Origin of the sequence: Wolbachia endosymbiont (group B) of Protocalliphora azurea (genome assembly GCF_947251865.1) — a bacterium.
Lineage (GTDB): Bacteria > Pseudomonadota > Alphaproteobacteria > Rickettsiales > Anaplasmataceae > Wolbachia.
Map to the genome: position 1 here is coordinate 230,685 of NZ_OX366394.1, position 115,343 is coordinate 346,027.

Annotated in this window: 89 protein-coding genes, 1 other RNA gene and 15 pseudogenes; 77 read left to right on the plus strand and 28 right to left on the minus strand. The window is 34.6% G+C overall.

Annotated features, from left to right (window positions below):
• The first annotated feature begins 150 nt into the window (after positions 1 to 150).
• Entirely contained in the window at positions 151 to 870 is a 720-nt protein-coding gene (locus OPR35_RS01060) for an ankyrin repeat domain-containing protein (RefSeq protein ID WP_264684944.1), read from the plus strand.
• A gap of 557 nt (positions 871 to 1,427) precedes the next feature.
• Here OPR35_RS01060 and OPR35_RS01065 read toward each other — a convergent pair.
• Complete coding sequence (locus OPR35_RS01065) at positions 1,428 to 3,005, minus strand: lysine--tRNA ligase (protein ID WP_264684945.1); 1,578 nt, start codon at positions 3,003 to 3,005, stop codon at positions 1,428 to 1,430.
• Positions 3,006 to 3,069: 64 nt separating this feature from the next.
• On the opposite strand from OPR35_RS01065, the gene OPR35_RS01070 reads away from it, so the two are divergent.
• The 9 genes from OPR35_RS01070 to OPR35_RS01110 all read left to right on the plus strand — a co-directional run bounded on the left by OPR35_RS01070 (position 3,070) and on the right by OPR35_RS01110 (position 18,473).
• Entirely contained in the window at positions 3,070 to 3,366 is a 297-nt protein-coding gene (locus OPR35_RS01070) for a type IV secretion system protein VirB3 (RefSeq protein ID WP_006015054.1), read from the plus strand.
• Between the two features lie 9 nt (positions 3,367 to 3,375).
• Positions 3,376 to 5,781, plus strand: a complete 2,406-nt coding sequence (locus tag OPR35_RS01075) for a VirB4 family type IV secretion/conjugal transfer ATPase (protein ID WP_007302030.1) — start codon at positions 3,376 to 3,378, stop codon at positions 5,779 to 5,781.
• Entirely contained in the window at positions 5,774 to 8,350 is a 2,577-nt protein-coding gene (locus OPR35_RS01080; RefSeq protein WP_264684946.1) for a TrbL/VirB6 family protein, read from the plus strand. The genes OPR35_RS01075 and OPR35_RS01080 overlap by 8 nt, the downstream gene beginning before the upstream one ends.
• A gap of 17 nt (positions 8,351 to 8,367) precedes the next feature.
• Positions 8,368 to 10,740, plus strand: coding sequence for a TrbL/VirB6 family protein (locus OPR35_RS01085; protein ID WP_265024894.1), 2,373 nt, complete (start codon positions 8,368 to 8,370; stop codon positions 10,738 to 10,740).
• Complete coding sequence (locus OPR35_RS01090; RefSeq protein ID WP_265024895.1) at positions 10,737 to 13,637, plus strand: TrbL/VirB6 family protein; 2,901 nt, start codon at positions 10,737 to 10,739, stop codon at positions 13,635 to 13,637. The genes OPR35_RS01085 and OPR35_RS01090 overlap by 4 nt, the downstream gene beginning before the upstream one ends.
• A gap of 81 nt (positions 13,638 to 13,718) precedes the next feature.
• Complete coding sequence (locus OPR35_RS01095) at positions 13,719 to 16,973, plus strand: TrbL/VirB6 family protein (protein WP_214303239.1); 3,255 nt, start codon at positions 13,719 to 13,721, stop codon at positions 16,971 to 16,973.
• Entirely contained in the window at positions 16,957 to 17,586 is a 630-nt protein-coding gene (locus OPR35_RS01100; RefSeq protein ID WP_012481862.1) for a WD_0853 family protein, read from the plus strand. The genes OPR35_RS01095 and OPR35_RS01100 overlap by 17 nt, the downstream gene beginning before the upstream one ends.
• Before the next feature lie 104 nt (positions 17,587 to 17,690).
• Entirely contained in the window at positions 17,691 to 18,239 is a 549-nt protein-coding gene (rsmD, locus tag OPR35_RS01105; protein ID WP_019236665.1) for a 16S rRNA (guanine(966)-N(2))-methyltransferase RsmD, read from the plus strand.
• 87 nt (positions 18,240 to 18,326) lie between these two features.
• Positions 18,327 to 18,473 (plus strand): hypothetical protein, encoded by a 147-nt coding sequence (locus tag OPR35_RS01110; protein WP_164819305.1) that lies wholly within the window; start codon positions 18,327 to 18,329, stop codon positions 18,471 to 18,473.
• A 484-nt stretch (positions 18,474 to 18,957) separates the two neighbouring features.
• Here OPR35_RS01110 and OPR35_RS01115 read toward each other — a convergent pair whose 3' ends face one another.
• The gene (locus OPR35_RS01115) at positions 18,958 to 19,488 is read right to left on the minus strand and encodes a hypothetical protein (protein ID WP_052264790.1); all 531 of its coding nucleotides are present in this window, start codon (positions 19,486 to 19,488) and stop codon (positions 18,958 to 18,960) included.
• Positions 19,489 to 19,622: 134 nt separating this feature from the next.
• On the opposite strand from OPR35_RS01115, the gene OPR35_RS01120 reads away from it, so the two are divergent.
• Together OPR35_RS01120 and OPR35_RS01125 are read left to right on the plus strand one after the other, a co-directional pair.
• On the plus strand, positions 19,623 to 20,231 hold the full coding sequence (locus OPR35_RS01120) for a superoxide dismutase (protein ID WP_010402419.1): 609 nt from the start codon (positions 19,623 to 19,625) through the stop codon (positions 20,229 to 20,231).
• Position 20,232: 1 nt separating this feature from the next.
• The gene (locus tag OPR35_RS01125; protein ID WP_264684948.1) at positions 20,233 to 21,507 is read left to right on the plus strand and encodes a M16 family metallopeptidase; all 1,275 of its coding nucleotides are present in this window, start codon (positions 20,233 to 20,235) and stop codon (positions 21,505 to 21,507) included.
• On the opposite strand, the gene OPR35_RS01130 is transcribed toward OPR35_RS01125, so the two are convergent.
• The 3 genes from OPR35_RS01130 to nuoE form a co-directional block, all read right to left on the minus strand.
• Positions 21,504 to 21,821: a WD_0736 family protein gene (locus OPR35_RS01130; protein ID WP_052264788.1), complete on the minus strand. Its 318-nt coding sequence runs from the start codon at positions 21,819 to 21,821 to the stop codon at positions 21,504 to 21,506. The genes OPR35_RS01125 and OPR35_RS01130 overlap by 4 nt on opposite strands.
• A 103-nt stretch (positions 21,822 to 21,924) precedes the next feature.
• Positions 21,925 to 23,136 (minus strand): tRNA guanosine(34) transglycosylase Tgt, encoded by a 1,212-nt coding sequence (gene tgt, locus OPR35_RS01135; protein WP_007302018.1) that lies wholly within the window; start codon positions 23,134 to 23,136, stop codon positions 21,925 to 21,927.
• On the minus strand, positions 23,137 to 23,637 hold the full coding sequence (gene nuoE / locus OPR35_RS01140) for an NADH-quinone oxidoreductase subunit NuoE (protein WP_265024896.1): 501 nt from the start codon (positions 23,635 to 23,637) through the stop codon (positions 23,137 to 23,139).
• Between the two features lie 255 nt (positions 23,638 to 23,892).
• Here nuoE and OPR35_RS01145 point away from each other — a divergent pair, with 255 nt between their 5' ends.
• The 3 genes and pseudogenes from OPR35_RS01145 (at position 23,893) to tnpA (ending at position 27,243) form a co-directional block, all read left to right on the plus strand.
• Positions 23,893 to 26,124, plus strand: coding sequence for a hypothetical protein (locus OPR35_RS01145; RefSeq protein WP_265024897.1), 2,232 nt, complete (start codon positions 23,893 to 23,895; stop codon positions 26,122 to 26,124).
• A 157-nt stretch (positions 26,125 to 26,281) separates the two neighbouring features.
• Positions 26,282 to 26,630: RNase P RNA component class A (rnpB, locus tag OPR35_RS01150), an RNA gene on the plus strand.
• Between the two features lie 194 nt (positions 26,631 to 26,824).
• Positions 26,825 to 27,243 (plus strand): annotated as a pseudogene (gene tnpA, locus OPR35_RS01155) (IS200/IS605 family transposase).
• 293 nt (positions 27,244 to 27,536) lie between these two features.
• Here the strand turns inward: tnpA and OPR35_RS01160 are convergent.
• Positions 27,537 to 28,307: a response regulator transcription factor gene (locus tag OPR35_RS01160; protein WP_007302014.1), complete on the minus strand. Its 771-nt coding sequence runs from the start codon at positions 28,305 to 28,307 to the stop codon at positions 27,537 to 27,539.
• Between the two features lie 323 nt (positions 28,308 to 28,630).
• Here OPR35_RS01160 and OPR35_RS01165 point away from each other — a divergent pair, with 323 nt between their 5' ends.
• The 4 genes from OPR35_RS01165 (at position 28,631) to OPR35_RS01180 (ending at position 32,063) form a co-directional block, all read left to right on the plus strand.
• On the plus strand, positions 28,631 to 29,608 hold the full coding sequence (locus OPR35_RS01165; RefSeq protein ID WP_007302013.1) for an NAD(P)H-dependent glycerol-3-phosphate dehydrogenase: 978 nt from the start codon (positions 28,631 to 28,633) through the stop codon (positions 29,606 to 29,608).
• A gap of 76 nt (positions 29,609 to 29,684) precedes the next feature.
• Positions 29,685 to 30,110: a phosphatidylglycerophosphatase A family protein gene (locus OPR35_RS01170; RefSeq protein ID WP_007302012.1), complete on the plus strand. Its 426-nt coding sequence runs from the start codon at positions 29,685 to 29,687 to the stop codon at positions 30,108 to 30,110.
• The gene (locus OPR35_RS01175; RefSeq protein WP_007302011.1) at positions 30,100 to 30,891 is read left to right on the plus strand and encodes a GNAT family N-acetyltransferase; all 792 of its coding nucleotides are present in this window, start codon (positions 30,100 to 30,102) and stop codon (positions 30,889 to 30,891) included. The genes OPR35_RS01170 and OPR35_RS01175 overlap by 11 nt, the downstream gene beginning before the upstream one ends.
• A gap of 35 nt (positions 30,892 to 30,926) precedes the next feature.
• Positions 30,927 to 32,063 (plus strand): hypothetical protein, encoded by a 1,137-nt coding sequence (locus OPR35_RS01180; RefSeq protein WP_265024898.1) that lies wholly within the window; start codon positions 30,927 to 30,929, stop codon positions 32,061 to 32,063.
• A 3-nt stretch (positions 32,064 to 32,066) separates the two neighbouring features.
• Here the strand turns inward: OPR35_RS01180 and OPR35_RS01185 are convergent, their stop codons facing one another.
• The 7 genes from OPR35_RS01185 to OPR35_RS01215 form a co-directional block, all read right to left on the minus strand.
• Positions 32,067 to 32,855, minus strand: coding sequence for a succinate dehydrogenase iron-sulfur subunit (locus tag OPR35_RS01185; protein WP_019236657.1), 789 nt, complete (start codon positions 32,853 to 32,855; stop codon positions 32,067 to 32,069).
• Positions 32,856 to 32,909: 54 nt separating this feature from the next.
• Complete coding sequence (gene ybeY, locus OPR35_RS01190) at positions 32,910 to 33,368, minus strand: rRNA maturation RNase YbeY (protein ID WP_015587883.1); 459 nt, start codon at positions 33,366 to 33,368, stop codon at positions 32,910 to 32,912.
• 330 nt (positions 33,369 to 33,698) lie between these two features.
• Positions 33,699 to 34,097, minus strand: a complete 399-nt coding sequence (locus OPR35_RS01195) for an EVE domain-containing protein (protein WP_252153914.1) — start codon at positions 34,095 to 34,097, stop codon at positions 33,699 to 33,701.
• Positions 34,097 to 35,281, minus strand: coding sequence for a cell division protein FtsZ (gene ftsZ, locus OPR35_RS01200; RefSeq protein WP_012481860.1), 1,185 nt, complete (start codon positions 35,279 to 35,281; stop codon positions 34,097 to 34,099). The genes OPR35_RS01195 and ftsZ overlap by 1 nt, the downstream gene beginning before the upstream one ends.
• Positions 35,282 to 35,525: 244 nt before the next feature.
• Positions 35,526 to 36,014, minus strand: a complete 489-nt coding sequence (locus OPR35_RS01205) for a hypothetical protein (RefSeq protein ID WP_264684950.1) — start codon at positions 36,012 to 36,014, stop codon at positions 35,526 to 35,528.
• 76 nt (positions 36,015 to 36,090) lie between these two features.
• The gene (locus OPR35_RS01210; protein WP_265024900.1) at positions 36,091 to 37,548 is read right to left on the minus strand and encodes a YifB family Mg chelatase-like AAA ATPase; all 1,458 of its coding nucleotides are present in this window, start codon (positions 37,546 to 37,548) and stop codon (positions 36,091 to 36,093) included.
• A complete protein-coding gene (locus tag OPR35_RS01215) occupies positions 37,478 to 39,109 on the minus strand; it encodes a recombinase family protein (protein ID WP_265024901.1) in 1,632 nt (543 codons plus the stop codon). The genes OPR35_RS01210 and OPR35_RS01215 overlap by 71 nt, the downstream gene beginning before the upstream one ends.
• A 341-nt stretch (positions 39,110 to 39,450) precedes the next feature.
• Between OPR35_RS01215 and OPR35_RS01220 the strand changes: the two genes are divergently transcribed.
• Together OPR35_RS01220 and OPR35_RS01225 are read left to right on the plus strand one after the other, a co-directional pair.
• On the plus strand, positions 39,451 to 40,647 hold the full coding sequence (locus OPR35_RS01220) for a hypothetical protein (protein ID WP_262986660.1): 1,197 nt from the start codon (positions 39,451 to 39,453) through the stop codon (positions 40,645 to 40,647).
• Positions 40,613 to 41,722 carry a hypothetical protein gene (locus OPR35_RS01225; RefSeq protein WP_262986661.1) on the plus strand — a complete coding sequence of 370 codons (1,110 nt, stop codon included), beginning with the start codon at positions 40,613 to 40,615 and terminating at the stop codon, positions 41,720 to 41,722. Before OPR35_RS01220 ends, OPR35_RS01225 begins: the two co-directional genes overlap by 35 nt.
• Before the next feature lie 12 nt (positions 41,723 to 41,734).
• Here the strand turns inward: OPR35_RS01225 and OPR35_RS01230 are convergent, their stop codons facing one another.
• Genes OPR35_RS01230 through OPR35_RS01250 form a run of 5 tightly spaced genes read right to left on the minus strand, consistent with a single transcriptional unit; the run spans position 41,735 to position 46,838 of the window.
• Complete coding sequence (locus OPR35_RS01230) at positions 41,735 to 43,747, minus strand: AAA family ATPase (RefSeq protein ID WP_265024902.1); 2,013 nt, start codon at positions 43,745 to 43,747, stop codon at positions 41,735 to 41,737.
• A 15-nt stretch (positions 43,748 to 43,762) separates the two neighbouring features.
• Entirely contained in the window at positions 43,763 to 44,989 is a 1,227-nt protein-coding gene (locus OPR35_RS01235; protein WP_262986663.1) for an AAA family ATPase, read from the minus strand.
• Positions 44,986 to 45,474, minus strand: a complete 489-nt coding sequence (locus OPR35_RS01240) for a hypothetical protein (protein WP_015587751.1) — start codon at positions 45,472 to 45,474, stop codon at positions 44,986 to 44,988. Before OPR35_RS01240 ends, OPR35_RS01235 begins: the two co-directional genes overlap by 4 nt.
• A 23-nt stretch (positions 45,475 to 45,497) precedes the next feature.
• On the minus strand, positions 45,498 to 46,295 hold the full coding sequence (locus OPR35_RS01245; protein WP_077188248.1) for an ATP-binding protein: 798 nt from the start codon (positions 46,293 to 46,295) through the stop codon (positions 45,498 to 45,500).
• A 51-nt stretch (positions 46,296 to 46,346) separates the two neighbouring features.
• On the minus strand, positions 46,347 to 46,838 hold the full coding sequence (locus tag OPR35_RS01250; protein WP_264378043.1) for a sigma-70 family RNA polymerase sigma factor: 492 nt from the start codon (positions 46,836 to 46,838) through the stop codon (positions 46,347 to 46,349).
• 858 nt (positions 46,839 to 47,696) lie between these two features.
• On the opposite strand from OPR35_RS01250, the gene OPR35_RS01255 reads away from it, so the two are divergent.
• The 27 genes and pseudogenes from OPR35_RS01255 (at position 47,697) to OPR35_RS01385 (ending at position 70,783) form a co-directional block, all read left to right on the plus strand.
• Entirely contained in the window at positions 47,697 to 48,167 is a 471-nt protein-coding gene (locus OPR35_RS01255) for a RuvC family protein (protein WP_265024903.1), read from the plus strand.
• A 133-nt stretch (positions 48,168 to 48,300) separates the two neighbouring features.
• Positions 48,301 to 48,771 (plus strand): hypothetical protein, encoded by a 471-nt coding sequence (locus OPR35_RS01260; protein ID WP_265024904.1) that lies wholly within the window; start codon positions 48,301 to 48,303, stop codon positions 48,769 to 48,771.
• A 19-nt stretch (positions 48,772 to 48,790) separates the two neighbouring features.
• Positions 48,791 to 50,275 (plus strand): ankyrin repeat domain-containing protein, encoded by a 1,485-nt coding sequence (locus tag OPR35_RS01265; RefSeq protein ID WP_265024905.1) that lies wholly within the window; start codon positions 48,791 to 48,793, stop codon positions 50,273 to 50,275.
• The gene (locus tag OPR35_RS01270) at positions 50,272 to 52,113 is read left to right on the plus strand and encodes a phage terminase large subunit family protein (RefSeq protein WP_265025022.1); all 1,842 of its coding nucleotides are present in this window, start codon (positions 50,272 to 50,274) and stop codon (positions 52,111 to 52,113) included. The genes OPR35_RS01265 and OPR35_RS01270 overlap by 4 nt, the downstream gene beginning before the upstream one ends.
• Before the next feature lie 441 nt (positions 52,114 to 52,554).
• Positions 52,555 to 52,860: pseudogene (locus tag OPR35_RS01275) on the plus strand (IS110 family transposase); the annotation flags it as partial.
• Positions 52,861 to 52,942: 82 nt separating this feature from the next.
• A protein-coding gene (locus OPR35_RS01280) for an IS630 family transposase (RefSeq protein WP_265024814.1) occupies positions 52,943 to 53,945 on the plus strand; the annotation gives its coding sequence in 2 pieces (ribosomal slippage) (positions 52,943 to 53,452 and positions 53,454 to 53,945; 1,002 coding nt in all).
• 15 nt (positions 53,946 to 53,960) lie between these two features.
• Positions 53,961 to 55,004 (plus strand): annotated as a pseudogene (locus tag OPR35_RS01285) (IS110 family RNA-guided transposase); the annotation flags it as partial.
• Between the two features lie 73 nt (positions 55,005 to 55,077).
• A complete protein-coding gene (locus OPR35_RS01290) occupies positions 55,078 to 56,421 on the plus strand; it encodes an IS110 family RNA-guided transposase (protein ID WP_265024906.1) in 1,344 nt (447 codons plus the stop codon).
• Between the two features lie 13 nt (positions 56,422 to 56,434).
• Positions 56,435 to 56,659: a gpW family head-tail joining protein gene (locus tag OPR35_RS01295; protein ID WP_265024907.1), complete on the plus strand. Its 225-nt coding sequence runs from the start codon at positions 56,435 to 56,437 to the stop codon at positions 56,657 to 56,659.
• 25 nt (positions 56,660 to 56,684) lie between these two features.
• The gene (locus OPR35_RS01300) at positions 56,685 to 57,149 is read left to right on the plus strand and encodes a glycoside hydrolase family 25 protein (protein WP_265024908.1); all 465 of its coding nucleotides are present in this window, start codon (positions 56,685 to 56,687) and stop codon (positions 57,147 to 57,149) included.
• Between the two features lie 16 nt (positions 57,150 to 57,165).
• Positions 57,166 to 58,398: an IS256 family transposase gene (locus tag OPR35_RS01305; protein ID WP_265024688.1), complete on the plus strand. Its 1,233-nt coding sequence runs from the start codon at positions 57,166 to 57,168 to the stop codon at positions 58,396 to 58,398.
• A gap of 33 nt (positions 58,399 to 58,431) precedes the next feature.
• Positions 58,432 to 58,650, plus strand: a pseudogene (locus tag OPR35_RS01310) (GH25 family lysozyme); the annotation flags it as partial.
• Positions 58,647 to 60,050, plus strand: a complete 1,404-nt coding sequence (locus OPR35_RS01315; RefSeq protein WP_265024910.1) for a phage portal protein — start codon at positions 58,647 to 58,649, stop codon at positions 60,048 to 60,050. The pseudogene OPR35_RS01310 and the gene OPR35_RS01315, both read left to right, overlap by 4 nt.
• A 14-nt stretch (positions 60,051 to 60,064) precedes the next feature.
• On the plus strand, positions 60,065 to 61,153 hold the full coding sequence (locus OPR35_RS01320) for a S49 family peptidase (RefSeq protein ID WP_265024911.1): 1,089 nt from the start codon (positions 60,065 to 60,067) through the stop codon (positions 61,151 to 61,153).
• Entirely contained in the window at positions 61,146 to 61,517 is a 372-nt protein-coding gene (locus OPR35_RS01325) for a head decoration protein (protein WP_164224825.1), read from the plus strand. Before OPR35_RS01320 ends, OPR35_RS01325 begins: the two co-directional genes overlap by 8 nt.
• Before the next feature lie 43 nt (positions 61,518 to 61,560).
• Entirely contained in the window at positions 61,561 to 62,565 is a 1,005-nt protein-coding gene (locus OPR35_RS01330) for a major capsid protein (protein WP_265024912.1), read from the plus strand.
• An 83-nt stretch (positions 62,566 to 62,648) separates the two neighbouring features.
• A complete protein-coding gene (locus OPR35_RS01335) occupies positions 62,649 to 62,969 on the plus strand; it encodes a head-tail joining protein (RefSeq protein WP_174516711.1) in 321 nt (106 codons plus the stop codon).
• Positions 62,962 to 63,450: a phage tail protein gene (locus OPR35_RS01340; RefSeq protein WP_164224822.1), complete on the plus strand. Its 489-nt coding sequence runs from the start codon at positions 62,962 to 62,964 to the stop codon at positions 63,448 to 63,450. Before OPR35_RS01335 ends, OPR35_RS01340 begins: the two co-directional genes overlap by 8 nt.
• Positions 63,431 to 63,904: a hypothetical protein gene (locus OPR35_RS01345; protein WP_265024913.1), complete on the plus strand. Its 474-nt coding sequence runs from the start codon at positions 63,431 to 63,433 to the stop codon at positions 63,902 to 63,904. Before OPR35_RS01340 ends, OPR35_RS01345 begins: the two co-directional genes overlap by 20 nt.
• Positions 63,891 to 64,346 (plus strand): phage baseplate assembly protein V, encoded by a 456-nt coding sequence (locus OPR35_RS01350; protein WP_265024914.1) that lies wholly within the window; start codon positions 63,891 to 63,893, stop codon positions 64,344 to 64,346. Before OPR35_RS01345 ends, OPR35_RS01350 begins: the two co-directional genes overlap by 14 nt.
• A gap of 8 nt (positions 64,347 to 64,354) precedes the next feature.
• Positions 64,355 to 64,609, plus strand: coding sequence for a PAAR domain-containing protein (locus tag OPR35_RS01355; RefSeq protein ID WP_265024915.1), 255 nt, complete (start codon positions 64,355 to 64,357; stop codon positions 64,607 to 64,609).
• Positions 64,610 to 64,614: 5 nt separating this feature from the next.
• Complete coding sequence (locus OPR35_RS01360) at positions 64,615 to 64,950, plus strand: GPW/gp25 family protein (protein WP_265024916.1); 336 nt, start codon at positions 64,615 to 64,617, stop codon at positions 64,948 to 64,950.
• 9 nt (positions 64,951 to 64,959) lie between these two features.
• Complete coding sequence (locus tag OPR35_RS01365; RefSeq protein WP_265024917.1) at positions 64,960 to 65,757, plus strand: baseplate assembly protein; 798 nt, start codon at positions 64,960 to 64,962, stop codon at positions 65,755 to 65,757.
• Positions 65,758 to 65,763: 6 nt separating this feature from the next.
• Positions 65,764 to 66,981 carry a phage tail protein gene (locus OPR35_RS01370; RefSeq protein WP_265025023.1) on the plus strand — a complete coding sequence of 406 codons (1,218 nt, stop codon included), beginning with the start codon at positions 65,764 to 65,766 and terminating at the stop codon, positions 66,979 to 66,981.
• Between the two features lie 20 nt (positions 66,982 to 67,001).
• A complete protein-coding gene (locus tag OPR35_RS01375) occupies positions 67,002 to 67,688 on the plus strand; it encodes a hypothetical protein (RefSeq protein ID WP_265024918.1) in 687 nt (228 codons plus the stop codon).
• A 6-nt stretch (positions 67,689 to 67,694) separates the two neighbouring features.
• Positions 67,695 to 69,626, plus strand: coding sequence for a DUF4815 domain-containing protein (locus OPR35_RS01380; RefSeq protein WP_265024919.1), 1,932 nt, complete (start codon positions 67,695 to 67,697; stop codon positions 69,624 to 69,626).
• Positions 69,627 to 69,640: 14 nt separating this feature from the next.
• On the plus strand, positions 69,641 to 70,783 hold the full coding sequence (locus OPR35_RS01385; RefSeq protein ID WP_265024920.1) for a hypothetical protein: 1,143 nt from the start codon (positions 69,641 to 69,643) through the stop codon (positions 70,781 to 70,783).
• On the opposite strand, the gene OPR35_RS01390 is transcribed toward OPR35_RS01385, so the two are convergent.
• A protein-coding gene (locus tag OPR35_RS01390) for an IS630 family transposase (protein ID WP_230608967.1) occupies positions 70,746 to 71,748 on the minus strand; the annotation gives its coding sequence in 2 pieces (ribosomal slippage) (positions 70,746 to 71,237 and positions 71,239 to 71,748; 1,002 coding nt in all). The genes OPR35_RS01385 and OPR35_RS01390 overlap by 38 nt on opposite strands.
• Before the next feature lie 187 nt (positions 71,749 to 71,935).
• Between OPR35_RS01390 and OPR35_RS01395 the strand changes: the two genes are divergently transcribed.
• Genes OPR35_RS01395 through OPR35_RS01405 form a run of 3 tightly spaced genes read left to right on the plus strand, consistent with a single transcriptional unit; the run spans position 71,936 to position 74,115 of the window.
• The gene (locus OPR35_RS01395; protein WP_265024921.1) at positions 71,936 to 72,121 is read left to right on the plus strand and encodes a hypothetical protein; all 186 of its coding nucleotides are present in this window, start codon (positions 71,936 to 71,938) and stop codon (positions 72,119 to 72,121) included.
• Positions 72,118 to 73,548 carry a V-type ATP synthase subunit I domain-containing protein gene (locus tag OPR35_RS01400; protein ID WP_265024922.1) on the plus strand — a complete coding sequence of 477 codons (1,431 nt, stop codon included), beginning with the start codon at positions 72,118 to 72,120 and terminating at the stop codon, positions 73,546 to 73,548. The genes OPR35_RS01395 and OPR35_RS01400 overlap by 4 nt, the downstream gene beginning before the upstream one ends.
• Positions 73,549 to 73,554: 6 nt before the next feature.
• Positions 73,555 to 74,115 (plus strand): hypothetical protein, encoded by a 561-nt coding sequence (locus OPR35_RS01405; RefSeq protein ID WP_265024923.1) that lies wholly within the window; start codon positions 73,555 to 73,557, stop codon positions 74,113 to 74,115.
• A gap of 226 nt (positions 74,116 to 74,341) precedes the next feature.
• On the opposite strand, the pseudogene OPR35_RS01410 reads toward OPR35_RS01405, so the two are convergent.
• A pseudogene (locus tag OPR35_RS01410) lies at positions 74,342 to 74,452 on the minus strand (IS110 family transposase); the annotation flags it as partial.
• Positions 74,453 to 74,535: 83 nt separating this feature from the next.
• Between OPR35_RS01410 and OPR35_RS01415 the strand changes: the two are divergent.
• A protein-coding gene (locus OPR35_RS01415) for an IS630 family transposase (RefSeq protein ID WP_230608967.1) occupies positions 74,536 to 75,538 on the plus strand; the annotation gives its coding sequence in 2 pieces (ribosomal slippage) (positions 74,536 to 75,045 and positions 75,047 to 75,538; 1,002 coding nt in all).
• A 17-nt stretch (positions 75,539 to 75,555) separates the two neighbouring features.
• Here OPR35_RS01415 and OPR35_RS01420 read toward each other — a convergent pair.
• Positions 75,556 to 76,392: pseudogene (locus OPR35_RS01420) on the minus strand (IS110 family RNA-guided transposase); the annotation flags it as partial.
• A gap of 210 nt (positions 76,393 to 76,602) precedes the next feature.
• Here OPR35_RS01420 and OPR35_RS01425 point away from each other — a divergent pair.
• From OPR35_RS01425 to OPR35_RS01435, 3 genes and pseudogenes are all read left to right on the plus strand, one after another.
• Positions 76,603 to 77,787 (plus strand): phage tail sheath subtilisin-like domain-containing protein, encoded by a 1,185-nt coding sequence (locus OPR35_RS01425; RefSeq protein ID WP_265024924.1) that lies wholly within the window; start codon positions 76,603 to 76,605, stop codon positions 77,785 to 77,787.
• A gap of 20 nt (positions 77,788 to 77,807) precedes the next feature.
• A pseudogene (locus tag OPR35_RS01430) lies at positions 77,808 to 77,957 on the plus strand (phage major tail tube protein); the annotation flags it as partial.
• 79 nt (positions 77,958 to 78,036) lie between these two features.
• Positions 78,037 to 78,669: pseudogene (locus tag OPR35_RS01435) on the plus strand (IS4-like element ISWosp2 family transposase); the annotation flags it as partial.
• 15 nt (positions 78,670 to 78,684) lie between these two features.
• On the opposite strand, the gene OPR35_RS01440 reads toward OPR35_RS01435, so the two are convergent.
• A protein-coding gene (locus OPR35_RS01440; protein ID WP_230608967.1) for an IS630 family transposase occupies positions 78,685 to 79,687 on the minus strand; the annotation gives its coding sequence in 2 pieces (ribosomal slippage) (positions 78,685 to 79,176 and positions 79,178 to 79,687; 1,002 coding nt in all).
• A gap of 79 nt (positions 79,688 to 79,766) precedes the next feature.
• Here OPR35_RS01440 and OPR35_RS01445 point away from each other — a divergent pair.
• The 10 genes and pseudogenes from OPR35_RS01445 to OPR35_RS01490 all read left to right on the plus strand — a co-directional run.
• Positions 79,767 to 80,552: pseudogene (locus OPR35_RS01445) on the plus strand (IS4-like element ISWosp2 family transposase); the annotation flags it as partial.
• A 2-nt stretch (positions 80,553 to 80,554) separates the two neighbouring features.
• Positions 80,555 to 80,926: pseudogene (locus OPR35_RS01450) on the plus strand (phage major tail tube protein); the annotation flags it as partial.
• Positions 80,927 to 81,013: 87 nt separating this feature from the next.
• A complete protein-coding gene (locus tag OPR35_RS01455; protein WP_265024926.1) occupies positions 81,014 to 81,949 on the plus strand; it encodes an Rpn family recombination-promoting nuclease/putative transposase in 936 nt (311 codons plus the stop codon).
• Positions 81,950 to 82,067: 118 nt separating this feature from the next.
• Positions 82,068 to 82,319 carry a phage tail assembly protein gene (locus OPR35_RS01460; protein WP_262986631.1) on the plus strand — a complete coding sequence of 84 codons (252 nt, stop codon included), beginning with the start codon at positions 82,068 to 82,070 and terminating at the stop codon, positions 82,317 to 82,319.
• A 169-nt stretch (positions 82,320 to 82,488) separates the two neighbouring features.
• Positions 82,489 to 84,000, plus strand: a complete 1,512-nt coding sequence (locus tag OPR35_RS01465; protein ID WP_265024927.1) for a phage tail tape measure protein — start codon at positions 82,489 to 82,491, stop codon at positions 83,998 to 84,000.
• Positions 84,001 to 84,044: 44 nt separating this feature from the next.
• Positions 84,045 to 85,047, plus strand: a protein-coding gene (locus OPR35_RS01470) for an IS630 family transposase (RefSeq protein ID WP_230608967.1) whose coding sequence is annotated in 2 segments (ribosomal slippage) — positions 84,045 to 84,554 and positions 84,556 to 85,047 — 1,002 coding nt in all. Because the reading frame shifts where the segments join, the coding sequence is not laid out codon by codon here.
• A 2-nt stretch (positions 85,048 to 85,049) separates the two neighbouring features.
• A complete protein-coding gene (locus OPR35_RS01475; RefSeq protein WP_265024928.1) occupies positions 85,050 to 85,697 on the plus strand; it encodes a hypothetical protein in 648 nt (215 codons plus the stop codon).
• 3 nt (positions 85,698 to 85,700) lie between these two features.
• Positions 85,701 to 86,108, plus strand: coding sequence for a phage tail protein (locus OPR35_RS01480; protein ID WP_262986629.1), 408 nt, complete (start codon positions 85,701 to 85,703; stop codon positions 86,106 to 86,108).
• Between the two features lie 10 nt (positions 86,109 to 86,118).
• A complete protein-coding gene (locus tag OPR35_RS01485) occupies positions 86,119 to 86,292 on the plus strand; it encodes a tail protein X (RefSeq protein ID WP_244226844.1) in 174 nt (57 codons plus the stop codon).
• 1 nt (position 86,293) lies between these two features.
• Complete coding sequence (locus OPR35_RS01490; RefSeq protein ID WP_262986628.1) at positions 86,294 to 87,289, plus strand: phage late control D family protein; 996 nt, start codon at positions 86,294 to 86,296, stop codon at positions 87,287 to 87,289.
• On the opposite strand, the gene OPR35_RS01495 is transcribed toward OPR35_RS01490, so the two are convergent.
• Positions 87,226 to 87,774 carry an ankyrin repeat domain-containing protein gene (locus OPR35_RS01495; RefSeq protein WP_262986627.1) on the minus strand — a complete coding sequence of 183 codons (549 nt, stop codon included), beginning with the start codon at positions 87,772 to 87,774 and terminating at the stop codon, positions 87,226 to 87,228. The two genes, OPR35_RS01490 and OPR35_RS01495, sit on opposite strands and share 64 nt — an antisense overlap.
• A gap of 128 nt (positions 87,775 to 87,902) precedes the next feature.
• Between OPR35_RS01495 and OPR35_RS01500 the strand changes: the two genes are divergently transcribed.
• Positions 87,903 to 88,127 carry a hypothetical protein gene (locus tag OPR35_RS01500; protein ID WP_262986626.1) on the plus strand — a complete coding sequence of 75 codons (225 nt, stop codon included), beginning with the start codon at positions 87,903 to 87,905 and terminating at the stop codon, positions 88,125 to 88,127.
• A pseudogene (locus OPR35_RS01505) lies at positions 88,124 to 88,483 on the plus strand (patatin-like phospholipase family protein); the annotation flags it as partial. The gene OPR35_RS01500 and the pseudogene OPR35_RS01505, both read left to right, overlap by 4 nt.
• Before the next feature lie 14 nt (positions 88,484 to 88,497).
• Here OPR35_RS01505 and OPR35_RS01510 read toward each other — a convergent pair.
• A protein-coding gene (locus tag OPR35_RS01510) for an IS630 family transposase (RefSeq protein WP_230608967.1) occupies positions 88,498 to 89,500 on the minus strand; the annotation gives its coding sequence in 2 pieces (ribosomal slippage) (positions 88,498 to 88,989 and positions 88,991 to 89,500; 1,002 coding nt in all).
• Between the two features lie 83 nt (positions 89,501 to 89,583).
• Here OPR35_RS01510 and OPR35_RS01515 point away from each other — a divergent pair.
• The 7 genes and pseudogenes from OPR35_RS01515 to OPR35_RS01545 form a co-directional block, all read left to right on the plus strand.
• Positions 89,584 to 90,132, plus strand: a pseudogene (locus OPR35_RS01515) (patatin-like phospholipase family protein); the annotation flags it as partial.
• A 217-nt stretch (positions 90,133 to 90,349) separates the two neighbouring features.
• A complete protein-coding gene (locus tag OPR35_RS01520) occupies positions 90,350 to 91,288 on the plus strand; it encodes an endonuclease/exonuclease/phosphatase family protein (protein WP_265024929.1) in 939 nt (312 codons plus the stop codon).
• Between the two features lie 89 nt (positions 91,289 to 91,377).
• The gene (locus OPR35_RS01525; RefSeq protein ID WP_265024930.1) at positions 91,378 to 92,016 is read left to right on the plus strand and encodes a hypothetical protein; all 639 of its coding nucleotides are present in this window, start codon (positions 91,378 to 91,380) and stop codon (positions 92,014 to 92,016) included.
• Positions 92,017 to 92,255: 239 nt separating this feature from the next.
• Positions 92,256 to 92,475 (plus strand): annotated as a pseudogene (locus OPR35_RS01530) (patatin-like phospholipase family protein); the annotation flags it as partial.
• A 154-nt stretch (positions 92,476 to 92,629) separates the two neighbouring features.
• Positions 92,630 to 99,877, plus strand: a complete 7,248-nt coding sequence (locus OPR35_RS01535; protein WP_265024931.1) for a SpvB/TcaC N-terminal domain-containing protein — start codon at positions 92,630 to 92,632, stop codon at positions 99,875 to 99,877.
• 332 nt (positions 99,878 to 100,209) lie between these two features.
• On the plus strand, positions 100,210 to 100,566 hold the full coding sequence (locus OPR35_RS01540; RefSeq protein ID WP_265024932.1) for a hypothetical protein: 357 nt from the start codon (positions 100,210 to 100,212) through the stop codon (positions 100,564 to 100,566).
• A gap of 10 nt (positions 100,567 to 100,576) precedes the next feature.
• The gene (locus tag OPR35_RS01545) at positions 100,577 to 106,765 is read left to right on the plus strand and encodes a Tc toxin subunit A-related protein (RefSeq protein ID WP_265024933.1); all 6,189 of its coding nucleotides are present in this window, start codon (positions 100,577 to 100,579) and stop codon (positions 106,763 to 106,765) included.
• A gap of 85 nt (positions 106,766 to 106,850) precedes the next feature.
• Here OPR35_RS01545 and OPR35_RS01550 read toward each other — a convergent pair whose 3' ends face one another.
• Entirely contained in the window at positions 106,851 to 108,707 is a 1,857-nt protein-coding gene (locus tag OPR35_RS01550; RefSeq protein ID WP_265024934.1) for an ankyrin repeat domain-containing protein, read from the minus strand.
• 192 nt (positions 108,708 to 108,899) lie between these two features.
• Between OPR35_RS01550 and OPR35_RS01555 the strand changes: the two are divergent.
• From OPR35_RS01555 to OPR35_RS01565, 3 genes and pseudogenes are all read left to right on the plus strand, one after another.
• A pseudogene (locus tag OPR35_RS01555) lies at positions 108,900 to 109,016 on the plus strand (IS5/IS1182 family transposase); the annotation flags it as partial.
• A 447-nt stretch (positions 109,017 to 109,463) separates the two neighbouring features.
• A complete protein-coding gene (locus OPR35_RS01560; RefSeq protein ID WP_265024935.1) occupies positions 109,464 to 111,686 on the plus strand; it encodes an ankyrin repeat domain-containing protein in 2,223 nt (740 codons plus the stop codon).
• 223 nt (positions 111,687 to 111,909) lie between these two features.
• Positions 111,910 to 113,141: pseudogene (locus tag OPR35_RS01565) on the plus strand (IS256 family transposase).
• Positions 113,142 to 113,460: 319 nt separating this feature from the next.
• Here OPR35_RS01565 and OPR35_RS01570 read toward each other — a convergent pair.
• Genes OPR35_RS01570 through OPR35_RS01580 form a run of 3 tightly spaced genes read right to left on the minus strand, consistent with a single transcriptional unit; the run spans position 113,461 to position 115,151 of the window.
• Positions 113,461 to 113,823: a helix-turn-helix domain-containing protein gene (locus tag OPR35_RS01570; RefSeq protein ID WP_262986609.1), complete on the minus strand. Its 363-nt coding sequence runs from the start codon at positions 113,821 to 113,823 to the stop codon at positions 113,461 to 113,463.
• A gap of 22 nt (positions 113,824 to 113,845) precedes the next feature.
• Positions 113,846 to 114,175, minus strand: a complete 330-nt coding sequence (locus tag OPR35_RS01575; RefSeq protein WP_262986608.1) for a helix-turn-helix domain-containing protein — start codon at positions 114,173 to 114,175, stop codon at positions 113,846 to 113,848.
• Positions 114,176 to 114,218: 43 nt separating this feature from the next.
• A complete protein-coding gene (locus OPR35_RS01580) occupies positions 114,219 to 115,151 on the minus strand; it encodes a hypothetical protein (RefSeq protein WP_265024936.1) in 933 nt (310 codons plus the stop codon).
• Positions 115,152 to 115,343 lie beyond the last annotated feature (192 nt).

A 115,343-nucleotide genomic window follows, 5' to 3' on the forward strand; every position in this document is an offset into this window, starting at 1 on the left:
GACGAATCTTATCCTATTAAACTGAAGATTAATAACGCTCGCACAAAAGCCCCTTTTTCTTGTTTAAATATTTATGATAATTAATTAAACTCTTGACTTTATTGCTTAAGTATATGATAATTAAAGTATATTATTATAGGAGAATTTTATATGTGTTTAGCATTGTTGAAAAAGATATTAAGTACAGTAAATCGTGAAAATGATTTGAATGGTAATAACATAGTTGAAAAAATAAAAGAGCGAATAGAAAAAAGAGACTCATCTACTTATGAAGAATGGAGGAAAGAAAGTTTTGATATAAATTATAAATTTAGTGTTTATGATTATTATGACAAAAAAGGATTAACATTATTAAATGTAGCATGTCTATATAATCAAAAAAATGTAGTAAAAGCTCTATTAGAAGTAAAAGGTATAAATGTTGATTTTCAAGATGGATCTGGAAAAACTCCTTTGTATATAGCTGTTGATAAAGGTCATCACAAGATAGTAAGAGCTCTATTAGAAGCCGGTGCTAATCCTTTAGTAAAAAGTCGTTGTAACAAAAATTTGGCAGAAATATTTACTAAAAAAGCAATTGGGAAAGCAGTAGACTTGGGTGCTCATATATTTATTATTGCATCTTGTATAGCTGCTATAGTAGTTACTTATGCATATTTTTTTGGTGTGTCATTATCAGTAGGTGCTATGGCTGGGATAGCTGTGGCTGCTGCTGTACTCACAGGACTTGTTGCTGGTGGTATTACGTATGAAGTGTATAAGCCTTGTGATGAGTTAAAGGACGCTATTGCAAAAGAAATATCAAAGCTTAGTCAGAATAGTGCAGTGGACGATAGTAAGCCTGATTGTAATCCTGGACACGCTTACTGACACCAATAAAAGGTGTTATAAATAATGTAAAAAGTTTTTGCGCTATTTAAGGAAGAAGTCTCTTCTTCCTTTTTTTCCAATTTTTTATTTAGCAAGGTATCTAGATACCTTGCTTAACACCAAAACAGAATTAAGGTTTAAACATCCTAGGTGTATTAACATTCATTTTGAAGACAGCAAATGGTGTCATCCCAGCGCCCTCTTTCTTGTTATTCCAGTACTGGGATTCAGAAAACTGACCAGGTTGGTCACGCGCTGGCTCTCTAAAATTACTTTAGCTACAAATATTAAGAAATTTACTAAATAAAAAAAGACAAAAGAATCCCCGTATAGCGAGTTTTAATAATGTAAATTGATAATGTGCTAACAAGCGCGATTTGGCTGAATGTAGAAAAAATAAAAAAAGCTGCTATAATTTTATGTAATTTGCCAATAAACACCTGAATTTTGTCGTTGAGCCCAAAAACAAGGATAAATACCTTTATTAGTATAATAAGGAAAGTGGGAAGGTTTGTCAAGTAATAAAACTAGAGGGCTCAAATGAAAGAAGGTAAACTCTAAAGTGTACGTTCAGTAGCACTTTCTATAAGAGAGATTGTATTATCTATCCCATAAAGCTTTATAAAAGATCCCATTCTTGGACCAGTTTTTTGGCCAAGCAGCGTTTCATACAGCAACTGAAACCAATCACGTAAGTTGCTGTAATTGTGCTTTTTTCCAATGGAAAAGACCTGAGATTGAATCTCTTCAGCAGTGGCGGTAATAGGCAAGGAATGTAGGTTATTCTTTAAATCTAGCAACGCTTCTTTCTCTTTTTCGTTTGAGGTTTTATATGCTTTTATTGGCTTGATAAAGTCATAATAATACCTAACTGCAAAATCTGAAAGCCTATCTAGCATTTTGTTGCTTTCTGGTGTAACGTTTGGTGCATAAGTTGATATAAAACCCCAAAGAATCTCTTTATTTTCAGCATTACAAGCTGCTGCCAGGTTTAAAAGTAAAGAAAAATTTATGCCTGAAGTTTCTACGTTTGGAACTTTACCCTGGTGGATGTGCCATACAGGGCTATTTACATCCTTTTCTTTACTTTCATTATAACGTTTAGCAAACTCTAAATATTCATCAGTTGATTTTGGTATCACATCAAAATATAAACGTTTAGCTTTTTTAGGACTCTGAAAGATGTATAGCGCTAAACTCTCTGTTGGCGCGTAAGTTAGCCACTCCTCAATTGAAATACCATTTCCTTTTGATTTTGATATCTTCTTTCCTTCTTTATCAAGAAAGAACTCATAGCAAAACAGAAGCGGTGGCTTTTCTCCAAGTATTTTACATATTTGACTTGAAAGCACAGCAGATGGTGTTAAATCTTTTCCATGAGCTTCATAATTGACTCCAAATGCAGCCCACCTCATCCCCCAATCAGGTTTCCATTGCAGTTTACATTTTCCTTTTGTCACTGGAACTTCTATTTTTCCCCCGTTTCGGTCTTCATACGTGATTGTTCCTTTATCTGTATTTGTTTCAATTACTGGAACTTGTAAAACTTGGGAAGTTTTTGGGCATATCGGCAAGAATGGACTGTAAGTCTGCTGCCTTTCTTCCCGAAATGATGGAAGCATTACGTCCATCACTTTATCATAATTTTTCAGCAGGAGTAAAAGTTTTTCATCGTAAACGCCAGATTTATAACACTCTGTTGCACTCCTAAATTCGTATTCAAATCCAAACAAATCAAGAAATTTACACAACAACGAATTCATGTGATGACCATAACTCTCATGAGTGCCAAATGGGTCAGGTATCATGGTTAATGGCTTGTTCAGATTCTCTCTTAGCATTTCCTGATTTGGTACATTATCTGGTATTTTTCGCAAACCATCCATATCGTCGGAAACTGCAATGATTTTGGTTTTTATACTAGGAGCTATTTTTTTTAGAGCGTTTGCAATAACTGTGGTACGAAAAACTTCCCCAAAAGTACCAATATGTGGTAAACCCGAGGGACCATAACCAGTCTCAAATATTATCTCTTTTTTATTAGGGAACTCTTGTAGTATTTTTTCTGCTTCTTGAAATGGCCAGCTTATAATCATTGAATTTAAATTAATTATCTTACCTAAAGTGCTATTCATTTCAATAGATTTTTAATTAATGATGTAGTATTAGTGTTAGAGCTCTTATTAGAAGGTTAAAGATATGTCTACTGGCAGCATACAAACGAATCAATTATTTAAAGGTCTTACAAGACCTGCAATGCTCTTTGGTGTGAGTTATATGTTTGCAATATTAAACGTTCTAATTTGCATGCTAATTTTCATTAATACAAATGATCTTAGAGTAATTCTCCTGATGTTACCAGGTATACATGGACTTGGCTATATAGCTTCTGCAAAGGAACCGTTGTTTATTGAGTTATTTATGGTAAAGTTGGGAAAATGTTCCAAATGTTTAAATCGGTTTTATCATGGAGCCAATTCTTATGACATTACTTGATGTTATGCAATGTTGAGATTTAGAGCTATTCAATCAAAGAATAAATCTATTCTAAGTAGAGAGGTTCACGCTGCCGAATTTATACCTTATTCTTGCTATTGGAATAGTACAACCTTGATAACAAAGCAGAATTGGTTAGTTAAATTTATAAAATTAAATGGCTTTGCGTTTGAAACGGCCGATGATGAAGACTTGGTGATACAAAATAATATCAGAAATCAGATGCTAAGAAGCATTTCATCTCCAGCATTTAGTTTGTACTTTCATACCATCAGACGTAAGAAAAATATTTTTTCTGATGAATTTGCAAATCAGAGTTTACCAAATTTTTTTGCTAACCATGTAAATCTAAAATGGAGAGAAAAACACGCAACTAGGCAATCTTTTATTAATGATTTATACATTACGATTATTCGTAGGGCAGATACAAAGGGAGTAGAATTTTTATCACATCTACTGAAAAAATTTGGGCATGTAACTTCAAAACATGCTTGGGAAAGTGATATGCGTGATACCTATGAAGATTTAGAGGAAACGACAAATCGTATAGTAACAAGCCTTAGGAATTATTCGCCTAAAGTCCTTGGAGTAAAAGAAACTCCAAACGGACTGTTTTGTGAAATAATGGAGTTTCTGTCTAGAGTTGTAAATTGTGGCTTTGTTACAAATACGCTTTTTCCACTAAAAACTGAAATATCAAGATACTTACCAGTTCATAGGTTATTTTTTGGCCATAAGATGATACAGGTTGTGACTCATAATGAAAGTAAATATGCTGGAATAGTTAGTATCAAAGAATATGGAAATAATACTTCCGCAGGAATGCTTGATTCTTTTTTACAACTTCCTTATGAATTTATTATCACGCAGTCTTTTCAATTTACAAATAGGCAAATGGCAATTGCGAAAATGCAGATACAGCAAAATCGTATGATACAATCTGCAGATAAAGCTATTTCTCAAATAGCAGAAATTTCTCATGCGCTTGATGATGCAATGAGTGGTAAAATTGCGTTTGGTGAACACCATTTAACTATCTTATGTATAGAAAAAAGCCCTAAATCATTGGACAATGCTTTATCATTGGTTGAATCGGAGCTTTCTAATTGTGGTGTTTATCCTGTTCGTGAGAGGGTTAATTTAGAACCAGCATTTTGGGCGCAAATTCCTGGTAATTTTGATTATATAGTAAGAAAAGGTACAATAAGTAGTCTTAATTTGGCCGGTTTTGCATCTCAACATAATTATCCTACTGGTAAAAAATTCAATAACCACTGGGGAGATGCTGTTACAGTTTTTGATACAACATCTGGCACTCCATTTTTCTTCAACTTTCATATAAGGGATGTTGGACATACTATGATAATTGGGCCAACAGGTGCTGGCAAAACTGTTTTAATGAATTTTTTATGTGCTCAAGCAATGAAATTTTCTCCAAGAATATTCTTTTTTGATAAAGATCGCGGTGCAGAAATTTTTTTAAGAGCACTTGGTGGTATCTATACTATAATAGAACCAAGAACTAAGACAAATTTTAATCCTCTGCAACTTGACGATACTCCTGATAATAAAACATTTTTGATGGAATGGATAAAATCTTTAATTTTAGTGTACAACGATAAATTCACTTCAGAAGATATTGCTAGAATTAATGATGCAATTGAGGGAAATTTTAAATTAAAAAAAGAAGACAGATTTTTGAGAAATCTTGTACCATTTTTAGGACTTGCGGGCCCTGATACTCTAGCTGGAGCAATATCTATGTGGCATGATGATGGCTCTCATTCTGCAATATTTGACAATAAAGAAGATTTGCTAGATTTTTCAAAAGCAAGAGTGTTTGGCTTTGAAATGGCTAGCTTGCTAAAAGATCCTGTTGCTCTTGGGCCGGTCTTGATTTATTTGTTTCATAGGATTAGTATATCGCTTGATGGCACTCCATCCATTATTGTTCTTGATGAAGCATGGGCGTTAATAGATAATCCAGTTTTTGCACCTAAGATAAAAGACTGGTTGAAAGTGCTGAGAAAGTTAAATGCTTTTGTGGTTTTTGCTACTCAGAGTGTTGAAGATGCAAGTAAAAGTGCTATTAGTGATACGCTTGTACAGCAGACAGCAACACAAATTTTTTTGCCAAATCTGAAAGCTACTAGTGTCTATCGAGATGTTTTTATGTTAACTGAACGTGAGTACATACTGATCAAACACACAGATCCAAGTACTAGATTCTTTTTAGTAAAGCAGGGAGTTAATGCTGTAGTAGCTAGAATAGATCTGAAAGATTTGGATGATGTGGTCAACGTGTTATCTGGACGTGCGGAAAGTGTTCTATTGTTATATGATATACTGAAAGAAGTCGGAGATGATCCAAAGATGTGGTTGCCTGTGTTTTATCAAAAGGTGAAAAATGTTTAAAACTAAACTGTCATTACTGTTAGTTGCGATATTTTTGTTAAATATAGATTTTTTGCTCTCGTATCCAGTGTTTGCAGATACAGTAAGTGGTACTGACAAAACGGAATTTGTTAGCAGATTTAATTCTACTGGCAGCTTTAGTCGTGCTTCTAATCCTGACTGTAAGGCGTTTGAAACAGCTGCAGCAGTTGCTGGGATAGCAATTGCTATTGGTGCAATATTTACTGGTATTGTTTTGATTGTCTCTTCTGCTGGTTTATTTACTGCTCTTGTTATCGTTGGAATGATAGCTGCAATTGTTGGGGTTTGGAAGGCGATAGGAGGACTTGTTGTTTGTGAGCATAGTTTTGTTAAACACCCAGTTGCACGTGATCATGATGGAAAGTATAAAGATTTCGAATTCTCAAAATCAGAATACTCAAAATATTCAGATTGCACAAATAAGAATTATCAAAAGGAAGATGAATATTTTAAATGTTTTGATGGGGCAAATGGATCAATAGAAGTAGGTAGAAAAATAGAGAAGGGCATTTTAAACTCCATACCTGACCAAAATACTGGTGGTTATTACTGGCCAAAAAACGGTGTGCAATACAGTGAATATATAGAAGTATGCCATAGAAATCCTTTAACATTTAGCAGATTGTTTTGGTTAGATACATCAATAAAAGCAGACTTTGATGTTAGAGAGAAGGACACTGGATATGAAGGTGGGTCATGGTCTCCAAAAGTTGATGGTGATCTGGAATGTAAAGTTCTTAAAGCAGGACAAAGCGAAACCATACATGGGTCAACATTCAAGGCAGTAAAAAAAATGGACAGATTGTGTGTGGAGCTGGCAAGTGTGAGAATGCTTGGTATCAAAATGACTCCTTGGCCGCAAGGGGTTGATATGGGATGCACAGAATTGCCACCTGACCCACTTGCTCCTATGTGTGAAAAATCTGTGATGATATTCAAAAATAAAGATGGTACAGGTAAATATGAGGAAGATCTTAATGATTCTAAAAATAAGGACAAAGATTACAAAACTATTATAAGGGAAAAGAAAGGAGAGGGAAAAATTTTTGTAGGTTATAATAATGCCAGTTGTTTTAGCCAGTATGTCTCTGAAGCTTGCTACAATCAAGCGGGAAGTAAGTCATTATCTCCTATTCCTATAACTTCTATGATAGTGCAATGTATTAAGGAGTCGTTAGATAATTTAGTGGCAGGTATTGATTCAAGTGGTAACTTACTTACAGACAAAAATGGACATGCTAAGGGTAGTTTTTTGTCTGTAGCACAAAAAAGACTGAAGAACACTGTTACTGCTATCTTAATTTTAGCTTTGATATTGTTCTCTATAAAAGTTATGTCTGGTGGAGTGCGTAGTCCGCAAGAAATGTACATGTTGATCATTAAATTCGCTTTAGTGATTTACTTTACGACAGGTAGCACTATGTCTCATTATTACGGGGAATTAACAAAACTTTCGAACGGCTTATCAGAAATAGTGCTTAAAGCTTCATCTGAGAGTAAAAATATATGTAATTATGAGGCAGGTAAAGATTATGAATACGATCGTGCAGGGCAGAAGGTATCCTACAGTTATCTTGCACCTTGGGATAGGCTTGATTGCAGAATTTTATTTTATTTAGGTGCCCCTTTAGATGGAATTGGTGGCAAAATTGGTACTGGAGGTGTTGCAACGTTAGCGGTCTTGCTTGGCGCTGCTCCTGTCTTGTTAGTTGCAGGTTCGGTGATTGGTATTATTTTCGCTGGTGGACAAATTTTAGTAGCTCTTGTCTGTATATTTATGGCCATTTTGATGATGATGGTTATTTTATGGATGTGCTATGTATTTATCTTATCTTTAGTTGCGCTTAGTGTAATTATCATCTTATCGCCTTTATTCATTCCTATGGTTTTGTTTCAACATACTAAAGGATATTTTGATGGTTGGCTAAAAGAGTTAATTACCTACAGTTTATACCCAGTTATCCTCTTTGCATTTCTATCTTTTATGTTCATAGCATGTGATAAAATCTATTTTAAAAATTTAAATTTTAAACTGGACGAGTCATATAAAAATGAACAACCAGACAAGTCATATGAAAAGAAACAAGCAGAAATCTCATATAGTAAGAAAAAACAGTGGTTTAAATTGAAAGATGGGGAATGTGATAAAAATGAAACTACTCTCGCATGTATGATGCAAAATTATAGCTTTAAAAAGAGCAGCATACTTGGTCTATTCGACTTTAGATACATGGAGTTTGGCAGCTCTCTAATCGGAGAATTATTAAAATTGTGTTTAGTATTATTCCTCTTTTACCACTTTTTAAACGTTCTTCCCGGCATGGCTGCTGAGCTTGCTGGTAATCACAGAGCAGCACTTGGTTCAGGTAGCACTCCTGCACAAATGGTGAATAAAGCTTTATCTGCTGCCAAAGCTGCTGCTGGAGGTGCTGGTCAAGTTGCTGCTGCGGCTGTAAATAAGGCAAGAGGGGCTATTGGAGGAGGTGGAGATGATAATAAGGGATCGGGATCTTCCTCTAGTGAATCTATAAAATCAGGTGGAGAGTGAGCGCAGGTGAGTAACAGATGTTTGAACATTTGAGCAACCAAAATTTGGTTAAGCTATGCATAAGTTTTGTGATACTCTTTTTATTATCTGGGTGCGGGTGTATTAAGCCAGAAGATTCATCAGGCTTGCGTGAGAAATTGGATATAGTGTCAACAGAGCAGAAATGGGTTGATTCTGGAGTCTATATTTCGGATAAAATAAAAGTAACAGAGATTAATATAGTACCTAATAAGGTTAATTTTTGTTCGCAATATAAAGATTTTGCAATTGAACCTGGAGTAAGAAACGTTACATTACCGTTTGCGCTTAAAGCTGGCGATGCGATAAGCTTTAGTGTTCTTGGAAGTAAAATGTGTAAAAACAATAATGGCATGGTCACCTGCAAAAAAATTGACGAAAATTGCAGTGAAGGGGAAAAGGAGTATTTTTCACATGTTTTAAATCAAGAGAAGTGTCAAGGTGAAATATGTCCTAATAAATATGAAATAGGCAATGCACAATGGTTAAATGGAAAAGAGTACTGGTCTTCAGAATTAGATCAAAGTGAAAGAGAGGAAATTAGAAATGTCATCGACTCTATAAAACAGCAAGGGGAAAATGTAGACTGTAGCAAGCTTTCAGAGAGCAGTGCAAGTAAGATAGATACGCGCATTTTAAATTTACTCTGTGGACGTATATGTAAATTTTCTTTCGGCAGCGGAGAAAAAGGTTGCGTATATATTGAATACAATAGTATAGAAGGTGAGATATTCAATACTTTAAATTCTAGAGGTGAATCTGTTATTGCTGAAATTATTGATAACGTATTAAAGGAAAAACGGGTAAAAACTGACATTACACTATTACGTGTTCACATGGATAATGAGGAATTTGAACACATTCCAGGAGGCGGTATATGTATTAACTGTGATCATAAGATAGATCGTAACCATCCAAAACCAGAGTTAACTTTTAGTTTAGGTGATGGTAAGGGCAAGGGTGGTTTCAATATAAGAGTAACGAAGAACCATAGTCTAAAAAACAACTTATATATACATGTTTCTGATAAGTTTCCTGAGCACAATCCTGGTGAAATTCTGGGGGATATACCTGTGGATATCAGTGAAGTTCATAATACTGAGTATATGGAAAGATTAAAAGAAAAGCTAAAAGACAAGAGTGGCACTATATATTACGGAATAAGAGATCATGGCTGTGATTATAAGAAAAATGAGGGTCAGTTTAGTATTAACCTTACAACTAAAGAGCCACCTGTAAGAACTTTTAGTGCGATATATAATTTTTTTGATGAAAAAGTAAAAACTGCATTTTTCGGTTCTAGCTACAAAGACACTAACGCGATTCACTCTGATACTAGCCCTGTGAAGTCTCTTTATCAAAGTTTTGTAGCATCAAATAGAACAAATACCATCAGATCTACAATAGTGTCGTTATTAGTATTATATATAGTTTTATACACCCTTTATTACTTTTTTGGATTGTCTCATGCTTCTATATATGAATTTTTAATTATATGTGTAAAGATAGGAGTTATTACCCAATTGCTGAACGATAACAGTTGGAGTTTTTTTTATAACAATGCATTTTCTATTTTTGTTAATGCTCCAAAACAGTTAATAGAAATAGCAAATTTCAGAGGTACAACATCAAATGTTTTTGAATTTCTTGATTTACCGCTCAATAGGTTTTTATCAGCACACTCAGTGTTACTAATAGTATCTCTTATATTCTCCGGTCCTTTGGGTATTGTATCGTTTTGCTTGGTGATTTGGGGTTTGATAACAGTGAGCTTATCGATGTTTAACGCCTTATTTTCTTTTATCACATCTATAGCAATAGTTGCATTATTGCTTTCCTTGGCGCCTCTTTTTATTATTTGCCTTCTATTTGGATATACTAGACAGATGTTTCACAATTGGGTCAAAAATTTAGCAAGATTTGCAATTCATCCGGTAGTGCTTTTAATTTTTATATCATTAATAAGCCAGGTTATGGATTATATTGTGTATTCGGTCTTTAATTTTGAGGTCTGTCCTACATGTATACTTAATCTTAACTTAAAGATTTTTAATCCTTGTATTATTTATGGTTATGCTTCCAAACATGCACCTAATATCACCGCTATGATGGCTTTTGTGATTTTGGGACATGCTATGAAAGCTTTAGTTGAGGCATCTTCAACAATATCTGATTCGTTGTTTGGTGTTTATGTGGCAAGCGAACCAGGAAGGCAATATCAGCAAAGCTTAATGGGAACAGTAGGTTTAGATGAACAAAGTATCCAAAGAAGAGCAGGTCAGCAATCTGGTACACCAAGTCGAAGACCTCAAATACCACAATCAGCTCAAAGATCAGCACCTAAAATACCGACAAACACAGGAAATCAATGATGAGCAGAAAATCATTATTATTGATACTATGTCTTGTAATTACTGGCTGCACAATGGATTGTGTTGAACCTGGGCTGCAGAGCAGAAATACTAGTGTCAGTATAGATGTTCCAGTTCGTGAAGCTGGCGAAGGAGTTAAAATTCATTGGGTTGATTCTGGTCAAGTAATTAGCAAGGATGAGAAAATCAAATTTACTCTTGGTGGGTCAGTAAATTTTTGTCCTCTTAAAGAAGGGAAAAATCCAAAGAGAGTACTTGTGCCCGCTGTATTTTGTGCTAATGATTTAATACCAAATTACAGTAATAAGTTAACTGATAATGCTAGTCTTGATGAACGAGAAATATGTGGGGATATAGGCTTTGGAAATAATGAATTCTATAGCAATAGACGTTATGTAGATACTGGAATTAAAGCAAATCCTGGTGATAAGTTAAGCTTTAGCTTAGTTCCCAGAGAGATAACGATTGATTATGACAATCCACAAGGAAAAGGTATCAGTTTTGATGATAATTGCTATAGAACTGAAAAAGGGGATGAAAAAGATAGAGCTACAATAAGAGACATGCTAAACGGAGGAAAGTTCTTTTGTGGAGAAAGTGGTAAAAGAACTGTAGTAGAATTTCCGCCGCTGAATAAAGAAGAAATGAATAAAAGAAGAGTGCTAGTTGGCAATGGCTACACTCCATATGATAATAAGGTACATTTTAATAAGGATTATATTCAAAATTCATGGATAAATGGTGCGTTGTTAGATCTACGACGAACTAAAATAGGACTGAATGAATTATGTAATGGGAAAAGGTGTGATTTTAATGAGCTGAACAAATACAGTTCTTATGAACTTAATTGTTACTATCAGAATATATGTTACAACGCAAAAGGTATAGGGGAGAATTGCGTCTCTTCTATAAGGTATGAGAAGTATGATAAAGGAAATACATGTGACATGTATTCTCACCTTAAACGTATTGAGGATGAACTAAAAAAGATTGAAGAAAATAAGAGGGATTCTAAGCAGATTGACATTAATTTAATATCAAATTCTAAATTAAACTTCAAAGAGGACAGAGGAGATATTTCTTGGGCCGAAGCTCTTGTTGCAAAAATTGGCGATTTTGATGATCAGGATACTGCTAAAGGTATTCAATGTTTTCCAAATGAGAAAGGTGCGAAAGGAGATAATGTATGTTCACAGATTAATTATAAATTTGAAGATTACTCTCTGAGATTAAATCATGATTATAAAATAAAAGGTATAACACCTGGTAGTAGTGTGATGCTTGCTATAGCAAGTAATGGCAACTACCAACTTCATAGAGGTGGATATCATGTTGAAGTAACTAGATCATGTAACTTTGATGGTGGTAAAAAATTGTATGTGTACTTAGGTGATAATCCGCCAAGGGATCCATCTGCTCGAAAGACTAATGATTTCAAAAAAGTAAAGAGGTTGGATAAAATAACAGAGGATAATGTAGACTATTACATAATAGATGGAAGTCATTTGGTAAATGAAGAGTCTAAGAAAATATATTTTGGTATTAATGTAGAAAACGTAGAGAAAGATGATATTACGGACAAAGATAGCAAATATTATGAAGATAACAAATACACAGTAAATTTATTTTTAAAAAGAAAAATAAACGATTTTATTTCATCAACTGTAAACAAGATTTTTGATTTCATAACAGACGGGAGTGAAGACGGAATTAAAATTCCATATGAAGGATATAGAAAGGGGCTTCTACAAGGAATAAGAGCTTTGCTTATTCTATACGTTATATTTACTGTTGTTGGCTATATGCTTGGAACAATACAATTAAGTAAATTCGATTTTATTATAAGAATATTCAAAATAGCATTTATAGCTTTTGCTTTTAGTGATAGAAGTTGGGAATTCTTTGGTACAACTTTGTCTGGGCTTTTTATTGAGGGTAGCATTTATTTAGTTGATAGTTTTTCTGGCTATATAGGAGAAGGAGGTAAAAAATTTGCATTCTTAGATTTAACAGCCGGAGTATTATTTACAGGAGAAACATGGCTGAAATTTTTATCTTTAATGCTATCAGGACCTTTTGGCTTTATTGCATTTTTGGCAATACTTTATGCTACTTTTGTGTTTTTAAGATGCATTATTAGTGCTACGTTTAAGTATGTAATATCTACTGTTTTAGTGGCATTTTTATTGTCATTGGCACCTTTATTTATCGTATTTATTCTATTTCAACAAACTAAAACATTATTTGATAATTGGATAAAAACGCTGGCTCATGTTTCATTGCAACCAGTCATTTTATTTTCATCCTTGTCTCTTTTAAACCAGTTAATGTATTCAGTTCTATACAACCTCACAAATTTTTCTGCATGCTATCAATGCTTAATTAGTGTAAATTTTTTATCGTATGATCTGTGTCTTATGAAATCAATATTACCTCTTGGGTATAGTCCTGGTACTAGTGTTGATGTTGCGCTCAGTACTGGAGAAAGGGCTGGTGGGCACTTTGCAGCATTACCTATAGATCTAATCCAGGCATTTATATATCTCATCATTGCTAGTGCAATGGAAGCTTTTGTTTCTATATCAGAAACTATGGCGCAGGCGTTGTTCAGCTCTGGTTATGGAGTTGCTCAAAGTGTTAGTCATATTTCTAGGAGCGCATCACAAGCTATGCTGTCAACTGTTGGCCTTGATGATAGAATCCAAAATATGATACATAACATCAAGCAGGGAATGAGTAAAGATCGTAGCAAAATTGAAGCTAAATTGCCTGATACACCAAAGCAAGCAGATGAAAAAGGGAGTTCTGGCAAAGAAATGAGCAAATCTGAAACACTAAGCCAGCCAGATAAGCAAAAGGATTCTGATAAAACAAAAGGACAAGTCAAGGAAGATTGATGAGATATATGGAGTAACTAATTAAAAAGATATTTGAAGTAAGGTTTTAGAAATTTATTCTGTATTGGAAAAAGTTTAGGTATGCAATCACGCTTAGGCAAATGTTGGTTTAGGTTATTAATTTTGGTAATCTGTGTTCTGGTTACAGGTTGTAGTAAGAATGATATGCCTTTTCCAAGATGTATATCTGCTGATTATTTTGGTCCTGAACCCATTGCAATTGGTGCTCATTTTCCAATCGGTCATGATGCGTTTTTTCCAGAAGGTGAAAGTGGAGAACCTATTGATCCTGAAACCGGAGAAATCAATTATGGTTTTCACCCTAATCAAGTAGTGAAGTGGAAGGATACCGGCCTTGAAACCAATGGAGATAGTTTAGTAGTACGAGTAAATGGTGCATGGACATCTTGGAGCAATAGTAATAAGAAGAAATCTCAAAGTAGTTATAGTTTGGAAAGTTTGGAGCAGTTAAAATATGCAACCAAATTTGAAAGAGGGAAAGGTGACAACAGTCTGCCTGACTTTCACTTAGTTTGTAATGATTATAAACCTAGCATACAAAAATTTTCAAGTAAGCCTAAAGAAAGTTGCACTGTAAAGTGCAAGTGCATTAATGAAGATGATAGCGCAAATACAGTATCACGTGGTGCTCCATGTTGGTTTACTAACGGCCATGGTGCTTATCTTTTATTTAAAAGGCCTAGCGATTCTAGTCCTAACGAAAATTTAAAATCCATGCGTAACCCTGAGTCTCCTACTGTACATCTAGGTTACAATTCCGTAGCGGAAGATGGAAGTGGGCTTTTTACTTTAGACAGAGATAACACCACATTACAGGACAGGAGTTGTAATACGGTGAGGTTAGAAAAAGGATGGAAAATATATGTAAAGATATTAGATAGATATTATCTAGATAATGCAGGTGGCTACTCTTTTGAATTTTTGAGCGGAGTGCAGAAACCAAGTAACTTTGGATTTTTTGATTACATTTATAACTATCTAAAATGTGTATTATTGATTAACGAAAATTGTAAAAAGCATTTTGATAGCAATGATCCTGCAGCTGCACAGGCGATGTTCGAAAATATAGCTGAAAAAAGTACGAGCTTTCACAATTTTGTTCTTTCCTTGCTTGTTCTATTTATAGTGATTTCATCGCTTCTTTATCTTTTTGGAATGATAAGAGAAACTAAGCATGATATGCTCATCAGAATGATGAAAATCACTCTAGTAATAGTGCTTATATCTCCTGGAAGTTTTAGATTTTTCTATGATCATTTTCTTGTTTTATTTGTTAAAGGTCTTGAACAATTGATAAGCATAATTACTAATTTTGCTCCCAACATGAACACCGGAGGTAATTCAAACGTTGCTCAAGGAAATGAAGCTAAATTGTTTAGCTTCATGGAGGATATGTTTAATAAGTTTTTTGCTTACTCTGTTTGGAAAAAGTTTGCAGCATTTTTACATTATCAAATGTGGGCAAGTCTCCTTATGATACCGGCAATTTTTATAGGGATTGTCTTATATTTCCTGCTGTGTATGTATGCTTACATAATATTCCTTTCTGGTTTTATGGGTATAGCTTTTCTTGTAGCTATAATGCCGCTATTCCTAATCTCTATTTTATTTTCACCACTGAAAAGTCTATTTGAGGGTTGGATAAAATTCTGTATTAGTTTCTGTTTGCAATCAATTATGATATTTACCCTGCTGTCATTACTTGCTGCGATGATAATGAATACCTTTTATAAACAGTTAGGCTTTACTGTGTGCTATAATAAATGGCTTGAAATAAAGTTATGTGCTCCAAAATGGGTATTTGGTGGTTTTTGTATAATTGATAAAGAATACTTTAGCTGGACTCCAGGGCAAATTTTTGTACCTTATGCTATTGGAGAGGCTTCTACATTGAACGTAGATAAGAATATAGAAGGTATAGAAAAACTAAGCAGAATAGGTGGTACAGTAAAGTTTACTGGTGGCGCTGGATATATCCCTCTTCCACCAGATTACATTAATAAAGGTTTTCGTTATATAGATTATCCTTTCTTTAATCCAATTCCTGGAACTAAAGATAATCCAGCAGACCACTATATTGCGGAAAGTGATATGATAGTTAGTAATGGCTGTAGTGCAAAAGATCTAGTACGCTTAACAAATAGTTTATCTCATGCATCAGAGAGGGCTGACATTATATTACTGATCAACAATATAGAGAAAAGGATAGGTGATGTTAGTGAAATAATAAAACGCTACTGTCAAGATATAAATAAATGCAATAGTTATAGGGAAATAATTAATGAAATAAGATCTTTAGTGCGGAGTGCGATAAAAAAACAAGGTTGTAGAATACTGAAACTTCATGATTTATATAAGGATCCCAACAGTGAATACTGTCAGAAATGTAAAGATTGTGAGGATTGCAAAAATTATAAAGAAAATAGTGATTACCAAAGGGTGCAAGACATACAGAGAGGTTATTTAATCAACGCAGGAGAGATCTTTGTATTGTTCTTGCTTTCGTTTTTGATGTTTTCTTTGAAGGAGTTTGTACAACAGATGGGCTCAAGCATTGCCGGTGGTGGGTTTGGTGTTTACAATATATCTAGTATGTATCAAGCATCACCTGTGACTGGTTTAATGCAGGGATTAAAACAACAGATGCAAGATAAAATTGGTGGAGGGCTAGAGTCTTTAGGTAATTGGGCTACTCATGTACCGGACAGATTAGCTGGAGGTACAGCTAATTTGCTAGGTAGAATACCAGGAGTTGGGGGTGTGCTGAAATATGCTATTAATGTGCCACGTAAGCTTGTAGGTGCTACTATTGAAGCAACAAAATTTGCAACATCACCTAAAAATGATGTTGATAAGCTTGAGGAAAAAATCTACAGGGCGTTTGGAATTGATAAAGAAGATATTGCACATAGAAGAATTGATAAATATTTAGAATATTATAAAGGATATGTAGGATCACATTTGGGCTATACAATAGAAGATGCTATGAAGTTTACTTGGGAACATGGTCTCGACTCTATAGGAATTAACCCTGCTACAGGAGAAAAGGATGGTTACCAGCATAATCTACTCTATAGAGCAAAAACATATAGACGGGAATTTCTTGAGAAGCTTCATGACTACACTATTGGCCGCAAGAGAGAACCAGAAGAAGATGAATCATCAAAAGAAAATAAGCCTAATCAATCAAATCGAAAATTAGGTACGGAACCAGAAACCCTAAAAAACACTACAGAAGCTATACGTGCCGGAGAAGATAGAGAGCGTCAAGATAATGAAAGGAATGAGAACATAGAGAATGATGAAGAATCGTAATTTCAAAGGGCTAAGTTATTATGGTCTTCAGCAAGACGAAGATGGTAATATCAAGTTAAACGATTACAATGATGTTTTAAATGCGCGCAGAGCGAGGGTAGATTTGTTACTAGATAGCACTAAGCAAGGTGATGTTAGTCTTTCAAAGCTAAATAAAGCTCTGAATGAGAGACTTATAGATGATAAAGGGCTATCGTCAGAATTTGACAAAGAAGACAAAGAAATTGCACAGAAGGAGCTTAAGATGTTCTCTATTTTAGACGATCTTGATAATCTTGCAAACATTGAAAGTGAAGATCTATTAGAGGTTAGTTTGTTACTATCAGATCTTAGTTTTATAGAGAGAAATATTGTGTTGAATGCCGATCAGAGTTCTGATCTAATAGGGTTCAAAAATCTATTTATAGAAAAAAAAGCATCTGGTGAGGAATATAGTGATGAAGAGTATCACAATTTCCTCGATAGTATAGAGAAAATCAATACTTTAATTAAGTTAGAGTTAGAAAGTAGAATTGAAGGGATGGGTCATGATGAAAAAAACAACCATGATGATTTACAAGACGAGATTGGTCGTGCAATCAGTATAGAGAATAAATCAAAGAAAAGCGATTGATCTTGCGTTCCTCCACAAGCAACCTTCTTTCTATTAGACTGCTGAAGCTATGTTGACATTAAATGTGTATTATAAATAATTAGTTAACTTCGAACTTGTTTTATATGTTACGTGTTATTGCGGGTAAATATCGTGGAAGAAAAATAACTACAGGCAAGAATTTAGCTGCACGGCCCACTATGAGTAGTGTCCGAGAAGCAATATTTAGTATACTTTCTTCAAGAAAACCTATTTATAACCTAAATGTACTTGATTTATTCTGCGGAAGTGGCTCTTTTTCATTTGAAGCACTTTCTCGAGGTGCTAAACATGCATTCATGGTAGATTCAGATTATTACAATTTGCAACTGCCTAAAAAAACAGCAGAAGATTTTGGAATTACGAACGATATCACGTTAATTTGTTGCAATGCTAACGGATTACCAAGACCTATTTCAAAGTGCGATATAGTTTTTATGGACCCACCTTATAATATCAATCTGGTTAACTCAACTTTAGACGAGTTAGCTCACTCAGGCTGGTTAAATGATGATGCGTTAATAATTCTAGAAATGAGGAAAAATGAAGGTTTTGAGTGCAATAAAAACTTCAATATAATTGTGGAGCGTACCTACGGTATTGCAAAAATAATTTTTCTTTCTTCACTCACTTGAATTTCTTTTGTAAACATCTATAGCTAAGCTAAGTAAGATTTTTCCGAGGACTGAAAGAAAAAATCAATTCGTTTTGGTGGGAATAGGGTGTGTAACAGCAAATCAATACGAGTTGATATACTAGAAGAAGCAGTATGGAAAGAAATGAAGATGGTACTCAAAGAACCAGAGGCAATGACTAAGGAATATCAGCTCAGACTCGTAAAACATGAAAGTACGCAAGCAAAGGATTAACTTGAAAAGCGTGCAAGTAAAATAGAACAAGGTATAGAAAAATTAGCTTATGTATATGCAAGGGGTCATATAACGAAGGAAAAGTATGACTTAGAAGTTGAGAGCATGGAAAAGGAGTTAAAGGAATCAGAGATCAAAGGGAAGAAGCTATCGATGAAAAGAGTCTACAGAGAGAATTAGATTTTATCACAAACAGTGTAGAAAGTTTTTCCTCTGAGAGAGCTTAATCAAGCAGACTATGAAACTAAACTTGATATAATAAGAAAGTTAGTTCAACGCATTGAAATTGACGATGATAACGTACATATAGTGTTTCGATTGAAAGAACTTACTCTCGAAAGGCAAAAAAAAGTGTTCAACATTGTATCGGGATGCCAGTGTCAGCTACTTGCATGACATCCTCTTGCTTCTATAGGTGTCTTTATCTCGTCTACTTTATTTTGCCACACAGATACAATGGTTTCACATGCACTTGGTAGGCTATCTATTTTGACAAAGAAGGACTACCAACACCTTCAGCGTTTGCATCACTAAACTTACTTGCTACTTTATCAATAGTCCAAACGAGTGGCGTAACAACGAGCGCAGCAGCCCAAATAACAGCACTAACAACATAACTCAAAACTGTGTTAACAAACTGAGCTAATGCACTACTATGGACACGTGCCTTACCTGACAACATGGATGAATAATCTATCAACGATTTTGTACTGTACTTAAGATCACAACCATCTGTTACTTTCGCTAACCCTTTTGCCGGCCAATATGATAGATACGCCAATGCTAGATATAAAGGTTGTAGGGCTATATTAGCTAATGTATAAGTAGTAAGATAAGTCAGAGAATGACACCTCAAACTACCAAAAGCTACATTTTTCACTGGCTCAATAACACTATTAATATAATAAACGGACTTATAGAAACTATTTTGTGGAACTTCGTTACCTCGAACGCTTTTGGTAGGAACATCTCCGAATTTAACATATTTCTTAAAATTACTATATGAACTTGACATATTACCCCTCTAAAAATAAAAAATAATTACCTTGTCAGTATAGTTCATTTTAGAATAACTGCAATAAACATCTTACAAATTATGTGTTGCGCAAAAGCACATATTAACATACCATCGAAAATAAAGAGGTCAGCATGAGTTTTACTTTACCTGAGTTGCCATATGATAAAGCAGCTTTAGAGCCTTATATATCTGTAAAGACATTAGATTTTCATTATGATAAGCACCATAAGGGATATTTAAATAAACTCAACGAACTGGTTGAAAACACAGATTATCAACATATGGAAATTGAGGAATTAGTAACGAAAGTTCATGGAAATAATAATACAGTTCCTATTTTTAATAATGCAGCACAAGTTTGGAATCACACTTTTTATTGGAATTCAATGAAAAAAAATGGTGGTGGTGAGCCTAAAGATGATGGTCTTCTAGCAAAAAAAATTCAAGATGATATTGGTGGCTTTGACAAATTTTGTGAAGAATTTTCAAATTATGGAGTAAGCCAATTTGGCAGTGGATGGGTGTGGTTAGTGCTTGAAAAAGGAAAACTCAAAATCACTAAAACTCCAAATGCGGATCTACCGCTAATTTATGGCCAGGTGCCACTACTTACTATGGATGTATGGGAGCATGCATACTATTTGGATTGCCAAAATCGCAGAATTGACTACATAAAAGTTTTTCTTGATCATTTGATCAATTGGGATTTTGTAGAAGAGAATTTAAAGAAGAATATATAAGATGAATATACCACAAGTAACAAAACTAGATAATGGTCTGCGCATAATAACTGAGAGAGTGCATGAAGTTGATTCCGTAGCTTTAAATATACGAGTTGGTGTTGGCAGTAGAGCTGAAAGTGCAAGTCAAAATGGAATATCTCATTTCCTAGAGCACATGGCTTTCAAAGGAACAAAGACAAGAACTGCTTTTGAAATTGCAAAAGCTTTTGACGATATAGGTGGAGCCTTCAATGCCTGCACCGGTAGAGAAAGCACCAGTTATTATGCAAAGGTTCTTAAAAAAGATATAAAAACTGGCATTGATATATTAATAGATATATTAATGAATTCTACATTTCCAGAGGATGAATTGGAACGCGAAAAGGGTGTTGTAATACAAGAGATTTTTCAAACTAATGATTCACCGAGCGATATCATTTTTGATAAGTATTTTGAAGCAGCTTATAAAGATCAACCATTTGGTAGATCAATCCTGGGCACGCAAGATACTGTCAAATCTTTTACTCGAGAAGATCTGAATAACTACATAAAGGAGCATTACTTTGGCGGAAATATGATATTTGCTGCTGCAGGAAATGTTGAGCATGAGGAAGTTGTTCAATTAATCAAAGACTTTCTCTCAAAGATTCATTCAAAAGAGCTGAAAAAAAGCGAGAATGCAGGTTATACCAGTGGTGAGTATCGAGAGCATCGTAAATTAGATCAGGTGCACTTGTTAATTGGGCTACCTAGTGTTTCTCGTGATGATAATAAATATCACACATTTAAAGTGCTTGATTCTATACTGGGAAGTGGCATGTCATCACGCCTGTTTCAGGAAGTAAGAGAAAAGCAGGGTCTTGCTTACTCCATTTACTCATTCAACTCTAGCTATGCTGATACGGGAATGCTTTCGATTTTTGCTGGTACAGATAGTAGTAATCTAGATAAGCTTTTAAAATCCATAACGACAGAGCTAAAGAAATTGTCTACAGATGATTTAAAGGAAGAAGAAGTAAATAGAGTAAAAGAACGAGTAAAATCTCAAATTTTAATGTCACGCGAAAGTGTTAGCTCACGTGCTGAAACATTAGGACACTACTACGGTAACTATAATAAATACATCAGTAAAAACGAATTAATAGAAAAAATTAGTGCTGTTACTATTTACGATATAAAAAAAGCAGCAGAAGAATTGCTATCTCAGCATGAAAAAATTACTTTAGCTGCGATTGGAGAAATTAATTCACTGCCAAGTTACGATAAAGTGGTTTCTATGCTTAGTGTACTTTAGTTATGTTGCTTATGCTCACTAAAAAGTTCAATGAATGGTTGCAAAATCCTTTCTATAAAAAGTTTGCTTTCTGGTTCATCGCGTATACCACTAATCATTTTATTGAAAGTTTTTTCGCTGTTTTGTAAAAATAAATAGCTTTCTACTGATTGCACAATAGACAAGGCAGTTAAAACTCCTCCTATCACTAAACAAGAAGCTATAGCAGGTACAGTACCCACTGCAATTCCAGTTGCGATTAATGATAAACCAGCTAAGAGTGTAAAGGCTGAAACGCAAAACGCTATTTGATGTTTTTCTTTATTTTTAACCATAAATGCCTCACAAAATTATATTTTTAGTATACCCGTATATATACGGTACTGTCAAGTTTTTAAAGAAGATTAAAAAATGCAACGCACATGTACAAAATATGAACTAGGTATATAGTTCACAATGCAGCGGTATTTCACTAATCCAATTATTTTTTTCCTGATCTAGCCTATCATTCAATATTGCTTGTCTTATTGATTCCATCAACTTATTCATGAAGAAAACATTGTGAATGGTAACGAGTGTATAAGCCAGCAACTCTTTAGCTTTCAGTAGATGGTGTATATAGGCTCTTGAATGTTTTCTGCAAGTAAAGCACAAACAGTCATTTTCAATTGGGTTATCATCTAGTTCGAATCGTTGATTTCGCAAATTAATATGCTCTTTACGCTTTGAAGAAATAGAATCTCTGTTTTTTACTTTAACAAGCGCGCCACCATGTCTTGCGAGGCGAGTTGGATGCACGCAATCAAATGTATCAACTCCAAGCTCTACTCCACGAAAAATGTCTACAATTCCACCAATACCAAGCAAATGAGTAGGCCTATCTTTTTTTAAATGTTCCATAGTAAAGGAAACTACATCATACATCTGCTCTTTACTTTGACCAAGTGATCCACCTATTGCTTGACCAAAAAATGGCAAATCGTTGATAAAATCACAACTTTCTCTACGCAAATCTTGATACACTCCGCCTTGACTAATTCCATAAAGCGCCTGTTTGCCATCATTATTTTTTTCAAACTTATTTAAAGAACGTTCAGCCCATCTATGGCTCATGAGCATTGATTTTCTTGTGTATTCTTTACTGACATGGAATGGAGTACATTCATCTAAAACTAGGATTAAATCTGCACCTAATTTTTGTTGAATTTGTATCGACTTTTCAGGAGTTAGACAATAAGTTTTACCATTTATGTAAGAACGAAAAATTGCCCCATCCTCGTTAATTTTGATCAGAGTTTTTTGCTTCTGTCTTATTCCCTTTATTTCTTCCGAAACTGACCCGTGCCCTAAACTAAATATCTGGTATCCACCAGAATCAGTGAGCATTGGCCCACTCCATCCCATCATCTTGTGCAAGCCACCAAGCTTTGCCACAGTATCCTCTCCCGGTTGGAGCATTAGGTGATAGGTGTTGGAAAGTATTATCTGAGTACCTGCTTCTCTGATTCTCTCGATATCTGCAGCTTTAATAGCAGCTTTGGTTGCACAAAATATAAATGCTGGTGTTTCTATACTTCCATTTGGAGTTTTGATCGTTCCAACTCTTGCAGAACCTGATTGCTTAGTTATCCTAAACGAGAACTTTTCCATCTATTTACTTGAAAGTTCTGCTATGATATTTTCCACTTTTTCAGGAGTGAGGTTTTCATAAAAGTCATTATTGATCTGCACCACAGGGGCATTAACGCATGCACCAAGACATTCAACTTCCTTTAAAGTAAATAGATTATCTTTAGTAGTTTCACCGATATTGATTCCTAGTTTCTTTTTAAAGGTATTTAACACTTCTTCGCTATTGCACAACCAGCAAGGAGTTGTTCTACAAATTTGTATGAGATATTTACCTACTGGTTTTAAATTATACATGGTATAAAAATTTGCCACTTCATACACGCGAATATGTGGAATATGAATCATGTCAGCAACGTAGCGCATGGCAGATTCAGGAACCCATCCGCATTGTTCTTGAACCAGGTATAGTAAAGGCATGACGGCACTACCTTCTCTACCTTTAGGATACATCTCTATAGACTTTTTCGCTTTTCTGAGGTTGTCTGATGTAAAACTAAACTGCTCTTCTTTCTCTTTCATCTAATAAAGTTCGTGTAAATCTCAACAAATTATACTTGAAGAGTTAACAATTGCAATTGTTGGTTTTTTGAGCTCTACAATATTATATCTGTAGAGTGGGTGCATTCAATTTGTGAATTCTTTACTGCTACTCATTTTCCATATTTCGCTTTGCAGATTATAAAGGTATTAATTTCTTAATTTTAGTTAAAATTTTATTGACGTTACATATAGAAATAATCATAATAGCGTTTTATTAAAATTTTAAATATAATTATGTCTATATTAAGTAGATTATTTAGAGTTAATACAACTACACTGAAAGTTAAAGAAGCGATAGGTTTTAACCCAGTAAACGTAGGGTTGATTGAAGGAAATGGAGTTACTTATGGACTCAGCTATCAAGATAACGGCAATGGAAGCAGTAGAGTAAAGTTACTTATTAGCTCACTATATCAATCAAAAACATACGAGTGTGATACAGGTGTTAACGTAGCAAATGAATTTAAGGGCCAATTATCTCCCACACTAATAGAAAATTCAGCTGAAGTAGATAAAGTTGGAGTTATCTTTCCTACAGAAGAAATTAACAAAAAAGAAAAGTGCATCAAAGGCTTAACATTCAACACTTACGAAATCAAGCATTCAACTAATGTTCCCTTAGTTGAATACGTAGGAAAAGTAAAATTGTACAAGAACATTGATATAAATAATCTTGCAAATGAAGACAATAGTTACTTTCAACCAAAAGCAGTAAAAGTTGGTAATGGTAATGTCATTGTAATTGCTCATAACTTAAAGGATCAAATTTTAGTTTCTTGGTACTTAGAATTAAAAGTAGATGGAAAGTTCAGAGCTTTACCTGGAAAAGCAGGTATTATAGAAAGAAAATTATTCAAATTTGACAATCCAGGGCAATTAGTACTAGATGAAAATACGATGCTTTATGCACAGATGAGAAAGATTACTAAAAATCAAGAAGTAAGAACAAACATTTTTAAATTTGATGTGGCTGAAGTAGTTCAGAATCTGAAAGATAGAAAGGGAGCTAATGACTTTTTGCTTGGTAATAAAAGCGGCCAATTAAATATAGCACCATCTACTATCTATAATCCAGGAAAAATAAACTTTTTACAGTATGTAAGACGAACTGAAGGTGATGATTTAGTTGCTTTTCTTGCGAAAAAACAATCTTCTAATACGCAAGAATTGCATTTAGCAAGGCTTGCTAAGAGAGGACCAAAATCAAATTTTACTGTTTGTGAATGTGAAGATCCTATAGAACAATTGTATGTTAAAGACAATGGTCAAGGAGGTTTTATCGTCACTGCGGTAAGTGGAGAGAGTATTATAACTTTTAATAGAGAGAGCTCTGGAAAATCTTCTGAAGCAACGATAATACCGACAAGCAGTATCAAAGCTCTCAGTGATTTTGTTAATATCATTAACGGCCAATTGATGCCTAGTATTATTTCCAGCAGTACTGTGGCTCCTATAACTGTTACAGAGACGGTTGTGACTTCTAAGAAAACGACGACTGCTGCAATTACTAGCACAACAGAAACCGACACTGTAAAGACTACCAAATTAACAACAGAAGCATCAACTATCATTGTACCAACTTCCACAATGAGTAAATCTTCAACAGAGTCAACAACTCAGGCAAGTACAGTAACAGTGGAGTCAACAACAGTAGCATCAACTACCACTGCACCTACTTCTACAACGAGTAGGCCTTCAACAGAGTCAACAATTCAAACAAGTACAGTAACAGTGGGGCCAACAACAGTAGCAAAAACAACTACTACTCCACAAGCGACCACAGTTGCTACAACGTCAACTAGTGTGCCTTCGGAAACTGAGACAAGTACTGTAAAATCTACAGCAGCGACTGTTGAGTCAACTTTTACAGCAAGCAGTACTACGATGAGTAAGCCTTTAACAGAATTAACAACTAAGATGAGTACGTCATCAGAACCAACAACAGTAGCTGAAACTATTGCGACCTCACAAGCGACTATGATTACTACAATGCCAACTAATGTGACAACAACAAACTCAGAGGCAACTATACAAACAGTGTCCACTATATCAAATACTGGAACAAAGGTAACAACTCCTTTGTTCACTACAACTTTACTTCCTCAAACTACTCCTTCACCACAGCCCGCTCAGCTTGCTATAGAGTCTAATAGGGCAGGAATGATAGGTGGGTCTTTGGTTGGAGCGATAATAAGTATTGCTGGAATTATAGGATTCATAACATACAAATATGTTAAGGGTCGTAATTCTGCCCCTGTGTTAGAACTAACTAATTTCAATGATAGAAGGCGATCATCTTCAAGTGGCAATAGCGATGAAGAAATTTTTATCGCTAATAACAGAATGAGACATATATCTATGCGAACTATGGATCAATCTGAAACAGTGCTAAACAGTATATCGGTGGAGAGTAGTAGTCGGTCAAGAAGTAGCTCATCGTCTTCAAGCGGTGGACCAGGATCTTGACTGACTGAGCTAGAGTCTAAAAGTGAAAAAAGCTTATCTTGGGATAGCGATGATGTACCGGAATATCACCTTTAGCTATTTGTCTGAATGTTTTTAGTATGTAGACTGTTAGGAAATTTTCTTTTGCTTTTATGATTTTAATGTTAAAGTATAATTCCTAGGTGCAATAAGTAGCTGCTGTTGTGTGATAAACACAGCAGAGGAAAGTCCGAGCTCCAAGAAAAGGTAGTGACGGGTAACGCCCGCCGGAGGTAACTCCAGTTATAGGGCTACAGAAAATTACCGCCTAAATATTATTAGGTAAGGGTGAAAAGGTGTGGTAAGAGCACACCATAACAATGGCAACATTGGTAGTCAAGTAACCAACACTAGGAGCAAGATTAAATAGAAGTAGATTTTATGTTTTTCTCATATCTACTCGGGTAAATCGCACGAAGTAAATGGTAACATTTACTCCAGATAAATAGCTACATAAACAGAACTCGGCTTATATTTCACCTAGGCAATGCATGAATGTCAGCCATACTATGTAAATGTATCAAACATTTCACATACCCTGTACGCTCAATTTGACCACCTATATTCCTTTTACTTCTTGGCTTATCTCTTTATTTTATTGTCCCAAATTTGGGAGAAAAACCCTGGACTTGAAGTCCATCCTTTTAAGAATATAATTTTAAGGTGAAAAATCTGAAAGAATGTGGAATATTATAGAAAAAGCAGTCACTCTGTATATATATCACATAGTGTGGATAACAAAATATCGATATCCAGTACTAGTTGGAGATATTGGAAAGAAAGCTAAAGAAGTTGTACAAGAAGTATGTGCAAATAATCAAGTAGAAATTATCAGAGGTAGAGTTGCGTCAAGTCATGTACACGTATACGTTTCTGTACCCCCATACTTAAGTATTAGTAAGTTAGTGCAGTTAATAAAAGGAAAAAGTTCCAGAAAAATCCAGCAAAACTTTCCAGAGCTAAAAAAGAGATATTGGGTTGTGGGCAGTAGGCTACTTTGTCAGGACTAGCGGAAATGTAACTGACGAAATGATAAAAAATTATATTGAAAATCACTCTAAAAAAGAAGATAAATTTGGTGACTTTCAAGTCGAAAGTTAGCATTCTATGCTCTCTCTCAATCTTTGGATTTTAATCCATAGTGGTTGAATTCCTTTTGAACTTAACAAAGCTTGAATTTTAACCGAGCTTTTCCTTTAACTAGTCATTCTCTATCTCTAAAGCCTTACTTTCTTACCTATAACTTTTTAGCTCCGCTTCCAACTTTTCTATCTTTTGTTGCAAATCTTTGTAAAGTTCTAAAAGACTGACCACGTTACCTCACTTTTAGGATTAGTTTTTATCTTACTAAATCTACCTTTTCGCTTCTTCAATCAACAAGTAAATAAAGCATTTCATGCGCTGTCCTTGACTTGTTCTGCTTGATAGTCACTACTGCTTTCGCTTATATTAACACTAGAGTATTCTTCATCGTCAACATACTCTTTTAGAACATATCCTCTACCCCAAACGGTTTCTATGTGGCTTATTCCGTCATTTGCACTTTCAAGTTTTTTACGTAATTTACACATAAAAACATCAACTATTTTGTTGTCTGAAGGTTCGTCCAAGCCATTGTAAAGATGGTTTAAAAACATTTCTTTTGTCAACACTGCTCCTTTACGCAATGCCAGCAATTCTATCATGGAATACTCTTTGTTAGTAAGGTGAACTGTTTTGCCTTTTACCTCAACAATCCTGTGATCAAAATTGATATTCATATTACCAATCTTTATCACTGATTCGGGATGGCCTTTAGTACGTCGGACTATGGCCTTAATTCGAGCTAATAATTCGCTCTTGTGAAATGGCTTGGTTAAGTAATCGTCGGCACCATACCCAAGTCCTTTAGCTTTATGGTTGGCAGCGGAGATACACGAAAGTATTAAAACAGGAACTTTGATTTTTGCACTTCTTAATCTTAACAGTATATCATATCCATCAATATCACCAGGCAGGTGTATATCTAGAATAACTAGATCGTAACAGTCTCCACCCGAGGAAACCATATTATTGTTATAATCTTGTGCAGAAGTAACAACGTCGCAAAAATGTCCATCAGAAGTTAAGGCATTAACTACAGTCCTTGCACTTACTTGATCATCTTCAATTAATAATATACGCATATTTTACACCCCATAAATAATTTATAATTTTAGTAATATATATAACCAAGGAAAGTAACAAATCAAATTTTTATTAATGAATAATAGAAATTACACTTATTAATTAATAGTTAATGTGTCGTTCCAAAATTATACAAATAGATCTAAAATACAATAGATATACTATAATAATACTATTTTTAGTAAATATTGAATAGAAGCTATTTTTATTAAAAGAATACTTAGGTTAATAGATATTTAAACTATTTTATACTTTTATGTTATATTTTTAATTTACTTATTCTACAGTTTTAAATTATAAGTAATACTTTCAGGAATATTGAGTGGTAATATCAGTTTTAGGTGCTGGCGCATGGGGTACAGCAATTGCGATTTCATTAAGTGGTAAGAAAAATGTAATTTTGTGGACTCGCAATAAGGCCATATTTGAATCAATTAAAGAGAAAAGAGAAAGTGACAAGCTACCTGATTGTCCAATTTCTGATAATGTATCAGTAAAATTAGCTATTGAAGATGCAGTGAATGCTTCAGTAATAATTCTAGCTGTTCCCACTCAGTCTCTAAGGGAGATATGTCATCAATTGAATGATTGTAACCTAAAAAAAAATGTAGCAATAATTTTGGCTTGTAAGGGAATAGAAAAATCTACATTAAAATTACCTAGTGAAGTAGTCAATGAAGTTTTACCTAATAATCCTCTTGCTGTTTTTTCTGGTCCTAGCTTTGCTATAGAAGTTGCAAGAAAATTACCATATTCGATGGTTCTTGCATGTCAAAATGAAGTATTAGGTTTAAAATTAGTATCAGAGCTACAGCAAGAAAATATTAAATTGTACCTTAGTAGCGATGTTATAGGAATACAGGTTTGTGCAGCGTTAAAGAATGTTTTTGCTATAGCATGTGGGGTTGTTCTAGGTAGGTTTGGGTTTAATGCTCATGCAGCATTAATTACGAAAAGTATGAGTGAAATTAAGGCTTTATACTCAGCAAAAGTTGGTGACGGCAATGTAGATATAAATACACTACTTGGACCAGCATGCTTAGGCGATTTGGTTGTGACATGCACATCATTAAATTCAAGAAATCTATCTTTTGGATCTAAAGTAGCTAATAGTAATGGTTCTAGTGCTCAGCAGATTTTATCAGAAGGTAAGTCGGTAATTGAAGGTTTTAACACTGCTAAGTCTGCATTTGATTTAGCAGAAAAGCTAAAGATAAAAATGCCCATATGTGAAGCGATCTATAGATTGCTATATGAAAATACTTCTATAGAAGATACTATTTCTGTTCTTGTAAATTAGTTTTATATTTCGGTATATTGTGAAATTTTTATATAAATTAATATCAACATGGTGGCTATCTGGCACGGTAAAACACATGCCAGGTACTATAGGCAGCTTGGCTGCTTACCCAATTGTTCCTATATTACTCAATGACAGAATTTTAGGTACAGCAATTATTTTTTTTTTATTCTTAGTTGGATTATGGTCTACAGGCAATTATATACAACATTACAAAGCTCCGCATGATCCAAAAGAGGTAGTAATTGATGAAGTAGTTGGTCAATTGCTGACAGTACTTCTAGTTTCAATATTATTAGAACAAGAAATGAATAGCTCTGTATTGTTGGTGTGCTTTTTCTCCTTTAGGTTTTTTGATATAATAAAAGTGTGGCCTATAAATTTGATTGATAAAAATACAAAAGGTCCTTTAGGTATTATGCTAGATGATGTTGTAGCTGCAATTTTAGCCTTTGTTTTTATAGGAGCCTTTTATTGTTTATTGTTGATTTATGCAGAATAAAAAAATTTGTTATTCAAGCTTAATTATTCAGAACCTAAAGGATTATATACTTTATGCAACGAATTTGTCCAAGTGGGAAATACATGACGAATTTGATAATGTTATATTTACAGTAAATGGTACCAGAGAATCGTTATTTAATTTTGTGTTTTGTGAAGATCAATGTACTGAGCTTTCCATATGCAGAACTCTAGATTATCTCAAAGCACGAAATATAGAAGCAACATGGATAATAAGTCCACGTATAAAAATAGGGGGTATTTTAGAAAAATGCGAAATAAAACACGTTAACGCACCAAAAAAAGTTTTACTCAATATAAAAGATTATTTTTTGCCTGATGATGCTGTTCCAAATTTGAAGTTCAATGTTGTAAATAGTAGTGAGCTCTTAGAGCAATTAGATTTACACACTTCTAAAATTTTTTATCATAGAATTAGTATTGTTAGCACATTTTTTCGCCAATTATCGAATTATGATGATAAGAGCTCAAGGTTAAGATTTTTTCTTGTAATGCTAAATAACGAAATTGTTGGAACATGCGGTCTTTATATTCAAGACAGCATAGCTGGTTTTTATAGCGATGGAGTTTTACCAATTTACAGGGGTCGTGGAATAGGAACTCAAATGGTTCTAGAAAGAATAAAGATAGCTAGGCAATTTGAGTGCAAATACATAGTAGCACATTGCATGAAACCTTCTGTAAACCTTTATAAGAGATTAGGCTTTAGGGTATTGGGCAATCTTCACTTATATACCTCTTCAGTACAATCTCTTTGCTGAGAGGTTACAAATTTTTATATTTGTTTTAGAATACTATGTTTTTTTTGTATGAAATAGTTTTACTACTAATTCTAGTATTCTTCTTTTTCTCATATTCTAAATTAAAAATTAGTAATAAAATTAAGGACTTACGACATCAAAATGTTATCATAAATAATTTAATAGATACTGTGAATGATGGATTTTATATTTGGGACGCAAAAAAACGTATAGAAAAATTTTCTCCCAATTTACTAATTTTGCTTAATACTGTTTTTTATTCATTTAATGAGTTTGTAAATTTTTTTGAGCAATCAGAAAGCTTAATTAAAAGTTTTGCTGAGGCAAAGGAAATAAATAAATCTTTTACTCTAGATTTAAAGTCAAAAGACAGTGAGGTTTATTGCACATGTTATGGTAAAAGCATAATAGATTATTCTAATAATGTGATTGGTGTGTTGTTATGGATAAGGAATATCTCCGATTATAAGATAAAAGCTAATGAACTTGAGTTAGAAAATAGTAAGCTTATGCGAGAATTGGAGAACTATAAAAAAATTTTTGACTCTTTACCATTTCCAATACTGAAGTACAATAAGAATAAAAAAGTAAGGTTTTATAACTTATTTTATGATAAATATATAGGCAGCTCTAAAAAATTTACTGTTGCAAGTGGCTCCTATAACGTAAAACCAGGAGAGTGTGTAATAACTTACAAGAACGAACCTAAGGTTTTTAATTTTGTTGAAGTTCCAATGCAAAATTCTAATAGCATAGTAATGTATGGAAAAGATATTAGTGATGAAAAAAAATTACATACTGAGCTAAGCAATTGTTTAGCTGCACAAGAAAGTTTGCTTGAGAAGCTATCGATTGCTGTAGCGATATATAGTAAGAATCAAAAGCTAAAATTTTATAATAATGCTTTTATAAAAACTTTTCAGTTTGATCCAAAATTTTTGGAGTCTTATCCAACTTATCACGAGATTATGCTTCACCTATTTGAATCTAAAAAGCTTTTAGGAAAAAAGGATTTTCAAACTATTAATAATCAAAGACATGAGTTGTTTAAAAGATTACTGGAATCATATGGTGAAACAATACATTTCATGAATGGAAGAACGTTTAGAGTATTAACAATACCCTATGCTTCAGAGGGTCTACTATTTTCTTACGAAGAGTGCCAGAAATAACACTCAAATTCCTTCTCTCTCTACCATAAGCTGTTTTACTTTCGCTATCGCTTTTGCTGGGTTAAGCCCTTTCGGGCAGGTTTTTGTACAATTCATTATTGTATGACAACGATACAACTTAAATGGGTCGTTTAAAGAAGCAAGTCTTTCTTCTTTCTTATTATCACGACTGTCAGCAATCCATCTATAAGCTTGCAGTAATACCGCTGGCCCTAAAAATTTATCACCATTCCACCAATAGCTTGGGCAACCAGTCGAACAGCAAGCACATAGTATACAATCAGACAGACCATCCAATTTTTTTCTATCTTCAGGAGATTGAAAGTATTCTTTATTTTGTAAGGCAGATTTATCTGTTTGTAACCAAGGTTTAATCGATTTGTATTGCTCATAAAATTGGCTTAGATCTGGAACTAGATCCTTTACTATATACATATGAGGTAGTGGATATATTTTTACTTCACCTTTTATATCATGTATAGATTTAGTGCATGCAAGAGTGTTGGTACCATCAATATTCATTGCACAAGATCCGCATATTCCTTCTCTGCAAGAGCGTCTAAAAGTTAAGGTTGAATCTATTTCATCCTTTATTTTTATTAATGCATCAAGTACCATAGGGCCACAATTATCCATATCGATAAAAAATGTGTCTATTCTTGGATTTTTATCATCATCAGCAGACCAACGATAAATTTGAAATCTTCTAATATTTTTTGCTCCAGTAGGAGTAGGATAAACCTTGCCCTTTTTATTAACTTTAGAATTTTTTGGTAAAGAAAACTGAACCATATTGCTTACCTTTTACAGCTAAAACCCCTTTTTTGTAAATAACATATTTTGGTATTATCTACCATACTTTTCCTTTTCAAATTCAAGCAAAGCTAAAATCTTGCTCTCTAAACTTTTCATTATAATTTCTTCATCTTCTTTTTGATGATCATAGCCAAGTAAATGCAGCAATCCATGAACTAACATGTGTGCAGTGTGAGTGAGGATAGATATACAGTACTCATGAGACTCTCTTTCTATTGTATCTACTGCAATTGCTATGTCTCCTAGATCACATTCACTAGATAACTGTTCGCATGGAAATGATAGTACATTAGTTGGCTTATCTATTTCTCTAAACTTAAGATTAAGTTGATGTAGCAAGTTATCATCAGCGAGAGCTATTGATATATTTGGTTTATAATGATCTATTTTTAATTCTTTTAGAGAAGCATTAATAATATTTAATACAAAACTCTGTGGGTCCTTCGTAATACTATGCCACCTCTTATCAAGAATATTTACTTCTAACATGAATAAAGCACCAGAAAGGACATTATCCCATCACTTGACATTGGAACCAAAAAAAGAAGAATTATAGACCATCGTATCATACACACAACTATACGAATATTGTACACTAGAAGTATGTCATCCCAGTCTGGGATCCAGGAATTCTGATTAGACATTAGGTGAGTGAATATAAAAGCTATATTAAAACACAACATTTTTAATGTGGTTGCATTACAGCTGGATTCCAGTGTCAAGCACTGCTTTGTGTTTGATGAAAAATCGGCTACTTCGAAACAAACACTCATACAGCTGTATGTTGTGTGCTGAGGTAATATTGTTTGGCAACAGGTATTACACATCACTCATCCTTATTATTTCATTCCACTCAGTCTCTAAAACTGGAGAAACTGATAAACGTGATTGTTTTAATATAACCATATTTTTCAAAAGTGGGTTTTGTTTTATACTGTTTAACGTCACTTGGTTACTTAAAGGTTTCAAAAATTTTACATTCACTAGTCCAAATTTGGAATTATAAACATGATAATACTCCTTTAATACTTCAACTATTCCAAGTATAACTCTCTCTTTACCTGTATGATAAAAAAATGCAAGATCGCCTAATTTCATAGCTCTCATGTAATTTTGAGCTTGATAATTGCATACACCATTCCACTGCGTCACCTGCTCCTTTTCCATTTTTTGCCAGGAGTATTCGCTTGGTTCTGACTTTAGTAGCCAAAATTGCATTATTTTTTTCTTCTTAAATAAGCTGGTATATCATAAACATTGCTGCCCCACTTAACTCTTTCATTTGTTTGCTCAGTTGAAGCATATTCTTTTGTTTCTAATATTGGAATTTGATTATAAGGCCATTTAAAATTTTTTTCCTCTGCTGGGATCTTGTTTTGATTAACAGATGAATTGTCGTTACAGCTATCAATGCCAGTTGCAAGAACAGAAACTCTAACTCTTCCCTCCATCGCCTGATCAAAAGTGGCACCAAATATTATATTTGCATTTTCATCCACTTCTTCACGCACTCTATTGGCTGCAGAATCAACTTCAAATAGAGTCATGTCTCCACCACCAGTAATATTAATCAATATTCCTTGCGCACCTTTCATTGATACATTGTCAAGCAATGGATTAGATATCGCAGCCTCTGCAGCACTAATTGCCCTATCTTCTCCTTCTGCCTCTCCAGTACCAATCATTGCTTTACCCATCTCACTCATTACTGTTTCTATATCAGCAAAATCAAGATTAATCAGTCCTGGCATGATCATCAAATCAGTTACTCCTCTTATGCCAATATGCAGAACATTATCGGCGAGTTGAAATGCGTCAGCAAATGTAGTTTTCTCGTTAGCAATTCTAAATAAATTTTGATTGGGAATGACAATAAGTGTATCTACGTATTTTTGCAACTCTTCAAGTCCAAGCTCTGCAATGCGCATACGTCGCACACCTTCAAAACCGAACGGCTTAGTTACAACTCCAACAGTCAGTATCTTTTTTTCTTTTGCTCCCTTATCTTTAACTACCGCTCTTGCTTCTCTGGCTGCCTTTGCAATTACCGGTGCAGCACCTGTTCCAGTACCACCACCCATCCCTGCTGTGATAAAGAGCATATGACTATCTTTTATATGCTCCATAATTTCATCAATTGATTCTTCTGCTGCACCTTTACCAACATCAGGCAAAGCACCAGCACCAAGGCCCTTAGTTAAGTTAATACCAAGCTGAATTTTTTTATCACATAATGACTTCTCTAACGCTTGAGCATCGGTATTTGCTACGACAAAATTTACCCCTTGTAAATTGGATTGGATCATGTTGTTTACAGCATTTCCGCCAGCACCACCCACTCCCACAACGGTAATCCTTGGGTGTAATACAGGTAGCTCTGGTAAACTAAGGTCGATTGACATTTAAATTTTACTCAAATATTAGTGAATTCACTTGATAACAAGTTACTGCTTTTTTAACAATATGCAAACATTTTTCATTTTGACATACGCAAACAGTAAACAAGATTTACTTATTCTTAACATTGTTAATCAGTAGGTATAATAATTGCAGACCTTCAAACAACACTATTTAAGATGCAAAAAAACAGAAAGTACTTGTAAGTAAAAAAGGACAGAAGCCTGTCCTTTTTGTTGAAAGCATAATTTATACAGAGAGGCCCTTCCCCAAGCAAAGCATTTCTTTAAGTTCATTAATCTTAGTACCTGGTTCTTTATTCTCTTCGTTTACTTTTGCTGCTATTTTGTCGATGTCGCCATTGAGGGCTTTAATTTTCTCTGATTTACCACTGTTTTTATATGCAAGCACAGGTGCAGTTATTAAAGCTGCTACTGCAGCAACAATTACCAAACTAGCAATGAGCGGATGAGCAACTGCAAATGCAGACATTGCAGTAATAGCAGGACTAACAAGTGTTGCAGCCTTTGTTCCAACTGTACCAACAAAAGTTGCATAAGCTGGACTTAAAAAATAAGCAGCTGTAAGTGAAGCTACTGCTATAACTGCTAAAGAAATACCAATTGTCTTGCCTTTATGTTCTTTTACGAGATCCCAACCTTGCACAGGCACTTCTTTAGCTGCTGACCAAAGTCCTTCGTCTCTATATTTATTTTTTATTGCTTCAAGTTTTCCCATAACTATACTCCAAAAATATTAAAATTTCACTAAGGGTAGTATATGGCAAAAAAAGTTTCCTGTCAAGTAAATTAACTTATTTATACATTCTTATTCTGTAATTTAGTGCTTCTGCAATATGTGCTCTTTTTATTTCCTCACTTTTTGCAAGATCTGCAATGGTTCTTGCAACTCTTAATATGCGTATGTAGCCTCGATTGGAAATGTAATTTTCTTTCAGTACGTATTTTAGTAATTCTAATCCTTCCTCGTCTGGCTTAGTTAATGCTTCACCACTTACTTCTGCATTACAATAAATATTCAATTTACTATAACGCTCAGCTTGAATTTTCCTCGCTGCTATCACTCTTTTTCTAATATTTTCAGTGCTTTCTCCTTCTGAAGAAATTTCAGGAGAGAGTATACTAACGTTTGGCATTTCAATGCATATGTCTATTCTATCAAGCAAAGGTCCTGATATTTTATTTCTATAATCTGTGCCGCATTTTGGAGCTTTGTTGCACGATCTACTTGCATCACCTAAGTAACCGCACCTGCAGGGATTCATTGCAGCTATAAGTTGAAAATTAGCTGGATAAGTAATGTGAGCATTTGCCCTTGCGATAGTGACTTTTCTATCTTCAAGTGGTTGGCGTAGAGAATCAAGCACAAGCCTTGGAAATTCAGGTAGCTCGTCAAGAAATAACACACCATTGTGAGCCATGGTAATTTCCCCAGGCTTTGCATTTTTTCCTCCTCCTATCATCGCTGGCATGGAACATGAGTGATGAGGTTCACGAAAGGGACGAGTTACTTTAAATGTTTCGTTACTGGCTTTTGTTATGCTAGAGATAATATTAACATCAATCATCTCTTGTTCAGTCAAATCGGGTAATAGCCCTATAAATCGCTTAGCAAGCATTGACTTTCCAGTACCAGGAGGTCCAACAAGAAGCATATTGTGTCCACCTGCTGCTGCAATTTCAGCTGCTCTTTTTGCAACAACTTGACCTTTAATATCCTTTATATCTGGAACTGAATTTTTTTCTTTGGGCGCAGCGCTATAGTTAAAAGTTACCGGCTGAATTAACTGCTCACCCTTAAAATGTCTGATAATATCGGTTAATTTCTCTATAGCCAGAATAGAAACATTCTTTACCCATGAAGCTTCTACTCCATTTCCCCTTGGGCAAATTACTCCTTTATTTACCTGTTTTGCATTGATTGCTGTTGGAAGTACTCCTGAGATTGGTATGACTCTGCTGTCTAGTGCAAGCTCGCCCATGATTATATAAGACTGAACTTTTTCAACTGGTATCACATTCATTACAACAAGTAATCCAACAGCAATAGCTAAGTCATAATGACTACCTTCTTTAAGCAAATCCGCAGGGGAAAGATTAACCGTAATCCTTTTTGGAGGTAACAGAAGATTGATTGAATTTAACGCTGCTCTGATACGCTCTCTGGATTCTGCAACAGTTTTATCCGGCAGTCCAACAATATTGACTGCTAGTACAACATTGCATAATTCTATTATGCCTATTTTGATCAAAATTTGCAAGACTTTTTATGCGAAATACTATATACAAGTGATTGTGATTGATTTCAATTTGATGAATTAACATTCTAATAATATTTTGCTTAGTCTGCCAATCCACTTGATCAAGCTTTGATTCAACACTTGAGGAAAAGTTTTTCAAGCTATCTGTAACAAGGCTCAATTCTTGTTGTAGTTTTTTTTGATCAAGCGTTCTTTCTTTCTCTTCTTCAATTTCTTTCAAATGCTGTTTCATTGTTGTGATTCTTGGTTCAAATTCTTCTTGGCTTATAAACCCTTTAGCATAGCTATCAATAAATTTTTTGATACTTAATCTTAACTTACTTTCTTGCTTTTCACGTGTTTGATTATGTAAAGGTTTTTTGTTCTCTGATAATCTACGTTGATATTCATTTGCAATCCTATCTGGCTCTTTCAAGATACTCTTGACTTCTTCCCATATAACTCCATCTAATATATCAGTGCGTATTGATTTATTATCGCAGATTTTATTGCCATTGAATTTGCTAGAGTTTGTACCAGAGCAACGATAGTAATAATATGTCGACTTTTTATGAACGTGGTTTGTACCACAATAAGTATATTGACAACGTTGACATACCATTAAACCTTGCAATAAATATGTTTCTCTTCTTTGTCGTACTCTTGCTCTTTGCCTATTTTCAGTTAGTTGTGCCTGCACTGAATCAAATAAATGCTCATTGATTATTTTTGGTACTGGAATATAAGTCCAATTCTCTTTATCACTATTAAAGCGACCACTTTTAAGTTTACCACAAGTTCCTTTTTTTGATTTTTTTACTTGTGGTTTTGAGCATGTCCTAGTTTTACCATAAGCTGCTTGTCCTATATAAGCAGGATTTTTTAACATGTTCCAAATAGTGCTCCTTTTCCAATACCTTTTTCCTGTTCGTGTTATTACCGGTATCTTATTCAGTTCATGTACAACTTCTCCTATACTTGCTCTTTCTTGGCCAACCCAACTAAATATTTTACGCACTATATTTGCCTCTTCTTCATCAACCTCAAATTTAGCACTTCCTTTACCTACGTGTTTTGCTATGTAGCGATAACCGTAAGGCGCCCTACCCATCACACTTATACACCCAGCTTTGGCCGCATGAAGTTTACCTCTACGGTTTCGTTCCATAATCTTTGCACGTTCATACTCTGCTATTGCTCCCTGAATCTGTAGAAATAAATGGGAATCAGGATTATCATCAAACTTATGATTCAAAAATACTATTTCAGATCCAGCCTTTTTAAACTCTTCGAGTAAGATCATTTGATATGAAAATTTCCGTGATAGCCGATCAGGTGAATGAATATATATCTTATCAATCTTACCTTCTGCTACTCTATCACGTAAACTCTCTAAGCCAGGACGTTCTAAGTTTGATCCACTGTAACCATTATCAACAAACCTATGCTCATCTAATAATTCATGTCCATCGCTACTAATGCGACGCTCCAATTCTACAATCTGACTCTCTATCGTATTCTCCTGTGCCTGTTGTCTTGATGAAACCCTTGCATACAAGCTTACGGTTGTCATTTTCTTCTACCTCCTTTATTTTATATTTCAATAATTGTTCATAAGCATCTGCCAAATATGTACCTGCCAACCGACTGGGCTCATAACGGCAATAAATAGTTAAATCCCCTTTTTGCATGTTTTTCTTCCTGTGAATTTTCTTATAGGTTAGGAGACTTCTATTGCCATAGCTAAAAGAAAACGTTTACCATTTTAAACTAAACACCTTATTTAAAAAAGCTGTCTAGTTCGCACAAACAAGAAATTCTCCCTAATAAATATACAAGATTTGAAAAAATTATGTCCAAAAAATCTTTACTTGAATTATCATATTATGTATGATATGGCTTATTTAAAGTATCATGAATGTTTATCCAAATAATGAATTCTGGGAGAGTGATTTAGAAGTTCCTGTTAACCTTTTACTAGAACGTTTTCAGGATTCTAATGTACGTCAATCTTGGTTAGATTCCCTTTCTGGTAAACAACTTAGCATCATTTTTCAGCATTGCTTTAAAAATCATTTAAATGGACAACTTTTTCAGGACGGAGATTATGACGATAGATCCACTCAACAAAAACGTAAGATACTTACCAGTTACTCTGACTCTCTTTTTGACTATTATCTCATTAGCTACTTTGATCGTACGAAACTTGAGGCTACGGTCAGTGAAGTGGCAAGATTTGCTCTGACTGAGAAGTTAATGAGATCGTACCTGGTAAAAAACAATACCAAGTATGATAAAAGATCCTTATTGTTTTTACTATTTCACATAAATTGCGAACTTCTAAAATCTGTTTATCACTTTGATAAAGTGCAAAAGAAAGGTTTCGTATCATTTGCTTTACAGAAATCACCAAGACAAATCAATACTTCATTTAAGGAATTTATGTCACGAGAAGCCGTAGAGCAGATACTTAAGGATGATGACCAGTTGCAGGGTTTTTTCCATCATCAAGATCGAATATATATGTTTGTACGTCGAGGAAGTGACATGGATTTACTGCTTAATTCAAACAAAGTTGTTCATGGTCATAAACCTGAGTGGATGATTTTAGATTTCTCTCTTGATGGCACTCAGGTTAATCTCTGTGCTAAAAATACTAACAAGGCTGTGGAAATAGCAAATAGCATTGTAAGTGGGTATTTTGACTGCGAATGTACTTTTGTAAATATACAAGATAAGAACTTTCCATTACAAGTGCACAAATTTCTTCAAGCATGTATAGATGGTTCTGACCCTGACATTTGTATATTTGAGTTAAATTTTAAGTCAGATTATTTTAAAAATAGTAATACATATCTTACTTTAAGTGTAAAACCGTATGATCCTATTGCACCAGAGTTACATATTTTAAAGCCAGCTATTGGCAACATACTACAATCTATTCAATCAGCTAAAGTAATGTTCCAAAACAAAAAGGTAACATTTTCTTTCAAAATAAGTGGGGAAGTTTATTATTCAGAGCATCCACTCAATAAAAAAGAAAGAGAGGACCTGAAGAAACATATGGAACAATCTTATGGTCTTAAAATTCTTTCACGAGCAAATTGCTGATCTTTTAAGTTCAAATAGTTCCTGGATTAATCCAAGCCAAAATCATATTAAAGCAGCAAGATACTTATTCGATCTTGGATTGATAAAAATGCAAGAAAGGTATTATATTGTTTGCTCTCGTGAAGAAGATCATCTTGATTGGCCAAATGTAATTGATTCAAGTTGTAGCAATGAGATTTTTATCGATTCAGACTTTGATGAAGCATGTGATGACGCTATTTGTGAAAACTGTTCTCGTCATATTCTGCCTAATACTTATCAAAAACAGAGATTTCATCTCTTATCCATATACTTAAATACAGAAAAGGTCATAGACTGGTTTGAAACAAAGTTGAATGATTCAAAACTTATGTGGGAAAAAGTGGAAAAAGGAGTTTATTATATTTGTAATCAAGGTCGCATTGTAAATCTAATAATCCTTGATTTGTGTACTGATGCGATATTTTTAACTATAGATAAACTTAGAGTCCACCCTACAGTTCTCATCACTCTAAAAAAAGATATACCAAATCTATTACTGAATCTATATGTAGTGCCAATGGTGAAACTGTTTTGTCAGCTTAAGACTGTAACTGAGATATTCCAAGAGGCAGCTAAAAAAGGAGTACCAGAGGTAGTAGAAAATACTTCTTTGCAAGTTTTACCAGCTTCATATATTTCGCTTAAACGTGTTGAACCAATTATACCAACAAAGCTTTTGGAATTACAAGTAGTTAAAGGTATGGTATATGTTAATAGTATTGAAGTTATAAATAAAAAAGCTGCATCATGCCTTAATATTTTTCGAATATTGTTCAAGCAATTTTTACATGACTGTGAGAAAGAATTACCACCTGAAAAACATACACTTCTCAATATTAATCAGTTAGAAAAACTCTTGGGACTTAGTTTAGAAGCAGATTTAGAACATCAAATCAGAAAACCATTAAATAAAATGCAAAGAACAATCAAAGCTACACTTGCTGAGAAATTAGGATTAAGTATTGAACGTGATGATGTAATACAAACCCTTGGTTGGCAAAGATCATCATATGGTTATCGTATTAACCCTTTTACTTTGACTATAAAAAAATAGAGTTTTTTGTTATCAAAAATAGTTTTTTTCAGCTCCATGAATAAATTTTCCCACTCCACGTGCAAATGGTCCTGTTTTTACATCAAGCCATTTATCCTCTTTTGAACCATTACCCATTCCTTTAACTATTTGCTTTGCCTGTAAAAGCTCTTGCACTATACGCTCTAATCTATCTCTTCCCATACTATGAAAAACTTCAGGCAGTCTATGTCGTTGTTTATGTATTCCCGCACTTCCTGTGTGAGTAAATGGATGTCCTGAAATAGCAGCTCGCGCAATTGAATCAATAAGATATATTTTAAGATCTTTATCGCTAATATTTTGAGCTTTTAATTGTTCAGTAATGTCTTCCAATAGCCCTGTTTCTTCATTTCTTAGGTAAGTGCGTATGGTACGATCAGCCAGGCCATTTGCCTTAACAACAGCTCCATAAAATAGTGCATTTTGTCTTGGGATTTTTCCAATTGACCTAAAAATCATTGGTTTAGTCATATCTTCAACAGGCCAAAAAGCAAAAGAACACCTGACTCCATTTACGAGAGCAGAAGTACCTCGAATAGCATCTCGTGCTTGCTCTACTGTTGATATAGGCTTTTCTCCCTTCAGCTTTCTCATATGATGTGCAGTAATTATTGAAGCTCCAGTGCTACATGCTAAATCAGATAATAAACACATGAGATAATCCCCTACTGCTGGGTCAGCATTTAAATCTGCATGAATGAAAGAAGCAAGGGGATCAAATATAATGAGCTTTAAATCCTTTATTCTGCTCAGCTGCTTCATTACCAACTCAAATTCTGGAGATATTTCTACAACTTTACCGCGAACATTCTTAAGTATGGTAAATGATCCTCCTATATTTGGCAATGGTACAATAAATAGCCTATCTTTATATTTTAATCTCTCGCATTTTGGATCAAGTCGTTCTAAGCGACGATGTATTTCATTTGTATCATCTTCTGCAGAAAATACCACAACAGATCCGTGTTCAGTAACAAGTTGGCCAAATCCGCATACCTGATCTATGCTAGCTGCAACCTTGAGGGCTAGGTCAAGAAGAAGCATACCTTTACCAGTATCACCCATTGCAGCTAAAATAGATGTGACACCCAAAGGAAATAATCCTTCAACCAAGAATCTTTGCTTTGGTACTGGACCTACAAAACGCTCTACACTCCAGCTGAAAATATCAAGTGGTGGTTTAATAATTATTTTTCTTGAGTTTTTTTCAATAAATTCCGAAACATTTATTCCCTCTAACAGACAAGCAGCAGCATCCCAACTCCTTGGTTTATTCGGTGGAATCTTAAGCGTAGCAAGTGATGCAACACCAAGTTCTAAAAGCTTCTTTTCAGCGTTTTTAGCATATTTATTACCTGCTTCATCATTGTCCGGCCAAATGATAATATGTTTACCTTTTAGCGGAGTCCAATCTGTTTTATCAAGGGTAGCATTTGCTCCAAACATTGCTGTTGTTGCAGTTATTCCTTTCTCTATAAGTGCTTCTGCGCATTTTTCTCCTTCAACCAGAATAACCTTATCGGACTTTAAAATACCTGGAATATTATAGAGAGGTCTTATCTCTGGCTCTTTGAATCTTTGTTTTTTAACATCAAATGGTTTAAACTGTTTTTTCTCTAAAGGAGGATCATAACGGTAGACTATTACGATTACTTGGTTATTTTCATCGTAGTAGTTCCAACTACAAGTCAGGTATTGTTCTAGATCTCTAATATTATTTTTTTCTTTGATGCCAAGCCATTCACTTATTGAGAGCATTACTTCAGGAAACTCTGTTTTTGCATTCTTCCCGTGTACTGTTGCCCAAAGGTCAATAATGTCACCACCTTCTCCTGTTGCAAAATCTTTCCATAATCCAGCTCTTTCACCTGTTAACTCTATTACAGTGCTTTTGCCTTTGTTACCCTGTACATCACCTACATAAAACTTATCACCACGAAATGTTCCTCTTGGTAGTAAGTGAAAAAGACAAGATCTGATGTTTTGCACAAGCTGGGTTTTCACGTTTTTGCAGACAAATTAAGCCGTAGCTATAACTTTAGAATTCTGCCAACGCCCATTTACTCTGCTAATGAATTTTGCTGGTATTGATTTACCGTTTCTTAGCTCATATACTACTTGCAAGACATTTGTACGTTTACTTGGTTGAAACATTACAATACCAGACGTATAAAAACTTCTTAAAGCATTAGCACCAATTAAAGCTTGAAAAGGACTTTTTGCGAGTGTAGCTGTGGATACTTTTCTGGTATGACGTGTAATAATGATTCCAGCCATAGGATTAATTACAGAACGTAGTTTTTCTACTCTGCTTTGCAGGCCAGAAAACATATTTTCATAGTCAAGAGAATCCAAAACGATAAGATCTATCGTTTTAAATTTTTCTCCTATTATATCTTTTATTCTCTCTATACCTTCATCATTTAAAGTTAATCTCATCTTTGTAGTAACAATCAAGTTTTCCTCTGCTAGATTTGGCAGCCTTTGATTAGTTATGATTTGTTGTATGCGTTCCCTGATATAATTGTACTCCATCTCATTTTGCAGATAGATTATTTTTAGTGGCCTTGCTGACTTCATCTTAAGAAACGACACTCCTGCTGCAAGATGTGCAAGCAAAGAGAGAAGAAAATAACTTTTGCCAACCTTTGGCGTACCACCAATGACTAAAAGACCACCTGGAGTGAGAATTCGTGGAGCTATTATATCTTCTGGTATTGGTGATTGATCACTTAAGTACTGCTTTACAGAAAATATTTTTTCTTCTCTTTTCCGCCCTTTTTTTTCTCCACTCTTTGATTTTTTATTGAGCCACTTTCTAGCAGAATATATATCACCCTTAATTAAAATCCAAAGATCAATAATATCACCACCAGTTCCTTCAGTAAAATTACGCCAATCACCAGCTTCCTTACCTACTATTTTAACTGTAATTGTATTTCCATTTAAGTCTCCAATATAAGTTTTTTCTCGGTAAAACTCACCATTTGGAAGTAGGTAAGAAACACACTCCTTGATATTATCAATCAATAACATCTTTAACTCTTTTTGCTTTTTAGACATAAAATTCCCATACATATTTTTCATACGTGTAAAGTTGAGATTAGCTAGCTCACAAACAGTTTCAAAAGATTTTGAATTCAGCCAATTAATTGCTTCTTCTCTTAGCTTTGGGTTTTTTCCTACTGCGTCCTGAATACCTCTAGTAACGACAGCAGACCAAAGCTTTTCCTCGTCGTACTTCAAAATGGTACTCTGTCAATTTCATAATTTTTGCGGTATTCTGGAGTAACTACCGAGGCAATTTTGTTCTTCTCTCCATATTCATCAGTTATAACACCTACCTTTACTGTAAACTCTAAGCCATTTAATTCTGCAACTGAATTTAACTTACGAGCAAGGATTGCATTTTCTGAGTTATCATGTGGATGAATGTCACGTGCCGATTCCAAGATACTGCGAAGCATAGAGCGACCCATTTCTCCCCAAGTATCTTCTGCTTTACTACTTTTAATACCAATTATTTGATAAATTTTGTGCTTTGCGTATGGGCCTTCAATAACGGTAAATTCTGTATTTAAATAAATGCTACCGGTAGTGGGGCTTTTAGTAAACCAATGCTCATAACCTCCAGGCTTGATTGTCATTTTTACCTTTACTATTGTACCTTTTGGTATCAATCTACTTTGCGGTTTTACAGTGTTAAAATCAGTTAATAGGTTTTGTAACATATATCACTCTCCATGTTTAAATTTTAAAACTTGCTTTTAATCTTTGTAAGCAGCTTGCCTAAATGCGGTTCTTCAACCATACTCAGGCGTCCACTGCGGTCTTTAGCTGGGTATCCCCAAGGGTTTAAAGTGTGGCAAACAAAAGAGCGTTTCTCCGTTCCATCATCTCTCTTGATTCCAACCATACTGATTACTTCATCAACTATTCCAGGAATCTCACTAGCAGTTTTAGTCCCTTCGCATTGAGGTAGCCAAATTGGACGATTGAAATCATCGAGATATTGACCTAAAGTGCCAACTATGATGATGTCTTTGTCTCTGATGTGTTGAAATTGATTGAGCCAAGCCATCATTTCCTGAGCAAGTAATCCATATGCAGCTCTCATGTCCTGTTTTCCCGATCTCTCAGAAAAAGCCTCAGGTTGCATTTTTGCCCATAATAGACATAAACGTGAAGCAACGGTTATACTATCTACAAAGATGCATCGGTATTTAGAAAACTCAGGGAAAAGATCTTTGTACTTACCAGATACATGTTCATGGTGTCTTTGGCTATATGCTTGATCATACTTCAGCGCAGGATTAGGCCCCCCTATAAGACAAGCAATATCTCTAGCTTCATTCCAAGTGCGAAGACTAATTGAATCTCCTTGCCAATCTTGAACAGCAAGAAGCCCTGCTTCAAAATCAAGGCAAAGTGTTGGTTCATCTACGGTCTTTAGGAGACTTGTTTTACCAATACCATAAGGACCAAAGATGACCATTTTTACAGTTGATATTGTTTGCAATCTTTCATTATTATTCAAAATTTTAAGAACCATTATTTATCCATGCTACGATGTATATATATACAAGAAAGGCAAAAATTTTGTTCAATTTTTCTTTTTGCCTTCGTAGTAAATAGGAGAAAGTTTGGCACGTATCTTCTTGATAATATTGTTTAAAGTGGTTCTTGAAACGTTGTTCATTTTGGCAACTTCATGTAAGTTGAAAAATTTAAGTTGCTCACATATATTTTGCCATTCCTTTGGTAAAACCGAGATCATATAGTCTACATCAATGCGTTTTGTTATTTCACCCTCAAGTAGCTCTGTTACATCGATACTAATATAGTTATTGATATCGCGTTTTGCACATCGCTGTTTCTTTAGCAAGTTAATAGCTTTATTTTCAGTTAGTCTTGCTACAAAAGTGTTAAAGCTACTTTTATCTTCATCATACTGATCAAGACATGGCCAAATTTCACAGAAGAGTTCTTGCTCAAGGTCTTCGAGATTCTCATCAATAAAGCACTTAGCAAGTTTTAGTCTATAAGCTTGATATTTTACATTTTTAATAACTATATGGTAGTTTTGTAATTTCATAACTTTCCTTAAAAACAAATTGATGCTTTTAAGGATGGGAGTTATTAATGCCCTTATGTAGGACAGGAGCAAAAATAAATAATACTGATGCGATTTTTAATCTATTGATATTCTGTTATTTTTTTTTGAGAATAATACCGGTGCAATTTAAAATAATACAATTCAGGTTTTTGGAACCTATTTTGAATGGATTTCAAAGAATGGGTAGCTCAGGCTTCCTAAAGTTATATTAAAAATATATAAGAATTTCATATTTTGAAATTCAATATCACCTAAAGAGCTAAAAATGTGGATTTCGCTATTAAAAGAATAGCTTAAATTTTTAAGAGGAAAAGTATGCTCTCTATAACCTTAAGTTCCATTCCTAATTACTGGCTTCCTAAATCAGGAATTAGGAATCAGGAATCTAGAACTAGCCTGTATGGCGGGTTTTCACCATGCGTTCCTAAAACCGTTCCTAGGAACGGCATATCTGAAGTCCGCCAATATGGAGGATTCTAGCTTCCTGAAACCCTTATATATAATATATATATATAATACATATATAAAAATATACACATATATAAAAACATATAAAATATAAGAGTAGAATAATAAAAACCTCTAAAAGTAGAGAAACCCGTTTGAAAGGTCTTCAAATTCAAGAATTATAAAAAAAAATTCCTAAAAATTTGAAGATTTTTTGGACGAAAATTTTTCAAATCTTGTATATATATGTACACAACAATTGAAAGGCTTGGTAAACAAACTGGCTGTAAAAGAGTTTTTATGTTAGTTGTTAAATTTCGAAAATTAAAGATTTTTTGGACGTAATTTTTTCAAATCTTGTATATATATGTACTCGGCAATTGAAAGGAAATGCTCACCCTAGATCTTGGCAAACAAACCGGCTGGACTATTTTAAATGATGGAATAGTGCAAAGTGGAAGTAAGAGTTTTCATGTTAGCAGGTTTAGTGGTGGTGGAATGCAGTTTTTAAATTTTCGTAATTGGCTTAATGCACTTAAGTATAAATTTCCAGGCATTGAAGTTGTATACTTTGAAGAAGTGAGAAGACACTTGGGAACTGATGCTGCACATATCTATGGAGGGTTTTTAGCACACCTTTCTGCTTGGTGTGAAGAAAGTAATATTCCCTATCAAGGTGTTTCGGTTAAGACTATTAAACGTTTTATAACTGGCAAGGGCAATGCAAGTAAAGCTGATGTAATTGAAGCAGTGCAGGAAAAGGGTTTTTGTCCAACAGATGATAATGAAGCAGATTCTTTAGCATTAATGTTCTATGTTATGAATTTTAGTAAAGATTTTAATACGTTGGAAATATCATAAAAAGTGGGTCCTTTTGGCCAAGCTGGAGGGTTTGGTGGTCCTGACCTCGGGCCTTCTTTAGCGTCAGAAATATTTCAAATGTTGACTACTTGTGCAGTTATAGCTGAGCAGTGCCAAAAAAGGAGAAAAAAAGGTGAAAATTAAGCAAGCAGAATGGGCAAGGGAAAAAGGGTTTTCGAGGCAATATGTCTGTTCTTTAGTAAAAAAAGGAATAGTTGAGCTGGAAGATGGACTTATTGACCGAGAACAAGCAAATGAAGCGGTAGCAGCAATAAGAGATCCAAGTCAACCACTGAGGAGAAAAGAGCGCGGAGAAACACTTTCAACGATATTGCTAAAAACGCGAATAAAAAATGAAACCGAGCGTGGTAAACTTTTGGAAGCTAAAGTGAAAGCTGAAGTAGGCAAATTTGTGTCAATTGAAGAGGTAAAAACTGAAGCATTTAACGTCGCTAGAGTTGTTCGTAATAATTTGCTTAATATTCCAAATAGAGTTTCAGCGCTGCTTGCATCACTGAGTGACACTGAAAAGATTCATATGGCGCTAACTGAAGAGATTACAAACTCATTACAAGAATTATCTAATACTAAATTTCAAATATAAAAAAGATTTTGAATATAAAATGGCTGATAACCTAAGTTTGGAGTTAATAAAGTGCCTCATCAATCAACCTGGATTAGATGTTAATGTCAGAGGGTTAAACGGAAAAACCCCACTACATTGCGCTATAGAATTTGACGAATTAAGCATGGTGGACTTGTTACTCACGAAGAAGAACATTAATCCTTTTGTAGAAGATAATGACGGTAAAACATCTCTTGATTACGCCAAAGAAGGGAAAAAAGCAGAAATATTACAAGCGCTAATTAATAACAAATACGGATCAGAACAAGATAGCTTACTTCATTTAGCTGCAATGATAGGTGAAGTTAATGCAGTTAGATATTTGATAGGAAAAGGTATTGACGTTAATGTACGAAATGCTTTGCATCATACTCCATTACATCTAGCAGCAGGCATAGGACATGAAAATATTGTCAAAATTTTAGTGGAAGAAGGAAATGCTGAAATAGATGTCTTTGATGCACGAAATCAGACACCAATGCACTATGCAGTTAATAACAAAAAGTTGGAAATAGTAAAGTTACTGCTAAAGCTTGGAGCAGATGTAAATAGCGCACGCATGGGACAAAACTCGATGAAATTATCACCTGTTCATATAGCTGTAAGTAATACTAATTACGATGAAAGAGACTTATGTCTTGATATCCTCAAATGCTTAATAAAGGAGCCTAATGCTCAAGTAAATTTGCAGGACTACGAAAATAAAACACCACTACATTATGCTGAAAGACTGAAAACAATAGAAGTTTTACTAACTCGAGAGGATATAGATCCTTTAATCAGGGATGATAATGGTAAGACACCATTTGATTACGCTAAACCTGAGATAAAGAAGGCTTTGATGAGTAATAAATACGGTTCTGAAAAGAATAGTCTACTCCATTTAGCTGCACAAAGAGGAGAAATTGAGCTTGTAGATGCAATTTTAAGAGAAGAAATCGATATTGATATTGTAAATAATAAAGGTTTATCACCGGTTTACCTTGCTGCGGAAAAAGGGCATTTACATGTAGTAAAATTACTACTGAAAAAAGGAGCAAACTATACACCTGTTTTGCACTTAGCAATCAAGTCAAATAATTTAGAGTTACTTAAAGTTTTATTTACTGAAAAAAATGGAGCGTTACTCTGCAGAGATACCGTTGTTAATTTTCCAACCCTTCATAATAAATATATAGCACAGAGAGAAATAGCAGATAAAAGGACGAAAAAACATAATAATATTATCTGCATCTATACTACAGTCAGCGCAATAGCAGTAGCAGTATATATAGGGTTGATAACAACAACAATAAGCAGTGCAATCATTTTTGCAACAGTAACAGGAGTATTTGCGCTTGTTATAGCACTAATGATAAGTGAGATGAGCAAAAGATATATAGAAAACGAATTTCAGAAAAAGATGTTTATGGAATTGGATGAGTGTAGTTCTATTGTTAATGATGTCGAGATAGAACCAGTTATGAGTAGATGCAGACAATGATATACGCTACATCTTTTTCTGAAGGTTTAAAACCAGATCCAGAGCTTAAAGTATCAGAGTGGGCAAATGAGTATCGAGTTTTAGCACCAACTGCAGCATCAGAGCCAGGTAAATGGAGAACGGAAAGAACTCCTTATTTAAAAGAAATCATGGATTCACTTTCTCCGTCTTCACCTGCTGAAAAAGTAGTATTCATGAAAGGAGCGCAGATTGGAGGAACAGAAGCTGGCAACAATTGGATAGGCTATATCATCGATCAAACCCCTGGTCCAATGCTGGTAGTACAGCCAACAGTTGAAATGGGAAAGCGTTGGTCAAAAGGAAGATTTGCGCCACTGATTGAAAGTACACCATGTTTAAAAAGTAAAGTAAAAGACCCAAGATCAAGAGATTCAGGCAATACTGTACAAAGTAAGGAATTTCCAGGTGGAATAGTAGTAATAACCGGGGCAAATAGCAGTGTAGCACTGAGATCTATGCCAGTAAAGTATCTCTTTCTTGATGAAATAGATGCCTATCCAGGAGATTCAGGAGGAGAAGGAGATCCAGTACTGCTTAGTATTGCTCGAACTAATACATTTGCAAGGCGAAAGATTTTTTTAGTATCGACACCAACGATTCATGGAATAAGCAGAATTGAGAAGGAATTTGAAGCAACAGATAAGCAGTACTTTTTTGTACCATGTCCGTATTGTAATTACTATCAAGTTCTAAAATGGTCACAAATAAAATGGGAAGATAAAAATCCAAGTACAGCACACTATATATGTATAGAATGTGGTGAAAAGATAGAAAATCATCAAAAGACAGAGATGCTAGAACGTGGAGAATGGAGAGCTACAAATCCAATGAAAGGTGAGAAAAAAGGATTTCATCTTTCAAGTCTTTATAGCCCAGTTGGGTGGTATAGTTGGCAACAAGCAGTAGAGGATTTTCTGCATGCAAAGGAAAGTGAACAATTACTGAAAGTTTGGATAAATACTACGCTTGGAGAAACTTGGGTAGATAAAGGAGAAGTACCTGATTGGAAGCAATTATTTAACAGGAGAGAATTTTTTCAGATTGGCACAGTACCAAGGAGAGAAGTGGTACTTACTGCAGGAGTAGATGTCCAAAAAGATCGTCTAGAGGTGGAAGTTGTAGCATGGGGAAAAAGTCGTGAAAGTTGGTCAATAGACTACCGAGTATTTGAAGGAGATACAGGAGGTGGAGAAGTATGGGGAAAGCTTTCGGAGCTCCTCAATCATCATTTTATCGGTGAAAATGGGCTTGAATATATGATAAGTATGATGGCGGTTGATGCAGGGTATGCAACGCAGGAAGTTTACAACTGGGTGAGAAGTCATCAAGGGTCTGGAAGAGTGATGGCAGTTAAAGGTGTAAATAAAGCCCTAGTACCACTTAGCAGCCCAAGTAGAGTAGATATAACAGTTGGTGGTCAAAAGCTGAAAAGAGGAATAAAGCTATGGCCAGTAGGAGTATCGATATTAAAGTCAGAGCTTTTTCAGCTACTTAATATTTTAAAAGAAGAAGAGAAAGTGCCAGCAGGATATTGTCATTTTCCGGAGTATGCACCTGAATATTTTAAGCAGCTAACAGCAGAGCAATTAGTCAGCAAAGTGGTAAAAGGATACACCAAACAAGAGTGGCAAAAGGTAAGAGAAAGAAATGAAGTATTAGACTGTAGGATTTATGCAAGAGCTGCATCTATTGCGCTTGGAATCGATCGTTGGCCAGAGAGTAAATGGAATAGTTTAAGTGAAAAACCAGAAAACAAAAAATCAAAGAAGATAGTCAAAAGCAAATGGATCAGCACCGGAACAGACAAAATCTGTTAAACCAGAAAGAAACGTCCTAATGCACATTGCAGTAATTTTTGGATATAATTTTATGAAGAAGTGCTTCTGCAGTTATAATCGAGTTCGCAATGGTGCAATAAATGCCCGTGGATCAGTATGATTTTGGAAGGGACGGTCAAACCATTGATGGAGCTTCTTAGCTACCTCGTTTAGCATCGAACAAAATGAATCTGTCAAACCAGGAAGAAACTCATCAATTTAAGTTTCTAGTAGTTTTAAGTATAGTTGTGAAGGAAGCGCCTCATGCAGTTATAACCGGAATCTTCACTGGTGCCATAAGTGCCCGTCGTTTAGCATGGTTTTGGAGGAACGGTCAAATCATTGATGGAGTCCTTAGACTACCTCGGTTAGGAGATTGTATTATATCAACCGTCCCAAGCTGAAGTGTTTCCCTGCTATAAATTATATGAAGGAGTTACCATGAAAAAAACAAAAAGTAAATTAGAAATAATGAACCCTAACGCAGCAGGAATAGATGTTGGTTCAGCTATACATTATGTGTGTGTGCCAGAAGGAAGTGATGAACAGCATATACAAAAATTTAGCTGTTTTACAGAGGATCTTCATAACATAGCAAAATGGCTAAAAAAGTGTGAAGTTACTACAGTAGCCATGGAGTCAACCGGAGTGTACTGGATTCCTTTGTTTCAAGTACTTGAATCATATGGACTTGAAGTAAAACTTGCAAATGCAAGACATGTAAAAAATGTACCTGGAAGAAAGTCATACCAATTCCCACTATGCAAAGAACAGATAGACAATAATGGGAAAGAAGTGATAATAAAGTAGATAAAATAGAGAGGTATAAATGGCATTAAGGTCAAAACTATTAGACGAAAAAGTTGTAAATTTGGCGAAAGAAATGTTAAAAAAGGTCAGAAATAACGCATATGTTTCAAAAAAGTTACAAGCGGTGATAGCAGGAAAAGAAAGTAGTATAAGCGCTGTGGCAAGAATATGTAAAATTTCAAGGACTGCTTTGACTGAATGGATAAAGCATCTAAAATTTGGTAGAGTAGAAAGATTATTTGCCCCGTCTCAGCGGCGAAGAAAAAGCAAATTAAAGAAAAATCAACGTGAGCAAATTGAAATATGGGTAGAAAGAAATCCAAATATTACTATTAAGGAAGTGCAGATAAAAATCTCAGAGGAATTTGGCCTAAACATTAGCAAATCAACAGTGCACCGTGAGATACAAAGGATGAAATTTTCTTATATAACACCGAGGCCAATGCACCATAAACAAGATAAAAACAAGCAAGAAGAGTTTAAAAAATACTTCAATAAAATAGTCAATTCCCACCCTGAAAAAGAGATGTTTTTTTGATGAATCACGATTTGGAACTCATTCAAAAATCGGACACGGATGGTTTAAAAAAGGGGTCAGAACGCAGGTTAAAATGAAAATTGGTAGACAAAATTTCTATATCTACAGTGCGGTAAATCCAAGAAGTGGTAAGAAAATCAGCCTACTTGCTCCATATGTAAACACTGATTGTATGAATATATTTCTGGAGCAGATGTCGAAAGATTTAGGCACGAAAAAAGCCTTTCTTGTAATGGATTGTGCAAGTTGGCATAGATCAAAAAGTTTGAAATTTCAGGAAAACATTACCATTATATACTTGCCTCCTTATTCACCGGAACTGAATCCTGTTGAGAGGTTGTGGCAATATATCAAATACAATACTTTACGTAACAGAGTCTACGATACCATAGGCTTACTTGCAGATGTTCTGTGTAATTTTATTGTCAGTATTTCCAGCACTACTATTAAACGAGTTTGTAATGTTTCTTATTTGTTCGATTAGTAATGGAATTTGGTATCAGATGTCCAGGACTGCCAATGGCTTCAACAACTACACAGTTATGGGTTAATCGAAGGATCATTTAGGCCAGATAATCAAATGTGTGTATTGCGTAGTTATGTGCGGCAACGTAAAAACTTAATTGAAAATGCTGCTACACATATTAATCGTATGCAAAAGGTGTTGGTACAAATGAATATTCATTTACATAAAGTAATAAGCGATATCACTGGCGTCACAGGAATGCAAATTATTAAAGCAATAGTAGAAGGTGAAAAGAATCCCGAGAAGCTAGCTGAATTCAGAAGTGTGAATATGAAGAACGATAAAGCTACTATAGCAAAAGCATTAACAGGCGATTATAGAGAAGAACATTTATTTGTACTGAAACAAGAATATACAGCATATACTTTTTTTCAAGAGCAAATAACTGAATGTGATAAAAGCATAGAAAATTACTATAAAACATTTGAAACAAAGTCCGATGAGAGTAAAGAGTTAGGTAAGGAAAAAAACAAGTCTAGAAAAGGCAGACCAAACTTCACCTTGCGTGAGAAATTGTATAGGATAACCGGAATAGATTTTACTAAAATTCCTGGATTTGATATACTAACTGTACAAACTATTATTTCAGAAGTTGGCATTAACCATAATAAGTGGCAATCAGAAAAGCACTTTACTTCATGGTTAGGACTTAGCCCTGCTAACAAGATCACAGGAGAAAAAGTATTTGGGACAAAAACTCGTAAAGTCATTAATCGCGCTACAAATGCCCTGCGAATGGCTGCTTATGCTGTGGGAAATAGCAAAAGTGCATTAGGTGCATATTGTAGGAGATTAAAAAGACGGCTAGGAGCAATAAAAGCAATTACTGCCACAGCAAGAAAATTAGCATGTATTTTTTACCAAATGTTGAAATATGGACAAGAGTATGTGGAAAAAGGAATGAGTTATTATGAAACACGCTACAAAGAGAAAATTGTGAAAAATTTGATCAAAAAAGCGCAGGAGTTTGGCTACACACTAGTTCAACAAGAAGAGTTGATTAATGGAGTTTCTTAGGAGAAGATTGTGTAATATAACCGCCCCAAGCTAAAGCACTTCTTCATTGTAAGGTATATATAAGGGATTTTATATGGCAAAAGCAAAAAGTAAATTAGAAGTAGTGAATCCTAATGCAGCAGGGATTGATATTGGTTCATCTGTACATTATGCATGCGTACCAGAAGGGAGAGATAAACAACGCGTTCAAAAATTTGGGTGCTTTACAGTAGATCTTCATAACCTAGCAAAGTGGTTGAAAAAGTGTGAAGTTAGAACGATAGCCATGGAATCAACAGGAGTATATTGGATTTCTTTGTTTCAAATACTTGAATCATATGGATTCGAAGTTAAACTGGTAAATGCACGACATGTAAAAAATGTACCTGGAAGAAAATCAGACGTTCAAGATTGCCAGTGGTTACAGCAATTACATAGCTATGGGTTACTTCAAGGATCATTTAGGCCTGATAACCAAATTTGTGTACTACGTGGTTATAATAGACAACATGACAACCTGATAAAAAGTGCAGCTGTACACACTCAACGTATGCAAAAAGCATTAATTCAAATGAACATTCAATTACACAAGGTTATTAGTGATATTACAGGTGTAACTGGTATGCGAATCATTAAAGCAATAATTGCGGGTGAAAGAAACTCTAATAGATTGGCTGAATTGAGTGATAGACGAATAAAAAATGACAGATCAACCATAGCAAAAGCACTAACAGGTGACTATAGAGAAGAGCATTTGTTTACATTAAAGCAAGAATACGAAGCATATACTTTTTTTCAAGAGCAAATAAAAGAATGTGATAAAAGTATGGAAAACTATTATAAAACACTTGAAACAAGATCAAATGAAAATAAGCAATGCAGTAAAGTAAAGAGGTCTGCAGGAAACAAACCAAACTTTGCTGCACACGAAGAATTGTATCGAATAACTGGCATGGATTTCACCAAAGTTCCAGGGCTTAATACATCAAATATACAGACCATCCTCTCAGAAGTTGGTCTTAATGCTAATAAATGGCCATCAGAAAAACATTTTACTTCTTGGTTGGGATTATGTCCATTTAATAGGATTACAGGAGAAAGAGTGATTAGAAGTGGAACTCGTAAAGTAATTAACCGTGCTGCAAATGCTTTTCGACTTGCTGGTTATTCTATGTTGCACAGTAAAAGTGCATTAGGTGCGTACTGTAGAAGATTGAAAAATCGATTGGGAGCACCAAAAGCAATAACTGCTACAGCAAGAAAATTAGCATGTATTTTTTATCAAATGCTGAAATGTGGACAAGAATATGTAGAAAAAGGAATGGATTATTATGAAAAGTTATATAAGGAAAGAGTAGTAAAGAATCTGGGTAAAAAAGCCAATGAATTTGGTTATATCCTGATAAAAAAAGATGAGCTGATAGGGGAAGTTTCTTAGAAGCGAGTAGTAAATGTATAACGAAGATTATCTAATTCAAGTTGAACAAGCAATAAAGAAGCTTCAGAGTGGCGAAAGAGTAGTATCAATTGCTTATGGTGACCATGTTGTGCGGTACGGGGAAGTTCAAATAAAGGATTTATTGGAGCTCAGGCAACGAATAAAAGCGGGGTTAAAAGTTGCAGGCATGAAGCCAAAGAGGAAAATTGTTTTTGCAACAAATAAAGGAGTGATATGAGATGGTAGAAAGCAAGAGGATTAAAGTGAGCTCAGATATGATTATAAATGCAGTAATAGATTTATCGCACTGGAATGAAAACATAAATTTTAAATTAGCAAGAGAAGATGGAATATTGGGAGTTATTCATAAAGCAACCCAGGGGCTAAAATACATAGATCCAACTTATACAGAAAGAAGGAAAGCCGCTGAAGAGGAAGGACTTTTATGGGGTTCATATCATTTTGGTGTAGGAGAAGATGGAAGAGATCAGGCAAATCACTTTTTGAATATAGTGGGTGAAACTAAAAATACAATTGTTGTGCTTGATATTGAAGAGAACGAAAGTGGAAAAAATATAGAACCAAGACAAGCAGAAGATTTTGTTAAAAAAGTTCAAGAAGAAACAGGGCGTTCACCTTTAGTGTATGGAAGTGCTAATTTTTTGAAAGATTTTGGGAATGTTCAAAAAAGTGTGTCAAACCGAAAAAAAAGTAATAAATTGATATAAAAAATGGAGGTTTGATATGAGTCAAGCAAATAGAACTACTGGTTTGGTAGATTATAAAGAATTAGAAACAAATATCCTGTCATCTATACGAGAAGGAAGACCATTGACAGGAAGAGATGGAGCATTAACACCGTTTATAAAAAGGCTGCTAGAGGCAAGTCTGGAAGGTGAAATAGAAAGCCACATGTCAGCTAAAAGTGAAGAAAATAACCGAAGAAATGGAAGGAATGCAAAAACTTTACGTACAAGTTCAGGCTCATTTGAACTATTAACACCAAGAGACAGAGAAGGAAGCTTTGAACCGCAAATAGTCAAAAAAAGGCAAACAAGCCTACATCCAGAACTTGAAGCAAAGGTCTTAAGTACATACGCCAGTGGCATGGGATACAGAGACATAGCTTCACACGTTGAGGAAATATATGACCATAAAATATCAGCAGCAGAGATATCCAATATTACTGATAAACTGCTACCAATAATCAATGAATGGCGCAGCCGTCCATTGCAATCAGTGTATCCAATAGTGTTCATGGATGGCATGTTTTTTAAGGTCAAGGAGGACGGACATTGCGTAAGTAAATGCATGTATAATATATTGGGTATAAATCAAAATGGCAGAAAAGAAGTATTAGGTTTTTATCTGGCTGAAAGTGAGGGAGCTAACTTCTGGTTGGGAGTTTTAAATGACCTCAAAGAAAGAGGAGTAGAAGATATTCTGATTGCATGTGTAGATGGGCTAAAAAGCTTTCCTGCAGCCATCAACAGTGTATTTCCCAGTGCAGAAGTGCAGCTATGTATAGTACACCAAATAAGAAATTCTCTGAAATATGTATCCAGTAAAGATGTAAAAGTTTTCATGAATGATCTGAAAAAAATATATCGTGCTTCAAGTAAAGAAATTGCTGAGAATTATCTGCTTGAGCTGGAAGAAAAATGGGGAGAAAAGTATCCTTTAGTTATAAAATCCTGGCAGAACAATTGGGAAAACTTATCCAGTTATTTTAAGTATTCTGGGCCAGTTAGGAAGCTGATTTACACCACTAATCCAATTGAGGGGTTGCATAGACAAATCAGGAAATTTACTAAAACTAAGGGTTCATTTACTAGTACAAATGCCTTGTACAAACAGGTATATTGTGCTATAAAAAAGGTAGAGCAAAGGTGGATTATGGCTCTCCCTAATTGGGCTTTAACTATGTCTCAACTTGATATTTTCTTTCCAGATAGATTGAAAATTGAGTTGAACTAAAAATGCGGCTTGACACACTTTTTTGAACGTTCCCAAGATTTTGCCACACCAATTTTGACTAAATGTCCATTATGGATAGCAAGATATGGAGATCAACCTGTTTTACCGCAAGGCTGGAATAAGTGGATTTTATGGCAATACACCGACGGTAAAAATGGTCCAGAGCCACATGAAGTAAGTGGAATCGGAAAATGTGACAGAAATAAATTTAACGGCACATTAAAAGAATTAAGAGAATTTTGGTTAGTATGATGCTGAAAAATTTCAAACAACTATTTAGCAAGCCAAAAATCAAAAGTTCAGCATGGGATGCAGCAGGGTCAGGAAGAAGATTTTTTCACTTTCAACCAGAGTTAGGAAGTATAAACAATTTGCTGTCTCAAAACCTTGAAACTTTACGTAGTAGATCACGTGATATGGTGAGAAAAAATCCATATGCAGCAAATATTATTGATACAATAGTAAGTAACTCTATTGGAACAGGAATAAAGCCGCAATCAAAAGCAAAATTTCGAAAGAAAGTACAAGAATTATGGCTAAAATGGACAGACGAAGCAGATAGCTGTGGAATAAGTGATTTTTATGGATTACAAGCTCTAGTATGCAGAAGTATGATAGAGGGAGGAGAATGTTTTGTACGTCTGCGGATCCGAAAACCTGAAGATGGTCTATGTGTACCTCTGCAATTACAAGTACTTGAGTCTGAACATTTAGATAATAAAACAAATCAAACTTTAGCAAATGGTAATGTAATAAGAAACGGGATTGAGTTCAATAGACTTGGGCAAAGAGAGGCATATTACTTATTTAGAGAACACCCTGGTGAAAGTACGTTTGGAGAATCAGTGAGAGTACCAGCAAATGATGTTTTACATATTTATAGACCATTAAGACCTGGGCAAATTAGGGGAGAGCCATGGCTTTCTAATATACTGCTAAAGCTTTATGAGCTTGATCAATATGATGATGCAGAGCTGGTGAGAAAGAAAACTGCAGCAATGTTTGCTGGATTTATTACAAGACTCGATCCAGAAGCAAATATCATGGGAGAAGGTGAAGCAAGTGAGCAAGGAGTAGCATTATCTGGCCTAGAACCTGGAACAATGCAGCTTTTAGACCCAGGAGAAGACATAAAATTTTCAGAGCCGTCAGATGTTGGAGGAAGTTATGAAGCATTCATGAGACAGCAACTGAGGGCAATAGCAATAGGTACAGGAATAACATATGAGCAGCTAACAGGAGATTTAACAGGTGTTAATTATTCATCAATCAGAGCTGGATTAATAGAGTTTCGTCGTCGATGCGCTATGCTGCAACATAACATTATGGTATTCCAATTTTGCAGACCAGTATGGAGTAGATGGCTAGAGTTAGCAGTACTTTGTGGAGAACTCTGTATAGATGAAAAAGTAGTAAAAGCAGCGAAAGAAGAAGTAAAATGGATACCACAGGGATTTGATTGGGTGGATCCACTGAAAGACCAGCAAGCACAACAAATGGCAGTAAGAAATGGATTTAAGAGTCGATCGGAAGTAGTATCAGAAATGGGTTACGATGTTGAAGAAATAGATCAAGAAATAGCAGAAGATCAAAAGCGTGCTGATTCTCTCAACCTTTTCTTTGATTCTGATGTCAGGACACAAACAAAATAAATCTCGTTTACTTTATGGAAATTTTACAAACCAACTGGCTATGTAGGCCGATGATGATAGAGCAAAAAAGCTTTGACCTGTTGTCACTATATAACGGAAAACAACCTATCTTGAAAAATATAAAACATGCAGTAAATCAGAATATAGAAAAAACAGCAGTAATAGCAATACATGGAATTTTGACCAAAAAACCAGGAGCTTTTGACGTCTTTCTGGGAATGACATCATATGAGCAAATAGAAGAACAAATTACACAAGCATTAGCAGATAGTAGCATAGAGACAATTATACTGGAAATAGACAGCCCCGGAGGAGAGGTAAACGGTATATTTGACCTGGCTGATTTTATTTATGAATCAAGAGCAAAAAAGAGAATTGTGGCATTAGCAAATGATGATGCATACTCTGCTGCGTACGCTATAGCCTCTAGCGCTGAAAAGATTTTTCTCACCCGCACTTCAGGAGTTGGGAGTATAGGAGTAATAGCAAGTCATATAGATCAAAGTGGGTTTGATGAAAAACAGGGAATAAAATACACCACAATCTTTGCTGGCAGTCGAAAGAATGATTTAAATCCGCATGAGCCAATGACGTCTGAAAGTCTGGAAAGCTTACAAAAAGAAGTAGACCGACTATATGAAATGTTTTTGCAGCTAATAGCAAGGAACAGAGGTCTTTCAATTGAAAAGATTCGATCAACAGAAGCAGGTCTATATTTTGGCGAGAAAGCAGTAGAAATAGGCCTTGCAGACGGAATGACAATTCTTTCATCTATTAATAAAAACAGGAGTATTACTATGAATGAACGAACTACAACTGACCTAGAAACTGATAATTTAACTAAGTATCGTAATGAAGTTCTTGAATTAATACGTTTATGTAATATATCAAAGATGCCAGAGAAAATAGGAGAATTTATTGAGCAGAGTGTAAGTGTTGAGCAAGCAAGGGAAGTTTTAATGGAATTACTTGCAGAAAGAACAAAGAAGACAGAGATAATAAGTACAATACCACAGAATTCAGGAGAAGAGTTGATGATGCAGGTAGCGAAAAGTCGTAGGCATTTAAAATATATAACAAAAGGAGAAAAGCAAAATGAGTAGTATAACAGAACAAAATAACCTTGGTGATCTTCTAAAATATGAAGCATCAAATTTATATTCACGAGATCAAATAACTGTTGCCAAAGGACAGAATCTCAAGCTTGGTGCAGTAGTTGCTAAAAAGACTGAAGATGGTTTTATTAGGGTCTTAAATCTAACAGCAACCGATGGCACACAAACGGCAATAGGAGTAATTTCAAGTGATGTAAACGCAAAGGAAAATGCTAAAGGAGTAATTATTGCTCGCGGTGCAATGCTAGCAGATCATGCAGTTGTATGGCCAGCAAATATCACTGAAGAGCAGAAAAATGCAGCAATAAAGCAACTTGAAACACGAGGGATCATTATCCGTAAAGCAGTCTAAAGCTATATTAAACAATAAAAAACACAAAGGGGGAAAAGAAAAAATGCAAAATCCATTTACAAATACAGCATTTAGTATGACGGCACTAACTAATGCGATGAATATATTGCCGATAAATTATGGACGGGTTGAAAATTTAAATTTATTTCCAAGTAGGTCAGTAAGATTTAGACATATTACCATAGAAGAGCAAAATGGAGTATTAAGTTTACTACCAACGCAAGTACCCGGAGCACCAGCAACAGTAGGAAAAAGAGGAAAAAGAAAGGTAAGAACATTTACGATTCCACATATTCCGCATGATGATGTAGTGTTACCAGAAGAAGTACAGGGAATAAGAGCATTTGGATCAGAAAGTGAACTTAAAGCGCTGGCAGATGTAATAACTGACCATTTGCAGCTAATGAGAAATAAACATGCAATAACGTTGGAGCATTTGCGTATGGGAGCGCTGAAAGGAATAATTCTGGACGCAGATGGCAGTGAATTGTTAAATCTGTACAACGAATTTGAAATAACACCAAAAGTAGTAAATTTTGCCCTTGGAACAGCAACAACTGATGTAAAGCGTAAGTGTCTGGAAGTACTCCGGCACATAGAAGATAACTTAAGTGGTGAATATATGACAGGAATTCATGCTTTAGTAAGCCCTGAGTTTTTTGATGCACTTACTTCTCATGCTAAAGTGAAAGAAGCATATGAGAGATGGCAAGAAGGAGCAGCGCTAAGAAATGATATGAGGTCAGGATTTACGTTCTGTGGAATAACGTTTGAGGAATATAGAGGACAAGCAACTGATCCTGAAGGAACCGTGAGAAGATTTATAGAAAGGGATACGGGGCACTGTTTTCCAGTAGGAACAGCAAGCACATTTACAACATATTTTGCACCAGCAGATTTTAATGAAACAGTGAATACTCTTGGACAGCCACTCTATGCAAAACAAGAGCCAAGAAGATTTGATAGAGGGACTGATTTGCATACGCAGTCAAACCCTCTGCCAATGTGCCACCGTCCAGCAATACTAGTCAAGATCGTTGCAACATAGGTAGAGCAAATATAAAGCGGTGTGAGGCAGAAGAATGCTTTACCTCTTCTTAGCATATAAATGTTAGTATATAGCGGAGAAATGTGCAAGAGAATATTAAGAGATTATTTAAAGATTGTTTTGCTCATTTAGGAAAAGTAGCTTTGTATGAATCAAAGGATAAGTCATATATGGTACAAGTACTAAAGCAACAGCCAGATAAATTATACGAGATTGGTGAAGGACAATTTGTGGGAGAGATGCTTTTTCTTGAGGTAAGCGTTTTTGATGTACTCAGGCCAATGGTGGGAGATATTTTTGTTATTGATGGTTGTAAATATAAAGTATATTCTCCGCCACTGCGAGGTAATTCAGGAATAGTTTGGAATATAAACTGTACAGTACTTGGAGAGAAAGATGTTTAAAATTGAAGTTAATGAAAACATTGAGAGAATTACTCACGACATTGATGCTAACAAAGCTAAAGTAGAGTTGGCAGCGGTAAGAGCGCTAAACAAAACGGCACTATGGTTAAAATCTCAGGCTGTCCGAGAAATCAGTGAAGAAAAGCAAATTAGGCTGAAAGTAATTAGAAAAAGACTAAGAATCATCAAGTCAAGAAAAAGCACTTTGAAAGTTTTAATTAGAGCATATCTGTATGATATAAATATAAAACAAGCAAAAATAAGAACAGCATTTAATGATGAATTTATGGCAACAATGCCAAGAGGCTATCGTGGTATTTTTAAACGTGTAGGAAGAACAGCACTACCGATACAGGAGGTTAAACTACCACTTGAACCTGAGGCTTCAAGGATAATAGAAAATCTTGTTAATTATGAAGTTGAAAGGATATTTGAAAAATATTTTACACATGAGTTATTTTATGACGGCATTTTGGACTAATTTACATGAGGCAATTTGTAATACGCTAAAGGCAGAGATACCAGCGATACAGACATGTGAAGTATATCCAGCAATAAGGAAAGAGTTAGCGGCTCCAGCGGTATTTGTAGAATTGTCAAGTCTAGAGCAAGGAAAAGATCCAGGAACAGAGGAGCTGGCGCTGAGAGCAAAATTTGAAGCACGAATTGTGATTGATAGCACAATAGAAAATGCACCTATTATTGTCAGAGCATTGGCGGCAGAAGTAGCAAGAGTGGTAAATAAAAACACTTGGAAAGTGGAGAAAATTTCACCAGGAGAATTTATCTCAGGAGGAGGAGATGATTTTAGGCCAGAGCTCGATGCATATTTAGTGTGGATGGTAGACTGGGCGCACGAATTGCATGTAGGGCGATCGATTTGGGAAGTGAGTAAAATAAAACCTCATTTAATCGATGTGAATGTTGGAAAGTAATTTTGCAATTTCAGAATTGCGGAGGAAATTGGCCAACATTGTCCGTATAGGCATTGTCAAAAAAATAGATTATGAAAAAGCTAAAGTAAAAGTTAAAATAGGTGAACTTGTAACAGATTTTCTTCCATGGATAACAAATAGAGCTGAAAATTGGTCACCACCAAATATTGATGAACAGGTAATAGTATTATCACCATTGGGAGAATTGTCTTTGGGGGTGGTGTTACTGGCAATATATCAGGAAAAATACCCTCCTCCAGAGAATAAAAAGGAAGTAAATAGTATAAAATTTCAAGACGGAACAAAGTTTACATATGATAAAGGGAAACATCATTTAGAGATTGAAGTAGTAGACAAAATAACACTGAAGGTTGGGGAATCAAGCATAGAGATAACAAAGAACGAAATAAAACTAAAAGCAAAAAGAATAAATCTAAATTAGGGAAAGTAATGAATAAATCAGTTATACGCCTAGGAGATCACTGTGAAGAAGCATTGCCGCATTTTTGTATAAGTGGAAGCAGAGATGTATTTATAAACGGAAGACCTGTCTGTAGGCAAGGAGATAATTTTAGTGAAGGAAAAGTAATGACACAAGGGTCGAAAGCAGTGTTTGTAAATGGCAAAGCCATTGCTCGTACTGGTGACCTAATTTCCTGTGGAGCAATAGCAGAGCAAGGAAGCAATGATGTCTTTGCAGGGTAAGTGATATGCGTGGTATGAATTCTGAAACTGGTAAAACAATAAGTGGTATAGAGCATTTAAAACAATCAATAGTTGATATTTTAACTACACCAATTGGTACTCGTGTTATGCGCCGAGATTACGGATCAAGATTATTTGAGCTGATTGATCATCCAATTGTACCTGGTTTTGCACAAGAACTTTATGCAGCAGTTGCAGAAGCATTAGAAAAGTGGGAGCGTCGATTTAAGCTTAAACGTGTACAAATAACAGAAATAAAAGAAGGTAAAGTAACTCTCATTTTAGAAGGAATCTATCTGCCAAATGGAAAGCCGATCCGCCTTGATGGTATTATAGTATAAGGTAGTAGGATGAAAACACCAAATATTGTCGAAACATTAAAATTTGAGGAAATCTTCTCGCGAATGAAAGAAGAGTTAGTGCGTCGGAATGCAAGTTTTTCTGCACTAACTGAGAGTGATCCAGCAATAAAAATCCTGGAAGTGGCAGCCTGGCGTGAACTTTTGCTTAGGCAAAGGATTAATGATGCAGCACAGGCAAATTTACTTGCTTTTGCAAGAGGTAATGACCTTGATCACTTGGCTGAATTTTATGGTGTGCTGAGAAAGGAGTCAGAGAATGATGAATCCTTAAGAAAGCGGGTAAAAGCCAAAATTGTTGGTTGGTCAACAGCAGGAAGCAAAGAACATTATCGCTATCATGCATTATCTGCTGACACAAGAGTAAAAGATGCGCAAGTGGTATCACCTATACCAGGAAGTGTACAGATTTCAATACTTTCCACAGAAAATGATGGAGTACCTTCAGAAGAATTGCTAGAGATCGTCAGAAATCACGTTATTCGCGATGATATTCGTGTATTAACAGATACGCTTACAGTTATTGGCTGTGGTATTATTCCCATTACTATTCATGCTAAAGTGCATATTTACCCTACTGCATCCAAAGATGTTATCGAAGCTGCAAAGGAACAATTTATCAAAGATCTTGAATCTGCTAAAGGTTTAGGGTGGAATGTTACCAGATCATGGATTATTGCCCACCTCTTTATAGAAGGTATGCAGAATATAGAGCTTACAGAGCCGATAGAAGACATCGTCGTGCAAGATAATGAATGCGTTACTTTAAATAATTTAAGTGTTAGGTAAAAATTGGTGATACTTCCTCCAAATGCTTCAAAGCAAGAGCAAATACTTACAGACATAATTAATTATTCTTTTGATGCAAATTCTCTACGGGGATTTAAATTTAACCCACAGACTGAAATGTTGCCGTGGCTAGTAGCGGAATACGGCTTGGGAGAAATTTTATCCTGGGGTAAGAAAGCTACTAAGAGTGCATTAAAAGAATGGGTCTCAGCTAAGCAAAACGGAATAAGATTTCAACGTTTGCGCGGTACACCACAGTCACTGAAGATGGCGCTGAAGTGGGCAAACATTGATAATATTACCATTCAAGAAGAACCACCAGGAGAGCATTTTGCTGAATTTCAAATTGGCATCTCTGATGTTCCTAATGACTTTTTTGTCGATAGTGTAATTGCTCTGGCAAAACTTTCTGCACCGGCAAGATCTCGATTAATGCGAATATTCAATGACTATTATAATGCTCAGCGATTTATGTTAGATGAAAGTATTTTTGGAGATCTTCTTTCAGACTACTCAGGTGTAAAAATAGCAAAAGAAGGACCAGTGTTATCGTTTGGAAGAAAAAACTCATTTGAGCTGAAAATAGGAAATCCAAGATTTAAATTTGGCACTTTTAGATCACATTATGATAGAAGCTACAGTAATGATTTATATAGGTTAGATGTTGCAATATTAGGAGAAACAGAGCCTCACACGAAGAATTACAACGGTACATATGAAAGAAATCATGAGTGGTACAACTTAGAAGCACTATATCCTCTACCACAGAGTTTATTGCCAGAAATTAAATTTGCTAAAGCATTAATAGTATTGTCAGATAGTTGGAATTTGGGAGATATCAATGCTTGTTTTGCACCAACTGCTTATAAAGAAATAGAGCATACATTTTACTTAAGTGAAGATAAACTCTCTGAGCAGATTTGGAATTTTCGACGTACACCAATTTTAGAGCGGTTTAGTATAACTTATTACTACGAAGCAAAGAGTTTTACTGATCAAAGAATAATAGAGTCTAATTTAAGGGAATATCATATTGATTGTCAAAATGACTCAGATTTAAAACAGAAAGATCCTATTCATGAGCTAGAAAATTACGTAGCAGTATTTTACCCAGGTATGGTCACTTGGCATGAACATCGCCACTTAAATAGCCCTTGGAAAAATTTTGAGCCCATTATTACAAAAAAATTGGACGTTTTTTCTACGAATCTTGTATATATATAATATCAATCACGCAATCAGACATGTCAATACTGACACAATCAGGCAGAGCAGCTATTGCTGCGAGCATAAAAGAGCAACCAATACATCTTGCTTGGGGATCTGGAGATTCTACCTGGGAAAGCAGCTACAAAGTTGAAAAAACTTTTACAGCAGGCGGCAAGATAAGTTTAGATCACCACACTATTAAAGATGTAAAAGTTTATACAGGGCAAACAATTTATCAGTCAAGCATAGATTATATAGTTGATAGTAGCTCAGGCACTATTGAGCGTGTAGAAAATGGTGCAATTATAGCAGATAGCGTAATCACTATAGAGTACACTCAAGACACACCACCAGAACTAATTACTTCTGCAACATTAATTAAGGAAGTTGGACGTCGTGTTGTTGATGAGATACTCTTTTGTACTGGTGATGATGATGGGGAGCTTCTAACTCCCACAGGTAGGTTTAAACCCTCTAATGTACCAACTAATAATCTCTATCTTAAATTTACTTTCGATTTCACGGACGCAGCAAATCAAGTAATAAGGGAGCTCGGGGTTATGGTTGGTACAAAGGTAAAGGAAAAAGTGCCATCTGGGCAGAGATATTTTGAGCCAAAAGACGTGGAAAATCCTGGAATTTTGTTAGTTTTAGAACACACCGTGCCACTTATCAGAACATCTGCAACTCGGGAAACTTTTTCATTTGTTGTAACTTTTTGAAACAAAATGACCTTAAATAGTTATTATAACCGCTTTAATCCTGACAAAGAATACGAAAAAAGTTTGTTTCTTGCTGGAAGAGGTCTACAGTCTGCAGAATTAAACGAGACTCAGGAGTATGCTCTCTCTAAGCTTAAAGGCATAGGTGATGCAATATTTCGTGATGGTGATGTTATAACAGGAAGCAATTGCATCATAGATGGGGAAAAAGTTACACTTGAGTCAGGAAAAATCTATCTTCGTGGAGCGGTGAGAAAAGTCGAAAAAGAAGAGTTTGTTATTCCTCTTAATACTGTAGTTCGCATAGGTGTTTATTATCTAGAATCTACCATTACAGAACTTGAGGACGAAAATCTTCGCGATCCTGCTGTTGGTACACGTAATTATCAAGAAGTAGGGGCAGCAAGACTTAAAGTTTCTACCATTTGGGGTTATCAATCTGAAGGTGTTTCTTCCCCTTTTTCTGTAAATGGAGAATTTTATCCAATTTATAACATTGAAAGTGGAGTATTGATAGAACATTCACCGCCACCACAAGCAAATATAGTAACTACTGCTCTTGCTCGTTATGACAAAGAAGCCAATGGTTCCTACGTCGTAAATGGTCTTGAAGTAATGTTCCTGCAAAAGGAAGAGGGAGAAGGAGGAAAAAAAATATTTGTGATTAATGAGGGCAAAGCTCATGTTGATGGCTATGAGATTGAACTTCCTCACAGTATTCGCATTTCTTTTGATGAAGATCCAGATATAAAATCAGTTGAATCAGAACCGCATACTTTTCAGCCAAATAGCCAAAGAGTAATGGAACTTAAAGTTAATGATTTTCCAATAAGTGAAATCAAAAAAGTAGATATAACCGTTCAAAAAACCATTACCATTACTCATGGTTCATATTCAGGAGCTGTTGATCCAATACCTGACTCTGCGGTACTTGAGATTATTCAAATTAAACAAGGCAATGTTATTTATGAAAATAGTATAGACTATAAGTTAAATGCAGGAAACGTTGATTGGTCATTACCAGGTAAAGAGGCAGCTCCTGGAAGTAGTTATCAAATAACTTACCGCTGTCGTACTCATGTAAGCCCTGAAGATATAAGTGAAGAGGGATGCAAAGTAAAAGGAGCAGTTGATAACAGCTTGGTTTTGATAGATTATACCTGGAAAATGCCCCGCTTTGATTTAATTACTATCGATAGCAAAGGGGTGGTAAGGAGAATAAAAGGAATTTCCCATTCTTGGCGACCACCGATGCCTAAAGCGCCCTCTGGACAACTTTTGCTCTGCTACATTCATCAGACGTGGAAAAACGGAGAAAAAGAAGGGGTAAAAATAGTGAATAATGCTATTCATGCTGTACCGATGAATGAGCTTGAAGCAATGAAAAAAGGAATAAATGATCTTTATGCTCTAGTTGCACAGGAACGTTTACGCAATGATGCAAATTCAAGAGAACCTACCACCAAAAAAGGAGTATTTGTTGATTCGTTCTTTGATGATGATATGCGTGATCAAGGAATTGTGCAGACTGCAGCAATAGTAAATAGAGAGCTAGTTCTGCCAATAGATGTAGAAGTTGCAGATATTGAAAAAGGTGGGGAAAGATATCTTTTGCCTTATAAACTTGAACCGGTACTGGAGCAGCTTTTACAGACTAAAGTAGAAAAGATCAATCCATACCAAGCTTTTGATCCAGTACCGGCAAAAGTTACTCTAAATAAAAATATCGATCACTGGACGGAGGTAAAAACAAATTGGAAAAGTCCAGTAACAAGAGTATTTAATGTTAAAGAAACGACAGAGCTGCTGTCAAGTACTTCATACGAAGCTGAATTTATGAAAGAAGCAGTACAGAATTTTGAAATTGAAGGTTTTGAGCCAAGTGAGAAGCTTAAAGAGATAAAATTTGACGGAATAAACATTCAACCTATAACTTAAAACTGGAAAACCAAATGTTAACAGCTAACAATCAGGGAAAATTAAAGGGAAAGGTGAAAGTACCAGCAAATATTCCAGCAGGTACTAAATTAGTACAGTTTTATGGTGATAAAGGAAGCTATGGAGAAGCAACGTACACTGGTAAAAAAACTATTACCATAGAAGAGAGAAGAAGAGTTATCGCAGCAAGAAGAGTTGATCCTTTAGCGCAAACATTTACTTTAAATGAGAGCAGACACATAGGAGGTCTAGAGTTATGGTTTATAAATAAAGGCAAAAAACGTGTTGTTGTGCAGATTAGAGAAACAGCAGTGGGAATGCCCTCGCAGACTGTCATTGCTGAAAGTTATATTGAGCCAAAAGATATAAAGATAGATGGCACAGCAACACGTATAGAGTGGTCACCAGTGTTTTGCCATGCAGGAGAGGAGTATGCAATAGTGCTACTCACTGATGATGCAGATACTGCAGTAAAAATAGCAGAACTTGGCAAATATGATGCAGTAAATAGCCGTTGGGTAACAAGTCAACCATATCAAGTAGGAGTATTACTATCATCAAGCAATGCAAGTACTTGGACACCACATCAAAATTTAGATTTAACGTTTCGACTACTAGCTGCAAAATTTAGCGAAAATTCTCACGTTATTGATCTGGGAAAAGTTACAGCAACCAATACTTCAGATTTAATTGTTTTGACGAACGTCGAAAAAGTAGCATTTGATACCAATGTAGAATTTATCTTAACAGATGAAGAAGGGAAAGAAAACTTTTTGTCTGATAATTTGCCGCTCGCGCTGCGTGAAAGACTATCTGGAGAGTTAACAGTAAAGGCAAATTTAAAAGGTGCAAAAGAAAAAAGTCCTGTTCTCTATCCTGGGTTACAGCTAGTTCTAGGTAATCTTTCAGAGTCCGGAGATTATGTTACAAGGAGCATTACAGCAGGAGCTAACACTAAGATAACAATTACCTATGATGCGCTAATACCTGGCACTGCAGATGTTAAAGCATATGTGGAACAAAGCGTCAAAGGATGGCAATTAGTAAATTTAACATCAGGAAAACCTATTGGGGAAAATTGGGTGGAGAGAACTCATGTACTAATACCAAATTCCATTACTAATCGAACAAATAAGAAACATTACAAACTCGTTTAATAGTAGTGCTGGAAATACTGACAATAAAATTACACAGAACATCTGCAAGTAAGCCTATGGTATCGTAGACTCTGTTACGTAAAGTATTGTATTTGATATATTGCCACAACCTCTCAACAGGATTCAGTTCCGGTGAATAAGGAGGCAAGTATATAATGGTAATGTTTTCCTGAAATTTCAAACTTTTTGATCTATGCCAACTTGCACAATCCATTACAAGAAAGGCTTTTTTCGTGCCTAAATCTTTCGACATCTGCTCCAGAAATATATTCATACAATCAGTGTTTACATATGGAGCAAGTAGGCTGATTTTCTTACCACTTCTTGGATTTACCGCACTGTAGATATAGAAATTTTGTCTACCAATTTTCATTTTAACCTGCGTTCTGACCCCTTTTTTAAACCATCCGTGTCCGATTTTTGAATGAGTTCCAAATCGTGATTCATCAAAAAAACACCTCTTTTTCAGGGTGGGAATTGACTATTTTATTGAAGTATTTTTTAAACTCTTCTTGCTTGTTTTTATCTTGTTTATGGTGCATTGGCCTCGGTGTTATATAAGAAAATTTCATCCTTTGTATCTCACGGTGCACTGTTGATTTGCTAATGTTTAGGCCAAATTCCTCTGAGATTTTTATCTGCACTTCCTTAATAGTAATATTTGGATTTCTTTCTACCCATATTTCAATTTGCTCACGTTGATTTTTCTTTAATTTGCTTTTTCTTCGCCGCTGAGACGGGGCAAATAATCTTTCTACTCTACCAAATTTTAGATGCTTTATCCATTCAGTCAAAGCAGTCCTTGAAATTTTACATATTCTTGCCACAGCGCTTATACTACTTTCTTTTCCTGCTATCACCGCTTGTAACTTTTTTGAAACATATGCGTTATTTCTGACCTTTTTTAACATTTCTTTCGCCAAATTTACAACTTTTTCGTCTAATAGTTTTGACCTTAATGCCATTTATACCTCTCTATTTTATCTACTTTATTATCACTTCTTTCCCATTATTGTCTATCTGTTCTTTGCATAGTGGGAATTGGTATAACAAACTTTAATAGCAATGAAACAAGGGTAAAATTGGTTTTAAGTGGAACGGTTATTTATCGGCCAAAGGTAAAAAACTTGCGGGTTGTTATAACGTAAGAAAATGCCAAATGATGAAACGAGGCGCGGATATCCTTTGCCACACCCAGAGAATATTGCAGTGGAAGATGTAGTACGTATTCGCAGAGCTATAGAAAAAGTAGATGAGGATATGAGTAATAGAGAAAATGAACTTAAAAGTAATTTTGAACGATTTAGATTTGAAACTTTTTTGAATTTTTGGGAATGAAAGAAGCAATAGAAGCGTTACATCAAAGGATAAAGGATTTAGCAGTAAGTAGCACACCTGATCAACTGGCATATCTTGCAAAATCGCTGGAATTGATAGCAGATAAAAAAGCTATTTCTGATATTGCGCAAATGACTAAAGTAAAAGAAATAATTGATGCACTACAAAAGAGGCTTAAGGATTTAGCAGAAAACAGTACACCAGATCAATTAGCATATCTTGCTAAAGCATTGGAATCAATAATCGACAAAAGTGCAGTTTCTGAAATTGTACAGATGACAGATGGTAAGCTAAAAGAACTTCTTGATAGTGCAAAAAAACACTTAACTGATCTGGATAATAAAAAAGCTAGTTCTTTAGCAGTGATCTCTGAATCAGAGAAGCAGTTATTAAAGAGAATTGATGAAAAAGGAACAACAAATTTATCGCTACTTGATACGAGAAAGAATGCCAATATTGCAGCAATAAACAGTGTTGGCAATGATCATAAAGATGGTCTTAAAGGTTTAGTAGAAGATTTTCGTGCTGTTAATAATGTACCATCTGGCTCATCAATTATTAGGGAAATAGAAACTCGAATTGAAAACATCTCTAATGAGGTAAAAACTCGGGATGAACAGTTAAAAGCGTCTCTTATAAATGAAATAAGAAAGCGCAACATGGTTGAACCAGGGTCATTACCTTTCTTATTTGGTGTACTTGGCAGAAAAAATAATTATTTTGGCCACGGAACTTTTACGACAGAGCTTGGAAAGTGGAGTAGTGATATAACAAAAACTGACTATATGTTACAACTACTAGCAGGTAGCCATACGTACAATACAGATTACGTTAGTTTTTATCGGCCAAGACAACTAAGTTTTATAGAGGGAAGTAAAGGAACATTTATTTACGGAGAGTTATGCACAAAAAGTTTTTCGGGTAGTTATGATGAGATATACTATTACCCGTATGCTGCACTTGGAGTAGTATTTGTAAAAAATACAACCAATGTGAACATAAATAAGACAATGGAATTTGTTGGATCATCGTATTCGAGTACGGAGTATGGGGGAGCAGGATTATTTGTGGGAACTCCTGATAACACTAATTCTAATAAATCAAGTATTTCAAAAATAGTATGGAAAAATGTTTACCAATACACGAGTTCTGATAGCAAGTTAGCCGGATCTGGTAATGTGGAGATTCCAGCAGGAAAAACAGTTGCAATATTACTTTACACATCATCTTATCTGTATTCCAGAACACAAGTTAGTCAAGGTATGCTTGCATCAAATTATGTACACAACTATGGTCAATTTATTCAGTGGGGGATTTATAACATACGTAGCAATTTTCTCACCACAGGGCTTGAGGTAGATGTGGAAAGGACGCTCAGGGGTTGGCAATGTCCAGGATTATCTAACACGTATGAGATTTGGAGGTAACAAACAATGTCTATCTACATTAGATTTGAAAATGATAAACAAGTAGAAACAACAACACTTGAAAGCAAGCCAACTGAAAATGATTGGTATGAAGCACCAGAAGATTTTGATTGGCAAAAAAGCTATTGTTTAACAGAAGGAGGAAAAATTGCTCAGCGTACTAAAGAAGATATACAAAAGGAGTTACTGGATAATGCGAAGCTTTGTGCATTTGATAGTATGCGTTTCTATTATGATAATCATACTCACCAATATGCAGGTCATTCTCACCAAAAAGCTAAATCTTATGAGATTCAAGCGGAAGCCGCAAAAAGCATTCTAGCAGCACCAGAATCTATGAATAAAAAGGATAAAGAAATTATAGAACCTTTAGCAAAAGTCCGTGGTATTACGGTTATTGAAATGGCAAGAATAATTGAGGAAAAAGTGAAAAAAGCAGTAAAAGCAATAATTAAATGTGAAGAGCTTGAAGATTTAGCCAAAAGAAAGATTGAAGAAGCTAAAAGTGAAAATGAGCTACAGACTTTGCTAGATGATTTCAGGAAAAAAATACAAAGAAATGGCTGAAGAATTTTTATCAACTATGTTTTTTAAAAATTTTTTATTGTGTAGTTTTGCAAATTATATGGGCAATAAAAACCCGTTTGTCATAGAAATAGGACTTTATGTCAAGCAGCTACTACGACAATTTCTGCTTAAGTCAATGAATATTGTGAATAAGTACTTTAAGTCTGTGTGAGCGTACTTATTCACAATATTCATTAACCCATTTCAGTTACTGCTGTGTAAATTTTTAAATATGCAAATTAATTGCTTCTTTAAGCCTGGCATTGGCAATAACTATAATTTTACGCATTAGAGCTGTTATAGCTACCATCTTCTTCTTGCCACTTTCAACAAGCTTATACCAATTCCCACTATGCAAAGAACAGATAGACAATAATGGGAAAGAAGTGATAATAAAGTAGATAAAATAGAGAGGTATAAATGGCATTAAGGTCAAAACTATTAGACGAAAAAGTTGTAAATTTGGCGAAAGAAATGTTAAAAAAGGTCAGAAATAACGCATATGTTTCAAAAAAGTTACAAGCGGTGATAGCAGGAAAAGAAAGTAGTATAAGCGCTGTGGCAAGAATATGTAAAATTTCAAGGACTGCTTTGACTGAATGGATAAAGCATCTAAAATTTGGTAGAGTAGAAAGATTATTTGCCCCGTCTCAGCGGCGAAGAAAAAGCAAATTAAAGAAAAATCAACGTGAGCAAATTGAAATATGGGTAGAAAGAAATCCAAATATTACTATTAAGGAAGTGCAGATAAAAATCTCAGAGGAATTTGGCCTAAACATTAGCAAATCAACAGTGCACCGTGAGATACAAAGGATGAAATTTTCTTATATAACACCGAGGCCAATGCACCATAAACAAGATAAAAACAAGCAAGAAGAGTTTAAAAAATACTTCAATAAAATAGTCAATTCCCACCCTGAAAAAGAGGTGTTTTTTTGATGAATCACGATTTGGAACTCATTCAAAAATCGGACACGGATGGTTTAAAAAAGGGGTCAGAACGCAGGTTAAAATGAAAATTGGTAGACAAAATTTCTATATCTACAGTGCGGTAAATCCAAGAAGTGGTAAGAAAATCAGCCTACTTGCTCCATATGTAAACACTGATTGTATGAATATATTTCTGGAGCAGATGTCGAAAGATTTAGGCACGAAAAAAGCCTTTCTTGTAATGGATTGTGCAAGTTGGCATAGATCAAAAAGTTTGAAATTTCAGGAAAACATTACCATTATATACTTGCCTCCTTATTCACCGGAACTGAATCCTGTTGAGAGGTTGTGGCAATATATCAAATACAATACTTTACGTAACAGAGTCTACGATACCATAGGCTTACTTGCAGATGTTCTGTGTAATTTTATTGTCAGTATTTCCAGCACTACTATTAAACGAGTTTGTAATGTTTCTTATTTGTTCGATTAGTAATGGAATTTGGTATTAGAATAAAAGGCACCAAGTGCAGATTTGGACTTTGCAGCAGCCATTGCAGCCGTAAAAAGCTTTCTACGGACATTACTTCTACCACCCGTTATTCTTCTGTAGCCAATAGTTTTTCCACTTTCTTTTGGATGCGGTGCAACTCCAGCGAGACTTGCAACTTCTTTTTTGTTTAAATGGCCAAGCTCTGGCATCAGACACACAAAGTCTTGAGATAATTTTATACCTATTCCTGGTACTGTTCTTATGATTTTTTGGCGCTTTTGTAACTCTGGATTTCCATCAATAATTTTTTGTATAGAATCGTTGAGTTCATTTATCTGATTGTTAAAAAAGTCAACAGCCTTTTGGCAACTTTCTTTTATATAGTCGTTTTCAGGTGCTGCTAATCTACATTTCTCTTGAACTCTCATTTGCGTAATGTCATCACGACGTTGGCAAAGTGCGACTAAGGTTGTTTGTTCCTTTAACATAGGCACAAATAGAGATAGAGTACTATAGCGTTCAAATCCATATTGGGCAAGGGTTCTTGCATCTGATTGATCAGACTTTGCTAAAGTTCCATGAGATAAGGTAAAACTTTTTACTTTGCGAGTATTAGCTCGATGTATAGCAACATTCTTACCAACAAGAAAATGTGCTAAGCCAAGCTCATATTTTCCTGTATTTTCCAAAGTTACAAAAGCATTAGGTAGAATATTTGAAAATTCTTGAAACAATTGTTGCCAACCAGCAGAATTATTATCAAACTTGATAGTGTTCTTTTGGTTGTGCACTGCAGCAACATTTTTAAATTTTCCGATATCAATGCCAATAAAATTTTGATAAGATGTAATCATAATAATCTCCGATAGTTTAATTAATTTAAGGTTGTAAACGGGTGCATACATATGTCCCATGCAACTATTCAAACGTATCGAGAGATAGGGCTAGTGTACCTTGATAAAAACGGTTGTAAAACACCAACATGGCGACGGTAGCACATGCCCATAATAGCCCTATTCCTATAGTGAGTAGGGTTATCTTTCTCTCTTATTTATTTATATCATATGTTTAACTTACAACATGGCGTAAATGTTATTGAGGTAACCTCAGGAGCAAAGACAGTACGTACAGCTAAATCATCAGTGATAGGTGTAATTGGTACTGCACCTGAAGCAGATGAGCAAAAATTTCCACTGAATAAGCCAGTGTTAGTTGCAGGAAGCTTAAAGGAAGCAGCAAAGCTCGGAAAGAGTGGCAGTTTACCTTCTGCAATAAATGGAATATTTTCCCAGATTGGTGCAACAGTAGTAGTTATTCGAGTTAAAGAAAGTGAAAACAGCGATCCAAAGCTCAAAGAAAGTGAAACTATTCAAAGTATAATCGGTGGAGTTGATAAAGAGACTGGAGAGTATCAAGGGATAGAGGCATTCCTCAGCAGTGAAAGTATAATTCATGTTGCTCCAAGAATATTAATTGCACCTCAGTTTACTCATCAATTGCCTGAATCTGAAAATCCTAAAAACCCAGTAGTAGCAGCTTTGATAGGAGTAGCAGAAAAGCTGAGAAGCATAATAGTAGCAGATGGTCCAAATACCAATGATGAAGAAGCAATAAAATGGAGAAAAAGTGTAGGCAGCTCAAGAGTTTATATTGTTGATCCATGGGTTAAGGTATTTATTGAAGGAAAAGAAGAAATTTTACCATCTAGCCCATTTATAGCAGGTTTAATAGCGAAAGTAGATAGCGAGCAAGGATTTTGGCATTCACCTTCAAACAAAGAGATAAATGGTATTGTTGGCACAAGCAGGCCTATTGATTTTACGCTCGGTAATACAAATTGCAGAGCAAACCACTTAAATGAAAATGAAGTAACAACTATAATTCATCAAAGTGGCTATAGGCTTTGGGGCAATAGAACATGTTCAGATGACTCAAAATGGGCTTTTTTATCAGTGAGAAGGACTGCAGACCTTATTAATGACAGCCTACTTAGGGCTCATCTCTGGGCAGTTGATCGCAATATCACCAAAACTTATATAGATGATGTGATTGAGGGGGTGAATTCTTACCTGGCAAATTTAAAAGCGCAAGGAGCTATTATCAGCGGAAAATGTTATGCAACACCAGAGCTCAATACACCTATAAATATTGCAAGCGGAAAAGTATATTTTGACTTTGAGTTTACACCATCATATCCAGCTGAACAGATTACTTTCAGGTCACATCTTGTGAGTGGTACAATATTATAAAAAGGGGAGAAAGAGGAAAAATGTTACCGAAAATACTGAGAAATTTTAACGTATTTGTTGATGGTAGAGGCTATGCAGGGAAAATAGATGAAATTACGCTACCAAAACTTACCATAAAAACAGAGGAGTATCGTGCTGGTGGTATGGATATTCCAATAAATATTGATATCTTACTATTACCCACAAATATAAATGGACATAAAAATAAAGTATTACAACATTAAAGTTTGCAAACATTGAGGGTAAAAAATGGCAAACAGGAATAATGAATGGGCTGAAAATGAATTTGGAGATGCTGTACTTGGAGATAAAAGGTTAACTGACCGATTAGTAAATATTGCTGATAGTTTTACAAGTTTACCTGAAAGCTCAATCAATCAGGCGTGTGGAAGTTGGTCAGAAGCAAAAGCAGCATATCGTTTTTTTCAAAATGAGAACGTGAAAGAAGGCGATATTCTAGCTTCACACGTTGCTAAAACAGTTGAAAGAACAAAAGCCCATAAAAAAATTTTTGTGATCCAAGATACAAGTTATATTTCATACACAGACCATGAAAAAACAAGTGGATTGGGAGTTATTACAAGAAAACATAGTCAAGGTATTATAATGCATACAGCTCTAGCTGTTAGTATAGAAGGTTTGGTACTAGGGATACTAGATCAAAAAATTTATTCAAGACCTGAAGAATCTGAAAACATAAAAAAAAAGAACAATGACAGTATCCGCATTGAAGATAAAGAGAGTATAAAATGGTTAGAAACTTTAAGCAACACAAACAACATTATTGATTCAACTCAAACTGAGACTATAACTATATGCGATAGAGAAGCAGATATATATGAGTTTTTTGAGCTTGCACATAATCTTAATTCGGCAGTGTTATACCAAATTCCATTACTAATCGAACAAATAAGAAACATTACAAACTCGTTTAATAGTAGTGCTGGAAATACTGACAATAAAATTACACAGAACATCTGCAAGTAAGCCTATGGTATCGTAGACTCTGTTACGTAAAGTATTGTATTTGATATATTGCCACAACCTCTCAACAGGATTCAGTTCCGGTGAATAAGGAGGCAAGTATATAATGGTAATGTTTTCCTGAAATTTCAAACTTTTTGATCTATGCCAACTTGCACAATCCATTACAAGAAAGGCTTTTTTCGTGCCTAAATCTTTCGACATCTGCTCCAGAAATATATTCATACAATCAGTGTTTACATATGGAGCAAGTAGGCTGATTTTCTTACCACTTCTTGGATTTACCGCACTGTAGATATAGAAATTTTGTCTACCAATTTTCATTTTAACCTGCGTTCTGACCCCTTTTTTAAACCATCCGTGTCCGATTTTTGAATGAGTTCCAAATCGTGATTCATCAAAAAAACACCTCTTTTTCAGGGTGGGAATTGACTATTTTATTGAAGTATTTTTTAAACTCTTCTTGCTTGTTTTTATCTTGTTTATGGTGCATTGGCCTCGGTGTTATATAAGAAAATTTCATCCTTTGTATCTCACGGTGCACTGTTGATTTGCTAATGTTTAGGCCAAATTCCTCTGAGATTTTTATCTGCACTTCCTTAATAGTAATATTTGGATTTCTTTCTACCCATATTTCAATTTGCTCACGTTGATTTTTCTTTAATTTGCTTTTTCTTCGCCGCTGAGACGGGGCAAATAATCTTTCTACTCTACCAAATTTTAGATGCTTTATCCATTCAGTCAAAGCAGTCCTTGAAATTTTACATATTCTTGCCACAGCGCTTATACTACTTTCTTTTCCTGCTATCACCGCTTGTAACTTTTTTGAAACATATGCGTTATTTCTGACCTTTTTTAACATTTCTTTCGCCAAATTTACAACTTTTTCGTCTAATAGTTTTGACCTTAATGCCATTTATACCTCTCTATTTTATCTACTTTATTATCACTTCTTTCCCATTATTGTCTATCTGTTCTTTGCATAGTGGGAATTGGTATTAGTTAGAGCTTCCAAAGATAGGGCAGTAAATAGAAAATCTCGATATCCTGAAAAAGGTGAGCAGAAGTTATGGGAATTTATTAAATCCTCTCATTGTGCAGGTACGGTAAAAGTTGAAGTTCCTGCAAAAGATAATAAGCCAAAAAGAACAGCACATTTGGAAGTTAGATTCGGAAAGTTTATTATGCATCCATCTAAGAATAGTATTAGGCATAAGAAAGAAGAATTACTTAAATTACCACACTATGCAGTTTACGTTGTTGAAAAAGACTTTCCTTCTGAAACAAGTCCGCTAGAGTGGATGCTTTTAACAAATCTTCCAGTCAATACCTTTGATGAAGCTGTTGAAAAAGTTAGGTGGTATTGTCTTAGATGGAAAATAGAAATATTACATAAAATTTTAAAATCTGGTCTCAAAGTTGAAGAATGTAGGCTTGGAACAGCAGAAAGGTTGATGCGATATTTAACAGTAATGAGTATTATTGCTTGGAGAATTTTCTTTATTACAACAATTGCAAGAACTGATCCAACATTACCGTGTACTACCTTATTAGCCGAAGAAGAATGGAAAGTTCTATATGTAAAAATACATAGAAAACCATGTTCAAATGCAACTCCTACTATAAAAGAAGCTGTTTCATGGGTTGCTCAACTTGGAGGACATTTGGCTAGAAAAAATGATCTAGAACCAGGACCCATTACTATTTGGAAAGGATGGAGACGTCTCTTTGATCTAGCAGAAGGATGGCGACTTGCTCACGAACTTTATATTTGTGGGTAATAGTAAGTATTGATATGGGCATGGAGAAACTTGAAGCAGACTTTACTTTCGCTGAGTATGATTCAGAACTATTTAGACTTTTTGGCTTGATAAATGGAAATTCAGTATCTTTGACGCTAAGGGGCGGATTACAAGGCAGTGGAAGTAATGATGTTGAAGGAGTAATAATCAACCTTAGGGGCATATTCAAAGAATTTGATTTTGGTAGCTGGAAACCTGCTGAAAAAGCCACTCTAAAATGCACTGTAGCTGCTCATTATTATAAACTTACGATAGGTGGCAATGAGCTGATAGAGATCGATGCTGAAAATATGATTAGAAAGATAAATGGTGTTGATCAAATGGCCTTGCTGAAAACAGTTTTAGGGATTTAATGGAATAGACGGATTTCTTTTCACTTTTTTATTGAAAAATTACTGATAATGCTGTATAATTATTGATATTCTTTAGGTATTTTTGCTATGGCTTTATCTAAGTTTCTCGACCCTAAAAATGATATAGCATTTCGCCGTATCTTTGGTACAGAAAAGAATAAAGATATCCTCATTCACTTTCTAAATGATATTTTGAGCTTTACTGGCAAAAATGCAATACAGGATATAGAGTTCTTAAGTACTATTTTGGATCCCGAAATTGCCGCTAAAAAGCAAAGTATTGTTGATGTGCTATGTAAAGATTCAACAGGAGTACAATGGATAATTGAGATGCAGGTCGCTAAAACCAAAGGCTTTGAAAAACGTGCCCAATATTACGCTGCTAAAGCCTATTCAAGACAAGCAGATAAAGGTGATCAATACCATGACCTTAAGGAAATTATCTTTATTGCTATAGCAGATTGTATACTGTTTCCTGATAAGTCCGAGTATAAATCAAAGCACACTATTCGCGATGAAGATACTAATGAACATGATCTAAAAGATTTTTACTTTGTATTTATTGAACTGCCTAAATTTTCCAAAACTAAAGAAGATCAGCTTTCAAATATAGTTGAGAAGTGGGTGTATTTTTTTAAGTACGCTGATGAAACAAGTGAAGAAGAATTGGAAAGAATAATAGGAAGTGACGTAATAATCAAAAAAGCGTATGAAGAGCTAAACAGGTTTAACTGGTCAGAAAAAGAGTTTATAGCATATGAACAGGAGAGCAAGCGTATTCGTGATGAACAGGCTGTCCTTGCTCAAAAACTTGATGATGCTAAAGAGGAAGGAATCAAAATTGGTGAAGAGAAAGGAAAGATTGAAGGAAAGATTGAAGGAAAGATTGAAGGAAAGATTGAAGGAAAGATTGAAGTTGCAAAAGCGATGTTGACTAATAATGTTGATATTAACACTATTGTCAAGTGTACAGGTCTTTCTGTCGATGAAGTTCAAGAATTAATTCAAGTTGAAGAGAAATAACCCCTACTATAACTTTTATATTAGGTTGCCTCTTCAATCAAACACAAAAACTGTAATAAAAAAAATTAGTTATGTAAAAGCTATGAAGTTTTTATTTAATTAACTTTTAGGGGAAAACATGACAACAGTAGAACTTAATAACCCAATAACAGTAGAAGGAATTTTACTCTCAGAGCTAACTCTGCGCCGTCCAAAAGTGCGAGATCGTTTAGCTGTTGAACGTATGAGTAATAACGATGCAGAGAAAGAAGTAGCACTAATTGCAAATCTTGCAAGTATTTCAAGAGAAGCAGTAGAAGAACTTGATCTTGCAGACTACAGTAAGATTCAAGAAGCGTTACAAGGTTTTTTGTCTCAGCAGAAGACTTGAGGCTGAGCATATTGTCGCTTAGCTCAATGGTTGGTGGTGGAATCAATCAGTGGCTTGATATGGATATTAAAGAATTTATTACGTGGTTTGAAAGTAGCAAAAAGTTATACAAATGAAAGCAATTTCTATAGTAATTGGAGCAACACTGCAAAGCAGTTTTAATAGTACGATGGCAGGTAGTACGAAGCAGCTTTCTCGTATTGGTAGTACGATAAAACAACTTGAATCATCAAGTAAATCAGTGTCTAAGTTTAAAGAGCTCAGCCACGATGCTCTGCTTGCTTGGCGTTCTTGGAATGAACTGGAAATAAAAACAAAATCTCTTGCTCAGCAGATAAAAAACGCAGAAGAACCGAGTAAGAGTCTGCAAAATGAGTTTACAAGGTCTAAAACTGCAGCACTGAAAGCTAAAACAGCTTATTTACAAAAAAGAAGTGCTCTTCGCCTACTACGCACGGAGTTCAGTAAAAGTGGTAGAGACATAAAATCTCTTATTGGAGATCAAGCTAAACTTGGCTCTTCTATTGAAAAGCTTAAAAATAACTATACGGCTTTAAATTCCGTAATGCAAAAACGTAAAGGAGTTCTAGCGCAAAGAGTAAATTTCAAAGCTCAAATGATAGATGCTGTAACACTTGGACTCACCCTTGCAGCACCACTTAAGGCTGCAATTAGTTTTGAGAGTGCTATGGCTGATGTAAAAAAAGTTGTAAAATTTGAAGATAAAGATGTAAATGGGTTAACAAAGCTTGGGGAAACATTAAAGGCAATGTCACGAACAATTCCGCTATCTGCAGCAGAACTTGCGCAAATTACTGCAAGTGGTGGTCAACTTGGTATTGCAGCTAAAGATCTTGCAATTTTTACAGATACTGTGGCCAAAATGGCAACTGCATTTGATATGTCAGCAGAAGAAGCAGGAGAAGCTATTGCTAAGCTTTCTAATATTTACCAAATTGAAATTGGTGAAATGGCAAATATTGGTGATGCGATAAACCATATCTCTGATAACACTGCAGCAAAGGCCAAGGAAATTGTTCCGACGCTAAACAGAATTGGTGGTACAGCAAGGCAATTTGGCTTAACTGCAGTGGAGGCAGGAGCTTTAGCAAGCAGCTTTATTAGTCTTGGTAAAGCTCCTGAAAAGGCAGGTACGGCGATTAATGCAATGCTTAGCAAACTACAAACAGCGAGTAAACAAGGTGGCAATTTTCAAAAAGCGTTTCAAGTGTTAAAAATAAATGCTCAGGAGTTTGAGAAAGCAATCGGTAAGAATGCACAAGGTACATTACTTAAGTTTTTAGAAACAGTTGCAAAATTAGATAAGCAAGAACGTTCTAGCGTTCTCTTTGACCTCTTTGGTCTTGAATATCAAGATGATATAGCGCTACTTACTGGTAGTCTTGATGAGTATAGAAAATCTTTGCGACTAATAAACGAAGAATATCAAGGCTCAATGCAAAGAGAGTTTGAAAATAGAGCAAATACTACAGCAAATAATCTTCAGTTACTTAAGAACTCAATAGCAGAAGTGGGAATGAATCTTGGCTTTGTATTATTACCATCTTTAAATTTTACTGTTAATCTTCTCAGGTCAGCAACTACACAAGTAGCACTTTATGCCAAGGAGTATAGAGTACTGATACCAATTCCCACTATGCAAAGAACAGATAGACAATAATGGGAAAGAAGTGATAATAAAGTAGATAAAATAGAGAGGTATAAATGGCATTAAGGTCAAAACTATTAGACGAAAAAGTTGTAAATTTGGCGAAAGAAATGTTAAAAAAGGTCAGAAATAACGCATATGTTTCAAAAAAGTTACAAGCGGTGATAGCAGGAAAAGAAAGTAGTATAAGCGCTGTGGCAAGAATATGTAAAATTTCAAGGACTGCTTTGACTGAATGGATAAAGCATCTAAAATTTGGTAGAGTAGAAAGATTATTTGCCCCGTCTCAGCGGCGAAGAAAAAGCAAATTAAAGAAAAATCAACGTGAGCAAATTGAAATATGGGTAGAAAGAAATCCAAATATTACTATTAAGGAAGTGCAGATAAAAATCTCAGAGGAATTTGGCCTAAACATTAGCAAATCAACAGTGCACCGTGAGATACAAAGGATGAAATTTTCTTATATAACACCGAGGCCAATGCACCATAAACAAGATAAAAACAAGCAAGAAGAGTTTAAAAAATACTTCAATAAAATAGTCAATTCCCACCCTGAAAAAGAGGTGTTTTTTTGATGAATCACGATTTGGAACTCATTCAAAAATCGGACACGGATGGTTTAAAAAAGGGGTCAGAACGCAGGTTAAAATGAAAATTGGTAGACAAAATTTCTATATCTACAGTGCGGTAAATCCAAGAAGTGGTAAGAAAATCAGCCTACTTGCTCCATATGTAAACACTGATTGTATGAATATATTTCTGGAGCAGATGTCGAAAGATTTAGGCACGAAAAAAGCCTTTCTTGTAATGGATTGTGCAAGTTGGCATAGATCAAAAAGTTTGAAATTTCAGGAAAACATTACCATTATATACTTGCCTCCTTATTCACCGGAACTGAATCCTGTTGAGAGGTTGTGGCAATATATCAAATACAATACTTTACGTAACAGAGTCTACGATACCATAGGCTTACTTGCAGATGTTCTGTGTAATTTTATTGTCAGTATTTCCAGCACTACTATTAAACGAGTTTGTAATGTTTCTTATTTGTTCGATTAGTAATGGAATTTGGTATGACTACAGTAATCACGAGTACTGCTACAGCCTTGATTAGCATTAAAATAGCAGCTATATCTCTTGGATATGCTTGGACTTTTGTAAAAGGTTCCTTACTCGCTCTTTTGTCTACTTGGAAAGTGTTTGGATCTGTTATTACTTTGGTAAAAATAGGTCTTTCTGCAGTTTTTCCAGCAATAATTGCTGGATTTAAAGCATTGACAATTGCCTTAATGAGTAACCCTATGGGACTGGTTATTGGTGGTTTTGCTGTTGCTGCAACTCTGATGATTATCAAGTGGCAAGCAGTAAAAGACTTCTTTATTACCATTTGGGAATCAGTGAAAGTTGTATGGAAGTCTTTTTCTGATTGGATAGGAAAATTTTGGAATAATATTACTCAGCCTTTTAAAACAATCAATAATCTGTGGAGCAAAAAAAATGAGGCTAGACTAGAAGTTAGATCTGTAAATAACGTTATCAGTGATTCCCTTAAGCACCCTATTACAGCACAAAATAAGACTATAGAGAACAAAATGCAATTTAGTATCAATATTCATTCAAGCCCTGGGCAAAATGCACGCAGCATTGCTGATGAAGTAATGGAACGAATTAGAGAACAATTTAGTGGCGCACTTTACGATATAAATTAAATTATGTTATCTCTTGGTCCATATAGATTTGCATTAACTGAGCAAGGTTTTACACGTAGAAGTGAATATCGCTGGCCTGCACTTGAGCGTATTGGGGAAAAGCCATTGCTTCAAAGTATTGGTCCTGGAGAGGACATTGTTGAGCTTGCAGGAGTAATCTATTCAGGAGGGATGAAGCAAATAAATAATATGCGAAATTCATCGAAACCTCTTTTACTTATTGATGGCCAGGGTAACATTTTAGGCCATTTTGTTATTGTGAAAATAGAAGAAACGCAGAAATATTTTTTTCCAAATGGTGAACCAAGAAAGATTGAGTTTCATTTAAGTTTAAAACATTATAGCAATTTATCATCACAAAATAACACTACTGACTTTACTGCAGCTGACAATGATGTACTACAAAACTAAGGAAAATGATATGTTAGATTTAATCTGCTGGAACTACTATGGATTCAGCTCAGAAGCAGTTGAGATTGTGTTAAGAGCTAATCCTGGACTTGCAGAGTATAAAAGTCTTCCTGCAGGATTAATCATTAAACTTCCTGTTATTCAAAAAGAGACACAAAAGCAAGTAGTAAAACTATGGGATTAAAATGACACCAGACTTTAGTATTTCAGTAGAGGGCATTTCCATCACTGAATTGGTGAAAAGTCGATTGGTATCAATGCATATTACTGATGAAGCAGGAGTAATAAGTGATACTGCTGTAATTCATCTTGATGACCGTGATTCATTATTTGAGATTCCTAGAACTGGGGCAAAGCTAAATATTTTACTCGGGTATAAGGAAACTGGCATTGTGCCAATGGGAGATTATATAGTAAATGAAATTACGCTACAAGGCCCGCCACAATCACTAAAGATTAAAAGTCATGCAGCGGATCTAAAAGAGTCATTAAAGGAACAAGTGTTTAATGAGTGGCATCAAATCACCTTAAATGATTTGGTAAAAAAGATTGCAGACAAACATGGCTATCAAGCTAAAGTTGCTGCAGAGTTTGCAAATATCATGATATCGCATATTGATCAGACTGCAGAGAGCGATATGCATTTTTTAACCAGGCTTGCTCAAATTTATGGAGCAATAGCAAAACCTGCAGGAGGATATTTACTTTTTGTTTCAAAAGGGAAAGCAAAATCAGTTACCGGAAAAACTTTAAGCACTATTACTTTAACACCTAGAGATATTACAAGTTGGCAAGTAAGATTTAATGAGCGTAATCAATATGGCTCGGTTATTGCCTATTGGTATGATTATGAAAAAGCAGAGACTATAACAGAAAAAATAGGCGATCAAGAACCAAGCTATATTCTGCGAGATGTTTATGCAAGCAGTGATTTGGCGCAAAGTGCAGCATCTGTAAAATTAAATCAGCTGATGAGCAGTACAGCAACACTAAATATCACAATGCCAGGCAAACCTGAGTTATTTGCCGAAGCAAAGATTAATCTTTCTGGATTTCGTAAAGGAGTTTATGGTGATTGGATAATAAATAAGGCTGAGCATGTAATTGATAACCTAGGCTATCGTAGTATGGTAACAGCTGTTACGGAGGCACGGGAAAGTAAATTGATAATTTCCTCATAGATATCTTTTTTTTCTTTATTATTATTTAATTCCTCTACAGCAAGATCTAAAGGAGTTTTTTTATCTTTGTTTTTAGCAAGAGGATTTGCTCCGTTTTCCAGTAGAAATTTAGTAATTTCTAGATGTCCTTTTCGTGCAGCATAATGCAAAGCTGTCCAGCCAAAAGCATCAGTAGTATTTATATCAATGCCTTCTTCAACCAGAAATTTTATAACTTCTAAACAGCCTCCACTTGTAGCATAGTGTAATGATGTTGCACCAAAATAGTAGGTGTCATTGATATTTACTGCATTTTTTATTAAGGATTTTATGTTATCCAAATTGCAGCTTTCAGCTGCAATACGTAATGCTATTCTATCTTCACTAGTTGTTTTACTTTCTATTGGTATAATTTTTGATGGTTTACAATGCTGAAACAAAAAGATAACACATATTATTGGTATTATCGAATTTACTAATAGTTTTCGAAAAATGCTGAATTTCATATCTATGATATTATTTACATTACTTGCTTAATGCAATGAGTTAGCTTTAAGAAAAATTCTTAAGATTTTTTTGGACGTATTTTTGACAAATCTTGTATATATTAGTATACAGCTTTTTGTACAAAAACATGAAAAACCAAAGTACAGGAAAGATTCCTGTAGCAGTAATTGCTACTATGGTGATACAAACAATAGCATTGATCTGGTGGCTAGCTAAGCTCGACTTAAGAGTTCATATGCATGATAAATTTATAGAGCAAAATCAAAGGACTACAGAAATCATCTATCGTCTTGAAGAAAGGGTCAAAAACCTTGCTGAAGAAGTTAACGAGCTTGAGCAGAGACAAAAATGACAAAGTATATTTTATCGGTTGATGGAGGAGGAATTAGAGGAATAATTCCTGCAATTATTCTAGCAGAAATTGAATCTAGGACAAAAAAGCCAATTTCTCAGATCTTTGATTTAATGGCAGGTACCTCAACCGGTGGAATTATTGTTGCTGGACTTTGTAAAAGCAATAAACTTCAATACTCTGCCAATGATTTGGTTGAACTTTACCAAGAGTATGGAGCATATATCTTTCAAGCATCACTTTGGAGAAAATCAATCGCTTCTTGGCTGAGTGGTTCTCAGTACTCATATAAAAATATGGAATTTATTCTCAACAAATACTTCGGCGAAAGCACTATGGCCGATGTCGCGAGTAATACCAAATTCCATTACTAATCGAACAAATAAGAAACATTACAAACTCGTTTAATAGTAGTGCTGGAAATACTGACAATAAAATTACACAGAACATCTGCAAGTAAGCCTATGGTATCGTAGACTCTGTTACGTAAAGTATTGTATTTGATATATTGCCACAACCTCTCAACAGGATTCAGTTCCGGTGAATAAGGAGGCAAGTATATAATGGTAATGTTTTCCTGAAATTTCAAACTTTTTGATCTATGCCAACTTGCACAATCCATTACAAGAAAGGCTTTTTTCGTGCCTAAATCTTTCGACATCTGCTCCAGAAATATATTCATACAATCAGTGTTTACATATGGAGCAAGTAGGCTGATTTTCTTACCACTTCTTGGATTTACCGCACTGTAGATATAGAAATTTTGTCTACCAATTTTCATTTTAACCTGCGTTCTGACCCCTTTTTTAAACCATCCGTGTCCGATTTTTGAATGAGTTCCAAATCGTGATTCATCAAAAAAACACCTCTTTTTCAGGGTGGGAATTGACTATTTTATTGAAGTATTTTTTAAACTCTTCTTGCTTGTTTTTATCTTGTTTATGGTGCATTGGCCTCGGTGTTATATAAGAAAATTTCATCCTTTGTATCTCACGGTGCACTGTTGATTTGCTAATGTTTAGGCCAAATTCCTCTGAGATTTTTATCTGCACTTCCTTAATAGTAATATTTGGATTTCTTTCTACCCATATTTCAATTTGCTCACGTTGATTTTTCTTTAATTTGCTTTTTCTTCGCCGCTGAGACGGGGCAAATAATCTTTCTACTCTACCAAATTTTAGATGCTTTATCCATTCAGTCAAAGCAGTCCTTGAAATTTTACATATTCTTGCCACAGCGCTTATACTACTTTCTTTTCCTGCTATCACCGCTTGTAACTTTTTTGAAACATATGCGTTATTTCTGACCTTTTTTAACATTTCTTTCGCCAAATTTACAACTTTTTCGTCTAATAGTTTTGACCTTAATGCCATTTATACCTCTCTATTTTATCTACTTTATTATCACTTCTTTCCCATTATTGTCTATCTGTTCTTTGCATAGTGGGAATTGGTATAATCTACTGCTCACCAGTTATGACATTCACAACAATTGTGAATTTTTCTTCAAAAGTTGGAAAGAAGAAAACATTAAGTTGAAAGATGCACTCAGAGCTACAACAGCTGCCCCAACGTACTTTGCGCCAAAACGTCTAAAAGTTAGCCAAACAGAGAGAGTGTTGATAGATGGCGGAGTGTTTGCCAATAATCCAGCTGCTTGTGCATATGCAAGTGCTAAGAGGTTATTTCCAAATGATGATATTGTACTGTTATCGATAGGTACTGGCAGAACAGATAGAAGCATAGAGTATGTTAATTCAAGAAGATTTGGAAAAATAGGGTGGGTCAAGCCACTACTAAATGTGATGTTTGCCTCTGGATTGGATTGCGTTGATTATCAACTAGAGCAAGTAATAGATAATAAATATATGCGAATACAATCACAATTGAAAGTTGCATCAGCTGAGATGGATGATATAACACCTCAAAATATTAAATGTTTGCAGCAAGAAGCAAAGGCAATGATAGAAAGTCATCAAAGAGTAATTGATGTGCTATCAAAATAATATAAGTTTATGAAAAAACTTTTTTTCTGATGAGAGAGTTATAAAATTCAAAGCTTTTTTGAAAAAGATAGAATTTTAAAAAATAATTTGGACGTTTTTTTTACCAATCTTGTATATATATAACATAAACTTGAAGCGCAGGAACTACAAAAGAAAATTCAGCTTTAAGAGAAAAAAGATAGTAAAAAAAATCTTCTAATCAAAAAAGGGATGTAATATGTTAAAAGGCATGAAATCTTTATTATACAAAAGTAAAATGTCGAAATGTTTTTTCACAATGTTACTTGCATGCTTTATTATGCCAATATGTAACGCTCAGCCACCTCAAAAAAATAACGTACATGAGTTCACATCAGCCACATGGAATACCAACGGCCCGCGCTGGAATGTTGTGCAAGCGTTGATGAATTATGGATTAGACATTTTAGCCATTCAAGAAGCTGGAAATATTGGAGATATTTCTAGTCAATTGTCTAGTCCGGCCGGCAATCGATTACAGATTTGCTTTGGAGGGTTTGACCTTGAGCCTAACTCAGACGTAGGCGTTCAGGAATATATTTGGAATACTGGATCAGGAACTTTTTATATGTATTATTACAACAATCGTTTAGATACCCCGTCAGCTCCGGGAACGAGTCAAGGGACTACTAAGCAAAATATGGCAATAATTTCCAGGCAAAGGGCAGGTGAAATTGTACTCATTCCATCTGAAGTTAGACATACACCAATAGATGCTGCGTCAGAGAACTATCAATCCCGCACTTTTATAAATCGACCAGTTTTAGGAATACGTATTGCCAATAGTGTTTTCTTTAATATTCATCCAGAACCAAATAGAACGCGTAATGAAGCTCCTGAACTGATAAACGTTATACAAAATTATATGGAGACATATTATCCTGATCAAACCTGGATGGTGATGGGAGACTTCAACAGAACTCCAGCACAACTTAGGTCAGATCTCCCTAGTGCTAATAATGGTAGGTTTATCGATATAATGAATTCAGGGCAGAACACACGATCATCAGGTGAGTTAGATTATAGCATTGTGGGTGGTCCAGCAATCCATCGAACTGCTATCATTGCAATAGTAGCACAATTACTACAGATGCAGGTGCCAAACCCCTCAGATCATAAACCTGTTAGATTTAATTAATCTCTAAATATAATACAATGGTTGAGATTGTTCATCAACTTAGTGAGTCATCGATTTATTTATATAAAATTTATAGGATTTAGGCCATCATGAAAAAATATTTGAAGTATATAAAAACATTACAACTGGCAAAGGGCATTTTGGCAGGTTCGATTTTTCTTTCATCGTACTGTTTTGCTGATGAAAATTATTTGTTAAGTGGTAAAGTCACATCAATGTCAGATAATTTTAATTATTGTGGTTTTATTTTAGATAACTATCAACAGCCTGGTATAAAAATATACAATAGAATTTTCTGTGATTTTATAAGAAAAGCTAGGGATTTTGACCAAAAAGTTACTGTTGAAATGATCGGTGATCCTAGCACTATAGATAGCATAACTAAACTCAAAGGTGTGCGTTTTTTAGACAGAAATTCCAGTTGGTTTACAAATAAAGATGGTATTGAAGAATCATATTCTTTAAAAGGCAATATAGAAGATATCTATTATAATGCTGTTAATAGTCGTTGCTATATTGCAATTAATGATCCTCGCCCATCAAAAACGAAATATAATAATAAATTTCATGAAACTAATAGTAAAAGTATATGTGAATTGGCAGAGGACGCCTTTTATCTAGGGTTAAAAGTTGAAATTCAAGCATCTTTAGACCCACATCCGGACTATGCTAATGACATTAGGATTCTTAAATTAGTAAATTCGTGTTCAAATTTAAGAAGTCACTAAATTTGATCTTCTGATGCAGGAGGAATTAGAAGAATCACTTCTGCCATTATTCTAGCAGAAATTAGATGTAGAACAAAAAAGCCAGTTAAGATTTAATTTGGTGGGAAAGTCAATCATAAGTGTTGGAAGTGGTGGTAAAAGGATATAAAGAGCTATTATTACAGAAAAATGAGGGTAGTCATCGATCAAATAGAAGGAATACTAAGATTAATTAAAGATGATGATCTGGAAAGATATGATGGGTCAAGCCACTACTGAATGTGATGTTTGCCTCTGGATTGTGTTGATTATCAACTAGAACAAGTAATAGATGATAAATATATGCGAATACAATCACAATTGAAAGGAGCATCAGCTGAAATGGATGATATAACACCTCAAAATATTAAATGTTTGCAGCAAGAAGCAAAGGCAATGATAGAAAGTCACCAAAGAGTAATTGATATGCTATCAACATGATATAAGTTTATGAAAAACTTTTTTTCTGATGAGAGAGTTATAAAATTCAAAGCTTTTTTGAAAAAGATAGAATTTTAAAAAATAATTTGGACGTTTTTTTTACCAATCTTGTATATATATAACATAAAAGCGCGTTTTCACGCAAATAAATCATATGGAATCCACTTCACAAAAGTCTACTATTGAGGCCACAAAGCTTGAGCTGCCAAAAGGCGGAGGAGCGATAAAAGGAATCAGTGAAGCTTTTGAGGCTAACTCATTCACTGGTACTGGATCTTTCTCAATACCAATTGCGCTACCAACTTGTCGTAATTTCTCACCTTCTTTAAGCGTTAATTACAGCTCTGGAAGTGGTAACGGAGTATTTGGTATAGGGTTTAATGTTTCAATAGCAAGTATTATCAGAAAAACATCCAAAAAAATTCCAACTTATGATGATGAAGATATTTTTGTCCTAAGTGGAGCAGATGACTTGGTTGCGATTAATCAAACAAGTAATAGCAAATATGATATTACTTATTATCAGCCACGTGTTGAAGGATTATTTGCTAAAATAGAGCGTTTAATAAGTAAAAGTGATAGCACTATTCATTGGCAAGTTACTAGTAAAGATGGCAGTGTTTCCGTTTATGGTAAAAATAAACAAGCACAAATCTATGATCCAAAGAGTAATAGCCGCATAGCAGAGTGGTTACTGGAGGAATTAAGTGATGTATACGGAAATAAAATATTTTATTATTACCGCTCTAGTACAAAAGATACAAGTGTACAAGGTGATGGCAGAGTAATTGATCGCATTGCTTATGGACATAACCAAGAGTTCAATTACAGCTATTTTGAAGTTTTGTTTGATTACGGCGAAAACGACTTTGTAAGTCCAGTTGATAAAAAATATAGCGAAGAAAGAAAAGCAATTCTACGCCAAGATTCGTTTACCTCACACACCACAGGATTTGCAATTAGAACTGAACTCTTATGCCGAGCGATAAGAATTTATCACCGTTTTGATGCAGAACCGATTCTAGTAAATGGCACATATTTTGATTACGATGAAAAACCAACAATTACCTACTTAAGAGCGGTAAAGCAGGTTGGCTATTATGAGAGAGGAGAAAAAAGATTTAGCAAATCAACACCAACTTTAGTTTTTTCTCATACCAGTGATGATTCTACCTACGTTTCAACAGTTTCGTCTGTCGGACTTAAAGATGGCAACAAACCGTCTAAAGAGCTTCTACAGATTCTAAAAGAACAAGACTATATATTTAAAAAAGATAGTGCAGAGATTGTAGCAGAAAACTCAAATTGGAAAATCAAAGACAGTGAAAAAACTCTTGTCATAAAAGAAAAAGGTAATTTTTTAGATCTTCACAATAGAAATAATAAAAACTCTTTTAAACCAGTAAAAATAGAAGGAATAAACAAAAACTTTCCTGGGTATTTAAATGATCAAAGATTTCAATCGGTTGATTTATATCAAGAAGGTATTGAAGGGATATTATATAACGATGGCAACACAATCCTTTATTTTAGACCAAATGGCAATGGAGAGTTTGCTCAAGCTAAACTGCTAGAGCGTTTTCCATCGCTGTTTCGTAAAACTACTTATTCACTGACGAGTTTAGAAGGTAACGGTGAGTTACAGCTTTATGTGAATGAAAGTGGTTTTCAAGGTTATCATGATTTTGATGGTAAGTGGAGTGAATTTAAGCCTCTTGAATCGCAAATAATCAATTTGAGCAGTGAACTTCAAGAGATGATAGATGTCACCGGAGATGGAAGAACGGATATCGTAATATTTGAAGGAGAAAGTGTAAGAGTATATCCATCTATAGGTAAAAAAGGATACAAAGAAGCTATTTACAGTAGAGCGCCAAAAGATTTGCCAAATCAACGTGTCAGTTCAGAGAGTACTTTAGTACGCTTTGCTGACATGTTTGGTGATGGCAAAAGCCATTTAGTAAAAATAGAAAATGGTAAAGTAGAATGTTGGCCAAATCTTGGCTACGGTAAATTTGGTGAAAAAGTTGTATTTGAAAACGCTCCATATTTTAGGAAGGGATTAAATGCAAAAAGACTTTACTTTGCTGACATTGATGGCTCTGGTACTACTGATTTAGTTTATGCTAACCATAATAGTTTAGATATCTATTATAACAATAGTGGTAATTCATTTAGTAAGCCAGTTAATTTGAAATTACCGGTAGATTACAATCAAATTGGTCGTATTGAGTTTGCTGATATTCTAGGAAATGGAACTAACTGTTTGCTTATTAGCTATCTGGATCAAAACTTAAAATTACAGCATCTGTACTACGATTTTTACAACGGAGTAAAGCCGCACTTACTGAAGCAAATAGATAATAACATGGGTAACCTTACCCGTCTTCATTATGCAGCTTCTACTCAGTTTTATTTGAAAGATAGAAAGGCATGGGTAACAAGTCTGCCGTTTCCAGTACAAGTAATTGAAAAAATAGAAACTCTAGACAATATAGTAGGAAGTAAACTTACAAGTAAATATAGCTATCATCATGGATTTTATGATTACACTGAAAAAGAATTTCGCGGATTTGGTTTTGTAGAAACCTGGGACACGGAAGATTTTGCCACTATTGAGAAAAAAGAACATTATGTAGCACCAATTTACACCAAGACTTGGTATCACACTGGAGCTTATAAAAAAGCAGGAGATTTAGTTGAGAGCTATAGAAAGGAATTTTACCAAGGAGATGGTAAAGCGTTAAAAATAACGCCACAAGTATTAGATAAAAATATCATCTCAATAGAGGATAAAAGACAAGCATACCGCGGGATTCAAGGGCAAGTGCTAAGACAAGAAGTATATGGTTTAGATAAAGGAGAAAATCCAACCCTCTACTTGCATCCATATTCAGTCACTGAATCCAGCGCTGCAGTAAAACTACTAAGATCGAGTAAAGATAATACTAATAAAGACTCTAGATTTAAATACGGAATATTCTTTGTTAATTTACAGGAAACTATTAGCTATCATTATGAAAGAAACTGCTGTGATCCACGTATTCAGCACGACTTTGTTTTAGAGGTTGATGAGTATGGTAATGTCACTAAATCAGCAGGTATTACTTACCCTCGCCGAAATCAGCCAAACAATTACTCAGAGCAGCAAAAGTTACATGCTACTTTAGAACATAACTTTTACATTAATAACACTAAAGAATTTTACTTACTTGGAGCTCTCTATAAATCACAAGCTTTTGAGATAGGTGGATTAAGAGTTGCAACAGATAGCTATGTTAACATTAGTGACTTAAGGACACACGTAGAGAAATCTCTACAAAATACGATAAAATTTGAAGAAAACTTAAACTATACAAATCCGCAAGCAAGGATCTTAAGTGAAAATCACAATTATTTTTGGAATAAAGAACAAAATTCTACTTTATCACTTGGCTCTGTAACCCAGCAAGCACTGCTTTCCCATACTGAAGCTATGGCATTTTCTGATAGTCAAATCAAAGAAGTATTTTCGGGCAAAATAACCTCTGATCAGATGTTAAAAGACCTTGGCTACAAAAAAACGTCGAATAATCTTTGGTGGGTACCAAGTCCAACACAGTACTATTATGGTAGCGATAAATACTATTTACCGGAAAAAGTAATTGACGTTTTTGGCGCTGAGACTGCAATTGTTTATGATAAATATAATTTACTGCCAATAAAAACAATAGTTAAAGCCACTGCAACCTCAAATTATGAAACAACAGCAGAATATGATTATCAACTTTTAAGTCCAGTAAAACTTACTGATCATAACGATAATGTTTCAGAAGTTATATTAAATCCACTGGGAGTTGTAATTGCCGCTTCAATTTACGGCAGAGAAAACGGAGAAGAAAAAGGTGATAAGCCACTACTCGAATATCAAGTAAGAAAAAATCCAAATTTTGAAGATGTTTTAGGGACAGCAGAAGGAGCAAATGGTCCAGGGCACTACTTACAGAATGCAACAAGTTTCTTTTATTATGACCTAGAAGCATGGAGAAAGAATGGTCAACCTGTGCATGTGATTAATCTGCAGAGAGAGACTCATGTTTCAGAAGGAGCATCGACAAGAATCAGGAGAGTTGTAACTCACATTGATGGGTTTGGCAGAAATCTTGAAACTAAAATGCTCGTAGATTCAGATAGTAAACAATGGCTAGCATCAGGGAGAGTTGTTTATAACAATAAAGGTACGGAGGTGAAAAAGTATGAACCTTTTTATAGTAATTCACCTTTTTATGATGCCGAAGAGAGTGTGCGTAATCAGGGAGTATCTGACACTCTTTATTATGATCCTCTGCTGAGAAACATTCGTATTGATACGGCAAAAGGTTTTTTCAGCAAAGTAGAATTTGATTCGTGGACTACAAAGAATTTTGATCTTAATGATACGGTAAAAGATTCGACATACTACAAAGAATTTACCGAGAAATGGAATAAAGCAAGCTCAGAAGAAAAAACTGCTTTAAAGGATGAAAAAGACTCACTGAGCAAAGCAGAAAAGCATTATAATACACCAACGATAGAACATCTGGATAGCCTCAGGAGAAAGTTTTTGCAAATAGACATATTAAGCAAGAATGGGCAAAGCAATGTAGAGTTAAAATCCCACGTCAAACTTGATATTCAAGGAAATGAACGAGAAAGTGTTGATTCAAGGTTTTACGAGCAAAACCAAGGTAAGGAAGAAAAGATAAAGAATTTTATCCACACCTATTCGATGGCAGGGCTCTTAAAGAGCACCAGTATTGATGCTGGAGAAACCTGGAGTTTAGCAAATGTTGCAGGGAGTAGCGTATACAATTGGGATGGCAAAGGATCACTTACTTACACAGAATATGATAAATTGCAACGTCCAGTAAGAGTAAAAGCCACTGATAATGATCTCAATTTAAATGGCAATGTCGTTGAAAGATTCTTTTACTCTGAAAATACTCAAGATAAGGCAACAAATCGTTATGGAACGCTTATTGCTCATTATGATCAAGCAGGACTAACTGAGATTAAAGAAAATGATTTTAAAGGTCAGGTGTTAAAAAGCAGTTATCACTTGAGAAAAAAATATAAACAAGAAGCAGACTGGAAAGGTGTTGAAAGTATTACTACAACTCATTCAGACCTTGAGCGAGAAGTGTTTAACTCAAGTATAAAGTATAATGCAATTGGTCAAATAATTGAAAAAACAGATTCGCAAAATAATACTCACAGTCCAATTTACGATATAGCAGGCAGAGTGAAGCAAATTAAGCTTAAAAAAAGAGGAGAAACAATTAATAAGGAATACGTTTCAGGTATTAGTTATAATCCTAAAAGCCAGCGCACGTCTGTTACTTATGGCAATGGTGTTGTTACCAGCTATAGCTATGACCCTAAAACTTTTCAGCTTACTAAACTAGAAAGTAAAAAGGGACAAAAGAAATTGCAAAATATTCACTATACGTATGATCCAATAGGAAACATTACTACAATGGAAGATGAGTCTTATAAGATAATTTTTCCAAATAACAAAAGTATAGATAATAAGTCTGATTATCACTATGATTCACTTTATCGGCTGACTCAAGCAATTGGAAAGGAACATCCAGCACTAAGTGGAAAGGAAGAAATTATTACGCCAATTCCGCATCTAAATAACCAAAATGCGATTAGTAATTACACTGAGTACTATGATTTTGATTATGGCAGTAACATTACGAAAATTAGGCATAACGGAAAAAATAGTTCCACTAAAGAGTTTTACATATCTAATAAATCCAATCGCAGTTTGCCAATAATAGATAAAAGGCCAGTAAATGAGAATGATATAGATAAAAATTATGATGAGAGCGGTAATCTACTAAAACTGAATGGTTCGCAGGATTTTCACTGGAATTACCGAGATAACATAGCTTATGTTGATATTATAACAAGGCCTAGTGGTAAAAATGATAGTGAATATTATGTTTATGATAGTAGTGGACAACGAGTTCGAAAAGTTACTGAAACCTATCAGAATGATGAAGCTCATTCTACCAAAGTAGACAAAATCTACTTTGGTGATATCGAGGTTACGAGAACTTATCAAGAGAGTGATTTAAAGAAAGAGAAATACACCGTCCATGTGATGGACGATAAAAGTAGAGTAGCTCTACATCATTATTGGACAAAAGGAACTTCAGATGAAACTAGAGAAAACCAAGATCGTTATCAGCTGAGTAATCATTTAGATTCGGCAGCCTTAGAGTTAAATGATAATGCTGAAATCATGACATATGAGGAATATCTGCCATTTGGTGGTACAGCCCTTATTGCAGGAAAAACAGCTCGTGAAGTAACTGAAAAAGAATATAGATATTCAGGGAAAGAAAAGGATAATAGCACAGGTCTCTATTACTATGGGGCACGTTATTATGCGCCTTGCCTCTCTAGGTGGATAAATCCAGATCCTGCTGGAACTGTTGATGGACTCAATCTTTATCGGTTTGTTAGGGGTAATCCGGTAATTTATAGAGATAAACACGGAAATGTTGCCAATGAGTCAGAATTAAGGAAATTAAAAAAAGGAAAACTACTAGCAACTGGTGATGGTAGGTATGTGAAAGGTGCAATAAATCTACCACGACCATCAGCAATATATTCTGAATTTCAATCAATGGATGAGATGAGTCTAGATAATGCATTGACAGAGGATAATTTCAAGCAGTATATCTTTACCTCCGGTCTACTGACTAGACCAGAATACAAAGGTTCAAATTTGTTAAAAGAAGGTAAATCTCAAGTGTTTAACTTTGCGATAGGAAAGGTAGATACAGGGTATGATGAAGAGGGAAAAGACAAGTTCTATACACTCAAAATAGGTGAAAAAGAAACTAATAAGGCTTATTGGCTGCCTCAAGGAGGTTACGTTGACATTGATCGGGAACCATTTATAGATGATGATCCACATTATGTTTTTACTCCAGATTTTAGTGGTTGCTCACTAACGGTTAATGTGATTGATGTAGATAAATTGCGTGTTCGACATGTTGAAGGAAACAAGGAAGATGCTCAATTTAATCAACTTCCTGTTAAAGAACGTGGAAGTGAGACCACACATGTCATGGAATACAAAGATTACGGTTATTATAAAAATGATAGAGGAAATTTAGTAGAGAATGTAACAGGTTTTGCATATATGAAATACGATATTATAAATCTAAGATGGGTACTTTCATATCAAAAGCAACTTAATCCACAAAGGATTACTCAATATCATGAAAAAGAACAGCATCTAATTTTTACACAGGTAAAATCAAGTGAGTTCTCTGTGGTAGGAACAGAACAAGCTTTCATACCTCATAATTACAATGAGGTTATTGCTAGTATTGTCAGGAAATCTACTAGACAAACAGGATAAAGCCTAAGAACCGAAAAATCACTGAGAATTATCAAGGAATTTATAGGAAAAAATCATGACCAATACAACCAATGATTCCAAAATTCTGTTGAAGATGGGAATAAACGTTGAAGAAGCTGAGAAGTTACTCAGTTTTAAAAATGAAAATGATGAGTATTTATATGACTCAGCATTTAAAATTATGTGAGATTGAAAAGGTAAAAGACACAAGCACAGAGCAAGAGGCTAAAGATATTTACCAGAAAGCTTTTGCAAGGTGTAAGTTCTCTTCTGTTTAAGTTGAGTAACGAAAACAACAAATACTGATTTAAAAAATTGTAGAGAGGAAAAATATGACAAATGAAAATACCGTTAACGATTCTCAACTTCGTCTAGAGAAGATGGGAATCAAAGGAGAAATAGCTAATAAACTACTGAGCTTTAAAAATGAAGGTGGTGAGTTAGAATACGACTCAGCATTTAAAATCACGGATTTGTCTGAGAATACCTTTGTTGATAGAGTAAAAAACACAATTTCAGTAGAAGAAGCTAAGGAGATCTATCAAAAGGCTTTAAACAGAAGAGAATTTGTTTCCCATTATATTAAAAATGCAAGAGATATAAACGAACCACACTACCGAGCATTACGTGTCTGCAATATTGACCATGATACAGCAGCTCAGTGTAAAAAAATTATACAAAATTTGTAAGGAGAACAATATGACAAAAATAGTTGAAAATACATTTGGAACAGAAAATGTTTATTCTGAATGCGATGACTGCCAGTCAGTTTTAAGCCCAGCAGCTTATTTCGTTAAGCTTATGGAAACTGTTGAAAAATACATTAAACCCAACACACTGAATTCACGACGTCCTGATTTGGAGAATATTAAATTAGACTGTGATAATACTAATAAGGAAAAACTATATCTGGAAGTTGCCAATCAGATAATGGAGGAGAAGCTCAAAAAAGAATCAAAAGGAAACATACTACAAAAATTAGCAACAGCTAAGTATCCATTTAATTTACCAGCTAACTTTCCCTTAATTGGTATACGTGCTTATCTTAAGGAGCATGAAATAAGTTTAGCAGAGATGTATAAAATACTAATAAAAGATGCTGACACAACTGCAGAATCCTTACATCTTTCACCAGAAGCTTATCAAATAATCATTTCTACAGAGAAAACAGAATCTCATTTAAAAGAAGTATATGGAGTTGATAATTTAGAAGGACTAGCAAAAGTTGATTTATTTATTGCTAAAGCTAATATAAGTTATGATGAATTAGAGTTATTGCTTGATAGTTATAACAAAATTAAAAAACTTGCTGATTCGGCAAAACTAACAATTAAAGATAAAACTATCAATAATATTGATAATAATGCGTTGGGATTTTTACACCGTTTTATTCGTCTGGCAGTACAACTTGATTGGTCATTTACTGAGTTAGGCCAAATTTTATTAATTATCGATAAAAATGAAATTAATGCTGATACTATAAAGTTAATAGCGGCAGTTAAGAATCTGCAAAATAAATTAAAACAACCTTTGAACAAAATATCCGAACTTTGTTATTCCTCAGTTGATTTTTTTGTTACTAATAAAGTTCCCGAAGAATTTCGAGAGCTGTTAAAAAAAGACTATCAACAGTTTCAGGACATAATAGATGCTAATGTCAAAATCAGCAGCACATTACAAGATATTTTAAAAGTTGATGGTAATGAGTTATCCTATTTAGTTAATTATAATGATACTAAAGATAAGTCTAAATCTTCCGGAAACTTGAGGTTTTTAAGAATATATAAGCAAGTTTCATTAGCAAAAGTAGTAGGCATACCAATATTGGAGCTTATTAAATTTTTATCACAATTACAAATTACTGAACTAAATTTTACAAATATAGAACACGTAATTGAATTAAACGACTGGTTGAAAAAGTACTCAATCACTATTGCACAACTAAATGATCTGCTCAATCCTCCTATTTCTTTTCAAGAACAAGTAAGTAAAATAGAGGAAGAAATAGAAAGGCAATCTCAATCATCAGAGCTTTCAAGAGAAGAACTTCTTTATAACATAATATCTCAATATGTAGAAGTACAAACAGATCTATTCAATGCTATTTATGAATTTACTAAAAAGTATAAAGGATCTAAGGTACCAGTAAAACCACTCCTACAAAATATTGCTATATTTAAAGCCTTAAAATTATCAGCAGAAGACGTCAATAATATTACAAAACATGGTGACTTTTATGGGATAGTTTCAAATTGGTCATTAGAACAGATTAAAACTATCGTAAGCTATAAGGTTCTAACAGATCAATTTTCTAATAACGATATTACCTTTTCAAAGTATACAGATTGGTTACGTGGAACAGACTATAAAGAAAGTGAAGTTATAGAGAAGATAGAATCACTCACTAACTGGAACAGGAATACGCTGAAAAAGATAAAGGAGATAGAAATATTTAAAGAAAATTTCACTAAAGAAAAAAACTCTATAGAATCTTTAACAAAAATTAAGCTTGTTATGGATGTAGTAACCGAATCTGGAATTAATGACGTAGCTTTATTAGAATTAAGAGATTTATATAATTTAAAAGTAAAGGATGAAAGTGATTGGAGAAAATATAATGATACTCTAGGTAACTTAGAATTATCAGGAAATGACGAAGTTAAAGAAAGAGTGAAAAAATATTTAGCCGAGCAAAAACGTGATATTCTAGCAAGATATTTAGTACACATACTCAAGATTAAAGATATGCGAGAATTATATTCGCATTTATTGATAGATGTTGAAATGAGTGATTGCTCAAAGATATCACCTTTAAAAGCAGCACTAAACAGTGTGCAACTATATATTCACCGCTCTATAATGGGCTTAGAAAAAGATGTCACTATTGATAAAGAGCTAAATGAGGAGAAATGGAAATGGCTATCGAGTTATCGAGAATGGGAAGCAATCAGTAAGATAAACTTATATCCTGAAAATTATTTAAATCCTACTTTACAGAAGATAATAAGCCCAGAATATAAAACACTACAAAACACCTTAATGCAAGGAAATATTACAGATGAAGCAGTAAGCAATGGATACCTCAAGTATTTTGAAGATTTCGAAGGAGTTTCAACTTTAAAAATAGTAGATAGTTATTTTGAAGAAGTAGAGGATAAAATTTTTGGAGCAAAAAAAGATACTCTGTATATTATAGGACGGACAATTGCCCAGCCATACAACTATTACTACCGCACAGCAGTCTTCGATAAAGATAACGAAAAATTTGTCTATTGGACTGCCTGGGAAAAAATTGAGTCAGCAATTCCAGCAAAAACTGTAACGCCAATTTATGCATTCAATAGACTATTTATTTTTTGGTTACAACAAGTTACGAAGAAAGAAAGTGAAAAGGGCAAGCAAGATGATTTATCTGATAAAATTTATGCAACAATCAATTATATCTTTCAGAAACCAAGTGGCAGTTGGTCAGCACCACATGAGTTAGCAAGTAGTATTAAAATAGATAAAGCTGAGGAAAAAAATAAATTACACTGGAAAAAAGTGGCAGCTTTTTATCTAAGAGAGAAAGAAGGAGAAGAGGGACGTATTATAATTTTAATGGGTGAAATGAAAGAGGATGAAACTTTCAATTTATTTACCCTAGATGAGGATCTAACTGTCGAAAATAGGAATGGGAAATTTGCTGATTTTTCTTTAGAAGGAGAGCGCTACTCCTGTGCTATAGATAAGGATAAAAAAGATCAACTTTTTCTGAGATTGACCAAAAATATTTTTAAAAGTAATGCTACCAATCAAATTGATAGTGATAATGAAAATAATTTTATTCCAGGTGAAACAAAACTGCTTGGGGATTTTAAAATCTCTCTAGCTCAGCAAGTAATGAACAAACCAGGATGGTTCATTATTGAAGGAAATCTTAAAGGTGAAAACGTCCATGAGTCATTTCTATTGTTTACCAATAAGGCATATGACTTGAGTAGAATTAGTGAAAAATCAACCTATGAAATTATTGATCAAAAGAAATTAGAATGTAAATATAACAGTCCGGCTCCAAAGATGCCAATAGAAGATGTCTCATTTACATTTGTGAGATTAAATATTACTGGTAATGTCCGTGAATTACGTAAAAAAGCTTATTTAGGTAATCCTAAGAGGGTTTTAACTTTAGATTCACAAAAGTTTGAACAACTTAAATTTAACAGATTTGAGCCAACCGCAAAAGTGAGTCATCCACCAGGCAATACTCTAGATTTTAATGGTGCTTATGGTATTTACCTGTGGGAAATATTCTATCACATACCAACACTGATTGCTTGGCATTTAAATCAAGAACAAGATTTTTCTATAGCACAGAAGTGGTATCAATATATTCTAGATCCTAATAACACCGAACAGCCGTGGCAGTTTTTACCTTTTATTCAAGGGAAAAACATTATAGATTATTTAAAAGACTCTCAGACAAAAACGGAGTTAGAAATAGATCCATATGATCCATATATTATTGCAAAGCAAAATATAGAATCATTTAAAAAGTACATCATAATTTCTTATGTAGACAATCTAATTGACTGGGGGAATATGCTCTTTGCTAAAGGATCATGGGAAGGATTAAATCAAGCTACTATGATATATATTAGAGCTTGGGATTTACTTGGACCTAAACCCATTAAAAATGGTAAACATGAAACTATTGCTAAAAGCTTTAAAGAATTAAAAGGCTTAAGTATAGCTCAAATGGAAGCAAAATTACCAGCTAGTGCTCAAAATATACAAATACCTTATAAAAGACGATCCATTAATGAAATTATTAATATTACAAAATATGATGATTATTTCTGCACGCCTCCAAATAAAGAGTTTATCGACTTATGGAATAGAATTGAAGACGAGCTTTATAAAATAAGACATTGTTTAGATAGGACTGGAAAAAGTTCAGTATTACCTTTGTTTGACTCACCAATAGATCCCAATCAAAGAGTTGCTGAAACTAGTAGTGGTAATAATATCGAAATACCTGGTCAGTCTATACCACATTACCGATTTAGTTACATGATTTCTTATGCTAAATCAATAGTGGAAACTGTAATTCAATTTGGTAACGAGTTATTAAGTGTACTTGAGAAAAAAGATACTGAAACACTAGCTGTCCTTTACAACAAACAAGAAGGAATAATGGCTAATCTCATTACATCAATTAAAGAAAAAATTATAGAAGCTTTAAAAAAGGAGAAAGATGGACTGAATGAAAGTCTACTAAATGCTAAGAATCGTCAATCACACTATGAAAGACTAATTATCAATGATTTGTCAGCTGGCGAAAAAGAAGCAATAGCACTCTCTAGCACAGCGATTGATGTAAGAACAGGGGTTGCGGTTACCAGAGGAGTTGCTGCTGCTGCACACTTGATACCTACAGTCTACGGTCTTGCCGTAGGAGCTTTTCAACCAGGTAATGCTATCGAAGTAGGAGCGAATATAGCTGAATCAGCAGCAATGATTTTAAATGAAAAAGCACAAATAGCTTATACTACGGAGAACTACAGAAGACGTGCTGAAGATTGGGAGTTGCAAAAGGCTATGGCTTCTTACGATACAGAGCAGATTAACTATCAAATAGAAGCAAATAAAATTTATCAAGAGAATGCTATACAAGATCTTAAAGTCCATAAAAAATCAATAGAACAAATTAAGGAAAAAGAAGAGTTCTTTAGAAGTAAGTTTACTAATCGGGAGTTGTATAATTGGATGAGGGGACAGATAGCACGTGTGTACTTTCAAGCTTATAAAATGGCATTGGAAGTTGCTGTGCAAGCAGAAAAAGCTTATCAATATGAACTTAACAATAATAAGTCATATATCACAGCTAACTCTTGGAATAGTATGAAAGAAGGACTGCTTGCTGGAAACAACTTAAAGTTTCAACTTGAAGAAATGATAAAGAACTATAACAATGATAATAAAAGAGCTCTTGAAATCACTAAAGTAATTTCTTTAAAACAAATGGATCCTTTGGCACTTCATGAACTCAAAAATAAAGGCAGTTGTAAGTTTAGTTTTACAGAAAAATTGTTTGATCTAGACTTTCCTGGTCATTATTGTCGTAAGATAAAGAACATAAGAATTACTGTTCCTGCAGTAGTTGGTCCTTATGAAAATATTCATGCCAGCTTGCAGCAAACAAGTAATAAGGTAGTACTTAAAGATGATATTAATGCAATAAAGTTCTTGTTAGGGGAAAAAGGTATTAATCAACCAGACAGTAATGTCCTAAGAACAGATTTTAAACCGAACCAGCAAATAGCGATATCAAAAGGAGATCAAGATAGTGGATTATTTGAACTTAACTTTAACGATGAACGTTATTTGCCTTTTGAAGGTACAGGAGTGGTTTCTGATTGGGAATTAAATCTTCCTCAAGGAACTAATAGGTTTAATGTTAGTACTATCTCTGATGTGATAATACATGTTGATTATACAGCATTTGATGGAGGAAAAGGATTCAGACAAGATGTACAGAACCTTTCTACACTCAAACGCATATCTGAAATGTTGCTTTTAAATCTCAGTGTAGCTTATCCTGATACCTGGGAGAAATTTAAGCAAAAATACGATGAATTAACATTTAAACCATCTGCTGAGATCTTTCCTACTTACGTTAAGAACCCAGAAATTGGCGATAGCATTTATGTTTTTCCTACACCACAGGCTCCTAATATGAAAATAACAGTAAATAGCTGTAATTGGGATCCAAAGTCGTACAAGATCAATATAGACAAATCTTCTATTAAGCTTGATAGCGATTGGAAGCTCAAAGCAGCTGGTACTAGTTCAATCGACGAAATAACAATTATTATTCCTTACACAGGAGAAATCAATTGGAGTTAGAAAAAATAGCCTACTGATTATTCCGTATAAGAAGTCAGTAGGCTTCAAAATAAAGCTAGCTTAATTTTTTATATTGCTGCCTGCCTTACATAAGCTTCCTAACTCGCGTTGAATTAACAGAAACATCTTCTAGATAGTTGTTGGGCTTATTACTCTGCAAGTTAAAACTTCTTTGCTGTTCTGTATGACTAGAACTTGGCAATGTATCATCTGCATCCTTATGATAATCTACGTTTAACCTGTTATTAAAGGCAGCCATAAATTCATTACATTTCTTTGAATTTAATTTAGCTGCTTGCTCACCAGTGCAAGCTTTCTCTATATACAAACTTAAAAACTCAGGTACCTCATTAAGTTTATTACTAGCAACCTTAGTATAAATTCCTTTGTACACCTCTAAAAAATCAATATCCAACAAGCGTATTGGTATACGACTCTCTCTTGCCGCGTGTTTCACTGCTTTCTCAAATGCATGATTAATACTCAATGTATAACCTAATATTTGTTGTTCAGAAGGACCTTCAACTTTAGTAGAAATATATTTTTGCCCAGTAAATTTTCTTACAATCACATCCAGTAGTGATATTGTACTATTAAGGTCAACCTGTGATGGATGAAGAGCTATTGCATTATTTTGACTATTATAGCCATAAGCTAACTGCGGGGTTTTTTCAATCTTAACGTTATAAGAGTTGCCAACAAGTAGGGCATCTCTTGAACTTAGAGAATTAGATAAATGGCTTGTTGGGCTTTTAACTTTAGTAGGGTAACTAAGTGAATGCTGAACATCACGACGTCTACGACTAGCGCTCTTTGCTTGTAGAAAGTCTATAACACTTTTACAATCCTTACTTTCTTGTCTCTTAGCAAGATCCAAGGGCGTTCTACCTTTGTCATTTTTAGCATTAACATTAGCTCCTTTCTCATCTACGAGGTACTTTACTACGTTCAAGTGACAGTTATCAGCAGCTACATGTAAGACTGTATTGCCATAATTATTCTTGACACTAATAATATCAGGCTTTTTATCCACAAAAATTTTAACTATCTCTAACTTGCCATTTTCAGCAGCAACATGTATTGGCATGTTGCCGTCATTATTAGATTTAGCGTAGATATCTACATCTTTGTTATCTATAAGAAATCGAACTACACCTGTATTACCCTCTCGAGCAGCTATATGTAAAGGTGTAAAACCTAGGTCACTTTTAGAATTAACTTCAGCGCCACTCTGTATAAGTAGTCTGGACACTTCCGAATTATTATTTTTAGCAGCATAGTGTAGAGGTGTCCAACAACTCCCGCTTTTAGCATTAATTGTAGCGTTCTTGCTTATAAGGTATTCAACTGCTGGATCGCTATTACTTTCAGCAGCATAGTGTAATAGTACTCTATTATCATCATCTTTCGTATTAACATTATCACCGTTTATGAAAAGCTCCATAGCCTTCTTTGGACTATTTGCAGCAACGTACTGCAGAAGTGGGATTCCAGATGATTTAGCTGATTTTTCAGTAAGAAACCTTGCTATCTCGAGCTTATCCCGATTAAGAGCAACGATTAAAGGAGTATACCCATTATAGTCTTTAGCATTAACATCAGCTTTATTCTCTACAAGCTTTTCTACTATATTTAAGATACCTTTTTCAGCAGCTAAGTGCAGAGGAGTAGAGCCATTACTATTTTTAGCATTAACATTTGCCCCTTCCTCTAAAAGAGCCTTAACTTTATTATAGTCACCTGTTATTACAGCATCAAATAACATATCATCTTTTGTTGGAGAAGTTGGTGTTGGAGAAGTTGGTGTTGGAGAAGTTGGGTTGAATTCATTCTCGCATGTAGGATCATCCCAGCATGTATCAGTAATAGGATCACATCTAGTATGACTATCTTTACAATTAGCAACATCACGCTTACTACGATTAATAATTAAATTTTTCATTCTTTGCCCCTTGCTTAAACTACATTTACTTATAATAATAACTTTTCACCTCAAGCCACTTTAACCATACTAAAATATTTCTGAAAAGCAACATGTTATTTTATTACAAAAAACTATTAATTCTCTTTTCCTAAATTTCTAGACTTTTTGCATAACTGAGGAAATGATACCAAAAGCAATATCAATGAAGGTATGCAAATTGAACAAATAAGTAAACTCGATGAAGAGGATTTTAGAAGATTAACAGGAGTAAAAAGAAAAACATTTGAAAAAATAATAGAAATTATAATGGAAGAAGAGACTAAGAAATGGAGAATTAACTAGAGCATTTGTACCTTCTGCAACGATTTTATTATTACTTAAGTCAAGCTTAATAAGTTTTACTAAACACGTTGAACTAGCCAAAATTATTCTCGCTCTTTCACTATCAATGTAGCTCTTGGATAAAATGAGCTGCGTAATGTCTGAATCTTGCAAAAAATTTATTCATTCTTTTATGTCTAAATCATCTAAACACAAAGCATTATCTTTAATATAATCATTCAGATTTAACATATCATGCCTCTTAATTTTTCCCAAACCAACATATTCTACAGGTGGGTAAAGCACTTTATTTGATATGTAGTCAATTAACCAGCAATTTAGGAAAAGAGAATGAATATTTTTTTTAGCAAAGCACTTTAATAGAGGGGTTGCTTTGCAAAAATATTTTAGTATGATTAAAGTGGCTATATAATAAGATTAAAAGGAGGCGAAATGAGTTTAGATGATGAGCTATTCAGCGCTATAAGAGAAGATAACTATGATAAGGTTAAAGCTCTTGTAGAAAAAGGTGCTAGTGTTAATGCTAAAGGTAAAGATGGATATACTCCCCTACACACCGCTGCTAGGTGGGGCAGCTTGAGTGTAGTAAAATACCTTACAGAAAAAGGGGCTGATGTTAATGACAAAGGTAAAGATGGATATACTCCCTTGCACAGTGGTGCTCAGGCTGGAAAGGTAAATATAGTAAGGTATCTCATAGAAAAAGGGGCTGATGTTAAGGCTGTGGCTAATGATGGGTACAATTTCGTACATACCGCGATTAGATGGGGGAGATTAAATATAGTAAGATATCTTGTAGAAGAAAGAGGGTTTAATGTTAAAGAAGCTGATGATGGGTATAACCCTTTGCACACTGCTGTTATGCTTGATGACTTAGATGAAGTAAAACGTTTAGTAGAGAAAGGTGCTAACGTTAATGCTAAAGATAATAATGGATATACTCCGTTAAATTTAGCTGTTGCTCTTGCTTCTGATAATGCTTTAAATATAGCAAAGTATCTCATAGAAAAAGGTGCTGATGTTAGTATTAAAGATAATGGTGGGTCTACCCCTCTGCACAATGCTGTTAACCGGGCTAGCTTGGATATAATAAAGTTTCTTATACAAAAAAACGCTAATGTTAATGCTAAAGATAATAATGGATGTACTCCCTTGTACAATGCTGCCTATCAACGTACCCTTGATATAGTAGAGTATCTCATAGAAAAAGGGGCTAATGTTAATATTAAGGATAATGGTGGACGTGCTGTCTTGCATGGTGCTGCCCATGGTGGTATGCTAGATTTAGTACAGTACCTTATAGAAAAAAAAGGAGCTGATGTTAATGTTAAAGATAATCATTACAAAGTACCATTACATTACGCTGCTGAAAATAATCTTGATTCAAAAGTAGTTGAATTCCTTCTGAGCAAGGGCGTCTCGGTTGATGCTAAAGATAAGAGTGAGTGGACACCTCTACACTATTCCGTTAAGAATGATAGATTGAGCGTACCTAGATTTCTCGTAGAGAAGGGTGCTAATGTTAATTCTAAAAGTGACCTAGGTTTTACACCTTTACATATAGCTGCTCAAGAAGGTAGTTCAGCTGTGGCTAAAGTTCTTGTAGATACTCCAGATATCGATATCTATGCTAAATCTAATAATGACGGCAACATGCCAATACATGTTGCTGCTGAAAATGGTAAGTTAGAGATAGTTAAAATCTTTGTGGATAAAAAGCCTGATATTATTAATATCAAGAATAATTATGGCAATACAGTCTTACATGTAGCTGCTGATAACTGTCACTTGAACGTAGTAAAGTACCTCGTAGATGAGAAGGGAGCTAATGTTAATGCTAAAAATAAAAAAGACAGAACGCCTTTGGATCTTGCTAAGAGACAAGAAAGTAAGGATTGCAAAAGTGTTATAGAATTCCTACAAGGAAAGAGCGCTAGTCGTAGACGTCGTGATGTTCAGCATTCACTCAGTTACCCTACTAAAGTTAAAAGCCCAACAAGCCATTTATCTAATTCTCTAAGTTCAAGAGATGCCCTACTTGTTGGCAACTCTTATAACGTTAAGGTTGAAAAAACCCCGCAGTTAGCTTATGACTATAATAGTCAAAATAATGCAGCAGCTTTTTATCCATCACAGGTTGACCTTAATAGTACAATATCACTACTGGATGTGATTGTAAGAAAATTTACTGGGCAAAAATATATTTCTACTAAAGTTGAAGGTCCTTCTGAACAGCAAATATTAGGTTATACATTAAGTATTAATCATGCATTTGAAAAAGCGGTGAAATACGCGGCAAGAGAGAGTCGTATACCAATACGCTTGTTGGATATTGATTTTTTAGAGGTGTACAAAGGAATTTATACTAAGGTTGCTAGCAATAAACTTAATGAGGTACCTGAGTTTTTAAGTTTGTATATAAAGAAAGCTTGCACTGGTGAGCAAGCAGCTAAATTAAATTCAAAAAAATGTAATGAATTTATAGTTGCCTTTAATAACAGGTTAAACGTAGATTATTATAAGGATGCAGATGATACATTGCCAAGTTCTAGTCATACAGAACAGCAAAGAAGTTTTAACTTGCAGAGTAATAAGCCTAACAACTATCTAGAAGATGTTTCTATTAATTCAACGCGAGTTAGGAAGCTTATGTAACATAAAAGCTAGTTTTTGGTAACCGTTCACGCAATGGCGTCAACTTAAGGAAAAATATCAGCGATAGTGTATAAAATTTCTCTCTAAAATTTTTATCATTAAATTACCCAAAAGCTGCAATAAACAGCACGTTTGTTTCTGTTTTATTTCAGGGAATGTTCAAAAAAGTGTGTCAAACCGAGAAATAAAAATAAAATAGAAACAAAAAATAGAGGTTTGATATATGAGTTACAAAATAGAAAATGGAACGACTGGCCTAGTAGATTACAAAGAGCTGGAAGCAAATATACTGTCATCAATAAGGGAAGGTAAACCATTGATGGGGAGAGATGGAGCATTAACACCATTTGTAAAAAGGCTGCTGGAAGCAAGTCTAGAAGGTGAAATAGAGCATCATTTATCTAATGAAAGAGAAGAAAAGAATCGAAGAAACGGAAAGAATGGCAAAACTTTGAAGACGAGTGCAGGTTCATTTGAACTATTGACACCAAGAGATAGAGAGGGAAGTTTCGAACCACAGATAGTGAAAAAAAAAGGCAAACAACAGAACTTGAAACAAAGGTCTTGAACATGTTTGCAAGCGGTGTGGGATACAGGGATATAGCATCCTATGTGGAAGAAATCTATGACCATAAAATATCTGCAGCAGAGATATCTGGAATTACAGATAAATTACTGCCTATAATCAATGAATGGAGGAGTCGTCCCCTACAATCAGTATACCCGATAGTATTTATGGATGGGATGTTTTTTAAGGTCAAAGAGAATGGACATTGCATAAGTAAATGCATGTACAATATATTAGGAATAGACCAAAATGGCAGAAAAGAAGTACTGGGTTTTTACTTAGCAGAAAGTGAGGGAGCTAACTTCTGGCTAGGCGTATTAAATGACTTAAAAGAGAGAGGAGTAGAAGACATTTTGATAGCTTGTGTTGACGGTCTAAAAAGCTTCCCTACAGCTATAAATAGCGTATTTCCCAATGCTGAGGTACAGTTATGCATTGTGCACCAAATAAGAAATTCACTAAAATACGTATCCAGCAAAGATATAAAAGTTTTTATGAATGATTTGAAAAAAATATACCGTGCTACAGGTAGAGAAATCGCCGAAAATTATTTACTTGAACTGGAGGAAAAATGGGGTGAAAAATATCCTTTAGTCATAAAATCGTGGCAAAACAATTGGGAAAATTTGTCTAGTTATTTTAAGTATTCTGGCCCTGTTAGAAGGCTAATTTATACCACCAATCCAATTGAGGGGTTGCACAGACAAATCAGAAAATTTACTAAAACCAAAGGTTCATTTACCAGTACAAATGCCTTGTACAAATTGGTATATTGTGCTATAAAAAAGATAGAGTAAAAATGGGCTATGGCTTTGCCTAATTGGGCTCTAACTATATCTCAACTTGATATCTTTTTTCCTGATAGGTTAAAAATTGAGTTGAACTAAAAATTCGCTTTGACACACTTTTTTGAACATTCCCCAAAAAAGCACAGGAATTTGGCTACATCTTAGTTCAAAAAGATGAACTGGTTGAGGGAGTTTCTTAGAAGCGTTTTCTGCTACAACCTTTTCTTGCACTACCTTATCTCTGTGAACGGTTGCAATTATTTTAGAAAAGTTTATAAATTACTAACTTAATATATAAAATAGTTTTTTTTCATCTTCTTTTTTCCTTATTCTACTTTTCCTTAACTTGACGCAATGGTTTATTGAAAACTTCTTCATGTTATGAAAATATCCAGGTATTTGTACTTTAAAACCTGTATTATTTGTGAGCAAGAGCCTTAATCACTAAATGAACAATGTCACGCAGAGTTTCATCCTCAATTTTTCTATATTCCCTCACTAGCCTTGATATTTCTTCGCTGCCTACATCGCTATGGAAGGCCTTATCATGTAAGTCTTCAGAGGCTTTGGTAAAAAAATACGACATATCAACCGATAGTACTTCTGCTAATTTATATAACCTATCAACTACAAGCCTAATCTCTCCGCTTTCATATCCTTGTACATGCTGAAATGAAATTTCAAGCTTTTTTCCTAAGTCTCTTTGACTAAAACCACACATTAGCCTTCTTTTCCTTATTCTTTCCCCTATTTGTTTATTGATAGGATGTTGTATAGTCATTTTACGTATCAGGTAATATTAACTATGTATTATCACTTTGAGAAAAAGATTTTACCAATATATAAACTGCACTACGTAACCTTTTGCTCTTAATTTCGTTATATCCTTTGACTAACTTTAGTATTTCTTCATCATAAGCTTCATGTGAGTCAGTATGCATATCAGTAAAAAAGTTAGCAACATCTATCGATAGTGCTTTTGCTAAATCATATAATCTACTGGCCAAAACACAATTTGAACCATTTTCGTACTTTTGTATCTGTCTATACGAAACACCTATTCTCTTTCCCAATTCGGTCTGTGTCAAAGAACGATCTAACCTAAGTTGTTTTATTTTTTTACCTAATTGCACTTTTCACCTCTTATTCAAATTTACAACAAATTTTATGAAAAAGCTAGCAAAGTAATTGCTTTAATAATTTCTGCCTCTCGCTAATTAAATCGTTTGGCCTTACGTATTTTTTCTCAATTTCCCTCATCTCTTTTTCTCGTTCTGCAATGCTATTTCGTATTACTTCAGCCGAGTATCTGCTTTTGCCACATGCAAACTCTGATCTTAATCTTCTAACCTTATATTCGAGCTCAACAAATCTTTCATGCTGCTCAAGAAGCTCTATCATGTGTTTGATTTCAGAATTCAGCTTTTTTTCCTCAACATCTTTCACAATAAAAGAAAGCAGAAGCTTATCTATTTGGTAATCAATATTTGGTTGGGTAGCAAACAGATTGATCATAGCTTTTACATCAGTAGGATTTGCAACTAATAAGCTAAAATTACTACATAAAAAACTATAGAACTTTATCGTCTTCACAAGATAATTTTTCATATCTTGTGATAATTGCAATTCTTTGTGAATTCCTGATAACGATATTTTTAATTCTTCCAAATATTTCGTATCAAAATTACTTACTTTTTCAGGTACAAGAATCATGAGCAGCTTTTTTATGAGCTCAACATCATTTGACTTAACTGCATTATAAAGAGCTTTATCCTTATCTTTTTTTAAATCATAAAGCTCTGATGAGTTATCTATACTGAATAAATAGTTTGCTACGTCAGTGTTTCCTTGAGGAGAATAGATCAGAATATCCAATTCTCTTAGCGGGTGGTCATCATTAAACTTTTCTAGTAACTGCTTATCGGTAGTTTCCTCTATTGCTAAAGCAGCTTTACTGATCTTTTTCAGTTCAGAAACATTATCTCTTGAATTTTCAAGTATGTCTTTAGCCTTGTCTAGCAGCTGCTCATATAGAATTATTTTTTCTTCATTATCAAGTAGCTGACAATGCTTCTTCAACTTTTCAGTGGAGTAAGACAAGAGATCCATTTCTTTCAGTTTTACAATCACAATACCCAACTTTTATTGAAATTGAAATAATTTTTACAAGATGTGTTTTTCTAGTGTAAATGCCCGTAAAACTTGTTATTATAATATACAGTAAATTAATAAGTCGTATAATATTAACAATTAAATAATATTTATCACGATATGATCGAATAGTAATTAGATTAAGTGAGA

Coding starts and splice junctions, on each gene's coding strand:
- OPR35_RS01060 (WP_264684944.1), top strand. CDS start 151: ATGTGTTTAGCATTGTTGAAAAAGATATTAAGTACAGTAAATCGTGAA.
- OPR35_RS01065 (WP_264684945.1), bottom strand. CDS start 3,005: ATGAATAGCACTTTAGGTAAGATAATTAATTTAAATTCAATGATTATA.
- OPR35_RS01070 (WP_006015054.1), top strand. CDS start 3,070: ATGTCTACTGGCAGCATACAAACGAATCAATTATTTAAAGGTCTTACA.
- OPR35_RS01075 (WP_007302030.1), top strand. CDS start 3,376: ATGTTGAGATTTAGAGCTATTCAATCAAAGAATAAATCTATTCTAAGT.
- OPR35_RS01080 (WP_264684946.1), top strand. CDS start 5,774: ATGTTTAAAACTAAACTGTCATTACTGTTAGTTGCGATATTTTTGTTA.
- OPR35_RS01085 (WP_265024894.1), top strand. CDS start 8,368: ATGTTTGAACATTTGAGCAACCAAAATTTGGTTAAGCTATGCATAAGT.
- OPR35_RS01090 (WP_265024895.1), top strand. CDS start 10,737: ATGATGAGCAGAAAATCATTATTATTGATACTATGTCTTGTAATTACT.
- OPR35_RS01095 (WP_214303239.1), top strand. CDS start 13,719: ATGCAATCACGCTTAGGCAAATGTTGGTTTAGGTTATTAATTTTGGTA.
- OPR35_RS01100 (WP_012481862.1), top strand. CDS start 16,957: ATGATGAAGAATCGTAATTTCAAAGGGCTAAGTTATTATGGTCTTCAG.
- rsmD (WP_019236665.1), top strand. CDS start 17,691: ATGTTACGTGTTATTGCGGGTAAATATCGTGGAAGAAAAATAACTACA.
- OPR35_RS01115 (WP_052264790.1), bottom strand. CDS start 19,488: ATGTCAAGTTCATATAGTAATTTTAAGAAATATGTTAAATTCGGAGAT.
- OPR35_RS01120 (WP_010402419.1), top strand. CDS start 19,623: ATGAGTTTTACTTTACCTGAGTTGCCATATGATAAAGCAGCTTTAGAG.
- OPR35_RS01125 (WP_264684948.1), top strand. CDS start 20,233: ATGAATATACCACAAGTAACAAAACTAGATAATGGTCTGCGCATAATA.
- OPR35_RS01130 (WP_052264788.1), bottom strand. CDS start 21,821: ATGGTTAAAAATAAAGAAAAACATCAAATAGCGTTTTGCGTTTCAGCC.
- tgt (WP_007302018.1), bottom strand. CDS start 23,136: ATGGAAAAGTTCTCGTTTAGGATAACTAAGCAATCAGGTTCTGCAAGA.
- nuoE (WP_265024896.1), bottom strand. CDS start 23,637: ATGAAAGAGAAAGAAGAGCAGTTTAGTTTTACATCAGACAACCTCAGA.
- OPR35_RS01145 (WP_265024897.1), top strand. CDS start 23,893: ATGTCTATATTAAGTAGATTATTTAGAGTTAATACAACTACACTGAAA.
- OPR35_RS01160 (WP_007302014.1), bottom strand. CDS start 28,307: ATGCGTATATTATTAATTGAAGATGATCAAGTAAGTGCAAGGACTGTA.
- OPR35_RS01170 (WP_007302012.1), top strand. CDS start 29,685: ATGCCAGGTACTATAGGCAGCTTGGCTGCTTACCCAATTGTTCCTATA.
- OPR35_RS01175 (WP_007302011.1), top strand. CDS start 30,100: ATGCAGAATAAAAAAATTTGTTATTCAAGCTTAATTATTCAGAACCTA.
- OPR35_RS01180 (WP_265024898.1), top strand. CDS start 30,927: ATGTTTTTTTTGTATGAAATAGTTTTACTACTAATTCTAGTATTCTTC.
- OPR35_RS01185 (WP_019236657.1), bottom strand. CDS start 32,855: ATGGTTCAGTTTTCTTTACCAAAAAATTCTAAAGTTAATAAAAAGGGC.
- ybeY (WP_015587883.1), bottom strand. CDS start 33,368: ATGTTAGAAGTAAATATTCTTGATAAGAGGTGGCATAGTATTACGAAG.
- OPR35_RS01195 (WP_252153914.1), bottom strand. CDS start 34,097: ATGCAATTTTGGCTACTAAAGTCAGAACCAAGCGAATACTCCTGGCAA.
- ftsZ (WP_012481860.1), bottom strand. CDS start 35,281: ATGTCAATCGACCTTAGTTTACCAGAGCTACCTGTATTACACCCAAGG.
- OPR35_RS01205 (WP_264684950.1), bottom strand. CDS start 36,014: ATGGGAAAACTTGAAGCAATAAAAAATAAATATAGAGACGAAGGACTT.
- OPR35_RS01215 (WP_265024901.1), bottom strand. CDS start 39,109: ATGACAACCGTAAGCTTGTATGCAAGGGTTTCATCAAGACAACAGGCA.
- OPR35_RS01220 (WP_262986660.1), top strand. CDS start 39,451: ATGAATGTTTATCCAAATAATGAATTCTGGGAGAGTGATTTAGAAGTT.
- OPR35_RS01225 (WP_262986661.1), top strand. CDS start 40,613: ATGGTCTTAAAATTCTTTCACGAGCAAATTGCTGATCTTTTAAGTTCA.
- OPR35_RS01240 (WP_015587751.1), bottom strand. CDS start 45,474: ATGTTACAAAACCTATTAACTGATTTTAACACTGTAAAACCGCAAAGT.
- OPR35_RS01245 (WP_077188248.1), bottom strand. CDS start 46,295: ATGGTTCTTAAAATTTTGAATAATAATGAAAGATTGCAAACAATATCA.
- OPR35_RS01250 (WP_264378043.1), bottom strand. CDS start 46,838: ATGAAATTACAAAACTACCATATAGTTATTAAAAATGTAAAATATCAA.
- OPR35_RS01255 (WP_265024903.1), top strand. CDS start 47,697: ATGCTCACCCTAGATCTTGGCAAACAAACCGGCTGGACTATTTTAAAT.
- OPR35_RS01265 (WP_265024905.1), top strand. CDS start 48,791: ATGGCTGATAACCTAAGTTTGGAGTTAATAAAGTGCCTCATCAATCAA.
- OPR35_RS01270 (WP_265025022.1), top strand. CDS start 50,272: ATGATATACGCTACATCTTTTTCTGAAGGTTTAAAACCAGATCCAGAG.
- OPR35_RS01290 (WP_265024906.1), top strand. CDS start 55,078: ATGGCAAAAGCAAAAAGTAAATTAGAAGTAGTGAATCCTAATGCAGCA.
- OPR35_RS01295 (WP_265024907.1), top strand. CDS start 56,435: ATGTATAACGAAGATTATCTAATTCAAGTTGAACAAGCAATAAAGAAG.
- OPR35_RS01305 (WP_265024688.1), top strand. CDS start 57,166: ATGAGTCAAGCAAATAGAACTACTGGTTTGGTAGATTATAAAGAATTA.
- OPR35_RS01315 (WP_265024910.1), top strand. CDS start 58,647: ATGATGCTGAAAAATTTCAAACAACTATTTAGCAAGCCAAAAATCAAA.
- OPR35_RS01320 (WP_265024911.1), top strand. CDS start 60,065: ATGGAAATTTTACAAACCAACTGGCTATGTAGGCCGATGATGATAGAG.
- OPR35_RS01325 (WP_164224825.1), top strand. CDS start 61,146: ATGAGTAGTATAACAGAACAAAATAACCTTGGTGATCTTCTAAAATAT.
- OPR35_RS01330 (WP_265024912.1), top strand. CDS start 61,561: ATGCAAAATCCATTTACAAATACAGCATTTAGTATGACGGCACTAACT.
- OPR35_RS01340 (WP_164224822.1), top strand. CDS start 62,962: ATGTTTAAAATTGAAGTTAATGAAAACATTGAGAGAATTACTCACGAC.
- OPR35_RS01345 (WP_265024913.1), top strand. CDS start 63,431: ATGACGGCATTTTGGACTAATTTACATGAGGCAATTTGTAATACGCTA.
- OPR35_RS01350 (WP_265024914.1), top strand. CDS start 63,891: ATGTTGGAAAGTAATTTTGCAATTTCAGAATTGCGGAGGAAATTGGCC.
- OPR35_RS01355 (WP_265024915.1), top strand. CDS start 64,355: ATGAATAAATCAGTTATACGCCTAGGAGATCACTGTGAAGAAGCATTG.
- OPR35_RS01360 (WP_265024916.1), top strand. CDS start 64,615: ATGCGTGGTATGAATTCTGAAACTGGTAAAACAATAAGTGGTATAGAG.
- OPR35_RS01365 (WP_265024917.1), top strand. CDS start 64,960: ATGAAAACACCAAATATTGTCGAAACATTAAAATTTGAGGAAATCTTC.
- OPR35_RS01375 (WP_265024918.1), top strand. CDS start 67,002: ATGTCAATACTGACACAATCAGGCAGAGCAGCTATTGCTGCGAGCATA.
- OPR35_RS01380 (WP_265024919.1), top strand. CDS start 67,695: ATGACCTTAAATAGTTATTATAACCGCTTTAATCCTGACAAAGAATAC.
- OPR35_RS01385 (WP_265024920.1), top strand. CDS start 69,641: ATGTTAACAGCTAACAATCAGGGAAAATTAAAGGGAAAGGTGAAAGTA.
- OPR35_RS01395 (WP_265024921.1), top strand. CDS start 71,936: ATGCCAAATGATGAAACGAGGCGCGGATATCCTTTGCCACACCCAGAG.
- OPR35_RS01400 (WP_265024922.1), top strand. CDS start 72,118: ATGAAAGAAGCAATAGAAGCGTTACATCAAAGGATAAAGGATTTAGCA.
- OPR35_RS01405 (WP_265024923.1), top strand. CDS start 73,555: ATGTCTATCTACATTAGATTTGAAAATGATAAACAAGTAGAAACAACA.
- OPR35_RS01425 (WP_265024924.1), top strand. CDS start 76,603: ATGTTTAACTTACAACATGGCGTAAATGTTATTGAGGTAACCTCAGGA.
- OPR35_RS01455 (WP_265024926.1), top strand. CDS start 81,014: ATGGCTTTATCTAAGTTTCTCGACCCTAAAAATGATATAGCATTTCGC.
- OPR35_RS01460 (WP_262986631.1), top strand. CDS start 82,068: ATGACAACAGTAGAACTTAATAACCCAATAACAGTAGAAGGAATTTTA.
- OPR35_RS01465 (WP_265024927.1), top strand. CDS start 82,489: ATGGCAGGTAGTACGAAGCAGCTTTCTCGTATTGGTAGTACGATAAAA.
- OPR35_RS01475 (WP_265024928.1), top strand. CDS start 85,050: ATGGAATTTGGTATGACTACAGTAATCACGAGTACTGCTACAGCCTTG.
- OPR35_RS01480 (WP_262986629.1), top strand. CDS start 85,701: ATGTTATCTCTTGGTCCATATAGATTTGCATTAACTGAGCAAGGTTTT.
- OPR35_RS01485 (WP_244226844.1), top strand. CDS start 86,119: ATGTTAGATTTAATCTGCTGGAACTACTATGGATTCAGCTCAGAAGCA.
- OPR35_RS01490 (WP_262986628.1), top strand. CDS start 86,294: ATGACACCAGACTTTAGTATTTCAGTAGAGGGCATTTCCATCACTGAA.
- OPR35_RS01495 (WP_262986627.1), bottom strand. CDS start 87,774: ATGAAATTCAGCATTTTTCGAAAACTATTAGTAAATTCGATAATACCA.
- OPR35_RS01500 (WP_262986626.1), top strand. CDS start 87,903: ATGAAAAACCAAAGTACAGGAAAGATTCCTGTAGCAGTAATTGCTACT.
- OPR35_RS01520 (WP_265024929.1), top strand. CDS start 90,350: ATGTTAAAAGGCATGAAATCTTTATTATACAAAAGTAAAATGTCGAAA.
- OPR35_RS01525 (WP_265024930.1), top strand. CDS start 91,378: ATGAAAAAATATTTGAAGTATATAAAAACATTACAACTGGCAAAGGGC.
- OPR35_RS01535 (WP_265024931.1), top strand. CDS start 92,630: ATGGAATCCACTTCACAAAAGTCTACTATTGAGGCCACAAAGCTTGAG.
- OPR35_RS01540 (WP_265024932.1), top strand. CDS start 100,210: ATGACAAATGAAAATACCGTTAACGATTCTCAACTTCGTCTAGAGAAG.
- OPR35_RS01545 (WP_265024933.1), top strand. CDS start 100,577: ATGACAAAAATAGTTGAAAATACATTTGGAACAGAAAATGTTTATTCT.
- OPR35_RS01550 (WP_265024934.1), bottom strand. CDS start 108,707: ATGAAAAATTTAATTATTAATCGTAGTAAGCGTGATGTTGCTAATTGT.
- OPR35_RS01560 (WP_265024935.1), top strand. CDS start 109,464: ATGAGTTTAGATGATGAGCTATTCAGCGCTATAAGAGAAGATAACTAT.
- OPR35_RS01570 (WP_262986609.1), bottom strand. CDS start 113,823: ATGACTATACAACATCCTATCAATAAACAAATAGGGGAAAGAATAAGG.
- OPR35_RS01580 (WP_265024936.1), bottom strand. CDS start 115,151: ATGGATCTCTTGTCTTACTCCACTGAAAAGTTGAAGAAGCATTGTCAG.